We start from the raw sequence: 115343 nt of genomic DNA on the forward strand, positions 1-115343 counted from the left end.
AGCGACAGGGCGGCGGCAAGACCTGCTGGTCCACCGCCCATTATGGTTACATCATGATATGTCATTGATTGCCCGTTCCTGTCCGCGTGCTTTCATTACTTATGTATCTGCGCCGAACTGGACGGGCTTTCCCGTCCACTGGGCAACGTAGCCGTCAACCGGGCGGCGCGTGGGACCTGCGGCATCGGCCTTGGGGGTACCAACAAACAGGAAGCCCGCCAGTTTATGCGGGGCACGAAAACCCAGTTCCGCCGCGAATTCCGGGTCATACGCCACATCCCCGCTGACCCATACGCCACCAAAGCCCGTGGCGTGCAGGGCATTGAGGATATTCATGGCCGCCGCACCGACCGCCAGTTCCTGTTCCAGCACGGGAATCTTATGCTCGGGACGCAGGTGCATACCCAGCACGATGGTCATGGGCATGGTGGAAAAACGCGACAGACGCTTCTCGATCTTGGCGGGGGCTACGTCCGGGTCCAGCCGCTTCATGCTGGCCACGACGCGCTGCGCCAGTTCAAGACGGGCATCCCCCTGCACGATGGCGTAGCGCCACGGACGCAGCTTGCCGTGATCGGGCGCGCGCATGGCGGTGGACAGAATGCTTTCCAGCACGCCCCCGGCCGGTGCCGGCTCCACCAGAGCATCCGTGGAAAAACGTGACAGAAGAAGATCGAGCGATGCCATGTGGTCGTTCCCTGACTATCTGGCTACCTGCTGACAGTCCGTGTCCTGACGGCAGGCGCGATGACGCGACAACATGCCGCAGAAGGCCGGCCATGCCAATATCCACCCCGCCGGAACGCAGGGGCGCGCAGGCGGATCGGTATGGATTCCGGCTGCATGCTTCTGTAGAAGGGGGTCATGAACACCCCACGCACAGCCACGGTCCACCGCGCCACCAGCGAGACCGACATTACCGTCACCATCAACCTTGATGGTACGGGCAGGACCCGCATCGATACCGGGATCGGCTTTTTCGACCATATGCTTACGGCGCTTGGCCGCCACAGCATGTGCGATCTGGACATTACGGCCAGGGGCGACCTGCATATCGACTACCACCACACGGTGGAAGATACGGGCATCGCGCTGGGCAAGGCTTTCGCGCAGGCGATCGGGGACAAGCGCGGCATCCGCCGTTATGGCAGCGCCACAGTGCCGCTGGACGAAGCCCTGTGCGAAGCGGTGATCGATATTTCCGGCCGTCCCTTCCTTGCATGGTCCGTGACCTTCGGGCGTGACAAGATCGGGGAAATGGATACGGAACTGTTCGAGGAATTTTTCCGCGCCTTCGCCATGAGCGCCCTCGTGACCCTGCATGTCATCCAGCGTGCGGGCCATAACTGCCATCATATTGCCGAAGCCGCCTTCAAGGCGCTGGCCCGCGCCCTGCGTACGGCCAGTGAAGCCGACCCGCGTGCGGGCGGCATCATCCCCTCCACCAAGGGTAGCCTGTGATCTTTTATGCCGCCCTGCTGCCGCCCCGGCGGACCGAAGGCCAGACATCCGAACCGGTCATGGTAGCTAGCCGGCTGTCATGGCTGGTCCTGCTGTGCGGCTGGGTCGGGCTTCTACTGCGGGGCTGCCCGGTCAGTGGGTTGCTGGCGGGTGGGGCAAGCGTTCTGGTCGGCATATTCGCCCCCCTCGGCATCGCCCTGCCCCTGCTGGGCGGTATGCATCTGTTTCTGGCGCTCAGCACGCCCGACCTCCGGCAGTGGGAACTGCGCCTGCGGGGCTACAGGCCCATCCGTGGCGTGTATGCCCCCGACCGCCGGGCCGCCCTGCTGCGCTGGATGGACCGTAATCCGGCCCGCTCCGTTTCCTCCGTAACATGAGGCATCCCATGCCCGCGCCCGTATCCTCCCGCACCCAGTCCATCGTGGTGATCGACTATAATGGTGGCAACCTTGCTTCCGCCGCGCGCGCCCTTGCCCGCGCGGCGCAGGATAGCGGACTTGATGCCGAAGTCACCATAACGGCGGACCCGCAGGCCGTACGCCGGGCTGACCGGATCGTGCTGCCGGGTCAGGGCGCCTTTGCCGACTGCGCAAGCGGGCTTGCCGCGCAGACGGGACTGCGTGACGCCATTGTGGAGGCGACCGATAACGGCGTGCCCTTCCTTGGCATCTGCGTGGGCATGCAGCTTATGGCCGAGCGCGGACGCGAACATGGGGTAACGCCCGGTTTCGGCTGGATCGCCGGTGAAATCCGGCTGATGGACGTGCCGGACCTGCGCCTGCCGCAGATGGGGTGGAACCAGCTTGAATTCACACCCGGCGCCCATCCCCTGACCGAAGGGCTGGCGGCGGACGCACATGGCTATTTCGTCCATTCCTTCGCCCTTGCGGATTACGACCCGACGGACATGGTCGCCACTACCGATTACGGCGGCACGGTTCCCGCCATCGTGGCGCGTGGCAACCGGGCGGGCACGCAGTTCCATGTGGAAAAGAGTCAGGGCGTGGGGCTGCGTATCCTGTCGAACTTCCTCCGCTGGACACCGACGCCGGATGGCACGCCATGACCCGGCGGAACGTGGTGCCTGCCGGTGCCATCCATGCCGAGCGTCTGCAGGACATGCACGAAGATGACCTGCATGCCCTGTGCGATGCCACAAACGCCGCCATACTTGAGGGCGGCGGATTCGGCTGGCTGGCCCCGCCCCCGCGGGAGACTCTGGAGCGTTATTTCCGTGGCGTGCTGCTGGTGCCCGAACGGCAGATATTCGTGGCGCGGCTGGATGACATGATCGTCGGATCGGCCCAGCTTGTCCGCCCGCCACGCAATAATGAAGCGCAGGCCATGAGTGCCACGCTCATGCACTTCTATATAGCGCCCTACGCACGCGGGCTGGGTCTGGGCCATCTGCTTCTGACCGAGGTGGAAAGCTGCGCACGCAGCATGGGCTACCAGATCATCAACCTTGACGTGCGCGAAACCCAGACCGAAGCCCTGCGGCTGTTCCGCCGCTGCGGGTTCCACCACTGGGGCACCCACCCCAGCTATGCGCGCATGGACGGCCGTACCGTCCGTGGCCTGTTCTTCACCAAACGCCTGCAGGATGACGAGCGGATCGTACCCGCCCATCCGCAGGATGCCTCAACCCCCATTCCTGCAGCAGGACATGCCCCCGTGACCGGACACAGCCTGACACTCTACCCCGCCATCGACCTCAAGGACGGCACCTGCGTGCGCCTGCGCCGTGGGGAAATGGATAACGCCACCGTCTATTCCGATGATCCCGGCGCGCAGGCTCTGGCATGGATCCATGCGGGCTGTTCGTGGCTGCATGTGGTTGACCTCAACGGGGCTTTCGCGGGGCGTTCCGCCAATACCGAAGCCATCGAGGCGATCATCGCCAACGCATCCGTTCCGGTGCAGCTTGGTGGTGGCCTGCGCGATCTGGAAAGCATCGGCAAATGGCTCAACGCCGGGATCAGCCGTGTCATTCTGGGCAGCGTCGCCGTCAAGAACCCGGAACTGGTACGCGAAGCCTGCCGTCTTTTCCCCGGCCGGATCGTGGCGGGCATCGACGCCCGCAGCGGACAGGTCGCAACCGAAGGCTGGGCTGAAACATCGGAAATGAAAGCCGTTGAGCTGGGCCTGCGCATGCAGGATGCCGGTGTGGCGGCCGTCATCTTTACCGAAATCAGCCGCGACGGCATGCTGACGGGCATCGATATCGAACAGACGGCGGATATGGCCAATGCCCTGTCCATTCCGGTCATCGCAAGTGGCGGGGTGGGCACGCTTGCGCATCTGGAAGCACTGCGGGCCGCAACCGCGCGTGCGCCCGGAATTGAAGGCGTGATCGTGGGCCGCGCGCTGTATGATGGCCGCATTGATCTGAGCGAAGCCCTGCGGGTTCTGGCCTGATGCTGAAGCTGCGCGTCATCCCCTGTCTGGATGTGAAAAATGGCCGGGTGGTCAAGGGCGTCAATTTTGTCTCGTTACGCGATGCGGGCGACCCGGTGGAACAGGCCGCGGTGTATGACGCGGCGGGCGCGGATGAACTGACCTTTCTTGACATTACGGCCAGTAATGAAAACCGCGATACCATTCTGGATGTGGTCAGCCGCACGGCGGAACGCATCTTCCTGCCGCTGACGGTGGGCGGGGGCGTGCGCACCACGGACGACATGCGTCGCCTGCTACTGGCGGGTGCTGATAAATGCGCCATGAATTCCGCCGCCGTGTCGCGCCCCGAACTGGTCAGTGAGGCCGCGCAGAAATTCGGCAGCCAGTGCGTGGTGGTGGCCATTGACGCGCGCAGCGACGGCCACGGATCATGGGAAGTCTATACCCATGGTGGCCGCACCCCCACCGGGCGGAACGTGATCGACTGGTGCCGGGAAGTGGCCGAACGCGGGGCGGGTGAAATCCTGCTGACCAGCATGGACCGCGACGGTACCGGCAAGGGCTTCGACCTTGACCTGCTGCGCGCGGCCAACGCGGCGGTCCGCATTCCCATCGTGGCCTCCGGCGGCGTTGGGGAACTGGACCATTTTGTCGAAGGCGCGCGAGCGGGCGCCACCGGCCTGCTGGCCGCCAGCGTGTTCCATTTCGGACAGTTCACCATTCCGCAGGTCAAGCAGGCACTTGCCTCCGCCGGTCTGCCGGTTCGCCAGACCACCTGATTCCCTTTTCCCGCCTATCGGAGCATTCCATGGCCAAGCCAGAGAAATCCCGCAAGAACGCCCCGGCCAAGGCCGCAGCCGCGCCGAAGCCCGAAGCCGTCGCCCCGGCATCACCCGATGTGCTGGACCGCCTGTTCGATGTTGTGGAATCCCGCCGGGGCACGGACCCGTCGGTCAGTCATTCCGCGCGACTGCTGGCGCGCGGTCGGCGCAAGATTGCACAGAAATTCGGTGAGGAAGCCGTCGAATGCCTGATCGAAGCCGTCGCGGGCAACCGTGACGAACTGGTCAGCGAAAGTGCGGATGTGCTTTACCACTTGATCGTGATGTGGGTGGATGCAGGCGTGAAATCCGCTGATGTGTGGGCCGAACTGCAACGGCGCGAAGGGGTCAGCGGCGTGGCCGAAAAGGCTTCGCGTCCCCGCGACCCGCTGGCCTGATTTTCACACTGCAACAGGAGAAAAAGCTCATGGCCGTAAGCGGCATCGGTCCCTACGACCCGCAGAACGTGTTTGCCCGTATCCTGCGCGGCGAACTGCCATGCAAGAAGGTGTATGAGGATGAATACGCCCTCGCCTTCCATGACATCGCACCCAAGGCGCCGGTCCACGTTCTGGTCATTCCCAAGGGGGCATATGTCTCCTTTGCCGATTTCAGCCAGAACGCATCTGAAGCTGAAATCACGGGCTTTACCCGCGCACTTGGCACTGTCGCGCGGGACCTGAAGCTGGAAACCCGTGGCTACCGCCTGCTGTCCAACGTGGGCGAGGAAGCGGGACAGGAAGTGCCGCATTTCCATGTCCACCTGTTTGGCGGCAAGGCGCTGGGCGCCATGCTGCCGGGCTGACAGCCGCCTGCCTACAGGGACTGGATTTCAAACAGTTCCCGATAGATTCCCCCATGCCGGGCCATGAGTTCGGCATGGGTTCCATCCTCGCACACCCGTCCCTGACGGAACACGATGATGCGGTCCAGTCCCATGACGGTGGACAGGCGGTGGGCAATGACCAGCACCGTGCGTCCCGCCATAAGGCGTTCCATCGCCTGCTGCACCAGCATTTCGGAATGGGAATCGAGACTTGATGTCGCCTCATCCATGATGACGATCCGCGCCTGACTTAAAAAGGCGCGGGCGATGGCGATGCGCTGGCGTTCCCCACCGGACAGCTTGACCCCGCGTTCGCCCACCATCGTCGCGTAACCGCGCGGCAGGCGGTCGATGAAATCGGCTGCATTGGCCTGACGGGCCGCATGGGCGATTTCCGCAGGCGTGGCGTCTGGCCGACCATAGGCGATGTTTTCGGCAATGGTCCGGTGAAACAGCAGCGGTTCCTGCGGGACGATGGCGATCTGCCCGCGCAGGCTGGCCTGCGTGACAGTGGCGATATCCGTGCCATCGATGGTTATGCACCCCGCCTGCACGTCATACAGCCGCTGCAGCAGCCGGGTCAGCGTGGTCTTGCCCGAACCCGATGGCCCCACAAGGGCAACCTTGCTGCCGGGTGCGATATCAAGATCCAGATCCTCGAATAACGGTCTGGCATGGTGACGTCCGTAGCCAAAGCCTACATGCGTGAAACGGATATGCCCCTGCGTCACCAGCAGCGCACCGGCACCGGGTCTGTCCGCGACCTCCGGCTTCGCATGAAACAGGGCGACGAGTTCCCCCATCTCGTTGACCGAACGCTGCACGACCGAAATCTGCTGTCCGATATCCCGCAGATAGCCCTGTATGACGAACATCATCGTCAGCACATAGGCGACATCACCCGGTCCGGCACGCCCGCGCATCCATAACAGGGCAATACCCGCAATCAGCATCATACGCATGATCAGGGCTGCGAAATTCTGTAAATTGGCGCTGTTGGTGCCCCGTAGCCATGAACGCAGCATGCGCTGGCGCCAGCGGTTCGCAACCCATGCCAGCCGGGCATCCTCACGCACCTCGGCCCCGTATGCCTTGACCACGGCATTGCATGTCACCGCATCGGACAGCGTAGCCCCCATCCGCGTATCCCACATATTGGCCAGCCGGGCGGACGGCGTCACGTAATGCAGGGTCAGCACGACCGACAGCCCGACCAGGACCACGGCCCCGACGGCAAGGACCAGACCCATCAGCATCCAGTGAAAGGCCAGCACCGCAGTCGTAATGCACAGGACCATCATTTCCGGCACCAGCATCAGCAGCAGCGTATCGCCCAGCGTATCGACCGCCCCCAGCCCCCGGGTGATGCGCCGCACGATGGAACCGGCAAAATTGCTGGCGTGCCATTCGCTGGAAAACCGCTGCACGCGCGCAAATGCCTCCGTCACGATGCCGGTCATGACCCTTGATGTCAGGTGCGAGATGGAGACATACGCCATGCGCCGCGCCCCGATACCCAGCAGCCCCAGTAAGGTCAGGCCCGCTACATCCCACGCAACATGATGCAGCGCTGTCCCTTCCGCCGGATGCGACACGTCACTGACCAGCCAGCCCGCCAGCAGCGGCATCGTCACATCCGCAACCGTGGCCCCGCCGATCCCCACCAGCGTCCATGCCAGACAGGCCGGATGCGCGCGCCACCTGCGCCAGACAAAGCCCAGCACATCGGAAAATTCATGTCGTCCGGTTTCCCGGCGGGAGAAGAAAGATATCATTGCCACCATGCCATATCGCAGGGGCTGGAACGACTAGCCGCCGCCCCCGCCGGGTGCAAGGCCGGTAACGGAAATTGAGCCTGTGGCGATTTGCACCTATTACTGCCCCGCCACACAATGTGGCGTGATCCTTCCAGCGAGCCTCCGATGAAAACACCCGCCAGCCGCGCCAGACCTGCCCGCCGTGCCATGACACTGGCGGAAGTGCGCACCTTCATCAGCCAGTTGGCCGCAGCCAATCCAGATGCCGCCAGTGAACTCAATTTCGTGGATGACTATACCCTGCTGGTCGCGGTGGTGCTGTCGGCACAGGCGACGGATGCCTCGGTCAACAGGGCCACAGTCGCCCTGTTCCGCGATGCCCCAAACCCGCAGGCGATGGTGGAACTGGGGGAAGAAAAGGTTGGGCAACATATCCGCACCATCGGGCTGTGGCGGACCAAGGCACATAATGTCGTTGCCCTGTCGCGGCAGTTGCTCGAACGCTTTGACGGTCAGGTGCCCGGTGACCGTGCAGCGCTGGAATCCCTGCCCGGCGTAGGCCGCAAAACGGCGAATGTGGTGATGAATGTCGCGTTCGGGGACAGCACGATGGCGGTCGATACCCATATCTTCCGTATCGGCAACCGCACGGGGCTTGCGCCGGGCACGACCCCGCGGGCGGTGGAAGACCAGCTTGTCCGGCGCATACCCGCCGAAATGCTGCGCCCTGCCCATCACTGGCTGATCCTGCACGGGCGCTATGTATGCAAGGCCCGCAAGCCCGAATGCTGGCGCTGTCCCGCCTATGACCCCTGCCAGTACCGCCTGAAGGATGACCTGCGCGCGGTCGGACCGGGTGGCGCGACGGCAGGCTGAAACAAGGCGCGTGACCTCCGGCCTCTGTTACCGAAGTCCTTAACCTGCCGCGTCCTGCCCGCAACAGACTGCCCATAACCCGAAAAAAAGCCATTGATGGGCCTGCCGGTGCCGCAGCCGGTCTTGCCCCGGCACCTCCATCCTATTCCGCCTGCGCCATTGGCAGGTTCGGCATGCCTGTCCCACCGGGGCGCATCACCCATGGCCGGTCGCCCCGTTCCTGCCTGTCCGCATAGATCGCCAGCCCGTGGGCGCCCCTGTTGTAGATGGCGTAAGCTCCGTTTCGCCAGACATCGAACCGTCCGATCAGCAGCATGCCCGGACACCCCCACATGCCCGACAGGTTCACCAGCACGCCACGCCCCTGACACATCGCCCTGTCCGATCCATGTGCGGCCAGAACCGCCACGATATCACCGCCAGCCCCCTCAAGCCGACACCCACCACTCCGGCAGGACACGCCCCCTGCGCTTCCGTCGGGGGGGAGCAGTCCCGCCGACAGTCCTGTCACACGCTGCCATTCCCGCAGCATGAACGGATCAGGATGCGCGCCCGGACCGGTCAGCAGCCTGCCATCCGATACCAGCGCCGCCATGCGCGCATCGGGGGAGACCATGCCGACAGGCCGCGCCGTCACCCACGGGGAGGCCACGGCCAGCACAATGGGCACGACCCCCATCAGCCGCACCCGCCCGCTCCACAGGCACAGCCAGCACAACCCGGCGAAAAAAACAGCAAGCCAGACAGCATCCATTGCCGGAACCATCACCCGGGCGACGGGCAGGCTGGCGACATGCCGCGCCAGCCATTCCACCACCCCGATGCCGTAGCCCATCGGCACCAGCGCCAGCTTTTCCAGCCCCACGGGCATCAGCATGAACGATGCCAGCCCCCATGGCATGATCCATATCGACATGAGCGGCACGGCCACCAGATTGGCCAGCACGAACCATGGCTGCACGGCACCGAAATGCGCCATGCCGACCGGAAAGCATGCCCCGCCCGCCAGCACGCTGGCTGCAAGCGGATGGGCCAGCCGCGCCATGACCCGCCGCCACCATGACCCGGCCTGTTCCCAGCCCGACAGGAGGGGGCGCAGGGCCTCAAACCCCGCGATCAGCGCCATAACGGCGGCCATGGACATCTGCAGCGGCAGTTCGGCCACATTTTCAGGGTTGAGGCACAATAATACGCCAGCCGCCACCGCAAGGCTGCGCATGGACAACGCCCGCCTGCCCGCCAGTAGCGCACCGATCGCCAGCGTTGCCATGAACAGACTGCGCAGGGCCGGCAGGTGACTGCCGGTGACAAGCACATACCCTGCCCCGGCCAGCAACGCGGACAGCGCCGCGATCTGCCGGCATGGCCAGAACAGGGCCGCCCGCTCCCCAAGCGCCAGCCCCATGCGGGTTACAGCCATCACCAGCCCCATCACGATGGCCAGATGCAGCCCCGCCACCGCCAGCAGATGGGCCAGACCCGCATCAGCAAAAGCCGCGCGCGTGGGGCCATCAATCGCACCGTCCCATCCCACCAGAACCGTAGCCGCGACAGCGCCCGATGGGCCGGGCAGGACCGCACGAATCCGGCGGGCCATGACCTGCCGCAGATGGCTGATCGCACCCTGCACGCCTGCGCGGTCGTGTCCATGCACGCAGCTTACGGGTTCCAGTGCCCGCCCGTACCCCGCCAGCCCGTCAAACCATGCCCGCCGCTGGGCATCATAACCACCGGGTATTGCCGGGAAAGCCGGTGGCGTCAGCAATGCCTGAACCGACACGCGATCACCTGCTTCCACCACGGCAGGATCGTCCGCCCGCAGGCGGAGCAGCAGCCTGCGCCGCAAGGGGGGCATGCCGATATTGATACCGTCCCCGAACCGCGCATCCGCCAGCAGCAGGCGGGTGGCCTGCGTGCCATCGCGCAAGGTCTGCCCTTCCACCCCCACAACGCGGGCGGAGACATGTACAGCCCGGCGCGGCAGATCAGGAAAAGCGGGCTGCATATGCGCCTGCCCCCAAGCCAGCGCAAAGCCTGCCGCGCACGCCCCCAGCACGCCACACCCCATGCGCAGCGGCAGAATCGCGGGCCACAGCAGACGCACGGACAGGCAGGCTGCACCCAGCATCCCTGCCCCCAGCGCCGCCATGCCCGCCGGTTCCCACGGCAGGGCGAAATACAGGGCGATGCCCGCCGCCAGAAATACCGGCAGCCACACGATGAAAGTGCCATGCCGCTGCCAAAGCCATGCGGCGAGTGCCACACGCAGGGCGCGCAATTCAACCATGCGGCGGCCATTCGTGACGGGCATTGGACTGGCGCGGCAGAAGAACCCCCGTAATAATGCGTGGCCGGAATACACACCTTACCGGCGCAAAGGGGGCACACGCCAGACTGCCCCCTGTCAGCAGGCCGAAAACATGCTAAGGAGCCGGCTCATGACTGTCCGTACGCGTTTTGCTCCCAGCCCCACCGGCCTGCTGCATATCGGCAACGCCCGTGCCGCCCTTTTCAATTTCCTCTATGCCCGCCATCACGGCGGCAAATTCCTGCTCCGCGTCGAGGATACCGACCGCGAACGCTCGACCCAGAAAGCGGTCGATGTGCTGTTCGACGGCCTCGCCTGGATGGGCATCGAATCTGATGAAAAGCCGGTTTTCCAGTCCACACGGCAGGCGCGCCATGCCGAAGTGGCGCATGAACTGCTGGAAAAGGGGCTGGCCTATCGCTGCTACTGCACGGCGGATGAACTCAAGGAAATGCGCGAGAAGGCGATGGCCGAGGGCCGTCCCCCGCGTTACAACGGCATGTGGCGCGACCGCGACCCGTCCGAAGCACCAGCCAACACCCCCTATACCGTCCGTATCAAGGCCCCGCGTGAAGGGGAAACCATCATTCATGATCTGGTGCAGGGCGACGTGCGCGTAGCCAATGCGGAAATGGATGACATGATCATCCTGCGCGCCGATGGCACCCCGGTCTACCAGCTTGCCGTGGTGGTCGATGACCATGACATGGACATCACCCATGTCATCCGTGGCGATGACCACCTGACCAACACCTTCCGTCAGGCCATGATCTATCGCGCCATGGGCTGGGACCTGCCGCATTTCGCGCATCTGCCGCTGATCCACGGTCCCGACGGCGCCAAGCTGTCCAAGCGTCACGGCGCGCAGTCGGTGGTGGAATTCCGGGAAATGGGCTACCTGCCCGAAGCCCTGAACAATTACCTGCTGCGTCTTGGCTGGGGCCATGGCGATGCGGAGATCCTGTCGCGGGAAGAACAGATCAGGCTGTTCGACCTTGATGGCGTCGGCCGCTCACCGTCGCGCATGGATTACGCCAAGCTGCTGCACATCAACGGCGTGTGGCTGCGTCAGGCCGATGATGAACGGCTGACCGGTGACGTGATGGAACGCCTTGCGGCGATGGAAGGTGTGGATACATCCGACGCCACGCGCGCCAAGGTGCTCGCACTTATGCCCGGCCTGAAGGAACGTGCGAAGACGCTGGTGGAACTGGCGGACAATGCCGCCTTCCTTGGCCGCTCGCTGCCGCTTTCCTTTGATGCCAAGGCAGAAAAGCAGTTCACCCCTGAAAATCGTGCCATGCTGGGCAGGCTGGCCGAAGCGCTGAAGGCCGCCGAACCGTTCACCAGGGAAACGGTCGACGCGACCCTGCGCCAGTTTGCCGAAACCCATGAAATGAAGCTGGGCAAGGTGGCGCAGCCGCTGCGCGCCGCCGTAACCGGCAGCACCATGTCGCCCGGCATTGACGACACACTGGTCGCGCTGGGGCGGGACGAGGTGCTTGCGCGCATCAATGCGGTCGCCGCCCATGAGTGATCGCAACGCCCATGGCAGCAACGTGTTCCTGACACGCCCGGCGCGTCACCTGCTGGGCGTGCAGGGCATGCATCCCACCCGCATCACCCCCATCCTTGACCTTGCGGAAAACTACACCCTGCTCAACCGGTCGCGCAAAACCCCGCGCGACCTGCTGCGCGGGCGCACGCTCATCAACCTGTTTTTCGAGGACAGCACACGCACGCGCACGTCCTTCGAACTGGCGGGCAAGCGGCTTGGGGCGGATGTGGTGAACATGACGGTTGCCAGTTCCTCGGTCAACAAGGGGGAAACCCTGCTGGACACGGCGGCGACGCTGAACGCCATGCATACCGACCTGCTGGTCGTGCGTCATTCCCAGTCCGGCGCACCCGCCCTGCTGGCGCAGAAGGTTCAGGCCAGTGTGGTCAATGCCGGTGACGGCACGCATGAACATCCCACGCAGGCCCTGCTGGACGCGCTGACCATCCGCCGCCATTTCGGCGTGTTCGAGGGGCTGACCATCGCCATCTGCGGCGATGTCAGCCACAGCCGCGTCGCACGGTCCAACATCCACCTGCTGACCGCCATGGGCTGTCAGGTGCGCGTGGTAGGGCCGCCAACACTGGTGCCCGGTGCGATCGGCGCGCTGGGCGTAAGCATACACCATACGATGGAAGACGGCCTGCGCGGCGTGGACGTGGTCATGATGCTGCGCGTGCAGCGCGAGCGCATGAAAGGCACGCAGGTCCCCAGCGCGCGCGAATATTTCCGCTTCTACGGGCTGGATAACAAGCGCCTCGCGCTGGCGAAGCCACATGCGCTGGTCATGCATCCCGGCCCGATGAACCGGGGCGTGGAAATTGACAGCCGCGTTGCCGATTCCGACCAGAGCGTGATCCGTGAACAGGTGGAAATGGGGGTGGCCGTGCGCATGGCGGTGCTGGACATCCTGTCACGCGGGGGAGACGGCGCATGAAGCCTGTCCTGTTTGAAAACGTCCGCCTGATCGATCCGGCCTCCGGTCTGGATCGGGCGGGACGGCTGCTGGTGCGTGACGGCGTAATCGCGGGCACCGACCTGCCGGGGGCCGAAGGCGCGCCCGATGGGGCCGAAATCATCGACGGGCAGAACCAGCTTGTCCTGTGTCCCGGCCTTGTGGACATGCGCGTGACGATCGGGGAACCCGGCTTTGAATACCGGGAGACCGTGGCCTCCGCCGCGCGGGCAGCCGTATCGGGCGGCATCACCACCATTGCCGTACTGCCCAACACCAGCCCCACCATCGATAATCCGGCCCTTGCCCGCCTGCTGCGCGCACGCGGGGAAGAAACCGGCATGATCGACATCCTGCCCTATGGCGCGCTGACACGGGAATGCGCAGGTAAGGAAATGGCGGAAATCGGCCTTCTGGCCGAAGCCGGGGCCATCGCCTTTACCGATGGGCCGCACGCCATTGCGGACAGCCGTACGATGCGGCAGATGCTGACCTATGCCAAAGGTTTCGGCGCGCTGATTGTCCAGCATCCCGAAGACCCGTCCCTTGCCCGTGGCGGGTGCGCCACCGATGGGGAACTGGCCACACGGCTTGGCCTGCCCGGCATTCCGGCGGCGGCTGAAGCGATCCTGATCGCCCGCGACCTCCGCCTTGCGCGCATGACGGGCGGGCGGCTGCACTTCGGCCATGTCTCCACGGCTGAGGGCCTCGACCTGATCCGGGCGGCCAGGGCCGATGGCGTAAATGTGACCTGCGATACGGCACCGCCCTATTTTGACCTGAACGAAACAGTCATCGGTGACTTCCGCACCTATGCCAAGCTGTCGCCGCCGCTCCGTGCGGAAGCGGATCGCAGGGCGGTATGTGCGGCGCTGGCGGATGGCACGATCGACGCCATCGCATCCGATCACATGCCGTGCGACGCGGATGACAAACGCCAGCCCTTTGCCGTGGCGTCCGCTGGCGGCACGGGACTGTCCACCCTGCTGGCGGTCACGCTGGCGCAGGTGCATGCGGGCAATCTGGGCATGTCTGACGCCATCGGCCTGCTGACCCACCGCCCTGCCCGCCTGCTGCGCAGCGATGCGGGCACGCTGGCTACGGGACAGGCGGCGGATCTGTGCCTGTTCAACCCCGATAGCGGCTGGATCGTGCGGGCGGGCGAACTGCCCGGCAAGGCCCAGAACACCCCCTTCGACGGACGTGCGCTGGAAGGCCGCGTGGTTGGCACGTGGAAAAACGGCCAGCGCGTATTCGGGGCGCAGGCCGCATGATCTACGGCATCCCCACCTATGACCTGCCGCTTATGGCCGGGGTTGCGTTCCTGTCCTACCTGATTGGCAGCATCCCCTTCGGGCTGGTGCTGACCGCGTTGTCCGGTAACGGGGATATCCGCAAGATCGGATCGGGCAATATCGGAGCAACCAACGTATTGCGCACCGGGCGCAAGGGACTGGCGGCGGCCACGCTGGCGCTGGATGGCACCAAGGGGGCATTCGCCGTTTTCTGCGCCTTCGTGCTGTGCCCCTTCCATACGCTGGCCGCGGAATCCGTAGCTGCAATCTGTGTCGTGCTCGGGCACTGCTTTCCGGTATGGCTGAAATTCAAGGGCGGCAAGGGGGTCGCCACCGGGCTGGGCAGCGTGCTGGCGCTGATGCCGGGCGTGGGGCTGTGCTGCTGCGCGCTGTGGCTGATCTTCGCCAAGGTCACGCGCATTTCCTCGGCAGGGGCGATTATCGCCTTCGCGGCGATGCCGCTGCTCATGATCCGGCCGGGACGGGTTGATTTCTCCTCCCCCGCTTATCTGGCAGGCGTGCTGATCGCCCTTGTCATCCTGATCCGCCACCATGCCAATATCAGCCGCCTGTTGCGCGGCACGGAACCAAGGATCGGCCAGAAAACGCCATGACCCCCGCCGATGCCGAAACGGTCCTGGCCTGCCTGCGGCTGGCCCGAACGGATGGCATCGGCCCGGTCAGCTACCGTCGCCTTATCCAGACCCATGGCAGCGCGCAATCCGCGCTGGACATGCTTGAACGGGGTGCCACCCGCATAAGCCGAACGGTGGGCATGCCCTGTCCCCGCGCGGATGCGCTGCATGAAATTGAACGCCTGCATGCCATGGGCGGCCACCTGCTGGTGCATGGCCAGCCGGGCTATCCCCCACTCCTTGCCAGCCTGCACGATGCGCCGCCGGTGCTGAGCGTGCTGGGCGACTGCGCCCTGCTGGCGAGTCGGATGGTCGCCATCGTCGGGGGACGCAACGCATCATCAGGCGGGATGCGCATGGCGGAAAGCCTTGCGGCCCTGCTGGCAGCACAGGGAGTGGACACGGTATCGGGACTGGCGCGGGGAATTGATGCGGCCGCCCATCGCGGGGCGATGACAGCGGGCCGCACGGTCGCAGCCATCGCGGGTGGACTGGACTGTCCTTACCCGCCGGAACATCACACCCTGCAGGATGAAATTGCCCGCACTGGCGCAGTTGTGACCGAAGCGCCGCTGGGCACGGTGCCGCAGGCCCGCCATTTCCCGCGCCGGAACCGGCTTATAGCCGGATTGGGGCTGGGATGCGTGGTCATTGAGGCCGCACCCAGGTCGGGTAGCCTGATTACCGCACGCATGGCGCTGGACTATGACCGGATCATCTTTGCCGTGCCCGGCTCCCCCCTCGACCCGCGCTGCCGGGGCAGCAATGACCTGCTGCGCCAGGGTGCGATCCTGACGGAAAACGAGCGCGACATCCTGCGCGAACTTCCTGAATTCATGGAAGAAAGAAGCCTTTTCCCGCTCCACCCCCAGCCGTCACGGCCACCGTCCGCCCCACCGGCAAGGCAGGGCGCGGCGGCACAGGCAACCCCCGTCCCGCCCACACCGGCGAAGGGAGAAGATATTCACGAAAGAGTGGAGGGATTTCTATCTTTCACGCCATCACCTGTTGACGATCTTGTACGGCGCTGCCAGTTCTCCACAGCAGCGGTCCTGACAGTCCTGTCGGAAATGGAGATTGCAGGCACGATCGAATTCCTTCCGGGGGATATGGTCGTGCGCCGTCCACCCCCGGCCTGACAGCAGGGATTGAAGCAAGGTTTTAGAATCGTGATCCGGAGACAGAATGACTGACGTCGTGGTGGTCGAATCGCCAGCCAAGGCGAAAACGATCAATAAGTATCTGGGCGATCAATTTACGGTTCTTGCCTCGTTCGGGCATGTGCGTGACCTGCCGCCCAAGGATGGAAGCGTGCGCCCCGATGAGGGCTTCGCCATGGTATGGGAAGCCGATGAGCGCGGCAGCCGCCAGATCGCGGCCATTGCCAAGGCCCTGCGTGGTGCGCGCCATCTGTATCTGGCCACTGACCCCGACCGTGAGGGAGAGGCCATTTCGTGGCATGTCCGCGCCATGCTGGAGGAGAAAAACCTCCTCAAGGGCATCGAGGTGCAGCGCGTCACCTTCAATGAAATCACCAAAAGCGCTATCAAGACGGCGATGGCCCATCCGCGTGAACTTGATTTCCCGCTGATCGAAGCCTACCTCGCCCGCCGGGCGCTGGACTATCTGGTCGGCTTCACGCTTTCGCCCGTGCTGTGGCGCAAGCTGCCCGGATCGCGCAGTGCCGGACGTGTGCAGTCCGTCGCCCTGCGCCTGATCTGCGAACGCGAAGCCGAGATCGAGGTTTTCAAACCACGCGAATACTGGTCCGTCATCGCGCGCATGACCACGCCCGCTGGTCTGCCCTTTACCGCGCGGCTGACGCATCTGGACGGCCACAAGCTTGACCAGTTCGACCTGAATGACGAAGCCGGCGCCATGCGCGCCAAGGCCGCCGTCGAGGCTGGCGATTTCAGTGTCGCCAGGGTCGAACGCCGCAAGGTCCGCCGCAATCCGCCCCCGCCCTTCACCACGTCCACCATGCAGCAGGAAGCGTCCCGCAAGCTGGGCATGGGCGCGCAGGTGGCCATGCGCACCGCGCAGCAACTGTATGAAGGTATCGACATCGGCGGCGAGACGGTCGGCCTGATTACCTATATGCGAACCGATGGCGTGCAGATGGCAGGCGAGGCCATTGCAGCCATACGTGGCCATATCGGCCACAGCTTCGGCGATCAGTACGTGCCGGAAAAGGCGCGCATCTATTCCACCAAGGCCAAGAACGCGCAGGAAGCCCACGAAGCCATCCGCCCGACCGACGTGCGCCGCACGCCTGCCGACATGGCGCGCTACCTCTCGCCCGAGCAGCGGAAGCTGTATGAACTGGTCTGGAAGCGTTCGGTCGCCAGCCAGATGCAGTCCGCAGAACTCGATCAGGTCGCGGTGGACATCACGGACCGCCAGCAGCACGCAACCCTGCGCGCCACGGGCTCCATCATCGCGTTCGACGGTTTCCTGCGCCTGTATAGCGAGGGGCGCGACGATTCCCCCGCCAAGACGGACGACGATCAGGACCGCATGCTGCCCGCCATGAGCGAACGCGATGCGATCGGGCGCGGCGAAGTGACGGCCGAACAGCACTTCACCCAGCCGCCGCCGCGTTATTCGGAAGCGTCTCTGGTCAAGAAGATGGAGGAAATCGGCATTGGCCGTCCCTCCACCTACGCCTCGATCCTGACCGTGCTGCGCGACCGTAACTACGTGCAACTGGAAAACCGGCGCTTCATCCCCGAAGACCGGGGGCGGCTTGTCACGGCCTTCCTCACGTCCTTTTTCGAACGCTATGTCGATACGCAGTTCACTGCGGGGCTTGAAGAACAGCTTGATGACATTTCCGGCGGCCGCGCCAACTGGCGCGATGTCATGTCGGCGTTCTGGTCCGATTTCTCCCATGCGGTGGATCAGACCAAGGACCTGAAGATATCCGATGTCATTACGGCGCTCGACGCGGATCTCTCGCCCTATTTCTTCCCCCAGCGCGAAGACGGGCAGGACCCGCGCGTGTGTACGGCATGCAATACCGGCCGTCTGGGGCTGAAGCTGGGCCGTTATGGCGCGTTCATTGGCTGCTCCAACTATCCGACCTGCCAGTACACGCGCAAACTGGTCGCCGACCCCAAGGAAGGGGAAGACGCGGCAACGCTGAAGGACGGCATGCGCGTTCTGGGCACGGCCCCCGGCACGGACGAGGAAATTACCGTCCGTCGCGGGCCGTGGGGGCTGTATGTGCAGCAGGGCGAACCCGACCCGGAGGACAAGAAGGCCAAACCCAAGCGTGCCACCATCCCGCGCGGACTGGATGGGGATACGATCACGCTGGAACAGGCGGCGGGCCTGCTGTCGCTGCCGCGCATTGTCGGCATCCACCCCGAAACCGGCGAATCCATCGAAGCCGGTCTGGGCCGCTTCGGGCCGTATGTGAAAATGGGCGCGGTCTATGGTTCACTGGACAAGGATGATGATGTCCTGACGGTGGGGCTGAACCGCGCGGTCGATGCGCTGGCCAAGAAACTGGCTTCCATCCGCACCATTGGTCCCCACCCCAAGGATGGCGAGCCGGTGCTGGTGCGCAAGGGGCGCTTCGGCCCCTACATCCAGCATGGATCGATCGTGGCGACCGTGCCGCGCGGGCAGGAAATGGATGATGTCACCATGGAGGAAGCCCTGACCCTGCTGAAGGAAAAGGGCAAGCCGCTCAAGGCGAAGGGCAAGAAAACCACCACCCGCAAGCCTGCCGCGCGCAAGACAAAGGCCAGCGCCGAAGATACCGCTGAAGGCAAGGCCGCACCCAAGAAGAAAGCTGCCCCCCGCAAGACAGCGGCCAAACCGGCTGCGCGCAAGACGACGACCCGCAAGAAGGCCAGTACCGAAGGCGAGGCTGGCTGACCATGAAGCGGCAGCGTCCAGCAACTTTCCAGATGCCGGACAGCCTGCCCACGGGCACATCCCCGGCCCGTACGGGCGGCCTGCCGGAACGTGAGCAGCTTCGCGCGTTTATCGAAAACGCGCCGGGCCGGATCGGCAAGCGCGAGATCAGCCGGGAATTCGGCCTTGGTCCCGAACACCGGCAGGCCCTGCGCGCCATGCTGCGGGAAATGGCGCTGGATGGCACGCTTGCCCCGGCCGGTGCGCGGCGGTTCCGTGTATCGGACCGCCTGCCCGAATCCGCCGTGGTGCAGGTCACCGGCACCGATGCCGATGGCGACCCCATCGCGCGGCCCGTGCAATGGGATGGCGACGGACCTTCCCCCACCGTGTTCATGCACCCTGAACTGCGCGGACGCGCGGCCCTCGCCCCCGGTGAACGCGTGGTCGCGCGCCTGCGTCGCGTTGGTCCCGGCCGGTATGAAGGCCGCACCCTGCGTCGCCTGACGGATGCGCCGGTGCAGATCGTGGGCCTGTTCCGCGCCCTTGGGGACACGGACCCGGCAGCAGCGGCCCCCGCGCGCTTTCGCCCCGCAGGCAGGCTGACCCCGGCGGATCGCCGCGCAAGGGCGGAATGGGTCATTCCCATGGGTGAGGATGACGACGCGCCGGATAACGAAATCGTCATCGCCATTCCCCTGCCCCAGTCCGGGCCGGGCCTGCACCCCGCGCGAATCATCCAGCGTCTTGGTCCGCAGGGCGATGCCCGGACCATCAGCATGGTGGCTGTGGCGATGCACGGCATCCCTCACGTCTTCGGGCAGGAAGCACTGGCGCAGGCCAGAGCCGCGCGGGGTGTCTCACCCGATGGTCGCACGGACCTGCGTGACGTGCCGCTTGTCACCATCGATGGCGCGGATGCGCGCGATTTTGATGATGCCATTTATGCCGAACCCGATGGGGATGGCTTCCGCATTACCGTAGCCATCGCGGATGTCGCCTGGTACGTCCGCCCCGGTAGCGCGCTGGACCGGGAAGCGCGTCTGCGCGGCAATTCGGTCTATTTCCCCGACCGGGTCATTCCCATGCTGCCCGAAGAACTGTCCAACGGGTGGTGCTCGCTCCGCCCCGGTGAGGACAGGGGCTGCATCTTCGTCGATATGCACGTCGCAGCCGATGGCTCAGTGTCGGGCGCGCGCTTTGGCCGTGGCATCATGCGCAGCGCCGCACGCCTGACCTATGAACAGGTGCAGGCCGCGCGCGATGGCGCACCCGATACCACGATGCTGTCCCTGCCTGACGGACTGCTCGACAGCCTGTTCGGTGCATGGGAGTGCCTGTCGCGCGCACGGGCACGGCGGGGCACGCTGGATCTGGACATGCCGGAACGGCAGGTTCACCTTGATGACGCGGGTCTGATAGAGTCCATTCACCCGCGCATCCGTCTGGACAGTCACAGGCTGGTCGAGGAATTCATGATCGCGGCCAATGTCGCCGCCGCACGCTTCCTTGAGGGGCGGCATGTCCCCTGCCTGTATCGAATCCATGCGCCCCCTACGCCGGAACGGCTGGAAAGCCTGCGCCGCACGCTGGACATGATGGGCATATCCCTACCACCCGTGGGTGGCCTGCGCGCAGCCGACCTTGACCGCGTCCTGCGCGAAGTCAGCAGCAGCGATCAGGCCCCCCTGGTCAACGAACTCGTGCTGCGTGCGCAGAATCAGGCCGAATACAGCCCGGACCCGATCGGCCATTTTGGCCTTTCGCTGCCCGCGTATGCCCATTTCACCAGCCCCATCCGCCGCTATGCCGACCTGCTGACCCATCGCGCCCTGCTGGTCGCAGCGAAGCTGGAATCGGGCAGCGCACCGGACCATACGGAACTGGAGACAACGGGTCAGGCCATCACGCAGACCGAACGCCGCGCCGCACAGGCCGAACGCGAGACACTGGAACGCTACGCCGCCACATGGCTGCAGGCGCGCGTGGGCACGGTGATGGACGCGCATATATCCGGCCTGTCACGATTCGGCATTTTTACCGTTCTGGATGCAACGGGTACATCCGCCCTGCTGCCCATGTCTGCCCTGCCGGAAGATCAGTGGCATCACGACGAAAAAACGCAGACATTATCGGCACGCGACGCGACCATGGTATTCCGCCCCGGTCAGGCCCTGCGCGTACGGATTGAAGAAGCATGCGCCATCCGGGGAACAGTCCTGCTGGCACTTCCCGACACCCTGCCGCCCCGGCGAAGGCGGCGGCCATGAAACGCCGCCGGTTTCCGGCCATCATCCTACGCCCCGTAAGCATGGGCGGCGAGGCCGCCGTCATATGGCGACGGCGCATGTCCACGCTGGGCCATATCCCGCGTGACACCTTCATCCTGCTGCTTGTCATCGTGCGCCTGACCACCGCCGCCTATGCCGATGATGCGCCCGCTACCCCCCGCACGCCCACGCCAGCCCCCCCGCTGCATGAAGACAGCATGGAACAGCCCGATGGGCCCGGCATGGATCTTGCGGTCCTGTCGTCGGTCATTCAGGCGAGTCTCGCCTTCCTGCAGCCCCGCACGCTGGACAGTCATACGATCCATGACTTCGCCCTGTGGGGACTGAACGGGCTGAGCGCGCTCGACCCCTCCCTCAGCATTGATGAACAGCACGGCTTCCTGCAACTGGTCGCAACGCAGCGGACGGTCATGGCCCTGCCCCTGCCCGCGCCGGATGACCTGCCGGGATGGAGTGCCGCCATCACCCATGTGCTGGATATGGCGTGGCATCATTCCCCCGCCATGCGCGACACGGGGCAGGATGGCGTGCTGCAGGGATTCTTCGATGAACTGTTCAATCATCTGGACCCCTATTCCCGCTATATCGCGCCCGGCGCCGCCGTATCGGACCGCAGCACCCGCACCGGGGGCGAAGCCTCGGCGGGGCTGACGCTGGGACTCGATCATGACGCCATCATCATCACGGCGGTCAACGCCAATGGTCCCGCATGGCCGACAAGTCTGGCGGCGGGGCAGATCGTGCGCGCGATCAACGGGCGACCTACCGCATCACGCAGTCTTGATACTGTCAGTTCATGGCTTAATGGCGCCAACGGCAGCCTTGTTCGCATAACGGTGGAATCAAAAGGACGGCAGACCACGGTTACCCTCCACCGTGCGTCCACCCCGCCCGAAACCGTCTTCGCCTATACCAGCGGCAAGCACGTCATCCTTCACATCACGGCCTTTTCCGCCAACACGGCGGAAGAGATGAGCCAGTATCTGGACGAGGCCATGAACGTGCCGGGCATTTCCGGCCTGATCATAGACCTGCGCGGCAATCGCGGCGGCGTGCTGCAGCAGGCTGTGACCACATCGGCCCTGATGCTCGATCACGGCGTGGCGGCGATAACGCAGGGCCGTGATCCGCAGGCCAACCATGTCTGGGCCGTGCAGGGCGGCGACATGACCAACGGTCTGCCCATTATCGTGATGGTGGATGGCCGGACCGCCAGTGCGGCCGAGATTCTGGCCGCCGCCCTGTCCGACCAGAAGCGTGGCGTGGTGATCGGCAGCGCCACGCTGGGCAAGGGACTGGTCCAGACCATCGGCCAGTTGCCCAATGGGGGCGAACTGTTCGTGACATGGAGTCGCGTGCTGGCCCCGCTGGGCTGGCCGCTGCAGGGGCTGGGCGTGATGCCGCAGGTCTGCACGAGTCTGGGCGAAAGCGAGATGGAACGCCAGCTCCAGAATCTGGCGGAAGGCACGGCAGACAGCCGGGACTGGGTCATGGCCGCGCGCCAGACCCGTTATCCCGTCGATCCTTCGCATATCCTGGGAATCCGCAAGGCCTGCCCCGCCGCCATCGGCACGGACAGCGATCTGGATGCCGCCCATTCCCTGCTGGACAATCCTGTCGAATACCGTGCCGCCCTGTCCACCATACCCGATGAAGGGGGCGTGCCGGCCAGCGGCGGCTGACCGGGCCCATGGGAAACTGTGCTATTCCTGCATGTCTCCCTCTGTCTTTCTGCATTACCGGAGATGCCTGCCCCCATGGAAGAAACCCGACTGAAAACCGGCATCTGGATCAAGGCAATGCTGCGTCAGGCTGGACAAACCGGAAATCCGGGCATGGTCCTGCACCGTGGCGATGACGATGCGGGCAGCGTGCTGATCGTGCTTCTGGGCCGTGAAGGCCGCCTGTGCGTGCTGGCGCCCACCCGCACCCCCGATGGACGCCGGGCATGGTTCCGCGCTACAGGGGAGGCGGCCGTGGATCAGGCCAGCGTCGATGCCTACGTCGCAAGGCAGGTGGACCGGGACCCCGATATCTGGGTTGTGGAATTCGATGCCCCTGATCTGGTGCCGCCGTTTGAAGCAAGGCTGATATGAAAGACCTGATTCCACAGGGTTAAAGTCAGGGAAACCAGTCCGGCGTATGGGTGTGGCATCTCGCACACAGTCAGGCGTGACAGTTGGCTCCAGCCGATCAAAGCGGCGCGTAACGGGGTCACAATGGATTGTCAGGGGTGGTTTCTTTCAGCAAAAGAGTGCTGAAGCTGATATTTCCAGGGAAGATGGCACGTGCACCCGACCGGGCCTATATGCCGGAAGAGGCCCGTCGAAGGGAGATGAAGAGTATGAATCTGCGGTACGGATTGCTTGCAGGGTCTTTATTGACTGCCTCGGTTACCCTCGGCTCCGTCCTGGTCTCCGCCCCGGTATTCGCGCAGCCTGTACAGGGCCTCTACATGAGCGGTGAAGGCGGTGCCAGCTTCAATCAGGGGCAGGTCGTACGGCATTCTTCAGCACGCGATGAATTCCACCCGGGCGCAACAGGAATCGGCAGCATTGGCTGGGGGCTGGGCAACGGCTTCCGCGTCGAGGTGGAAGGTCACTATCGCAATAATGACCTGAAAACCGTCGGCGGTAATGCCGCATATCATGCCCATGCCGATGGACGGCAGCAGGAATCGGGGATCATGGCCAACGCGCTGTTTGACCTCGATATCGGCAAAAGCTGGCTTTTCCCGTATTTCGGCGCGGGTATCGGCTATGGCTGGCAGAACATGAATGCCACCATGACGGGTAATGTGAACGGCCAGAATTACAGCCAGCATGTCGGCGGCACATACGGCAATTTCGCCTATCAGGGCATTTTCGGCCTCGCCTTTCCCATGCCCTGGGTTGTCGGCCTGTCCGCCACGGCTGAATACCGGTTCTGGACCATGCTTGGCCCGCAGTCGCACAGTTCCATCGTGACGGGCAGTGCAACCGCCCTGTCCGCCATGAACAGCGATTACGGCTTCCGTAACGGCAACCGTGATACGCGCACCGACTTCAACCATTCGCTGATGCTCGGCCTGCGTTACGAATTCAATCCGGCTCCGCCGCCGCCGCCGCCGCCGCCCACCATCGCGGCCCCCGCACCGGCGGAAAACCGGACCTATCTGGTGTTTTTCGACTGGGATCGCAGCGACCTGACCGAACGCGCCCGTTCCATCGTGGCGGTCGCGGCACAGGCATCGACCAATACCCAGACCACACGGATCGAGGTTAACGGCTATACCGACAACTCCGCCGCCCATCCGGGCCGACGGGGCGAAGAGTATAATCAGGCGCTGTCGCTGCGCCGTGCGCAGACAATCAAGGCCGAACTGGTGCGCGATGGCGTGCCCGGCCCCTCAATCGACATTCATGGTTATGGCGATTCCAACCCGCTGGTCCAGACCGCCGCCAATACCCGTGAAGCCCAGAACCGCCGGGTCGAGATCATCCTGCACTGATCCCTTCTGGCTGACCGGCAACCGGGCAAGAAAAAAGCGGCGCCGTAAGGCTGCCGCTTTTTCTTTGTGCGCACCATAAAAATGATGTCGGAGGCTGGATCAGACCAGCCCCGTGAACAGGGAAGTGGACAGGTAGCGTTCGGCAAAGGAAGGCGCGATCGTCACGATCGTCTTGCCCCTGTTTTCCGGGCGGTTTGCAAGCTGCACAGCCGCATGCAGCGCCGCACCCGATGAAATGCCCACCGGCACGCCGTCAAGCCGCGCACAGCGCCGTGCCGCCGCGATGGCTTCGCGTTCCGAGACCGGCAGCACACCCGACAGCGCCGCCAGATCCAGTGTGCGGGGGCAGAACCCCGGCCCGATGCCCTGAATGCCATGGGGGCCGGGTTCATCACCATTGAGAATGGCGCTTTCCATCGGTTCGACACCATAGACCTCAATACCCGGCTTGCGGGCCTTCAGGCTGTGGGCAATGCCGCTGGCGGTGCCACCCGTGCCCAGCCCGGCCACCACGATATCGACTTCGCCTGCCGTATCGACCCAGATTTCCTCGGCCGTTGTCGCGGCATGCACGTCCGGATTGGCCGGATTGTCGAACTGCCGGGGCATCCACGCATTGGGCGTTTTTTTAAGGATTTCCTCAGCACGCGCGATGGCCCCCGCCATGCCAAGGCGCGAAGGGGTCAGTTCAAGCTGTGCATCAAGCAGGCGCAGCATCTTGCGCCGCTCGATCGAGGCCCCTTCCGGCATGGTCACGATCAGCCTGTACCCCCGCGCCGCCGCGACAAACGCCAGGGAAATGCCGGTATTGCCGGAAGTCGGTTCCACCAGCGTGGTCTTGCCCGGCTGGATTTCGCCCCGGCTTTCCGCATCCTCGATCATGGCGGCGCCGATGCGGTCCTTGACGGAACCAAGCGGATTGAAGAACTCCAGCTTCATCAGCACGCGGCTTTCCAGCCCGTCTTCACGGGTCAGATGCGGCAGCGCCACCAGTGGCGTCCCCCCCACCGTATCCACAATGGAATCGTAAACCTTGCCGCGTGGTGCCGCAAAACCATACGTGCGATCTGCTGGGGTGGTTTTTTTCATCCGGTATCACTCCTTGTTACGGAAATGGCCTATTCACGCATAAACTCTGACATAATCTACCATCCTCCCAAACAGAAGCGTGGATCAATCAGGCAATTACTGGTAAATGATGCGAACTGGTTTCCCAACCTATTCAAAGCAAGGCTGAACGATATGCTGCTCCGGCGCGACAGGACCATGATCGCAATTCTCATCATGCTGGATGTTGCCTTTCACGCCGGGCGCAATGGCACCATCAGTGCAGCCGACATTGCCGAACGCGCGGGTCTGGCCCGGCGTGGCATCGAACCCCTGCTTCAGGCATTATCCCGTTCCGGGCTGCTGGAAAGCGTGCGTGGCCCGCGCGGGGGCTACAGGCTGGGCCGCCCCCGCCGCGATATCCTGATGGCGGATATCCTGTCGGTCATCACGGCGGACGACAACACGGATGACGGCCCGATCGGTGGCCTGTTCCAGAAGGTTGTCGAGCCGTGCTGGCAGGAATTCGACGCCATGATCGATGAGAAATGTCGCAAGATCAGTCTGGATGATCTGGTGCGCCGGGCGGAGCACGCCGGCATGCGCCGCTCGCTGCCCGAACCGATTACCTTCTCGATCTGAAACCGGCCTGACTGGCCAGTTCTCCCGTCAGGGGAAAACCCGGCCCCTTATCGGGGCCGGGGTGGATCATTTGGCGCCGGCGACAACCGGGGCCGTGACCGTTGCGGTCACATCCATATATTCACGCGGTTCCTTTTCGCTACGGATCAGGACGACGCGGAATTTGTCCTGACCGGTATAGGACGTGTTGGCCGTATACGTCACATAAGTGTGATCGTTGTAATTGTAGATGAAGGCCTTGCCATGCTCCGGCGCGGGTGACACCCCGAAGGAGGCATAGGCATGACCGGCTGATGCCCGCGTCTCGATGGCGCAGTAGCCATCATCGCTGCGCACCTGCATGGTGGCCGTACGGGTGTTGGAACCGGCCGCCACGGGGGCGCCGACATCACACTGCCCTGACAGCTTCATGTAATTGTAGGGATTGGGAGGCCCGCCGAGGTTAACGGCCGGTTTGTTGTCACATCCGGCGAGCAGAATGCCCGTCGTCATCATGATTGCAGACAGTCGCAGTCGCACTCGTCAGCTCCGCTGTATTTGATTTTTCACCCGTTATCAGGACAGTTTGCCCGCGCCGCCCCGCTTCATGGATCGGCACAACGGCAAACCGCTTTGGCATACGCTGTAGAACAACGCATCCCCGCGGGAAAGACCCGTTGGTCCTTTGCGCAGGCGGACAAGCCCTGCCCGTGTGGCATACCCGTCCCCGAAGCCGCTGTCATCCCATGGAACAGGCATGACGCAGCTTTTTGAAGGGGCGGCCCTGACTCTCCCTTTTGGCGACTGAATGTTTGCGCTATAGACCTGATCGGATTTCATTCCTGCCGGAATTTGCGGGGCACGTGCATCCCCGTTGGCAACTGCCCCAATATCTGGAGAACCCATCCTGATGTCCATGTCGATCTGGCGCGCTGGCGCTGCTGCCCTTGCCCTGACAGGGCTGGTTAATGGCGGGCAGGCACTGGCTGCCGGCCCCTGCTCCCCCTCCCCCGCGCATGAGGCGTTTGACGTGCAGGGGCTGAAAAGCGAACTGATGGTCACGGCCCTGTCATGCGGCGCGCAGGACAAATACAATAGCTTCGTGGTCAAGTTCCGTGGCAAGCTGACGAATGAGGAACATGTCCTTAACGGCTATTTCCACACCACCTACGGCCGCAACGCCCAGCGCCAGCATGATGACTACATCACGCAGCTTGCGAATGTTCAGTCCGAGCGCGGCCTGAAGTCCGGCACGGCGTTCTGCCAGCAGCGCCTGTCCATGTTCGATGAGGTGCTGGTGCTCGACAGTGCCGCCGACCTGTCCAACTACGCGCAGGCGAAGGACATTCTCCAGCCCGCGTCCTACCTGACCTGCACCGCGCCCGACCGCCCGGCCCGTCCGGCCGCCGCCACCAGCAGCAGCCGCAGCCGTGCCCCGGCGCGCCACACCGTGCGTAGCTGATCCACGGCTTACGGACAGAATAAAAGAAAATAAGGCCGGGCCAGCGTCCGGCCTTTTTCATGCCCGCAAGTGCGGGCATAGTGCCCGGGCGTCAGGCGTTCCCGCTTGACAGGACGTGACCCGACAGAACAAAGAACGCTTCATGAACGACGATCTTTTTTCCACGCCTGACAGCCCCCGCAAGCCCGCCCGACGCAAGAGCGCGCCCGCCGCCATGCCCGAAAACGCAAAAAACGGCCCCGATACCTACGACGCCAGCGCCATCGAAGTGCTGGAGGGGCTGGAGCCAGTGCGTCGCCGTCCGGGCATGTATATCGGTGGCACGGATGAAACCGCGTACCATCACCTCGCCTCCGAAATCCTCGATAACGCGATGGATGAAGCCGTGGCGGGCCATGCCACCACCATCGATGTCTCGCTGGAAGAAAATGACTGCCTGACCATCCGTGATAACGGACGCGGCATACCGGTTGACCCGCACCCGCGTTTTCCCGACCGTTCGGCGCTGGAAGTGATCCTGACCACGCTGCATGCGGGCGGCAAGTTTTCGGGCAAGGCCTATGCCACATCTGGCGGCCTGCACGGAGTCGGCTCATCGGTCGTCAATGCGCTGGCATCCCGCATGGAAGTGGAAATCGCGCGTGATCGCGCCCTGTGGCGGCAGGTCTATGAACGCGGGCACCCGTTAAGCGGCGTGGAAAAGATCGGCCCCGTCAACAACCGCCGTGGCACGCAGATACGCTTTACCCCTGATCCGCAGATATTTGGTCGGCTGCATTTTTCACCGGGGCGGCTGTACCGGCTCTGCCGCTCCAAGGCCTTCCTGTTCCGTGGGGTCACGATCCGCTGGTCGTGCGATCCGGCGCTGATCAAGGGGGATGACGTTCCGGCGGAAGCCGTGCTGCATTTTCCCGGCGGACTGGCCGACAGCCTGCGCGACGAACTGGGGGAAAAGGCGGCCCTGCTGACCGATCTGTGGTCGGGCGATGCCGACCTGCCCACCGCCGCCGACGGCACCGCCACCGGTCGGCTGGAATGGGCCGTGGCCTTTGTGGAACAGGGACCGGCCACCCTTGCCTCCTACTGCAATACCATTCCCACGCCCAATGGCGGCACGCATGAAACCGGCTTCCGTAACGCGCTGCTCAAGGGCCTGCGCAACTGGGGCGAACAGCGGGCCAACAAGCGTGCGGCCAGCATCAACGCCGATGATATCATGGGCTGCATCGCGGCCAAGCTGTCGGTCTTCATCCGTGACCCGCAGTTTCAGGGCCAGACCAAGGAAAAGCTGACCAGCAGCGAGGCCAGCAAGCTGGTTGAGACGGCCCTGCGCGACCGGTTCGACCACTGGCTGGCGGGCAACCCGCCGCAGGCCGACAACCTGCTGGCCTTCGTGGTGGAACGGGCGGAAGAACGCCTGCGCCGCAAGGAACAGAAGGAAACCCCGCGCAAAAGTGCTACCCGCCGCCTGCGCCTGCCCGGCAAGCTGACCGACTGCACGCGCGAAAACGCGGCGGAGACGGAAATCTTTCTTGTCGAGGGGGATTCCGCGGGCGGGTCCGCCAAGCAGGCACGCAACCGCGAAACACAGGCGGTCCTGCCGCTGCGTGGCAAGATCCTGAACGTGGCCAGCGCATCGACCGAGAAGCTGCGCGGCAATCAGGAACTGCGTGACCTTGTGGAAGCACTGGGCTGTGGCATGGGCGAAAGCTTCGATGCCAGCAGGCTGCGCTATGGCCGCATCATCATCATGACCGATGCCGATGTGGACGGCGCGCATATCGCCTCCCTGCTCATGACCTTCTTCTACCGCGAACTGCCGGGGCTGATCCGCAACGGACATCTGTATCTGGCGCAGCCGCCGCTGTACCGACTGACACAGGGCGGCAAGAGCGTCTACGCCATGGACGACGCCGACCGTGAGCGGAAAATGAAGAAGGATTTCAAACCCAATGCGAAGGTTGAGGTCTCCCGCTTCAAGGGGCTGGGCGAAATGCCGCCCGGCGACCTGAAACAGACGACCATGGACCCGAAGCACCGCACGCTGCTCAAGGTCATTACCCCGCCCGAGGACAGGGCCTTTACCCTTGAACGGGTCGAGCACCTGATGGGCCGCAAGGCGGAACTGCGCTTCCGCTTCATTCAGGACCATGCCCGTCAGGTCGACAACCTCGACGTCTAAACAAAAAAGGCCCGGCTCCCCTGAAGGAACCGGGCCTTTTTTCATTCCTGTCGCCCTGTCAGCCCGCGCCGGTCAGCGGGGCGACAACATGAGGCTCCACCGTGGCCACGGTCGCCATGGGATGCAGCAGGCCGGTCACGGCGGGATCGAACACCCGCAGGAACGAACCCGGATGCACACCCATCCACAGCGTCACCACCGCCAGCGGCACAAGCACGGCCAGTTCCTGCCCCGTCAGGTCACGCAGCAGGGCAACCACCCCGCCCCTGTCCGCCCCGAACAGCACGCGCCGATACAGGACCAGCATATAGACCGCGCCGAGGATCATGCTGGTGCCGCCAAGGAAGGCCAGCCAGAAGGAGACATGCAGCGCACCGACCATGACCAGGAATTCGCCAACGAAGGCCCCGGTCCCCGGCAGGCCGATATTGGCCATGACGAACAGCATGGCCAGCGTCGCCAGCACCGGCATCTTGTGCGCGACACCGGAAAAGGCGCTGATTTCACGCGTTTCCGTACGCCACGACACGGCAGATACACAGAAGAACAGGGCCGCGATCACGATGCCATGTGACAGCATCTGGAAAATCGCCCCGTCGATCCCCTCTGGCGTAAGGGTAAACAGGCCGATGGCGATCACCCCCATATGGGAAAAGGACGAATAGGCGATCACACGCTTCATGTCCGTCTGGGCCAGTGCGATCATGGCGGCATAGATCACCGCAATCACCCCCAGCGTCAGCACCAGCGGCGCGAACAGACGTGCCGCATCGGGAAACATCAGCACACCGAAACGCAGCAGCCCGTATGCCCCCGCCTTTGACAGCACGCCGGACAGCATGACGGAAGCAGGCGTAGGCGCTTCGGTATACGCATCGGGCAGCCACGCATGCAGCGGGAACAGCGGCAGCTTGACGCCGAAAGCGATGATGAAGCCCGCAAGCAGCCAGCACTGCATGGCATGGCCGAAACCATGATGCTGAAGGGCGACGATATCGGTCGTCCCCGTCGCGTTCCACATGGCCAGCAACGCCAGCAGCATGAACAGCGAACCGCCAAACGTGAACAGGAAGAACTGCAACGAAGCCCAGACCCGGCGCGGGCCGCCCCATATCCCGATCATGAGGCTGGCAGGCAGCAGCGTCGCTTCATAGAAAACGTAGAACAGCACCAGATCGAGGGCCGAGAACAGGCCGATCAGCGTGGTTTCCAGCAGCAGCATGGCGATCATGTAATCACGCACGCGCCCTGTCACCTGCCGCCACCCACCGATGATGGAAAGCGGCGTCAGGAACGCCGAAAGCAGCACGAACATGAGGCTGATGCCATCAAGCCCGGCATGGTAGGATATACCCGCGCCACTGGCCCAGCCGATCTGCTGTTCGAACTGCATGCCGGGCCGCGTGGGATCGAATTCCGCCCACATGATGACAGCCAGCGCGAACACGATGCCACTGGTCCATAGCGCCACCCATCGGGCGGCGGTCTCGACCGTCTGGGTTGAGCCGCGTGTGAGCAATATGGCCAGCACCCCGGCAAGAGGCAGGTAGGTAACTAGGGACAGCAGGATCGGATGCACATTCGGTCTCACATCATCCATGGATAATGGCCGACCCTAGAAGCGTTCCCGATCAGGAATCCAGTAGCCCCCCGCTCACATTATGCCGAGGCGGCCCCGCACCGTCCCTGTCACCGGCCCCGCGACCCGTCCGTTCTCAACGTTCCGCTGCTGGCTAGCGACGGCCGAACATCCGCTCCAGATCGGCCTTTTCCAGCTTCAGCCAGGTTGGCCGCCCATGGGAACAGGTGCCTGAACGCGGTGTGCGTTCCATGTCCCGCAGCAGGGCGTTCATTTCCTCGTGTGTCAGCTTGCGACCGGCCCTGACGCTGCCATGGCAGGCCATACGGGCGATGATCGCATCCATCCGCGCATCCAGCGCATCGGCCTGCGCGGGGGTGGACAGGTCGTCCGCCTCCAGTTCCTCCGCCAGATCGCGCAGCATGGCCGCCGGATTTTCCTTCTCCAGCAATGCGGGCATCGTACGGACCAGAACGGCGGTGCCCCCAAAAGGTTCGATTTCGATTCCCAGCCGCGCAAGGGCAGGTACGAACCCCAGCAGCACATCGACCTGACGGGCAGGCAGATCCACCACTTCGGGCAGAAGCAGGCGCTGGGCACGGATTTCGCCCCCCATATACTGCTGGCGCAGGATTTCATGGGTCAGGCGTTCATGGGCGGCATGCTGGTCCACCAGCACAAGCGCGCCATCGGCTGTCTGGGACAGGATATAGGTGCCCAGAACCTGCGCCATGGCAGCGCCCAGCGGATAATCCATCGCCGCCACGCTGTCCGCACGGGTTTGCGCATCTTCCGCAACCACCCTGCGCGCGGATGGCAGGGCGGCAAGCGGCAGCGACGATTCGGCAAATCCCGCAGGGGATGGGACCGGAGATGGGACAGCGGCATCCCCCGACAGGTCGGGTGGCGTGGCCAGCCGGGTCGAAACTGCCGCCGCATCCGCACTGCGTTCGGGCGGATACCAGATCCGCGATGAAGAAGGTCCCCGTGACTGGATCAGGTCGGGCCGTACCCCCGCAACACCCGCACCAGTGCCCAGCGCGCGCCCCAGTGAGCCGATCACCAGCGCCCGCACAGCAGCCGAGTCGGCATAGCGGAGTTCCGTCTTGGCGGGATGTACGTTCACATCCACCTGCTCTGGCGGGATTTCAAGCGACAGGGCCACAACCGCGTGCCGCCCGTGTTCCATCACGTTGCGATAGGCCACCCGCACCGCCGTGCGCAACACCGGATCAACGACGGGTCGCCCGTTGACCAGCAGCATCTGCCCGTTTGCCGTGGCGCGATGGACCGATGGTGCGCAAATATAGCCGCGCAGCTTCAGTTCGCCGCGCTCGCCTTCCACCGGCAGCAATCCGTCGGCCTGACCGGCTTCAAGAATGGCGGCCACGCGGGCGGGCATGTCCTGCGCGGGCAGGTCCAGTATCACGCGCTGATCGAATTCCAGCCGGAACGCGATATGGGGTGCCGACAGGGCCAGACGCCGCACCACGTTTTCCGCATGCCCGGATTCGACGCGGGGGCTTTTAAGGAATTTTCGCCGCGCAGGCGTGGCAAAGAACATGTCTTCGACCAGCACACGCGTACCGGGTGGCCCCGCACAGGGTTGCGGTTCCCCCACAACGCCGCCTTCCACCCGGATCGACCATGCCGAATCGCTGCCAGCCGGTCTGGACGTGACCGTAAGCCGGGCCGCCGCCCCGATGGATGGCAGTGCCTCCCCCCGGAAACCGAGAGTGGAGATACGCACCAGCGTTTCATCACGCAGCTTGGACGTGCAGTGCCGCTCAACCGCCAGACGCAGGTCGTCCGGTGCCATGCCACATCCGTCATCCGTAACTTCGATCCGGTCGATTCCACCACTATCAAGCCGGATATGGATGCGCCGCGCACCGGAGTCGATGGCGTTTTCAACCAGTTCCTTCAGCGCCGCCGCCGGGCGTTCGATCACTTCGCCCGCCGCGATGCGATTGACCACCTGTTCCGACAGGCGACGGATCACCGGCGGCGTGTTCGCATGTGACGTATTCATATCGGGAACCGGGTTTCAGCAGCCATCAGGTCACGCCCGACCCCTGCTGGTCGGGACAGCATCTTATTTGGTGGGACCGCTTACCGTTGGCGTCGCGCCCTGCGTCAGGTTGCGGCCAAGGGCCGAATCTTCACGCAGGCGGGCATTTTCGGCCTTGCCATTCACAAGGTTACCTGCCCCGCCGCCATGCCAGAACATGAGCTTGTCGACAAAGCTGGTATCGGCACGACCCATTTCCCCCTGATCGGCCTCGTTCGCGGCATGCTGCGCGGCACCCACAAGGGCGGTCTGGCCTGCGCTGTCCGTGCCATCCGCACCCTGAAGGGCCACGTTGGGGGACAGGGTTTCCAGTGCCTGCATGCGTGGATTGGTATCTTCCGCACGCTGGACGGCATTGCTATTGGGCGCGCCCAGTTCATCGGAAGGCGGCATCGACAGCGGCGCGCGCGTCGTGACCGTATATTCATCGGGCAGGGTCCGCTCCAGCCCGAAGGCGCGCGAGACATCAGCGCCCGTGCAGCCCGAAAGCATGAAGCCACTCGATACGAGCAATGCACAGGAAAGGGGTCTGAGAGCAGGAATCGCCATATCTCGCCTATTACCGTTAGTGGAACGGTTCGGCAAGCACATGCAGGCCGCTCCAGCCCCTAGTTTGCACTGCGGTCGCGCAGGTTGTCGATGATCAGGATGGCTACCCCGCAATCAATCATGGCATCGGCGATATTGAACACCGGCCATGACCAGCCAAAAGCATGGGCATGGATGAAATCGACCACCGCGCCGAAGCGCAGCCGGTCGATCACGTTGCCAATGGCGCCCCCCATGATCATGCCCAGCGCGACGGCCACCCACCGCCGCGGCGTGCGGGCCAGCCAGACGCCAAGCCCCGCCACGATCAGCAGGGCCGCGACCGAAAAGATCACGCGCCCCGCCGCCCCGGCGCCGCCCAGCATGCCGAACGTGATGGCGTGATTCCACACCATGGTCAGGTTCAGCACCGGCAGCAGGGGCACGCTTTCCCGCGCGGGCAGGTCATAGATATCCAGTATCCAGAACTTGCTGGCCTGATCGGCGGCCAGTGCGCCCAGCAGGCAGGCGGCACCCACAACGCGGTTGTTCATCGCGCCTACGCCTTGCCCTGCACCACATCGACACAGCGCAGGCACAGTTCGGGATGGCTCTCGTCCTGACCGACTTCTTCCAGCACCTTCCAGCAGCGCGCGCATTTATGGCCTTCCGCCACGCTGATGGTGGGAATGCCGTGCGGCGTGCCTTCCTGTGCTTCGTCCTGACCCAGATAGATCGAACCCGCACCGGCAATGATGCTGACTTCCGCCTGCGACACGATGGTCAGTTCGGCCCAGTCCACGCCTTCGAACTGCGCGGCTTCCGCCTCGGACAGCGGCAGTTCAAGGGCTGCCTGAAGGGAGGACTTGACCATCCCGCCACGCCGCGCGCTCTCGATTTCGGTGGTGATGATGCGGCGTACCCCACGCAGCATCGCCCAGCGGTCGCCCAGCGCGGGATCGTTCCACTCGGTCGGCATGTCCACGAAGGACTGCAGATGCACGCTTTCGGTATTACCCGGACGGGCCAGCCAGGCTTCTTCCGCCGTGAAGACCAGAACGGGGGCAAGCCATGTGCACAGGCAGCGATGCAGGTGGTCCAGCACCGTACGCGCCGCACGGCGCTTCAGGCTGGAGCGGCCATCGCAGTAGATGGTATCCTTGCGCACGTCGAAATAGAAGGCGGACAGGTCGGCGGCACAGAAACCGTGCAGCGCGGGATAGACGCCCACCCATTCATGCGTTTCCACCGCCCGGGCCACAAGACCGCCCAGTTCGGACATGCGGTGCAGGACCCAGCGTTCCAGTTCCGGCAGTTCGGCATAGGGCACGCGCTCGGCTTCGGTAAAGCCGTCCAGCGCGCCCAGCAGCCAGCGCAGCGTGTTGCGCAGGCGGCGGTACAGCTCACCCTGCTGCTTTAGGATTTCCTTGCCGATACGCAGGTCTTCATTCGTGTCCGAGTTCATGACCCACAGGCGCAGGATATCCGCCCCCATGCTGTCATTCACGTCCTGCGGGGCGATGACATTGCCCAGAGACTTGGACATCTTGCGGCCCTGCTCATCAAGCACGAAGCCGTTCGTCACCAGCGCCCGGTAGGGGGCGACACCGCGCGTGCCGACACTTTCGAGCAGGGAGGACTGGAACCACCCGCGATGCTGGTCCGAACCTTCCAAATACAGGTCGGCAGGGAACTTCATGTCGCCATGGCCCAGCACGAAGGCATGGGTCGAACCGCTTTCGAACCACACGTCAACGATATCGAACACCTGTTCGTAATCGTCAGGGTTGCGGCCATCGCCAAGGAAGCGTGAAGCGGGGGAACTGTACCACGCATCCGCCCCTTCGGCGCGGAAGGCCGCGACGATACGCGCCATGACATCTGCATCGCGCAGGACCTCACCCGTCCGTTTTTCCACGAACACGGCAATCGGCACGCCCCAGGCGCGCTGGCGGCTGATGCACCAGTCCGGGCGGCCCGCCACCATGGATGTCAGGCGGTTGCGCGCCTGCGCGGGCACGAACGTCACCTTGTCCAGCGCTGCAAGCGCACGGTCGCGCAGGTGGCCTTCGCCGTCCATGCGGATGAACCACTGCGGGGTGGCGCGATAGATGATCGGCGCGCGCGAACGCCATGAATGCGGGTAGGAATGGACCAGGGTGGCCCGCGCCACCAGACCGCACGGCGCGGTGCCGTCCGTTACGGCACGCTGCATGGCTTCCGCCAGCGCCTGACATACAGGCTCGGCCGCCTTGAACACATGGCCACCCGCAAACAGCGGCACCCAGTCGGCATAGCGGCCATCATCCATCACCAGTTCGGTGATTTCCAGCCCATGGGCACGGCCAAGGTTGAAGTCGTCCTCGCCATGCGCGGGGGCGGTGTGGACAAGGCCCGTGCCCGCTTCGGTTGTGACATGCTCGCCAGGCAGCAGCGGCACATCGAAATCATAACCCTGCCCCCGCAGCGGATGGGCGCAGACAGCCCCTTCCAGCGCGCTGCCCGGCAGGGTGTACAGCACATGATGGGCGGTAACGCCCGCCGCCTCACAGAAGGAACCGATCAGGTCTTCAGCCACCAGCACGCGGGCTTCGGGTTCCAGCATCGCGCCCTCGCCCACGCCATCGACGCGAACCACGGCATAGGTGATGTCCGGCCCATAGGCGATGGCGCGGTTGGCGGGGATGGTCCACGGCGTAGTGGTCCAGATCACCGCCGCCACGTCCTGAAGCGCGTGGGCGGGCGTGGGATCGGTTACGAAGGGGAAAGCCACATGGATGGCTGTGGATTCATGATCGCGGTATTCGATCTCGGCTTCGGCCAGCGCGGTTTTTTCAACCGGGCTCCACATGACCGGGCGCAGGCCACGGTACAGCAGGCCGTTGAGCAGGAATTTGCCGATTTCACCCGCAATCGCCGCCTCGGATGAAAAATCCATGGTGGCGTAGCGGTTCGCCCATTCCGCCTGCACGCCCAGCCTGCGGAATTCGCTGGCCTGCGTATCCAGCCATTTCTGGGCATAGGCACGACATTCGGCACGGAACTGCAGGACCGGCACAGAATCCTTGTCCTGCCCGCGCTTGCGATATTCTTCCTCGATCTTCCATTCAATCGGCAGGCCGTGACAGTCCCAGCCCGGCACGTAGTGGATGCCGTATCCCGCCATGCGGTGGGCACGGTTGATCACGTCCTTGAGGATCTTGTTCAGCGCGTGGCCGATGTGCAGGTGGCCGTTGGCGTAGGGCGGCCCGTCATGCAGCATGAACACGTCACGCCCCTGCGCCTGGGCGAAGAGCGTTTCATCCAGCTTCCCGCTTTCCCATCCGTTCAGAATCTCCGGCTCCCGCTTGGGCAGGTTGCCCCGCATGGGGAAGGAAGTGGTCGGCAGGAAGACCGTCTCCCGGTAGATATCCTGTGGTTTTGACTCGGACATGGCCTGTTCTGTTCTTCTGGCAAGGGGAAGCATACGGGACCGCTACCGGCCCGCGCGCAGGGCAACCTTATGGGGACCGCAAAGGCGGGTGGTCAAGTTCTGGACACAATGGTGCCGAACTGGTGGGCCGACAGGTAGGCTGTCGCCTGTTCCGAATCCCGCGCGATCTGTTCTTTCAGGGCGTCCACCCCGTCAAAGCGGCGTTCGGCGCGCAGCAGCGTATGCAGCGCAACCGACAGCGTCTGCCCATACAGATCGCCCGAGAAGCCCAGCAGATGGACTTCCAGCCTGCTTTCCTGCCCGTCATTGATGGTGGGGCGGCGACCGATATTGGCGACACCGGGGCATACCGTGCCATCGGCCATGCGCACGCTGACGGCATAGACCCCGCGCGCGGGTTCCAGATGACGGCCCAGGGCTATGTTGGCCGTGGGAAAGCCCAGCAGCCGGCCGCGCTTGTCCCCATGCTGGACCACGCCGCGAATCGACCACGGGCGGCCCAGCTCCTCCGCCGCGCGTTCGGGGTAACCATCCTGCAGCAGCCTGCGGATACGGCTGGAGGAATAAGGCCCCAGCGCATCGGCCAGCGGCGGGGCCACGGTCAGGCCGATGCCCAGTTCCTCGGTCTGTTCGGTCAGGAAATCGACATTGCCCCGCCTGCGGTGACCAAACGCAAAGTCGGTGCCGCATGCGATATGGGTCAGGCCAAGGCTTTCGTGCAGCACACGGGTCACGAAGCTTTCCGCGCTCATCGCGCTGAAGGTCTGGTCGAACGGGATCTGGAATACGTGCTTTACACCAAGCGCGGACAGGGCGGCGAAACGTTCCTGCGGCAGGGTCAGCCGGAAGGGCGGGTCCTGCGGGCGGAACAGTTCGCGCGGATGCGGCTCGAACGTCACAACCGCCAGTTCCCGATCGGGACGGGCCGCATGCAGCGTATGAAGCAGGTGGGCGTGCCCCAGATGGACCCCGTCAAAATTGCCCAGTGCTGCGACGGCGCCCCGCGCGGCATCGGGAATATTGCGCCAGTCCGTATGCAGATGCGCCTTCATACCGCCTCCGGATGCGGCAGTCCGAAGCGGGCGGCCACCTCCGCCAGCGTCACGGCGACCGGATGGGTGGTTCCGGGCTGGGTTCCGTCCTCGGGCCGGGCGATCTGGCAGGTGCGCAAGCCAGCGCTGGCGGCGGCATCCAGTTCGGCCACCACATCGGACAGGAACAGGACATCACCCGCATTCCACCGCGCATCATCCACAATGCGGCGATAGCTTTCCGCATCGCGCTTGCCGCCCATCTGCAGGTCGTAAAAACCCACGAACACGCTGCTCAGGTCGCCTTCGGTGGTATGGCCATAGATCAGCTTCTGCGCCGCGACGGAACCGGAGGAATAGACCGCCAGCGCCAGCCCTGCCGCCGCCCAGCAGCGCAGGGCGGGCACCACATCGGGATACAGCGTGGCCTTGAGCGCGCCATCGGCATAACCCTGCGCCCAGACCATGCCCTGCAATGCCTTGAGCGGCGCGACCTTCGCATCCGCGTCCATCCATGCCTCAAGCTGGCGCAGGGGGGCCACGCCGGGGGCCAGACGGGCGATTTCGGCTATCTGCGCCTGAACGGCGGGGTCATCGCCATGGCTGCGCAGCAGTTCAGGCAGCGCCTTGCGCGCATAGGGAAACAGGATGTCATGGACGAAGGAAACCGGTATGGTCGTTCCCTCAATATCCAGCAGCACCGCACGGACGGGCGGCTGCGTGGCCTGGGTCACGTTCTCATCTCCCTCAATACGGTTCAGGCTTCGGGGCTGAAGCTGGCCGCGATGTCACTTCCGGTATACTGGGCAATCCAGCCATCGGTATTGGTAAAAATCCGCAGGGTCACGAAATCGGGCGTGGTCCCGCCGTCAAACCAGTGCGGCGTGCCCGCCGGGACCGAAATCAGGTCACGCGCCGTGCAGCACACGTTATAGACACGGTCATTCACGTGCAGAATGAAATTCCCCTGACCATGCACGAAGAAACGGACTTCGTCCTCGCTATGGACATGTTCGGACAGGAACTTCCTGCGCGCCTGCGCCCAGCCTTCGGTATCGGGACCAACGCGCAGCACATCGGCCGAACCGGCCCCCGTTTCCCCCATCAACTGGTCAAGATAGGGCCGATAGGCGGCAAGCACCTCGGCTTCCGGCGCATCGCGCGGCGGAACGACGGGGCTGTCCCACCGTTCGAAGCGCACGCCGATGGCTGCAAGCTCGCCTGCAATCCGCGCGGGATCAGTCAGGTGGATGATGGCGGTACCGGGATTGTTATCGGCATAGACATCGAGGACGCTCATCCGAATTTCCTCTTTTCCAGTTCACAGGCCAGCAGGAACTCCAGCCCCTCAAGGCGCGCAAGGGCGGTGTCCATGTCCGCTCCCCACACATAGACCCCATGCCCGCGAATGATATAGCCCGCGCGCATGCCATCAAGATGCGGGGCCACGACGCGGGAGAGGCGGGCAATATCCTGATCGTTGTCGAATATGGGAACATGCACGCGGGCACCATGCGTCGTCTGCCCGGCAAAGACCTTCTGGACCTCGTAACCTTCAAGCACCAGCGCGTCACCGCCCAGCATCGACAGCACGGTAGAGGCGACGGAATGCCCATGCAGCACGGCACCGGCTTGCGGGTCATGGGCATAAATCTGGCAATGCAGCAGGGTTTCGGCACTGGGGCGGTCACCTGCGTTGAGAGGTACCCCCGCCATGTCCACCGCGATCACCCCATCGGCCCCCAGCAGCCCCTTGTGGCCGCCGGAACGGGTGATGGCCAGATTGCCATCGGGCAGGCGGATGCTGATATTGCCCGCGGTGGCCGGAACCCAGCCATGGCGGTCCATGCGCTGGCCCGCGGCAATAATCCCCTCTACCGCCCGGCAGTAAGCGCCTGCGGGAAACACTGCTTTATCCATTAGACCCTTCATCCACGCGCCGTATCATGCACGGACGCGGCCCCTGTCATTTCGCGTTATTGGCGGAACGCTGCGGGCTTTCGGTAAAGGAGGCGTCCGTTTCCTTGCCCGGTCCTTGGATGTGGCCCGTCGGAACCGGGGCATCCGGCGCGTCATCAGCCATGTTTTTCTTGAACGACTTGATCCCGCGCGCCATGTCGCCCATGAGCGAACTGATCTTGCCGCCGCCGCCGAACAGTACCAGCACCACGGCCAGCACGATCAGCCAATGTCCCCAGCTCAAGCTACCCATTGCATTCCCCAATCCGCGTCCATGACGCAAAATGCCGTTTTCCGCCCGCCATCCGATACGGCAGGCGACCTGCCCTTACTCCGCCTATGTGAGGGGACGCCCCATGATATGCAAGCACCCATGTCGGCCCGTTCAACCCGTCGGCAGGATAAATCCGTATGCAGGATAGACGGTTTTACCCATATCGTGAATGGGGGACCACCAAACCTTCACCCGCGACCAGTCATTGCGCCCCGATACATCGACCACCGGTTCACCGTGGCCGATTCGGCCCGGCACCCAGTTGGCCTGATCCACCAGCACTTCCCGCGGGCCGCGAACCGCGCGCACGACCGACACATGCCCCGCAGGCAGCCGGCCCGTCGAACGGAACACCAGCACGGCGCCGGGCGCGGGCGCACTGCCGCGTGGATAACGGCCCCGCGCCTGTCCCCACCATGACGCCGCATCCCCGCTAAGCTGGACATGCGTGATCTCACGCGCATAGGGCGCGCACTGCACCGCCCCGTGCCATCCCCCGCCCGCGCAGGCCGCAAGCGACAGCAGCAGGCCACCCGCCACCGCCCGCGCCAGCACGGCCTTCATGCCGACCTCATGCGCATGATCCTGTCCTCCGCCTCACTCACATCCATATCAAGGGCCTGCCGCGCGGTATCGCGGGCAAACCCCGCCCGCGCCATGGCGTCCATCGCACGCCGGTAGCGCTGCGCGGCTTCATCTTCATCCGCATCGGGGCGCAGGAATGGCCCGGCGCGACGCTTGCGCACGAATACCAGCGCCGCCGCCAGTTCCGTCTCGCGCCCTTCTCCATCGCGCGCGCCCAGCGCTTCCTCCATCGCCTGCCCTGCCGTGGCCTCATCCACGCCGCGCGCGCCCAGATGGGCCGCGACCATGCGGCGCGATCGTCCGGCACGGGCAAGGGAACGGGCACGGAATTCGGAAAAACGGGCATCATCCACCGCGCCCAGCCCTTCCATATCGGCAACGATGCGCGGGATCAGCTCACGGGCGGGCATGACGGCCTGACTGGCCGCCTCCGCTTCCATGCCACTGGCGATGGCGCGACGGACCCAGCGGTCCACATGCCGCACGAGTGTCTGTTCCACAGCGGCCCGCGTGGCGGAAAAGCGCGCCAGATATGCCAGCGCGACCGCGCGCAGCACGGCGCCATCCGGGGCGGGCGGAAGCGGGCGGGGAGCGGAACGGGAAGAACGGGCCACCATAACCGGCACTGTGCCACAATCCGGCCGTCCCCGCCCATACCCGGCAGGCTGGCGGATGGCAGCCATGGCGCAAACACAGGGGAAAACGGGGTTAAGGTTGCATTTCGCCCCCGTGGCCCATATTCTCTTGCGCTTCCGGGTCAAAATGCGCAGCCGGATGCCGTGCGAATCGCATCCGCGCATGATCTGGAAAATCGGGAAAGAAATATGCCCACCCCCTCGGCGGTGGGCCGTTTTCGTTTCTGAACCCGCCATCCTTTTTCTTTGAACCGAAGTTGCAAGGCCAATCCATGATTCCCGCCCTGATGCCAAACTACAATCGCGCCGACCTCGCTTTCGAGCGCGGCGAAGGTGCCTGGCTGTACACGGTGGACGGACGACGATTCCTGGACTTCGGATCAGGCATAGCCACATCCTCGGTCGGTCATAACAACCCGCATCTGGTGGACGCGATCACGCAGCAGGCGCAGCGCGTCATGCACGTGTCCAACCTGTACCGCGTGCCGCAGGCCGAACGGCTGGCCGCGCGGCTTGTCGCCAACAGCTTTGCGGACACCGCCTTCTTCTGCAATTCCGGCGCGGAAGCCAATGAAGGCATGATCAAGATGATCCGCCGCGCGCAGGCCAAGTCCGGCCACCCCGAGCGCACGCGCATCATCTGCTTCAATGGCGCATTCCACGGGCGCACGCTTGCGACACTGTCGGCCACGGGCAATCCCAAATACCTTGACGGCTTCGGCCCGCGGGTCGAGGGCTTCGATCATGTGCCGCTGAACAACATGAACGCCGTGCGTGACGTCATTACGGCGGAAACCGCAGGCATCATGGTCGAGCCGGTGCAGGGCGAAAGCGGCATCAATGCCGCCACCCCGCGCTTCATGCAGGAACTGCGGGCGGCATGTGATGAATACGGCCTGTTTCTGGGCGTGGATGAAGTCCAGTCCGGCATGGGCCGCAGCGGGCGTCTGTTCGCCTATGAATGGTCGGACATCACGCCCGATATCCTGTCCACCGCCAAGGGCATCGCCGGGGGCTTCCCCATGGGGGCGGTGCTTACGACCGAAACCATTGCAAAGCACATGACGCCGGGCAGCCATGGCACCACGTTTGGCGGCAGCCCGCTGGCATGCGCCGCCGCCAATGCGGTGCTGGACATCCTGCTTGCGCCCGGCTTCCTTGCGGGCGTGCGTGACCGGGCGGCGCAGCTTGACGCGGGCTTTGACCGGCTGGTGGCCAGCCATCCTGACATCTTTACCGGGCGGCGCGGGCTTGGCCTGCTGATCGGCCTGAAATGCAAGGTCGATGTGGCCACCGTGCAGAATGCCGCCCTTGCGGAAGGCATGCTGAGCGTCACGGCTGGCGACAACGTGCTGCGCATGCTGCCCCCCCTGACCGTAACCGAAGCCGACTGCACGGACGCGCTGTCCATGCTGGACCGGGCCGCGCAGCGCGTGCGTGCCCATCTGGCCGCGACGGCCAAGCCGGAGAATGTGGCATGAACGCGCTTCAGTCACCCGATACCCTGATCCCCCGCCATTTCCTTGACCTCAAGGATCTGGACGCCTCCACCCTGCGCACCATTCTGGATGTGGCCGTGGGCATCAAGCGCATGCAGCATAAGCGTGCGCGCCCGCTGCACCCCGCCCTGCCCCTGCGCGGGCGGGCACTCGGGCTCATGCTGTCCAAGCCATCCACCCGGACGCGCGTGTCATTTGAAGTCGGCATGCAGCAGCTTGGCGGCAACGTGATCCTGCTTGCGCCATCGGACATGCAGTTGGGCCGGGGGGAAAGCATTGCCGATACCGCCCGTGTGCTGTCGCGTTTTGTCGACGCCATCGTGCTGCGCACCGGCAAGACGGAAAACCTGCGCCAGCTTGCGCGGTGGAGCAGCGTGCCGGTCATCAACGGCCTGACCCCGGATTCGCATCCGGTGCAGATCATGGCCGACATCATGACGTTCGAGGAGCATCGCGGCCCGATCACCGGCCGCACGCTGGCCTGGGTCGGCGATGGCAACAATGTCGCCACATCCTTTATCGAGGCGGCGGCCCTGTTCGGCTACCACCTGCGTCTGGCCACGCCCCCGACCCACGCACCCAGCGCCGCGGCCGTGGCATGGGCACGCAGCAAGGGCGCGGACATCACGGTCACGACCGATCCCGTGGCCGCCGTGGCGGGTGCGGATGCGATCATTACCGATACATGGGTCAGCATGTCCGACAAGGCGTCCGACCAGCGGCTGAATGCGTTCGAACCCTACCGTGTTGATGCAGCGCTTATGGCGCATGCCTCCCCCGACGCCCTTTTCCTGCACTGCCTGCCTGCCCATATCGGGGAAGAGGTGACGGAAAGCGTGTTTGAAGGCCCGCATTCCGTTGTGTTTGACGAGGCCGAGAACCGTCTGCACGCGCAAAAGGGCATTCTTGTCTGGGCGCTGTGTGGCGAGGACTGGCAGCAATATGGAAAGGAGCCCACGGCATGACCGGACCGGCTGAACAGCCCGCCCTGCCGACCGCGACCGAAGATACGCCGGAAGTTCCCGGCTGGGCGGAAAAGAGCGTGCGCGACATCTTTGCCGCCCTGCCCGTTACCGATACCCGCCTTGATGCGATACGCGATGGCTATCTCGACTGCCTTGCGGGCGCGGGACGCACGCAGGATCTGGACATGGAACATGACCGCTGCCGCCTGCGCGCGATCGCCGCGATAGGTGAGAACGGTCTGCTGCCCGCAGTGCAGGTCAAGGACCTCGACCAGCGCCTTGCGGCGCTGGAGGCGGACATTACCGCCAATCTGTGATTATTCCGCGCCCGTCACGCGGGCGCGCTGCCGCGGGTTTCTGCCATGACTTCCAATATCTCCTCTCCCGCCTTTCTGGATTCCAGCCGCCCTGACACGCCCGATCTGGTCGTGCCGCAGGGCGTCGTGCCATTCTATCTGGACCAGCGCCCCGTTCGCGGCCGCCTTGTCCGGCCCGGCGTGCTGACCGATACCCTGCTGACGCGCCACGACAATCCCGATGCCGTGCTGCAACTGGCGGGGGAAGCCCTTGCGCTGGTGGCGGCGCTTGCCTCCTCGCTGAAATTTCAGGGTTCCTTCTCCCTTCAGGCCAAGGGCGATGGCCCGGTCAGCCTGCTGGTGGCTGACTGCACGGATTCGGGCGCGCTGCGTTTTCACGCCCGTTCCGATGATGAACAGGTGGCTGAACTGCTCAGGACCACCCCGAACCCCACGGCGGGTGAATTGCTGGGCAAGGGCTATATCGCCTTCAGTGTCGATCAGGGACCGGACACCGACATCCATCAGGGTATCGTCGAAATGACGGGCGAAAGCCTGTCCGACATGGCGACGCATTACTTCGCCACCAGCGAACAGCATGCCTGCTGGGTCCGGCTGTTCTGTGGAAAGACCGAACAGGGCTGGCGCGCGGGTGCGCTGGTGATGGAAAAGATCGCCACGGCCGGTGGCATCGAAACCACCCTCAGCGCCGAACAGGGCGATGATGCGTGGGAAACCGCGACAACGCTGGCCACGACGCTGAGCGCGCGTGAAGTGCTGGATGACCGGCTTTCATCCGCCGACCTGCTGTATCGCCTGTTCCATGCGGAAGGGCTGATCGTGGGGCAGCCCCGCGCCCTTGCGTTTGGCTGCCGCTGCTCCCGCGCGCGGCTGTCGGGTCTTCTGGAAACATTTTCGCTGGATGATCTGGACCATATGGCGAAGGAAGGAACGATCAGCATGAACTGTTCTTTCTGCAATCACAGTTTCCATTTCCAGCGCGACGAGATCAGCGGCAAGGTGGCCTGAAAAGCCACCTGCCCCTTTGCGCCCGGCGCGGATCGTGGCACGGTCATGCCCCTGATCTACCGACCGCGCCGCACGCGCCAGCCGTCATCGGGATATATTTCATGCGACCGAACCGTTCGCCGCTTTCGCTCCTTCCGTTACGCCGCAGCCTGCGTATCGCGCTGGCGGCCAGCCTGCCCCTTATGGCCCTGTCCGCCTGCGACCATGCGGACAGCCGCCCCACCACCACCTTTGCCCCGCCACAGTTCAGCAGCCAGCCGCCGCTGCATCTGAATGTCGCCTCCATCTCCATCGTGGACCGGGGACAGCCGGGCATGGTGCCGGGCGACCTGTCGGCGCGCGCGCCCTTTCCGCCGGACCAGTCGCTACGGCAGATGGCGCATGACAGGCTGATTGCCTCGGGCAGCGGGGGACAGGGCGTGCTGACGATCGACCGGGCCTCCATCCTGCACCAGCCCGGTGGCCTGCTGGACGGGCAACTGAACGTGCATCTGGATGTAACCTCCGCCGATGGGCGCAGCACGGGCTATGCCGTGGCGCAGGTCACGCGGACCTATGACCCGAAAACGAAAAGCGGCAATACCGACACGCCGGAAAACCTGAATGCCCTGACCGACATGATGTTGCAGGACATGAGCGTGGAACTGGAAAACCAGATCCGCAACAATCTGGGCAACTGGCTGGTCACGCCACCGGTGCCCGGCAGCGTCGCGGCCCAGCCGCTGGATGGTGCGGAAACAGCCACCCCCGCCGCACCGGTTTCTGGCGCTGTTGCACCCTACAGTAATTCCGTAACACTGGGCGGCGGACCGACGGACAGCACTCCGTCTTCCGCTACCACCACAACAACCCAGACGACGGCAAAACCCGTCCCGAGGGGAGATGACGGGCCGGATGCCATCTTCCCCGCGGGCTATCCGTCCGACGATACGGGTTCAACCACACAGACGACCAAAGGCAGCCAGCTCCGTTCGCCCCCGCCGGGCACGCTGACCCTGCCGGGCAGTACCACATCCGGCACAGCCAACTGACATCATACAGACGGGCGGGGGCGGATCATCCGCCCCCGTTTCCTTATCCGCCATCCGATCCCGTCATGCGCAGGACAATGCCAGGCGACAGGATTTCCGGCAGGATCACCTCCGCCCCATGCGCGGGATAATAGACATAGAACGGCACGCCATCACGACCATGATCGTGCAGGAAAGCTGTGATATCGGCATCCCGCCGGGTCCAGTCGCCTTTCATGTAAACAATTCCACGCTGCGCAAACGCCGCCTGCACGGCATGGCTGGACAGAGCGACGCGTTCATTGACCAGACATGAAATGCACCACGCGGCCGTCATGTCCACAAAGACGGGACGGCCCTGCGCGCGCAACTGTGCCAGCCGTGCAGGAGAAAAGGCCGAACTGCCATCGGCTACCCTGTCCGCCCCGTGCTCATGCATGGCGGCCAGAGGCAGCACACCCCCACCCACGAACGCCATCAGCAGGGCAAGAACCGCCACAGCCCGGTAAAATCCGGCGCGATGCACCCCGTCTTCACGCATATCCGCATGACCAGCCATGCGCAGGCACCAGCAGCCAGCCGCAACCAGCACCAGCCCCACCCCAAGCAGGACAAGTCCGTCGCTGCCACCTTCCAGCCATGCGACCCATCCCAGCCATACACAGGTCGCCAGCACCGGCAGCGCCAGCAGGTGCCGCACGGTTTCCATCCATGCGCCCGGACGCGGCAGCCAGCCCAGCAGGCCCGGCATGGCGGCAAGTAGCAGGTAGGGTGCCGCCAGTCCCAGCCCGAGGGATGCAAAAATAAGCAGCCCCGTTGCCGGTGACGCGGCCAGCGCACCCGCTACCGCCGCCCCCATGAACGGCGCGGTACAGGGGGAGGCCAGCACAACCGCCAGCACCCCGGTCAGGAAATCACCCATATGGGCAGGCAGGGCATTACCCAGCGAGCCCAGCCGCATGCCGATGTTAAAGACACCCAGCAGGTTAAGGGCGACCGCAAACAGCAGCAGGCAGATCGTGATGACAAAGCCGGTGGACTGGAACTGGAACCCCCATCCTGCCTGCTGCCCCGCAACCCGCAGGGCCGCGATACAGCCGCCCAGCATCACAAAAGACCCCACAACGCCCGCCGCATACGCCCCGGCCCCGGCAAGGGCCGCCCTGCGTTCCCCGCGCGCCATGCGTTCCAGCGCCAGCACCTTCATCGCCAGCACCGGAAATACGCAGGGCATGAGGTTCAGGATCAGCCCCCCCGCGAAGGCCATGGCCAGCAGGACCGCGATGCGAGTCACGTCGTTACCCTGCTGCGCAATGGGGCGGACATCTCCGGGTGTGGGCTGCACCCGCAGGCTGCTCTCGCGGCCCATGCCATCGCGCAGCACCACAATGCCGGACAGCCCCGTGCCGTTATGGAATTCCGGCCCCGGATGCAGGGCCAGTTGCACAATTCCATCGCGCACCGCCACGGCCTGCGGCGCATCCTGATCGATCGCCCCCGCCGTTTCGGGCATGAACCACGCCGCCCTTACCGCATCGGCGGAAAGCCCGCTGCCCGCGACCTGCAGGGTTCCTGTGGGGGAGAGTGTCGCCGCGAAAGGCGAGGGCACCGGTCTGCTGGCGGCAGCCCGCGCGAAATCCGCTGCCTGCGCCGAGGGATGTGGCTCACCGCGCGGCAGGGTCAGGCTGAAGGTGCCATGTTCGGGCACACAGACGGCGGCACAGACCAGCCAGTCGGCCTCGGCATCAAGGGTAAGCGCACCATCATTGCCTTCCACCGGCGCAGGGGACAGCGTGACCGGCAGCAGCACATCCCCGGTATAGGCGTATGAGGTCAGCGGCCCGTCATGCAGCACGCGGGGGGTAGGCCATTCGATGGTGCTGGCCTGCCCGCTCGCGCCGCCCCGCGCGGTGACGGACACGGTAGGCGCATCCCCTGCATCGCCGGGATTGATCCAGTAGGTATGCCAGCCGGGTGCAAGATGCAGCATCAGCCCCACATGCAGCGCACGGCCGGGCATGTAGCTGTCATCATCGGTGACAAGGGTTGCGGTGGAGCGCGTGGTTGTTACCGGCGCGCTCTGCGCGGCATGGGCCACGGGCGCTACGGCAAGCAGCGTGCACAGGATCGACACAAGCCACAGAAGGGGCACAGCAGACTCCACCGGAAAGAAAGGAAAGAAAAACGCGTCCCGGCATCATGCCAAGGATTGCCCCGTTACCATGCCGGACGCCATAAGATCAGGATATGGCTTTCGATCCCACCTTGCAAAACCGACTTGCGCCCCTTCTGTCCGCCGCAGGGGAAAACCTGCCGGTATCCAGCGCCATTCCCGCGCTGAAGGCGGCCCTTGCGCGCACATCCAACGCCGTTCTGGTGGCGCCGCCCGGTGCGGGCAAGACCACGCTGGTCCCGCTGGCCCTGCTGGACGCCCCATGGCGGCAGGACGGGCGGATCGTCATGCTGGAACCCCGCCGACTGGCCACGCGCGCCGCCGCCCAGCGCATGGCCGAACTGGTGGGCGAACAGCCGGGTGGCTTGGTGGGCTACCGCACGCGACTGGATGGCGCGACGTCGGAGCGCACGCGTATTGAAGTCATTACCGAAGGGCTGCTGGTCCGCCGCCTGCTGTCGGACCCCACGCTGGATGGGGTGGCCTGCGTCATCTTTGATGAAATCCATGAACGCTCCGTCGATGCGGATGCCGCCCTTGCCTTCTGTCTGGACCTTCAGCGCAGCCTGCGGCCCGACCTGCGGCTGGTGGCCATGTCCGCCACGATGGACGGTGCCGCCCTGTCGCAGCGCATGGGTGCCGAACTGGTGGAAAGCGAAGGCCGGATGTTTCCGGTCGATATCCGCCACGCGCGGCGCGATCTGGTCCATCGCCGGGATCTGCCCGATGCCATGGCTGCCGCCATCCGCACCGCCCTGGCCGAGGAAGCGGGCGATATCCTTGCCTTCCTGCCGGGCGTGGGTGAAATCCTGCGTGCGCGTAGCGCGCTTGCGGGCGTGGATGCGGATGTCCTTCCGCTGTATGGTGAACTCCCCCCCGCCGAGCAGGATCTGGCCCTGACCCCGCACCCGCAGGGGCGCAGGCGGGTGATCCTGTCCACCTCCATTGCCGAGACATCGCTGACCGTGCCCGGTGTACGCATCGTGGTGGATGGCGGTTTTCGCCGTGTGCCGCGGCTGGACCCCGGCACGGGACTGACGCGGCTTGATACGGTACGCATTTCCCGCGCGGCGGCGGCCCAGCGCGCCGGACGTGCGGGACGTGTCGCGCCGGGCATCGCCATCCGTCTGTGGACGGAAATGACAACCCGCGCCATGCCGCCGCATGACCAGCCGGAAATGATGGAAGCCGAACTGACCGGCCTGCGGCTCGATACCGCCGCGTGGCAGGAGGCGATGGGAACGGACCCCGCTGACCTGCCCTTCCCCGATACGCCCCCCAATGGCGCGTTCGAGGCCGGGCGCAGCCTGCTTCAGGCGCTGGGGGCGCTGGATGATGACGCCCGCATCACCCCGGAGGGCACACGCATGGCCAGCCTAGGCGCCCATCCGCGCCTTGCCGCCATGATGCTGGCTGCCCGCGGTCCCGGCGAATGCGCGCTGGCCGCCGATATTGCCGCCCTGCTGGAAGAACGCGACCCGTTGCGCCCGCGCCGCCCGGCGGGGCCCGCGCGCGGCGCGCCTCCCCCGGCTCCCGCCGATATCCGCCTGCGCCTTGACCTGCTGGCAGGGGGCGATCACCCCGATGCCGACCGTGCTGCCCTGTCACGTATCCGCCACGCCGCCCGACAGTATCGCAGGCGGCTGGGGCTGGGCCGCGATATTGTGGCACAGGGTGACTGCGCGGCCCTGATCGCAGCCGCATTTCCCGACCGCGTGGCGCAGTCGCGCGGGGATGTTGGCTCCTTCCGCCTTGCAGGCGGGGGGAGCGCGCGCCTGTCCAAAACCGATGAACTGGCCCGGCACGGCCTGCTGGCGGTCGCGGGCATGCATGTGCGCAAGGCGGCGGAAATCTGTCTGGCCGCCCCGCTGGACCGCGACGCGCTGCCCGATAGCGTGCTGGCGCGTGCGAAAGAACAGGTCGAGACCACGCTGGACACCACCACCGGCAGCGTGCTGGCGCGCCGCAGGCTCCGGCTGGGCAATCTCGTGCTGCGCGACCGTACCGTCACAGCCAGCGCGGAGGAAGTATCCAGCCTGCTATGCGCACAGGCCGCGCAGAACCTTGCCGCCACACTAAACTGGACCGATGCCTGCCGCCAGCTTCAGGCGCGTGTGGAACTGGCCCGGACCCGGCTGGACCGTCCCGATCTGCCTGACCTGTCGGACGCAGCCCTGGCCGGGACGACCGGAACATGGCTGGCCCCATGGCTTGCGGGGGTCAGCCGCCTGTCGGTACTGGGGGAAATGGACCTGCTGGCCATGCTGCGCGCCACGATGGACCATGCGACACTGAAATGGCTGGACCGGATGCTGCCCGCCCATCTGGAACTGCCCGGCGGACGGGCGGCGGTGGACTACCTGCAACCCGTGCCGGTCGCCAGCGCACGGGCACAGACCTTCTACGGCGTGACCCAGACACCACGCATAGCGGACGGACGGCTGGACCTGCGCATCGCCCTGCTGTCACCGGCGGGCCGACCGCAGGCCATTACCGCCGATCTGGCCGGTTTCTGGGCGGGGTCATGGGCGGATATGCGCCGTGACATGCGCGGTCGCTATCCCCGGCACGACTGGCCGGAAAACCCGGCAACAGCGTCTCCACCCCCCCCACGGCACGGGCGGAACCCATAATTCGGCATGCATTTCCCGACATGAGGGTATGCAGACATGGCATTGCCGCTTTTTTAAGATAACATGGCCCATCATGAATGCTTGTTCCTGCCGCCCCACATGGATACCGACCGCCATGCACCGCCCGGCTTCCCGCCTGCTACCGGTACTGCTGCTGGGCATTCCCGGCCTGACCATGCAGACTGTGGCGGCCTGCGCGCAGGGTGTGGCATCACCCGCCCCACAGCCGACCCCGTCGCTGTTTGCCGCACCGGTGGCGCCGGTCGTCTCGTCCGGGCCGCTGACCTTCGCGCCGCTGGTACGCCAGGTTGGTCCGGCGGTGGTGAACATCGCCGTTTCCCAGACGGCACAGGACAGCCGACAGGCCCCCGGTCACCAGCCCCTGCCCCCCAGCGTGAAGGGCACGCCGTTCGAACACCGCTTCCGCGAGCGGATGCGCGCCCATGGGGAAGAAATGCTGGGGGCGGGTTCGGGCTTCCTGATCGACCCCACCGGCGTGATCGTGACCAATGCGCATGTAGTCGGCGGCGCGGACCAGATTACCGTATCGCTGGCCGATGGCGCTGAATATCCCGCCCAACTCGTTGGCAGCGACGACCTGACGGATATCGCGGTCATCCAAATCCGTGCCCCCCGTCCCCTGCCATTCGTGCCATGGGGCGACAGCAGGCTGGTCAATATCGGCGACTGGATCATGGCCGCAGGCAACCCGTTCGGGCTGGGTTCATCGGTTACGGCGGGTATCGTATCCGCGCGCGGGCGCGACATCGGCACCGGCCCGTTTGACGATTTCTTCCAGATCGATGCGCCCATCAATCCCGGCAATTCAGGGGGACCGTCATTCAATCTGGCCGGGCAGGTGGTGGCGGTGAATACGGCCATCGTCTCCCCCACCGGGGGATCGGTCGGGATCGGGTTCGGGCTGCCATCGGAAATCGTGGCCCCTATTGTAGAGGAACTGCGCCGCAAGGGCCGCATTGACCGGGGGTGGCTGGGGGTTACGCTGGCTGACGGGCCGGGGCATGGTGGTGTGCAGATTGTCGGCATCGACCGTGACGGCCCGGCGATGAAGGCGCACCTGCATATTGGCGATGTCATCATCGCGGTGAATGACGAACCGATTGACACATCACGCATGCTGATCCGCTCCATCGCGGCAAAGCAGCCTGAATCCACGGTGGTACTGCATATCCGTCGCCATCATGAGATACTGGGACTGAACGCCTGTGTCGGCCACCGCCCCGACGAGGACCCGGAAGACTGAACGATCCCCGCCCCAAACGACGTGAGGCAACGTGCATATACTTGTAGTCGAGGACGATCCCACCGTCCGCAATTTCGTGGCCAAGGGCCTGAAGGAAGCCGGACATCTGGTCGAACTGACCGATAACGGCAAGGATGGCCTGTTCATGGCCGTGAGCGAGAAGTTCGACCTGATCATACTCGACCGCATGCTACCCGGTGGCATTGACGGGGTGCGCCTGCTCGAGACCATCCGCGCGCAGAACAATGCCACCCCCGTCCTGCTGCTTTCGGCGCTGGCGGATGTGGATGATCGCGTGCAGGGCCTCAAGGCGGGGGGGGACGACTATGTGACCAAGCCCTTCGCCTTCAGCGAACTGCTGGCGCGGGTGGAAGCGCTGGGCCGCCGTGGCCGGACCGAAACCGCGCCGCAGACCAAGCTGGAACTGGCGGACCTTGAAATCGACCTGCTGTCGCGCACGGTGCGCCGCGCGGGGCGCAAGATCGATCTCCAGCCACGGGAATTCCGCCTGCTGGAATACCTGACCCGCCACGCGGGGCAGGTCGTGACCCGGACCATGCTGCTGGAAGGCGTGTGGGACTACCATTTCGACCCGCAGACCAATGTGATCGACGTGCATGTCTCGCGCCTGCGACAGAAAGTGGACAAGCCGTTCGACACCCCGCTGATCCATACCATCCGCAATGCCGGGTACATGCTGCGTGCGGAATAGGCGGCACAGCCGCCTGCGGTCCCGGCCGTAATGGCGGAAGGCTTCACACAGGTCCGGCCACGCCGGTCGCCATGGCGGGCGTGGCGGTCGGCCAGCCTGCGGTTCTCGCTGGCCTATGGCATGCTGTTCGCCCTGTCTTCCGTCCTGTTCATGTCCTTCATGTGGTGGGGCACGATCGGGTTTCTGGAGCGTCAGGTCGAAACCGCCATCAACGCCGATGCCCGCGCGCTGGCCGAACGCTGGGTCATGGGCGGGCTGCCCACGCTGGCGCTGACCATCGAGGACCGGCTTGAACAGAACCTTGATGACGACGCGATCTATATGGTCATCGACCCGCAGGGCAATTACCTGACGGGCAATGTCTCCGCATGGCCGGGACGCGTGCAGTATACCGACCGCTGGTACACCCTGCCCGATACGCGCGCGGGACTGCGCGGCATGGCGGAACTGCATGCCTACCGCCTGCCCGGCACGGCGCAGACCCATACGGCAGGGCAACTGGACAGTGGCTACCGCCTGCTGGTCGGTCGCGACGTGCGCTCACGCGGGGTACTGCGGCACCTGCTGACCGATTCCCTGCTATGGGCCTGGGTCATGGTCTCCCTGCTTGCGGTCAGTGGCGCGGTGCTGGTTCACGGGATTTTCCGCCGCATGGTCAAGACCGTGGCGCGCACGACCTCCGCCATCGCGCATGGCGACCTGAGCCGGCGCATGCCGCTGGTTGGCAATGGCGACGAGATGGATCAGGTCGCCGAAGCCATCAACGAAATGCTGGATCGCATCGTGCGCCTGATGGATGGCGTGCGACAGGTTTCCAATTCCATTGCCCATGACCTGCGCACCCCCATCGCGCGGGCGCGCACGCAGCTTGAGGACGCGGCCCTTCACGCCACCACGCCCGATGAACTGCGTGGCGCGATCGAACGCGCGGTCGGCAACCTGGATAACGTGACCGCCGTGTTCGAGGCCCTGTTACGCATTGCCCAGATTGAGGCCGGGGCCCGCCGCTCGGCTTTCATGACATTCGATCTGGTTCCCGTCCTGCTGGATGTGGCGGACCTGTATGAAGCGGTGGCGGAAGAGCATGAGATCGCCCTGGCGCTCGACCTGCCGGCACACCTGTCCTTCTACGGTGACCGGTCGCTGGTGCAGCAGGCCGTGGCCAACATGCTGGACAATGCCATCAAGTTTTCCCCGCCCGGCGGTACCGTCTTCCTGCGCGCCCAGATCCGCGAAATCTCGCCGGGGCGGATAACCGGGCCAACGGGTGAAGGGATGCTGGACCTGTCGGTCAGTGACGAGGGAATCGGCATGACCGAAGCCGACATGGCCCGGGCGACGGAACGCTTCTTCCGGGCGGAAAAGGCCCGCAATACCCCCGGCGCGGGACTGGGTCTGTCCATGGTCCGCGCCATCGTGCAACTGCATGGGGGGCGGATGCATCTTTCGGCCCATAATCCCGGGCTTACGGTTTCGCTCGCCCTGCCCATCGCCGCCTGTGCGCTGACATCGCGCGAAGAAGATTTTCCATCCGATGCGCACATATCAGGCATGACGCAAACGTCACCTTTCCCCCATCAGCATGACATGAACAGTAGCGTAAAGTAGCGCCATGAACATGCACCCCGCCATGACGCCCGCCATCGTCGTGATGAGCTTCTGCCTGTGCGGTGCATCACCCGCCCCGGCAGAGCCGGGTAACATGGCGCGCGTGATTACCGCACGGGACGGGGCGGACAAACCCGTCATCATCACCAGCGACACCAAGGCCTACTGCAACAGGCTGCTGAACATCATCGATGCCTACGGCCCTGCCCTGCCGCAGGATGTGGACAGCCTGCGCATGCAGGGAGAAGACATGTGCCGCATCGGGCGCATCCGCTCAGGGATCGTACGACTCCGTCGTGCGTTGGTCGAACTGAAGGAGACCACGCATTCATGATTTTCACACGCTTTCGTTCCCTTACCCGTCGCCATGCCCTTCCTGCCCTGCTGGCCGCCGCCAGCCTGTATCCGGCCGTAACGCTGGCGCAGGGCACCGGTGCGAACACCGACTCCGCCCCATCCGACGAAACACGGCTTGAACTGACCGCATCGGGTACGGTGCAGGCCCAGCCCGATCAACTGACCGCCACCTTCTTTGCCGAATCCCGGGCGGACACCGCTGCGGCGGCGCAGGCACAGGTCAATTCACTGATCGGCAAGGCCATATCCGCCGCCGCGCAGACCCCGGACCTGACGGTCAATGCCGAGTCGTATTTCGTCCAGCATGAAGATGCCGACACCCGTCAGAACCGCAGGGCGCAATGGGTCGCCCGCCAGACCATCCGGCTGACGGCGGCTGATGGCAAGACGCTGCTGCCACTGGTCGGGCAGTTGCAGGCGGAAAACCTTGCGCTGACGCGGCTTGACTGGTCGGTATCGCGCAAAAAACGGGCTGAACTGACCCGACAGGCGGAAACCCTCGCACTACAGGATATGCAGCAGCGCGCCCATGCCGCCGCCGATACCCTGAAGCTGAAGATTTCATCCCTCGCCTCCGTCTCGCTGGACGATCAGGACATGCCACGCCCGATGCCCATGATGATGGCGCGCGCCGCCAGCGCCGACATGATGGCCCCATCCGCCCCCACGGGGATGCAGGATGTTACAGCCACCGCCCGCGCGACCGTGCTGCTGACGCCATAGGGCAATACCCAGATCCCCATGCCGGGGATGGATATGAAAAAGGCCCGGAGAGTATCTCTCACGGGCCTTTATTCATTTCATGGACCGAAAACCGGGCGCTTCAGCGCGGGGCCAGCACCATGATCATCTGGCGGTTTTCAAGCTTGGGCATATGCTCAACCTTGGCCAGTTCGTCCATCTCGGCCCGAATGCGTTCGAGAACCTTCACACCCAGATCCTGATGCGCCATTTCACGGCCACGGAAACGAAGGGTCACCTTCACCTTGTCCCCTTCGCCGATAAAGGTCTTCATCGCGCGCATTTTGACCTGATAATCATTTTCATCAATGTTCGGGCGAACCTTGACTTCCTTGATTTCAATGACTTTCTGCTTCTTGCGCGCTTCGTTACGCTTCTTCTGCTGCTCGTACTTGAACTTGCCGTAGTCAAGGACCTTGGCCACGGGCGGTTCGGCGTTCGGGCTGATTTCGAGCAGGTCAAGCCCGACAGAATAAGCGCGTGCCAGTGCATCACGCGTGGACATGATGCCAAGCATCTCGCCCTCTTCGTCGATCAGACGCACCTGCGGTACGCGGATCTCTTCATTGACACGGGGGCCCTCTCGGTTCGGCGGAGTGGGCATGGGGGGTCTGGCTATGGTCAGCTCCTGTAACTGTTTCATTCGAACGGCAGGCAGGGCCATCCCGCATGCCTACGCGCCGGGGGCCGGAGCCACCGAAAACGCGCGGGCAGGGAATGACCTTGCATTATGGAAGATATGTGACGCAAAGATGCGCCCCAGATCAAGTACTGTCTTGCCCGGCAACCGTGAAAACAGCCATGCAGTCACGGCACGGGAATGCGCTTTCAGCCGCGCGCACGCCGGATATCGGGTGGCAGGGCCTCATATGCAAGGGCGGACACCGCTTCATCCAGCGGCAGCACGTCCTGCGCCTTGCCGCCAAGGCGGCGCATGGCGACGGTGTTTTCTTCCGCTTCCTTGCGCCCGACCACCAGGATGACCGGCACGCGGGCAAGGCTGTGCTCGCGGATCTTGGCGTTGATCTTCTCGTTCCGCAGATCGGCTTCAACAACCAGCCCCGCCGCGCGCAGGGTATCGGTTACATGCTGCGCGTATTCCGCCGCATCGGTCACGATCGAGGCCACGACCACCTGCACCGGAGCCAGCCATAGCGGGAAGCGACCGGCATGCTGTTCGATCAGGATGCCAAGGAACCGTTCGAAGGAACCAAGGATGGCCCGATGCAGCATGACGGGCCGGTGGCGGGCACTGTCCTCACCGACATAGGAAGCATCGAGCCGTTCGGGCAGAACGTAATCCACCTGCAATGTGCCACACTGCCAGTCACGGCCGATGGCATCGCGAAGCACGAATTCCAGTTTCGGGCCATAGAACGCGCCCTCGCCCGGATTATGTTCATAGGCGACGCCCGCCATGTCACAGGCAACCTTCAGCGCGTTTTCGGCGCGGTCCCATGTCGCGTCATCACCGGCGCGCTGTTCGGGACGGTCGGCAAACTTCACGCGGAAATGCTCGAAGCCCAGATCCTGATACACATCGGACAGCATGCGCACGAAACGGGCGGTCTCATCGGCAATCTGGTCTTCCGTGCAGAAGATGTGCGCGTCATCCTGCGTGAAGCCACGCACACGCAGGATGCCATGCAGCGCGCCCGACGGTTCGTAACGATGGCAAGCGCCAAATTCCGCCATGCGCAGCGGCAGTTCGCGATACGAACGCAGCCCGTGGCGGAATATCTGCACATGGCATGGGCAGTTCATCGGCTTCAGCGCGAGGGTCTTGTCCTCGTCTTCGACCGTAGCGATGAACATGTGCTCGCGGTATTTGTCCCAATGGCCGGATGCTTCCCACAGCCCACGGTCAACCAGTTGCGGGGTGCGCACTTCCTGATAGCCGTTACCGTTCTGGGCGCGGCGCATATAGTCCTGCAGCACCGAATACAGCCGCCAGCCCTTGGGATGCCAGAAGATCTGGCCCACGGCTTCTTCCTGAATGTGGAACAGGTCCATTTCCCGGCCAATGCGGCGATGATCGCGCCGTTCGGCTTCCTCAAGCTGATGCAGGTGGGCTTCGAGTTCCTTACGGTCACGCCACGCCGTGCCGTAAATGCGCGTCAGCATGGGATTGCGATGATCGCCGCGCCAGTAGGCGCCCGCCACCTTCATCAGCTTGAAAGCATTCCCCACGTCAGCCGTGCCACGCAGATGCGGCCCACGGCACAGGTCCAGCCATTCGCCCTGACGGTAGATGGAAATTTCCTCGTCTTCGGGCAGGTCGCGGATCAGCTCGGCCTTGAAGCGCTCGCCTTTGGCCTCGAAAAATTCGATGGCCTGATCACGCGGCCACGCTTCGCGCACGAAGGGTTCGTTCGCGGCCACGATTTCGCCCATGCGCTTTTCAATCGCGGCGAAATCTTCCGGCGTGAAGGGTTCGTTGCGGTAGAAATCGTAATAGAAGCCGTTTTCGATGGACGGGCCGATCGTGACCTGCGTGCCGGGAAACAGCGACTGCACCGCCTCGGCCAGCACATGGGCGGCGTCGTGGCGGATCATTTCCAGCGCTTCGGGGTCCTTGCGGGTGATGAAACGGACATGGGCGTCATGATCGACCGCGCGGCCGATATCCATGAGCTTACCGTCCACTTCCATGGCAAGGGCGGCGCGCGCAAGGCCCGCACCAATGGACTGCGCCACGGTAGTGCCCGTCACTGCCCCGTCAAAGCGGCGAACGGATCCGTCAGGCAGGGTTATGGCAGGCATGGTTTCATTGCTCCGGTATGAAGATATTCCGCTGTAATGGCGTCAGGCGAGCGTCGCCGCAACCCTGTCCACGCGCACAGTGGCCAGATCGCGCACATAAATCACCTTTACCTGCCCCGGATACTGCCCCACCGGGGCGGTCAGCGCCGGATTGCTGTCTGCCGAAAACAGCACGGTGGCGGGCACGCCCAGCGCTGCGGCCATGTGCATCGGCCCGGTATCATTGCCCACGGCACAGGCCGCCCGCGCCAGCACCCCACCCAGTTCCAGCAGGCTGGTCCGGCCCGTCAGGTCCAGCACCGGAGGACATGCGCGGCGGATAATGGTGGCAAGCGGCGTTTCCGCCTTACTGCCGACAACAACGGGCAGCAGCCCTTTCGCGTGCAAATGTGTGGCAAGGGCCGCGTACCGCTCCACCGGCCAGCGCTTGGCAGGACGATGGGCGGCGGCGCCCGGCACCAGCACGGCGTACGGCCCCGGCAGAACAGGACCACCCCGCGCCAGCCATGACAGGTCGGGCACCGGCAGGCTGTCGAGTCCCGCATGACGCAACTGGTCACGCTGACGGGTACGGGTATGCATGAAGCGACGTTGCGGGCTGTCATGCACCGCCACTGCGCCCCGCCCGATTCCCGACCACGCCTTCATGCCCGACAGGCGGAAATAGCGCGTGCTGCGTCCCGATGTCTGCAGATCGTAGATGAAATCATAGGAACGCAGCATCCGCCGCAGGGCCATGACCGCGCGCAGGTCATGCCAAGGCGGACGGCTGTCCGTCAGCACATGGTCGAACCATGGCGCGTGCTGCCCCAGTTCGGCAAAGGCGGGCTGGGTCAGCAGATCAACCCGGTCATGCACATGATGGGCGCGAATGGCGGCGAAAGGCGCGAAGGACTGGACAAAATCGCCCAGCGCACCCAGCCGGATCACCAGAATGCGGGCCATGGGATCAGGGGGCCTCGGGGTCTGTTTCCAGCAGGGACAGGTCCTGACGCGCCAGATCGGCCTCATCCGAATCCGGGGCCACCGCAACCACGTCCTGCCAGTCGGCGCGGGCGGCTTCCATCAGTCCCTGCCGCTGGTACAGGATACCGCGTTCAAGCAGGGCCGCGCCATTATCGGGCATATCCTTCAGCGCTGCATTGATATCGGCCATACCCTTATCGATGCGCCCCATCTGGCGCCATGCGGCGGCGCGCGCCACCAATGCCTCATCACGTTCCATCTGACTGCCCGGCAGCGGCGTAAGCGTCTCGACCGCCCGCGCGGGCTGGCCCAGTTCCACCGCAACGCGCGCATAAACCAGTTTCAGCGCCGCATCATCGGGCCTGAGCGTCAGGCCATAGGCAGCACTGTCCAGTGCCTGACGGGGACTGTCATCCGCCTGCCATGCCCGCGCCGCCTGTTCAGCCAGACCCGCGCGGCGCGACAGGGCGAGCGCTGTATCCGCCGGAGCCTGCGTTCCGGCCTGCCGGGGGGATGACCAGTCGGTTACATGGGCCAGATGGTCCAGCATTGTCGCGGCGGTCGCCACGTCGCCCAGTTCCATCTGCGCCATGGCATCACACTGTTCAGCCTCCAGCCCGCCACCGTGGCTCTGCCAGTCCTCCGCATAATCGCGTGCGCCATCGGGGTCATCGGACAGGGTGGCGGTACAGCGCCGGAAGCTCCACTCCCCACCCGTTGATGCAGCCACGGGTTCGGACGGTGCGGGGGCGGCTGGAGCCGCCTGCGCCCATGCGCGCCCGCAGATCACGACAGCCAGCAGCATACATATCCCCGCCACGGCCATGGCCGCCACCCACACTACCCCAGGGCTGCGGTCGGGCCGCAAGGGAAGCCGGGCATGGAAAACAGCGCGCCCGACAGGGCGCAATCCCTGCATGGCGAAACGGGGAACAGGCAGGCAGGCAGAAAGTCTCATTACCCCCATTCGTCGGACCGCAGGGCATGAAGGTCAAGGACAAAACCCCCATTCGCCAGCAGACCGTGCAGTTCCGTTACGTTCATGATAGGGTGGAGTGTGATGCAAACCGTTACCGACCGCCCCGTTATCCTGCAGGCCCTGCCAGCACTCGAATCCGGCGGCATTGAACAGGGCACGCTGGAAATGGCGCAGGCCATCGTGCAGGCCGGGGGCACGGCCCTCGTCGCCAGTGCCGGTGGGCGTCTTGTACCGCGCCTGAAATATATCGGCGCCATCCCCATTGAAATGGAACTTGGCGCCAAAAACCCGCTTGCCATCATGCGCAATGCCCGCAGGCTGCGCCATGTCATACAGCATTACGGCGTAAGACTGGTCCATGCCCGTTCGCGCGCGCCTGCATGGGCGTCCTATCTGGCATGTCGGCGGCTTGATGTCCCTTTCGTCACCACATGGCATGGCGTGCATGCCGCCAATCTGCCGGGCAAGAAGCGGTATAACAGCGTGCTGGCCTCCGGCACGCGGGTCATTGCCATAAGCCGCTATATCGCGAACCGCCTGCATGATGAATACGGGGTTGGCAGCGACCGCCTGCGCCTGATCCCACGCGGCGCGGACATGGTGCGCTTCGACCCCCACGGCGTGCGGGGCAACCGCGTGCAGCCCCTGATCGAACAGTGGAACATCCCCGATGGAGCCACCGTCATCATGCTGCCTGCGCGGGTTACGGCGTGGAAAGGCCATGCCCTGCTGCTCGAAGCACTGGCGCGGCTGCAACGCACGGAACCGTCCATCGGGGAATGGGTATGCGTTTTCGTGGGTGAAGCGAACGAGAAGCAGGGAACAGAGCTTGTAAACCTCGCCCGGCAGCGCGGCATTGACGGGCATCTGCGCTTTGCCGGTCACTGTTCCGACATGCCCGCCGCCATGATGCTGGCGGACATGGTTATCGTCCCTTCCCTACGGCCCGAGCCGTTCGGCCGCGTGGTGGTGGAAGCACAGGCCATGGGCTGCCCCGTCATCGTGGCGGGACACGGCGCGGCACTGGAAACGGTGGAGGATGGGGTAACCGGCTTCATCTTCCCCCCCGGTGACGTGGAGGCGCTGGCCGGATGCATCCACCGCGTCATGACCCTCTCAGCGGAGGAGCGGGCAAATCTGGCATGGCATGCGCGCGAAAATGTGGTCACGCATTATTCGACACAGGCGATGCAGTACGCGACGCTGACGGTCTATGATGAATTGCTGCACACGCATCTGGCGGACAGTTTCTACCATGGCCTGACCACCGGGGAGGAAGATGGGCAGGGCCCGCACCCCGCGCAGGCCAGCCTGTGACGCATGACAATTATGCCATGGCTGGAAAAGGGTTTCCTTGATCTGGCTCATGGTGGCCCGGAAAGCCGCGCGGAGCGTCCAGCATTAAGCATGGGCCTTATGCAAGGCATGGTTTACAGTCGACAACATCGCCGAAATTCTTCACCCATTGCGCAGCTATATCCGTGGCATACGGGCGTGACCCGCCGGCCACCATTCCAACGTGAACACTTTCGGGACTGCACCACATGAACCAGATTTCCCCCGCCATGGCTGACACCGCATCCGCGACCCCGCAGCCCGACCTGCGCAGGGTCAATGCCAATCCGGATTTCTGGTATCCGGTCGCGTGGTCATCCGATGTGCCCAAGGGCAAAACGGTAGGCGTATCCTATGCCGGTACGCCGATCGCCCTGGTCCGGCCCGAGGAAGGTGGCGTCTTCGCGCTGTATGACCGCTGCCCCCACCGGCAGGTGCCGCTGAGCAAGGGGCTGGTGAAGGGGCAGACCGTGCGCTGCTGCTACCATGGCTGGGCATTCGGCCGTTCGGGCCGCTGCATCGACGTGCCTTATCTGGGCAAGGGCAAGCTGCCCAACGGCGTGCGTACTTTCCCCGTGCGCGAGGCGGGCGGCCTGATCTTCATTTTCCCCGGTGACCCGGAAAAGGCTGATACCGTCCCCTTCCCCAAACTGGCCCAGACGGACAACCCCGCCTACAAGACCAAGCATTTCAGCCCGCGCGTGAACTGCCACTACACCTTCATGCACGAAAACCTGATGGACATGAACCATCAGTTCCTGCACCGCCGCCAGATGGGGCAGATCAAGGCCCGCTTCCTCGGTCAGGACCGTGGCGAGGACTTTATCGAAGCCCGCTACAGCTTCATGCGCAGCGCGGGGCAGCAGCCGCTGGCCGAACGGCTGATCTTTGGCAAGCACAAGGATCTTCAGGGCAAGGAACAGCCCATTGAGGAAGTCGTGACCATCCGTACGGAATATCCGTACCAGACCCTGCGCATCGTCGATAAGGACGGTGACCTGATCATGGACCTGTGGGTTGCCTACGTCCCGCAGGACAAGGACCAGCGCGAGACCCTTTCCTTCGGCCTGCTTTCGGTCCTGCGCCCGCAGACGCCGCTGCTGATCGATGTGATCTGGCCCGCCCTTGGCTGGTTCACCAACCGCATCTTCCTTGAGGACAAGGAAATTGTGGAAATGGAACAGGCGGCATGGGACGAAGTCGGCCACGACCGCAATGTCGAAATCTTTCCCGTCGTGCGCGCGCTGCGTGAACTGCTGATCCGCTGCGGCTGTCCGCAGGACGTGAAGCAGCAGACCGCAGCCACGCAGCCTGAAGCCGAAACCACGGCCTGACCCCCATCCCGCCCCGGCTACCGGGGCGGGCAACACCTTGTGCCGACGAAACGCGACCATGACCGAACGGACCGATTCCCCCACCCTGACCGACAGGGCCGCCGCCGCGCGCCGCGAACGCCTTGAACGCGAGGCCGAAGCCCTGCGCGCCAACCTGCGCCGCCGCAAGCAGCAGAGCCGTGCGCGCAGCACCCCGGCCCCGGATACGGACAAAAGCGATGGGCGCGACATATCCTGCAATGAAAGGTGATTGCCAGTTGCGGTTGGGCGGTCACTTCGCTAGTGGTCGCGCAGCGGCTGGCGGCAGTTCCGTCCGCACGCACCAGATGCCGAAGGAAGGGACACCATGCCAATAATGCCTGATACGTGGATTCGCCGCATGGCCACGGACCATGGCATGATCGAACCCTTCGTGGAGAAGCAGAACCGTAGCGGGGTCATCTCGTTCGGTCTGTCCTCCTACGGGTATGACGCGCGTGTCGCCAATGAATTCAAGATATTTACGGACGTGGACAACGCGGTCGTCGATCCCAAGAATTTCAGCGACACCAGCTTTGTCACCCGCCATGGGGACTGCTGCACCATTCCGCCCCACAGCTTCGTGCTGGCGCATACGGTCGAATATTTCCGCATACCGCGCGACACGCTGGTGGTCTGCCTTGGCAAATCCACCTATGCGCGGTGCGGCATCATCGTAAACGTGACCCCGCTGGAACCCGAATGGGAAGGCCAGGTCACGATCGAAATCAGCAACACAACGCCACTTCCCGCGCGCATCTATGCCAATGAGGGGATCTGCCAGTTCCTGTTCTTCCAGGGCGCTTCCCCCTGCGAGGTCAGCTACGCCGACCGCAAGGGCAAGTACATGGGGCAGGTTGGCGTCGCCCCGCCACGCATGTAAGGGCAGGAACCACACCGCATGGACCGTTTCATCATTCACGGCGGGCATCCGCTGCGTGGCGACATCATTATCGGCGGGGCCAAGAATTCGGCCCTGAAGCTGCTTGTCGCCGGCCTGCTCACGTCCGAACGGCTCGTGCTGGACAATGTCCCCCGCATTGCCGACATCCGTACCATGCGTCGCCTGCTGGAACAGCACGGCCTGACGGTGGAAGACGTAAGCGGCGACGGCGGCACGCTGTCCGTTGGCGGGACCATCACCAACACCGAAGCGCCCTATGACATCGTATCCAAGATGCGGGCATCGATTCTGGTGCTGGGGCCACTTCTGGCACGCTGCGGGGTGGCGCGCGTATCGCTGCCCGGCGGCTGCGCCATCGGCACGCGCCCGGTTGACCTGCACCTCAAGGCGCTGGAAACGCTGGGGGCGAAGATCACACTTGAAAACGGCTATATCCATGCCGAAGCGCCGCACGGGCTGAAGGGGGAGCGGGTCATCCTGCCTTTCGCCTCGGTCGGGGCGACGGAAAACCTGCTTATGGCCGCCTGTCTGGCCAAAGGCCGGACCGAGATCGTCAATGCGGCGCGTGAACCCGAAATCGGTGATCTGGTGGGCTGCCTCAACGCCATGGGGGCGCGCATCACCGATGCCGGTGGCGGCAAGCTGGTCATTGACGGGGTGGAGGCGCTGCATGGCGCGCGCTACCGGGTCATGCCCGACCGGATCGAATGCGGCACCTATGCCTGCGCTGCCGCGATTACCGGCGGGGAACTGCGGCTGGTGGGCGGCCAGATCGAACATCTGGGCGCGGTCGTGCGCGCGCTGGAGGAAGCGGGCGTTGAAATGACGCAGGAAGACGGTGCGATCCGTGTCCAGCGCACCGGCGCGCTGCGTGGCGTCGATATCATGACCGAACCCTATCCCGGCTTCCCCACCGACATGCAGGCCCAGTTCATGGCGCTGCTGTCGGTCGCCGAAGGGGCGTCAATGGTGACGGAGACCATTTTCGAAAACCGCTTCATGCATGTGCCCGAACTCAACCGCATGGGCGCGCGCATCAATGTCCATGGATCTTCCGCCATCATTCGCGGCGTACATGCTCTGTCCGGCGCGCCGGTCATGGCGACCGACCTGCGGGCGTCGTTTTCACTGATTCTGGCGGGGCTTGCAGCCCATGGCGAGACGATCCTGAGCCGTGTCTATCATCTGGACCGCGGTTACGAGGCCGTGGAACGCAAGCTCGCACAGTGCGGCGCGCATATCGAACGCGTGTCGGGCTAGCACACCAGACCGGAGAAAAGCGCCCTTCCTGCATGACGGCTGAATGTGGTATGCGCGCATGTCACGAAAAGCACCCTGCACTGACAGCGGGTGCCCGCCTTCATGTCGGAGAATGCATTGACCGTCCTGTCACCGGCCCAGAACCCCGTTCCGGAAACGGATAGCCCGCTGGTACTGGCCCTGCCCAAGGGCCGTATCCTCAAAGCCGCGGCGCCGCTTCTGCATACGGCGGGCATTGTGCCCGGCCCGGATTTCAATGACGAAAAAAGCCGTCTCCTGCGCTTTGAAACCAACGATCCCGGCGTGGACGTGGTGCGGGTGCGCTCGTTCGATGTCGCAACTTTCGTCGCCTTCGGCGGTGCACAGATCGGCATATGCGGCGCCGACGTGCTGATGGAATTCGACTACCCTGAAATCTATGCCCCGCTTGATCTGGGGATCGGTGGCTGCCGTATTTCCATCGCCCAGCCGCGTGACCGCAGCGGGCAGGAAGACAATCCCAACCGCCTGTCGCAGGTACGGGTGGCGACCAAATACCCCTCCATCACGCGGCGGCATTTCGCCGCACGCGGCATAAACGCCAGCATCGTGCATCTGCACGGCGCGATGGAACTGGCCCCGGTTCTGGACCTGTCGCACCTGATTGTCGATCTGGTCGATACAGGTTCCACCCTGCGGGCCAACGGGCTGGAGGAAACCCACACCATCGCGCACATCACCAGCCGCCTGATCGTGAACCGTACGGCGCTGAAAACCCAGCCCGAACGCATTACCGCACTCATCAACCGTTTCCGCACGGCGCTGGCACCGGCGCAGACCAGGGACCAGCAGTCATGAAACGCCTTGATACGACCCGGACCGATTTCGACACCGAATTCCGTAAGCTGCTGGCCGAGCGTGACAGCGACACCGCCCGCGTCGACGGGCCGGTAACCGAAATTCTGGCAGCCGTCCGTGCCCGTGGCGATGAAGCGTTGTGTGAATTCACAAACCGTTTCGACCGCACCGACGTCACCCCCGACCGCCTGCGGATCACCCCCGATGAAATCGAGGCCGCCTGTGCTGAAGTGGCACCCGAACTGCTGGACTCGCTGGAAGTCGCGGCCAGCCGTATCGAGTCGTTCCACAAGGCCCAGATGCCCGAGGGGCTGCGTTACGTCGATCAGGCCGGTGTGACACTGGGCATGCGGTGGACGGCGCTGGATTCGGTGGGGCTTTACGTGCCCGGTGGCAAGGCAGCCTATCCTTCCTCCGTGCTGATGAACGCAATCCCGGCCCGTGTGGCGGGGGTCAAGCGCATTGCCATGTGCGTTCCCACGCCCGATGGGGCGCTTAACCCGCTGGTGCTGGCCGCTGCCCGCCGTTCCGGCGTGAGCGAGATCTATCGCGTGGGCGGCGCGCAGGCCGTGGCCGCCATGGCCTATGGCACGGCGACCATCGCCCCCGTGGACCGCGTGGTGGGACCGGGCAATGCCTATGTGGCCGAAGCGAAGCGGCAGGTATTCGGCACGGTGGGAATCGACAGCATCGCCGGCCCGTCGGAAGTGGTTGTCATAGCCGATGGCAATAACGACCCGCGCGCCATAGCACTTGATCTGCTGGCGCAGGCCGAACATGACCCCATGGCCCAGTCCATCCTGATCACGCCCGATACCGCCATGGCGGAAAAAGTGGAGCGCGCGGTAGCAACGGAACTTGAAACCCTGCCGCGTGCCGAAATTGCCCGCACCAGTTGGGACGCACATGGCGCGATCGTCATCGTACGCGATCTGGATGAAGCCGCCGATCTTGTAAACACGATCGCGCCGGAACATCTGGAACTCATGATCGACAATCCCGCACCGGTATTTGAACGCGTGCGGCACGCGGGCGCCATCTTTGTCGGGCGTTACTGCCCCGAGGCGATCGGTGATTACGTGGGTGGTCCCAACCATGTGCTGCCGACCAGCCGCACGGCGCGTTTTTCATCGGGTCTGTCGGTGTTCGATTTCATCAAGCGCACGACGTTCATCGAGGCGCAGGCCGAGTCGCTGCGCGAAATCGGTCCTGCCGCCGTCAGCCTTGCACGGGCCGAAGGGCTTGACGCACATGCGCTGAGCGTGTCCGTCAGGCTCGCCACGCTGGACGGCGCGCACAACGAAACTTGACCCGGGGCGTTTGTATCCCCACATAAACCAACCGTATTGCGCTGCGGCCCCGCAGACGGACGGCAATTCTAATGATTGAAGGACACGATGTCTAAAGAAGACATGATTGAATTCAGCGGCACGGTAACCGAACTGCTGCCCAACGCCATGTTCCGCGTCACGCTGGATAATGAGCACACCATCCTGGCCCATACCAGCGGCAAGATGCGCAAGAACCGCATCCGCGTTCTGGCCGGTGACCGCGTGAACGTGGAAATGACGCCCTATGACCTGACAAAGGGTCGCATCACCTTCCGCTTCAAGTAAGCCCGCATTGTCGGTCATGACCGGAACCACCGCCCCATCCGGGGCGGATGCGGGCGCACGGCTCGTCCTTGCGTCTGCTTCTCCCAGACGGGTTGAACTTCTGCGCCAGATCGGGATCGTCCCGGATCAGGTCTGCCCTGCGGATATTGATGAAACGCCCCGCCGGGAGGAACTGCCCCGGCCCTACGCCCAGCGTCTGGCAGCCCGGAAAGCCGAACATGTGGCGGCCATGCACGATGAACCGGCACTGGTCATCGCGGCTGACACGGTTGTAGCCCTGGGGCGACGCATCCTTCCCAAGGCGGAGGATGTGCAGACGGCACGCAAATGCCTGACCCTGCTGTCCGGGCGGCGTCATACCGTTTATACGGCCGTGTCCATACGGCCCAGCGCCACATGGAAGGACGGACGGGCAAGCAATCGTCTGGTTGCCAGCACCATCACGTTTTCCCGCCTCACACCCATGCAGATCGACGCCCTGCTTGAAGCGGGCGACTGGAATGGCAAGGCGGGCGGCTATGCGATACAGGGACACGCGGCGGCGTTCGTGCGGTTCCTGTCTGGCAGTTACACGGGTATTGTTGGCCTTCCGCTGTTTGAAACCGCGCAGATGCTGCGCGGGCAGAAGGGAAACTGGCTCCGTTGAATATGCGCATTTGCGCCAGCAGTAGCCCCGGCGAGATCCGCCTTGCCGTAACCAGCAATGGCGTCATGCAGGATTTCGCACTGTGGCGGCCTGACATGCCCGATGGTGTGGGCGACATCTACCGCGCCGCCGTCAGCGCCCATGTACCGGCCCTTGGGGGCACCTTCGTCACCCTGCCCGGACAGGAACAGGCAGGCTTCCTGCCTGATTCGGAAGGGCTTGGTCCCCTGACACAGGGACAGACCATCCTTGTTTCCGTCACGCGCAGCGCGCAGGGCGGCAAAGGGGTACGGCTGGGCGCGCGCAACCTGCCACCCGACCTGCCCGGCGGGGCGGCGCCACAACTGCTGCGACGCGGACCAACCCCGCTGGACCGGCTTGCGCGCCAGTATCCAGACGCCCCTATCGTTATCGACGATGCCGCCGTTGCCACCCTGCTGCCCGCAACGCTGCATCCGCGCCTGACACGCGTCAATTCCGCTTTCGACAGCGACCTGCGCGCGCAGGCGGACGGGCTGGAAGACCCTGTGATATCGCTGCCCGGTGGCATGTCGGCCAGCATTACCCCCACACCCGCACTGGTGGCGGTCGACATGGATGGGGGGGCGACCAGCATGGACCGCCGCCCCAAGCAGACGGCCCAGTTCGCCGCCAACCGTGACGCCTTGCCCGACCTTCTGCGCCAGCTACGGCTACGCAACCTGTCTGGGGCGATCATTGTTGACGTAGCGGGGCTGGCCGTACGCAAGCGGCGTGCGCTGGGTGAGGTGATCGAGACCCTGCTGAAGGACGATCCGCTGCGTCCGCGCTTTCTCGGGTTTACAGCACTTGGTCTGGCCGAAATCGTACGCCCGCGCGTCCATCCGCCCCTGCATGAGCTGCTTCAGTCCCGTGAGGGACGGCTGATCCATGCCCTGCGCGGACAGATGCAGGCCCATCGGGGCATGCCGCCCACTGGACAGCCTGTCCGACTGGCATGCGGGTATGGTATCATGACGCTGCTGCAAGACCATCCGGGCTGGATGGAGGACTTCACGCGCCTGACCGGCCGCACACTCCAGCCTGTTGCGGATCAGACCCTGCCCGCCAATGGCTGGAGATTTGAACCATGACCGAACAGCCCACCCTTCCCCCCTGCCCCATCTGTGGCCAGCCCGCGCAGGCGCGTTTCCGGCCGTTCTGCTCGCGCCGGTGTGCGGATGTGGACCTTGGCCGCTGGTTTTCAGGGCAGTACCGGGTTCCCTCGACAGAGATTCCATCTGAAGAGGATGAAAAATACACAAGACGGGTTGATCCCGATGATGAGGTAGGTTAAACGCTTGTCCACCGTCACGGTGCTCCTGAGTGTCGTGACAAGCCGGACAAACGGCCCGGTGCCCAAGTAGCTCAGTTGGTAGAGCATGCGACTGAAAATCGCAGTGTCGGTGGTTCGATCCCGCCCTTGGGCACCATTCTACTTCCAGAAAATCAGTAATAATAAAGTGGTAGCGCGTTTACGCATGCGTCATGCTGTCCTGTAACAGGGACCGTGCGGACCTGTCGTCATGTCCTTCGCCCTGCATGCAGCAGAATGCACACAGATCACGGCGCATGATGACAGGACACCAGCAGCACACCTGACAGCCATGCCTGTTATTTCCGCCGTATCGGCATACATCGCACCGTCAGCCGATGCTTCCCCGTATCCAACCGGGACCGGCTGAACCAGACTCAGTCTGGTAAACGCATCATGCCAGTCAGATTCCAGCAGATCAGGCGGTTATGCACTGATGAGGTGGCTGCGTTTTTGAACCCGAAACATCCGGGTTCGATGAGATGCAGCCCACGAGGTGCTCCAAAGGGGACATGCAGCCACTCTCGCCCACGTCCCCAGCGCCAGACCCATACGTAGCGGATACCGGTGCTGTATCCTGCCGTCTTGCAGGAACGATACACAGCACCGGGACAGTATCAGGCTTTGTGGGGACGATCCGTTGCTTCAAAACGCAGCGGCTCCCCCTGCGCGGTGGGGGCAAGCTGGTTTTCCCACATGACAACGTTCCCGCGGATAACGGTGCCAACGGGACGCCCCGTCAGTTCACGCCCCACAAAAGGCGACCATCCACATCTGGAGGCCAGCCACTCCTGCTGGACCGTCCAGCGCGCGGCAAGGTCAACGACCGAGAAATCGGCATCATACCCCACCGCGATACGCCCCTTGTTCACCAGCCCGAACAGGCGCTGCGGCCCGGCGGAGGTCATGTCCACCACCCGGCGCAGCGACAGCCGCCCATGGGCGACATGATCCAGCATGAGCGGCAGCAGGGTCTGCACCCCCGGCATGCCGGACGGTGAATCGGGGTAAGCGCGCTGCTTGGCTTCCAGCGTGTGCGGCGCATGGTCGGAGCCGATGATGTCGGGCACACGCTGCCCCATCCAGTACCATAGCCCGTCACGCCATTCACGCCCCCGGATGGGCGGATTCATCTGCGCCAGCGTGCCCAGTTCGGCATAGGCTTCCTCGCCCGCCAGTGTCAGATGCTGGGGCGTGACCTCGCAACTGGCGATGTCCTTGTGACCGGACAGGAACTCCAGTTCAGCAGGCGTGGTGACATGCAGGACATGGATACGGCGACCGGTGCGTCGCGCCAGATGCACGATGCGCTGCGTCGCACGCAGCGCCGTTTCATCATCCCGCCACACGGGATGGGATGACGGATCACCCGCCTTACGTTCCGACAGACGTTCATGCAGGCGTCCCTCATCCTCGGCATGGATGGCGACGCGGCGGCGCCCCGAACGCAAGACCCGCTCCAGCACCGCGTCATCGGATACCAGCAGGTTGCCTGTGGATGACCCCATGAAGATCTTGATACCCGCCGTGCCCGGCAGCATTTCCAGCTCGCCGCACCGATCGGCGTTATCCGTTGTGGCGCCCACATAAAAAGCATGATCGCACCACATACGGCCCCGGGCGCGGTCCAGCTTGTCCACCACGGCCTCGGGGCAGTCGGTTGCGGGTTTGGTGTTGGGCATCTCGAACACTGCCGTCACACCACCCATCACGGCGGCCATACTGCCGGTTGCCAGATCCTCCGCCCCGGTCAGGCCGGGTTCACGAAAATGGACCTGTGTGTCGATCACGCCGGGCAGGATGGTCAGACCGGTGCAGTCAATGACCCGCCCCGCGTCGCCCTGTCCGCCGATCCGGGCAATACGCCCGTCACGCACATACACATCGGTAATAACCGTGGCATCCGGCAGGACAACGCTGCCATTTTTCAGACAAAGATCAAAAACGGGTTGGGTCATGGGATTATCCTGTGGCCATATGCCCCAGCGCACCGGATGATGGATGCAGGGGCAGGAAATGTCGTGCAGGCCCGGTATGGGCGCACCCCGCACGTCTTTCCCGATGTATGACATGCCCCCCGCGCCATGCAAACCGGTCATGACCGGACCGGGCCACGTCGCACGGTATTCGGAACCACTCCTGACCTGCTGCCGCAATACCCGGCAGATATGCGCCGGCTACTGCGTTATCTTCATCTTCTGACGAGCCCAGGCCAGCATGTCATCTGGCGTCATGGGCCGGGCGAACAGGTAACCCTGCGCCACATCGCAGTTCAGTCCCTCCAGCAGTTCAAGCTGGGATTCCGTCTCCACGCCTTCGGTCACAACCGTCATCTTCAGCCGGTTTCCGATACCGATCACCGCCGTCGTGACAGCCTGCGCGTTTGCGTCATGTTCCAGATTCATGATGAAACTGCGGTCAATCTTGATTTCGGTCAGCGGCAGCCGCGTCAGGCGCGAAAGGGAGGAGTAACCGGTGCCAAAATCATCCATGGACAGGCCGACACCCAGATTATGGATCGCGGCCAGTCCCGTCATCGTATCCTCGTTTTCCCCCATCATGACGCTTTCCGTAATTTCAACGGTCAGACGCTGCGGCTGGATGTCATGCTCCCTGAGGATGCGTTCGATCAGGGCGGGCAGGTCACGGTTACGGAAATGCGCCGCCGACAGGTTGACCGACACCGCCGGGACATGAAGCCCCGCCCCGTCCCATTTGACAAGCTGGCCTACGGCTTCTTCCAGAGACCACGTGCCGATCGTCTCGATCTGTCCGGTATCCTCCGCCACCGCGATGAAGCGGGAAGGATAGATGTTGCCGAGTGTGGGATGGTTCCACCGCGACAGGGCTTCCGCCCCGTACAGCCTGCCGGTCCTGATATCCACCTGCGGCTGGTAATGCAGGTTCAGCAAGCCCCGCGCCAGTGAGTCCCGCAGGGCTGACCCCAGCAGCAGCCGGTCCTGTGCCGCACGGTTATCCGCCGTGCTGGATACGCAGAAACTGCCGCGTGCTTCCTTCTTGCACCGGCGCATGGCGCTTTCGGCATGACTGAGCAGGGACTGTCCGTCGGGACCGTTTTCGGGGAAAATGCTGATCCCTATGCCCAGCGACACAACAAGCAGGTTGCCCGCAATCTCGACCGGTTCCTGCATGCCTTTTATCAGGCTGCGGGCAAATGATACGGCGCTGGCTTCGTTGCTGTCGGGCATGACAATCACGAACTCATCCCCGCCGGAACGGCTGAGGATATAGTTGCTCTGCGACAGGGATTTCAGCCGGTCGGCAATGGCCCTGAGGAAGGCATCACCATTCATATGACCCAGCGTGTCATTGATATCGCGGAAGCGGTCGATATCGATCATGAAGATCGAAAAACTGTTATCGCCCGGCAGGTCGATCATCGACTTGATGACCTTGTGAATGGCGGAACGATTGAGAAAGCCGGTCAGCGAATCATAATTGGCCAGTTGCGAGATATGCTGCTGCGCCTCATAATTCTCGATCACGACACTACAGAACGACACGCATCCTGCGACGATCTTCCGCGGCCAGTCGCTCAGTTTGTACTGATTACGGGAATAGAGGGCAAAAATGCCCGAAATCCGGCCATTGCGCGACCGGATGGCCGAAGCCCAGCAGTCGTGCAGCCCCAGCGAGATGCCAAGTGAACTGTAACTGTCCCAGACAATGCTGCCGATTGCCGTAAGGTCATTGGTGACGGCCGCCAGATCGGCGTCGCTCAATACCACGTTTTCAAGCGCGGAAGCGTAGTGGCGGGGCAGACCGGGACCGGACAGGATACGCAGGCGGTTGTTTTCATCCAGCAGGAGAAGGACCGCCACGGTGTTGGGAACGAAGCTTTCGACCTCCCGGCACACCAGATCGGCCACATCCTGTATCAGCATGTCGTTTGAAATGGCTTCGAACACCGCATTCTGCAGGTCATGCAGCTTGCGCCGGTGGCTTTCTTCCGTCACGCCTTTCATGACGGCCATGTAAAAACGCTTCTTTTCCGGCCCGAGCACCGCGGTGGAAATCGACATCTCGCCGGAAATATAGTCTCCGGCCTTGTTCTCGAACGTCACCTCCCGCGATGTGCCGACAATGCGCCCCACGCCGGTCTTGCGGTTCTTGTCAATGTAGCTGTCGTGATCCCCGCGATAGATGGAGGGCACGAGACGGCTGACATTATGTCCCAGAACCTCGCTTTCCGTAAAACCCCACAATTTTTCGGCTGCGGGATTAAAAAAAACAACTTCGTTGCGCTCATTGATGACAACAATGCCATCCGTCGCCTGTTCCAGCAGTTCAAGGCTGACAACAGCGGTCATGCCACCGTCATTCCCTGCTGGTTTCGCGTCCGCCGTCATGTGCAGTCCGGACGGTTCTGCCGCTTGCTCAGATTGTTTCATAACGGATTCCAGGGCTTTCAAATCGCGGGATAAAATGTGGGGCGGACTGGACGCCACGCAGATCTTCCTTGTTCCCCGCCGGGGCCATTTCGGACATGATTGTCCGCATGGGGGTGCCAAACAGGAAACCCTGCCCTTCGTCACATCCGCCCGATGAAACCAGGGCAAGATGGGCGCCCGTTTCGATCCCCTGCACAAGAACCGACATATGCAGCGCATGGCCTGCAATCGTCACGGCACGGACCAGTTCCGCAATGCTCGGGTCCGTTTCCGCACGCTGCATGACAAGGCGGTCGAGCTTGATCTTGTCAAAAGGAAAGTCGCTTAATGCCGACAGGACCGAATGCTTGCCGCCGAACTGGTCAAGGGCAAGGCGAACACCCAGATCATGCACCCTGCGCGCCATGGTCAGGGCACGGGGATGATCGCACTGGACCGTTTCCTCGGTCAGTTCGATCATAAGACGCCCCGCGGGCAGGCCGGTGCGTGCAAGCACCGCCTGCACGGTTTCCGCAAAACGCGGTTCCAGAAACTGCGCGGCCGACATGTTGACGGCAACACAGATATCGGAATCCCACCCCAGCGCGGTCCGGCACGCCTGCTCCAGCACCCATTCGCCAAGCTGGATGACAAGGCCGTTCTCATCCGCCAGATCAAGGATTTCCAGCGGCGGCACGGAGCCGCGCGTGGGATGGTCCCAGCGCAGCAGGGCTTCGTAGCCCGCAACCTTTCCGGTCGCGACGACCGTCTGCACCTGATAGAACAGCGAAAGCTGTCCCTCCGCCATCGCCCGCTTCAGATCCTCGCCCAGTGCGCGCCGTTCGCGCACGTTCTGGTCCAGCGAGCTTTCATAGAACCAGACTGTCTGGTGCAGGTCGATCTTGGCGCGGTACATCGCCAGATCGGCACGGGAAATCAGGGTTTCACAATCGGTTCCATCCGTAGGATAGACCGCAACACCAATGCTGCCACCGCTTGCGACCGTATAATTCTCGATCGGGATGGGTTCATTCAGCGCAAGCTGGATACGGTCAACAAAACCGTGCAGTTCCCCATCATCCACCATGCGGTGTATGGCGACGAATTCATCCCCGCCGAGACGGGCCACGAACTCGCCTTCCCCCAGCAGGGCGCAGAACCGCTCCGCCAGGGTGGTCAGGACGATATCGCCTGCGGCATGTCCCCGCGTATCATTGATTTCCTTGAACTTGTTCAGGTCTATGCCGATCACGGCAAAGGACCTGCCAAGCGCGTCAGCCATGGACACTTCTTCCGTCAGGCGCTCGCGGAAGCTTATGCGGTTGGGCAGGCCGGTCAGCGCATCGGACATCGCCATGCGATGGAGTTCGCCATACGATTCCTCGCGCAGGCTGCCATCGATCACGAAACTGGCGATACCGGTAATGATGGTCAGCAGCGAGCCACCGATGACCGCAAAGCCGATCATCTGGAACTGGTCGTTATCCGGCATCGAACGCATATGCTGCTGCATGACCAGATGCATCGCCGCCATACCGGTAAAATGAAGACCGGCCACCGCACCGGCCATGGCCACGGTCATTTCGATTTCACGCCGCAGGTTGACGGGACGCCGCGCCAGTTCAAGCGCTACCGCAGACAGGGCCATGCCGATCAGGATGGACAGGGCGACCAGCGGCATGTTCCAGTTTACCGGCACATCAAGCCGGTACGCCTCCATGCCGACATAATGCATGCTGGCAATGCCAAGCCCCAGAATACCGCCACCCACCAGGGAACCCCTGCGCCCCTTCAGCCGCACCGCCGCCGCGACCGCGCAGGGTATGGCCGCGAAAATGACCAGCAGCGACAGCGCGGTCCTGCCGGGGGCAAGATGCCCCATGACCCCGGAATGATAGGCGAGCATGGCGGCAAAATGCGTGCACCAGACAAAGCTGGACCCGGCCACGGCGGCCATAAGGTACCATCCGGCGCGCTGCATGCCATGCGTTTCGGAAATGCGCGAAACAAGACGCATGGTAATCCATGCCCCGGTTATGCAGACAATAAACGCACCAGCCAGAAGAACCGGACTATAGATCTTCAGTTCATAGATAGGATTGCTCATAGGTTCCATTTTTGAACGATCAATACCATCCAATTACTGACAGAACACAGTCGTATATCTGACGCCGCACGAAGGCATGCGGATAAATCATCCGGCATCAACCGCGTGCAACAGGGACATTCCAGATAAGGACCAGCTTTTTATTTTCACGCGTGCTGATATTACGTTAAGAATAGTAAACACCCTAATGATATGCAACAGAAAATATACATCTGAAAACTCTATATATGCTTCATCCCAATCACGTCCAAACGGATGAAAACAACAATTTTCTCGCGACTTTCAAAGGCTTGGCGAATTCGAATATATAGGCATATGTTCCTATTTTATACTTGTAATCATCTTGAAATCTGTACGGGTATTCACTTTCCTGAAACGATACCAGATCATTCCGAATTCGGTTTTCAGGGCAGCATCCGTTGAAAAACACGGTCCCGGCAGAACAGAAGGTGATAGAAACCCGCACCGGCATGAAAAAGGGCCACCCACAAAAGCAGCCAGGCATCCCAATGATGCAACCGCGAAAAAAAGACGTGGGTTGCATGGGGCATGGCCGCAAACGGCGCATTGATCGGCACGCCGAACGCCATTACGGGATGCCCGGTGGACCAGCGCGCCATGTAACCCAGCGCAATCTCGCCCCCCAGCAGCACATACAGCAGGAGATGGACGCCACGCGCGATCCGGTCCTGAACACTCACGACGGGAAAGCGGATCGCCCGCCCGCCCGTCAGTCCCCACGCGATGCGCGTTACGAATACGGCCGCGAGCAGCACCCCAAGCGACGTATGGGTGGCAACCAGCCACGGACGCAGCGGCGCGGTGCGGTCCATCAGGTGCCATCCCACCTGTCCCACGACAAACTGTTCAAGCACGAGAAGCGCAGTGATCCAGTGCAGCCAGCGGGTTTCCCGACTGTAACGGACGGGCATGGGGGATGCCGGAATATCGGACGGGGTCATGCCGGTCACCTTATGCTGCACAGGACGGGCAGACACCTGTCCGCCACGCAGGCACGAAAAAGCTGAAAAGGGTCATACCCACCTGTACCACCGACCGGTTACTGCACCCATAATCCAACATTCCGTCCCCTGCTCCGCCTTGTCTCACGGCTGAATCATTCCGCATTGCGGTCGATTGATCTATAGGGCCATCGCACACCATATCGCCAATGATATTGTGGCCAGAGCCATCAGCAGGTCCATGTCCGCCACGCGTCCGGCGCGGCCGTGCCATGCTGCATGGGAACCCCCGGCCTCCACGCGGTTGTCATGACATATAACGGAGCGCACAGTCTGCCCTGTCCGTTATTGACAGATGCCCTGATGGAGAATGAGAGATGACCACGCTCGCCACCCTTCCCCTGACACAGATGATCGTCGTGCCTGACCTGCTGGCGGCAGGGATGGGCACCGTTATGCTTGCATCGGAAATCTCACGCGATGACCAGAAACTGGTCATCCGCAGCCGCCTTGTCTCGCCGGAAGGAACCACGCCGGGCCTGATTCTCATGACAAAGGACGCACGCGGCTATTTTGCGCCGGATGAAAGCTGTACGGAATTCGTGCGTACGGCGCTCGACGTGACCGAGGCCATGCCCCTGATCCTGACCCGGATCGTGCCCGGTTTCCGCTACAAATACGATGCGGTTGTGCGGGGGGATGTGTGGCAGCTCAAGGATGAAAGCGGCAAGCAGTTCGCCGGGCTGGCCATCGGCTCCTCATCGGAGGAGGAAAGCAAGGTGTTCGGCTATGCCCGCATCACGGATGGTCGCATAGGCGACATTGTGCCTGCTACCCGCGTGGCCTATCTGGGCCAGCTTGATTTCGGGGCCGGGACCGTAACCCCTACACTGGGCTAGAAAACGACGGTCCCTCACCTCCCGACCGGGAGTGAGGGACCAGAGCCATTCAGGCCGCGCCGGGCTGGCTTTCAAGCTGCGCGCTTTCGGACGTGCGCTTGAGGAAGAAGCGGATGAAGCGCGCAAGGTTGGGCGCAAGCTTCGGCCGCAGCAGGCGCGGATCGTAACCCGCGAAACGGCGCTCATTTTCGATCAGGCAGATGTCGATCATGTCCCGCAGCGGAACATCGACATTCGCCACATCCTTCGTGCCGTTTACGGTGAAGTTGTTGTCCTGCTCGTGCGTGTTGCCATCCGCATCGAATGTCGTGACCATGCCCAGCCGTTCATACAGCAGAAACAGCCACACGCCGATCACCCGCAGTTCAAACCACGGGCGACGCCACAGCGGCATGACGGCACGGTGCCAGGCCAGCCAGTTGGCGAACAGCAGGATATGACGACATTCTTCCTGCATCACCGGCTCGAACGTCTCGATCAGTTCAGGCGGGAAGAAAGCGGATTTACGGGCAATGGCGAACAGGCCGAAGGCGAAGAAGCTGTCCACGCATTCAGAAAAGCCGGTGACCATATAGGCCCATTCCACGTCGCGCGGCTCGATGTAAGGCGGTTCGGACGCCAGCGGGATGCCATAGGCTTCCACCATCTTGGACAGGACTTCCTTATGGCGGTTTTCCTCCCACGCATTGCGTGAAAGGGCATCCTTCATGTCGGGGTCCTCGATCAGACGGGCATAGGCGGCCATGCGCAGGCGGGCCTTGCCTTCGGTCTGGACGGCAATGTCCCAGATCGGCAGCGACGTCACGCGCTTCAGCGTTTCGGGGTCCAGCTTCGGCCATTCGATGACCGACGGCTTGTAGGGGTTGAAGGTATCGCGGAACATGTCCGCAACCGCCTTCTTATGCTCCGCCGATCCGGGCTGGAGCGGGCCGGCAACGGGACTGGACCAGTGGCGGGCGTTGAAATCGGCCCTGGCCACGGCGTCGGGCGTGGCGGTTCCCGCATCGCGGGCTTCGGGCAGGTTTGTATAGATGTCAGAAAGTGATTTCGTCATGTCGGCTCGCTGCTCGGAACGGTGTGGTTACGCCGGCCGATGTGGCATTCATCAAACAGCCTGACGTCCTCGTTGCCGGTTTAGGTATCATACTCAACAAGAAACGTAGAACTGTTATCTGGAATTCGCGAGCAAGACCAAAGCCCTGCCCGCGAAACGGAACACCAGCATTAGAAACGTGCCGAAAGGTGCGCCTTGCCCTGGATCAATGCAGGTCCGAGATTTTGTCGATTACGCGCGTCACCAGCCCGTATTCGATCGCCTCGGGGGCGGACATCCAGTAGTTGCGGTCGGTGTCCTTGCAGATTTTCTCGTAAGGCTGCCCGGTCACGTCAGCGAACAGACGGTTGAGGCGTTCGCGCATTTTCACGATTTCCCGCGCCTCGATATCAATATCGGTGGCGGGCCCGCGCACGCCGCCCATCGGCTGGTGCAGCAGGAATCGCGTATTGGGCAGACAGAAACGACGGTCCGGATGGCCGGCTGCAAAAATCAGCGCGCCAGCGGATGCGACCCAGCCGGTGCCGATCATGTTGACCGGGGCAATCGAATCGACAAAGCGGATCATGTCGTGGATGGTGTCACCACTTTCGACATGGCCGCCGGGCGAATTGACATACACGTCGATCGGCTTGTCCGACGTACCAGCCAGCGCCAGCAGGCGGCCCGTTACGTCACGGGCGATCTTGTCGTTGATCGGGCCGAACACCAGCACCTTGCGCTGGTCGAACAGGCGGCTTTCCAGTTCCCCGATGGGGGACGAGAGCGTACGGTTACGATCAGGTTCCTCGGTTTCGGGACCCTGGGGTTCGGGGATATCGGGATCCCTGGGATCTTCATCATCCATACGGACGCGGTGTTTCGGCTGCATGCCGTTCATCGGGTTCTCCCTATTCTCCGGGACTGGCCTGGTCATGACCTTATCCTGCGCTGCCTTGCGTCCGGTGCCAAGTCCCGACCTTGCAATCGGGCAAGATGGATCAGGTGGCACGCCCCCTCTCGCTAAGATCGGGATTGCAGGCTAGTTTGCCCCGGTCATGTTGTGTACGGGCCGTGAAAGGCCACGGGAGCTAGAGATTGGGAAAGCCGGCACCATCGCCAAGTCCGGGAAGATTTTTTTTTCCACCATGCGGATTCGCCATCGCTTCACGGGTTGCCCTGCTTGCCCTGCTCGGCACGGGTGTCGCGGGATGCGCGCATCATCAGGATACGGTCGACACCATCAGCGACTGGTACCATGAGTATCAGGGCGGCGTGATCGGTCAGCAGCGACCGCCCCCGCCCGGCGCGCATGAAGCCTACCCAAAGGTCGGCCTTGGCCCGCACAAAGCCCCCGAACTGCCATCGCAGGACCTGCGCGAAGACATTACCGCCGATCTGGAGGCGCAGCGCGAACTCAACCAGCGGCAGGATGCGATCATGGGGGACATGCCCTCGGTCGCGGATATTCCGCCCATTCCCACCGCCCGGACGAAGGGGAGCCAGTCAGCCTCCCTCAAGACTGCCGACGGGCCGCCGCCCGCCGGGACAAACAGTGGCCCGCAGCCTGCAACGTCATCCGGCACGGGCGGGTCCGCGCGGGGCATGTCCCGACAGGCGGAACCCGTGCGCGACAGCGCGGGCCATCTGGTCATGCCGGAAGTCACGACCACCATCCCCGACCAGCCCGAAGCCCTGCCCGCCAACCTGCCGCAGATACCCGATGGCCCGCCGGAACTGCCCACTGTCGGGGGCATCGCCCTGCCCGACAACGCGCAACGCGATGGCATGGACCTGCCCGCCTACAACATCGCATCCCCCGATGATGGCGAATCCGTACAGTTCCTGCCCGGCTCCGACCGGATCGAGGAAGGAGAGGAGGATGTCGTCAACGCCGTGCTGAAGGGGCGTGGCAACCGGTTCGTAATCGTGAACGGCTATGGCAATGCCGCCACCGCCACGGCGCAGGGACAGGCCGCGGCCCTTAACCTTGCCATACTGCGCACGCGCACGCTGACCGGCCTGCTGCTGGCGCGCGGCGTGCCGGCCGACCGCATTGCGGTGCATGCCCATGCCTTTGGCAATGGTGCAAGAATTGCCGTCGTGCGCTAGAGTGCGATCCGGCCCCGCCTGACGGGGTCGCCATACGACCTGATTTCAACCCGGCGCGCGCCGCGTGCCCTCAACAGAGCGTCCCATGACCGAAGAATTTCATCGTATCCGCCGCCTGCCGCCCTATGTCTTCGCCGAAGTCAACAAGGCCAAGGCCCAGGCCCGAGCGCGGGGGGAGGATATTATTGATCTGGGCATGGGCAATCCGGATACCCCCACCCCGCCGCACATCGTGCAGAAGCTGGTGGAAACCGTAAGCGATCCGCGCGCCCACCGTTATTCCGTAAGCCGTGGCATTCCCGGCCTGCGCCGCGCGCTGGCAGGGTATTACGAGCGCCGCTTCAACGTGAAGCTGGACCCGGAAACCGAAGTGATCGCCACCCTCGGGTCCAAGGAAGGGCTGGCCAACCTTGCTTCCGCCATCACCAGTCCGGGCGACACCATTCTGGTGCCCAACCCGTCCTATCCCATTCACCAGTTCGGCTTCATCATCGCCGGGGCGTCCGTACGCTCGATTCCCGCGACGCCGGATGACGAGATGCTGGAAGCGCTGGACCGCGCGGTGCGCCATTCGGTGCCCAAGCCCACGGCGCTGATCGTCAATTTTCCGTCCAATCCCACGGCGTATCTGGCCGACCTTGATTTCTACCGCAAGCTTGTGGCCTTTGCTCGCAAGCACGAAATCTGGATCCTGTCCGACCTTGCCTATGCCGAGATCTATTTCGGCGACAAGGTTCCCCCTTCCATTCTGGAAGTGCCGGGTGCGAAGGACATCGCGGTGGAGTTCACCTCCCTGTCCAAGACCTATTCCATGGCGGGCTGGCGCATGGGGTTTGCTGCGGGCAATCCGCATCTGATTTCGGCGCTGACCCGGATCAAGTCCTATCTGGATTACGGCGCGTTCACCCCCATTCAGGTCGCCGCCGTCGCCGCCCTCAGCGGGCCGCAGGACTGTGTCGCGGAAATCCGCGATATTTACCGCAAGCGCCGCGATGTACTCATTCAGGGCCTGCATTCTGCGGGCTGGGACGTGCCCTCCCCCGAAGGGTCGATGTTCGCATGGGCGCCCATTCCCGAACGCTTCCGCGAACTGGGCAGCGTCGGCTTTTCCAAACTGCTGCTGAAAGAAGCCGGCGTCGCCGTGGCCCCCGGCCTGGGCTTTGGCGAATATGGCGAAGGTTTCGTGCGCATCGGTCTGGTGGAAAACACCCAGCGCCTGCGTCAGGCCTGCCGCTCCATCCGCCATTTCATGGCTGAACATGGCGGCATCGCCCCCACCACGCAGCAGGCTGCCCCGCTGGCTGGCACCCAGTCCGCCCATTCATGACTGCCCTATCGGTTGACGGAAAAGAAATGACATCTCCCCATTCCACATCTGAACCCAGGCCCCTGCGTATCGGTATTGCCGGTCTGGGCACGGTTGGCGCTGGCGTTGTCAGGCTGCTGCGTGAAAACGCGGCCCTGATCCGCGCCCGCGCGGGCCGCGAACTGGTGGTGACCGCCGTCAGCGCGCGCGATCGCACGCGGGATCGCGGGATCGACCTGTCCGGTGTGGCGTGGTGCGACACGCCGGAAGAACTGGCCACCCATCCCGATGTGGATGTCGTGGCCGAACTGATCGGCGGGGCGGAAGGCCCCGCGCGCCTGACGGTCAGCCGCGCGCTGGAAAACCGCAGGCCGGTGGTCACCGCCAACAAGGCGCTGATCGCAATCCACGGCGCGGAACTGGCGTGCACGGCACAGGAAGCGGGCGTGCCGCTCATGTTCGAAGCCGCGGTCGCAGGGGGCATTCCCGCCATCAAGACCGTGCGCGAAGGACTGGCTGCCGACCGGATACTCAAGATCGGCGGCATCCTGAACGGTACGTGCAACTACATCCTGAGCGTAATGCACGAGACCGGCCGGGACTTTGCCGAAATCCTGTCGGACGCGCAGAAGCTTGGCTATGCCGAAGCTGATCCGTCCACCGATGTTGACGGTATCGACACGGCACACAAGCTGGCCATTCTGGCGGGGCTGGCCTTCGGGCGGCCCGTGGTGTTCGCTTCCGTCTATATTGAAGGCATCCGGCGTATCGGCGCGCTCGACCTGCAGTTTGCCCGCAAGATGGGCTACCGCATCAAGCTGCTGGGCATCGCCCGCCAGCATGAAAACGGGATCGAGGCGCGCGTCCATCCCTGCCTTGTGCCGCAGGATGCCTCCATCGCGCAGGTCAACGGCGTCTTCAACGCCGTGGTGGCGGAAGGGGCCTTTGTGGGGCGCCTGATGCTTGAGGGGCGTGGCGCGGGCGAAGGACCGACAGCCACCGCCGTCGCCGCCGACCTGATCGACATTGCCCGTGGCAGCGCCATTCCCGTGTGGGGTTGCGACGCCGACAGCCTGACACAGGCCGTGGCCATGCCCAGCAAGTCGTTTACCGGGGAATACTACCTGCGCCTGAACGTGCAGGATCGCCCCGGCGTAATTGCCGACATCACCGCCGTACTGCGCGACAACGGGGTATCCCTGCGCAGCATGCTCCAGCATGCCGATGCGCATGAGGTCCGTCCCGATGGCACGCATGCCGTGCCGCTGGTGCTGCTGACCCACAAAACATCGGAAGCGGCGATGCAGCACGCCCTGCACCATATTGCAGAACTGGCCGCCGTTCTGGACGAACCGGCCCTGATTCGCATCGACGCGGGCTGAAACCCGCTGGCGGGCGGCCACGCGCCGTTCGCCCCCATATCTGAAGGAAACGGCCAATGTCCGCCGCCGACCTGCTTTCCGTCCCGCCTGCCGCCATGTCCGGGTGCAACGAACCCGAACCGGCCGTGCTGGGGGTTGTCCGCAGCGTGACGGGACGGCGGTGGAACTGGCGCGAGGGCGGGCAGGCAAGCCATACCGACCGCATGGGCATGGCCATATCCCAGCAGGCCAACCTGCCGGAAATCGTGGGCCGCATGCTGGCCCTGCGCGGGATTGCACCTGATCAGGTGCAGACCTACCTGACCCCGACACTACGGGCACTAATGCCCGACCCGTCCACCTTTACGGACATGGACCGGGCTGCCGGGCGTCTGGCCGCCGCCATCCGCAATGGCGAAACGGTCGGGCTGTTTGGTGATTACGACGTGGACGGGGCCTGTTCCACAGCGCTTCTGACCGATTTCCTGCGCGGTCAGGGCTGCACGGTGCTGACCCACATTCCCGATCGCATGACGGAGGGCTACGGCCCCAATACCCCGGCCATTGCCGCCATGCAGGATCAGGGCGCAAGCCTGATCGTGTGTCTGGACTGCGGCACGGCGGCGGTGGACATTCTGGAACTGGCCAGCCAGAAAACCGATGTCATCATCCTTGACCATCATCAGGTGCAGGGCGCGTTACCGAAGGTTCTGGCCACCATCAATCCCAACCGCCCGGACTGTCCTTCTGGCCTGCATGGCATCTGTGCGGCGGCGGTGACGTTCATGACGGCTGTCGCCACGACACGTGTCCTGCGGCAGGAAGGCTGGTTCGATTCCCGTCCGGACCCACAGCTTATGAACAGCCTCGATCTGGTGGCGCTGGCCACGGTCTGCGATGTCATGCCGCTGAACGGGCTGAACCGGGCCTTTGTCGCGCAGGGGCTGAAGGTGATGGCGCGCAGGCAGCGCACCGGCCTGGCCGCCCTGCTGGATGCTGCAGGCGCGCGTGATCCGCTGTCCGCCTTCACCTGCGGCTTTGCCGTGGGGCCACGCATCAATGCAGGGGGACGCATCGCGGATTCGGGCATGGGGCTGCGCCTGCTTCTATGCGAAGACGCCGCCGAGGCCCAGACGCTGGCCGAGCGCCTGAATTCCGTCAACCACAGCCGCCAGAGCGTTGAAGCGGGCATTCTGGACCGCGCCATGGAACTGGCCGCCGAACAGCGCGAACAGGGCCATGCCGTGCTGGTACTGAGCGGACGGGACTGGCATCCCGGCGTCGTGGGGATTGTGGCCGGGCGTATAAAGGAAAAATTCAATCGCCCCGTTCTGGTCGGCGCGGAAATGGAGGACGGCACCGTCAAAGGCTCGGCCCGATCGGTACCGGGGCAGGATCTGGGCGGTGCCATCATCGCGGCGCGACAGGCAGGACTGCTATCATCCGGCGGCGGACATGCGATGGCAGCGGGTTTCGGACTGCCTGCGGAGGGGATTCCCGCCCTGCACGCTTTTCTGGACCGTCACCTTGCCACCGCCGCCAGTCTGCCCGATGCAGTGGACCTGACCATTGACGCCGTGGTGAATGTCGCCGCAGCGGACGTGGCGCTGGCCACCGACATGGACCGGCTGGCCCCGTTCGGCGCGGGCAATGACGAACCTCTGATCGCCCTGCCCCGCGTACGGGTCGCCTATGCCGAACGTATTGGCCGCGAAGGCAACACCCTGCGCCTGACCCTGCAGGGGGAAGGACGCGGCCCCCGACTGAAGGCCCTGATCTTCCGCGCCAATGAAAGCCCGCTTGCCCCCGTGCTGGAAGATCGCGACATGCCGCCGCTGCATCTGGCGGGCTGGCTGCGGGCAGAAAGCTGGAACGGGCGGACATCCGCCACATTTTTTATCCGTGACGCGGCAATCGCCCAATAATTTCAATATTTTTAAAACAGGGGGTTGACCGCCCCCCTGTGCCGGGATACACACCCCTCACGCCTTTAGTCCCGTTCGTCTAGAGGCCTAGGACACCGCCCTTTCACGGCGGCAACACGGGTTCGAATCCCGTACGGGACGCCAAGCCTTTCAAGGGCTTACACGATACGCAAAGTATCCGCAGGCTTATTCAGATAGAGAATTTGCTTTTGGAAAAGGGGATTCCCTTTCCTAGCCTTCTCTTCTCTCGCATGTAAAATCATGAGACAGTAGCAACTGTTTATGCCGTCTGGCTTCTACCTGCGGGCATGCGCGTCAACTTACCTTTCCATTCCCTGTCAGACCTTCATAAAGTCACAGTCCCGAATTTTTCGGGATATGGTTCTGTCATGCCCGTCACAGATAAAAAAGCGTCTGGCTTTTTTTGTTAACGGCCTCCCCGACCTTCATCGCCGCTTTACGGCGCAATGCGTAACCAGAAACCATGTAGGGCGCACTGATTCGATTACCACCGCTGCTTCTGGGGATGACCGTATCAGTAGTGATCAGGCGGGCATAATAACCGCATCAGCCCCTGCGACTGTACGCGTGACAGGCCCGTGCGTATAGCAACGTCCACGCTGACCGGCATTCCGTATGGCACGCCAATTTTTTAATGACGCTGGTCCATTCCACCCGCACGAAAAGGGATTGCCATTGCAGGCGGCCTCACCGGACCGGACTTTATCCCGCCAATGGCTTCACCAAAAATGATGAATGGCCGGACACCAGCTACCTGCATGCGTGATGTGCAGCCTGACGCCCCTCCCATGCTTTAGAATATGGCATACTCTGTCATCCTCAGGAGGGAACAGGCCCATGGAACCGTGGACTTCATTCACATTGTTTGGAAAATCCGGTACGATTTACCAGTTCCGGCGGGTACCATCTCCCCTGCCTGCACAGGCGGGCATATTCCTGCTGACGACCGTGATGGGATCTACGGTCAAGGGTGGGTCGTGGCAGTTTCTGGAACCCGAAATTGGTATGGTCACCTCCCTTGCTGGTGAATGGGACAGCGTCATCACCCCGGCGCGTGAAGCCAAGGCGGAAAGCGACGATGTACTGATATGCTTTCCCGAAAGCGGAGACGTGCAGGATGCCTTCACCGACCTGACGGAAGGCGGCGCCACGCCCCTGCCCCGCTAGGGCGTGTCGTCAGTTAAGCAGGATGATGATTGAGGCGAACTGCACGGCTGCGAGGAAGGTCGATTTCAGTTTATCGTAGCGGGTTGCGATAGCGCGAAACTGCTTGAGTTTATTGAAGAACCTCTCAACAAGGTTCCGTTCGCGGTAGAGAGAAAAATCGGTTTCCCGTCGTGTCGTTCTGTTGCGTTTTGGCGGGATGACCGGGGTAATCCCGCGCTGTATCAGCCGATCGATCAACCTGTCCGCGTCATACGCCCTGTCAGCAAGGAAAGCATCTGGGTCGATGTTTTCCAGAAGCGGTTCCGCCTGGGTGATATCGGCATCCTGTCCCGGTGTGATGTCGAGTTCCACCGGATTACCCAGAGCGTCGCAGATGGCATGGATCTTTGTAGTCAACCCGCCTCGTGATCGTCCGATGGCCTGATCCGTGCCCCTTTTTTGAGAGCTCCGGCACTATGCTGATGCGCCCGGACAATTGTGCTGTCGATCATCATGTATTCGTTGTCGTGATCAGCGGCCAGATAATGAAATATCCGTTCGATGACGCCGCTTTCACACCAGCGGCGCAGACGCCGGTGCACGTTTTTCCAGTCCCCGAAACGGGCAGGAAGGTCGCGCCATGGAATGCCCGCGCGATAGCGATACAGCACCGCCTCCACGAACAGACGGTTGTCCGCCGCAGTGCCGCCGACATAGCCTTCTCGACCGGGAAGAAGATCCTTTATCCGCTCCCACTGGTCATTGCGTAAACTATAGCGCCGCATCTGTCTGTCTCCCCCAAAAAAACGGGAAAACAGTCAACACACGCAGACACAAAGTACAACCCTCACGTGCCACACTCAGGGCTTAACTGACGACACGCCGTAGAATCCTTCATCCACCGACACAGACGTGACTGGACGCTGGGCTACACGCAATCAACACTGGGGCACCGCTGGATGGAGAGTTTCGTCATGTCCTGTTATCGCCCCGCGCTGATCGCCCTGCTGACGGGGCTGTTCACCACGCCTGCCGTCGCCCATGCCGCCACGGACAGACCGGTGCTGCTGCGTCATGCCACGGTGATTGATGGTACCGGCAGCGCCGCGCAGGACAATACGGATATCCTGATCCGCGATGGCCACATCGCCGCGATCGGCCGCAATCTCCACGCCCCCGCCCATACCCGTAAAATAGATCTGACGGGCCAGACGGTGCTGCCGGGCCTGATTTCCGACCACAGCCATGTCGGGCAGGTCAGCGGCACCCAGAACGGGGAAGTCAATTATACCCGAGCCAATATCCTGTCCGCGCTGGCGCAGTACGAACATTACGGCGTGCTGACCGTCACCGCGCTGGGGCTGAACCGTTCCCCCCTGTTCGATGACATGCGCCGGGAGCAGCATGCGGGACTGAACCCTGGTGCCGACCTGTTCGGGGTGGATCAGGGCATTGGCGCTCCCGATGGGGTGCCGCCCGAAAACATGTTCCATCTTGGCGCGGATCAGGTCTTCCGGCCCACTACACCGGACGAAGCCCGTGCCGCAGTCAACAAGATGGCGGATGAAGACACCGACCTTATAAAGTTATGGGTGGATGATTTCCGCAATGGCGTGCCCAAGGCGCACGGACTGCCCAAGATGCGGCCGGAAATCTACCGCGCGGCCATTATACAGGCCCATCTGCGCGGCAAGCGGGTGGCAGCCCATATCCATGACCTGTCAGATGCCCAGGCCCTTGTTGCCGCAGGGGTGGACATTCTGGCCCATGGCGTGCGCGACAAACCGGTCGATCCGACCCTGATCAGTGCGATGAAAAAGCAGGGGACCGGCTACATCGCCACACTGGATCTGGATGAAGCCAATTACATCTTTGCCGAACACCCCGAATGGCTGGACGATCCATTCCTGTCCTATGGCCTGTCGCCTGCGCTACGCCAGCAGTTTGCCGACCCGGCATGGCGCGCAAAGGTACTGGCCGCCCCGTTGACGGAAGCCTCCCGCAAGGCGCTGGCGATGAACATGCGTAATCTCATGACGCTGTACCAGGCGGGGATCGCCATCGGGTTTGGCACGGATTCAGGCGCAACCCCCACCCGCATTCCCGGCTTTGCCGAACATAGGGAACTGCGTCTTTCGGTAATGGCGGGCCTGACACCACTGCAGGCCATCGCACTGGCAACCGGCAATGCAGCCCGCCTCATGCAACTGTCCGACCGCGGCACCATCGCGCCGGGGCAAATGGCTGACCTTATGGTTGTTACAGGTAACCCCGCGCAGGATATTACAGCCATCGACCATCTGACGCAGGTATGGCATCGGGGCCGGCAGGTTCCCGGCCCATTGGCGGGGCAACCTGTCCCTTCAGCCCGACCGGACTGATATGCGTATCGCCTGCCCCTTCCGTACACCCTTTTCGCGCCTGCGCCCCGCCCTGGGCCTGCTCGTGCTGGCTGGTGCGCTTGCAGCATGCTCCGGCCCCACGGGGCCGGAACCGATGGGCATGGACGGTCCGATGATCGCCAATAATGACTGGAACGAACACGGTTACGGCATGGGCGATTATTCGGGGCCATATAATGATGGGTTTGAAGCCGAAGGCCTGGATGGCGGCCCGCCCGAATATCTGGGAGACGAGTTTTTCAGGGGACCCTGATCGCTACTGTCCTTGATTAAGCTCCGCCCCAGAATTCATGTGGAACACGATGCCCTGTCGAACTGCATGAAAAGATGAAAGCGATGGCGACCGCGCGTATTGCCATCACATGAATTCTCCCAACCCGGAAATTCCTGCGCCTGTTTGGAAAACATGCAGAAATCATAAAAACGTTTTTGGTGAAGCTTTTTTCAAAAAGCTTCGAAAGACATCCTCCTTTTGAAAGACGGCGACACCCCAAAAACTTTTGCGGATGAACAGCATCCCGCATATGGGTGGAAAAGACATGTCGTTTCGGTTACGCACTGTCACCAACAGTGCGGGCAAGGGGCGCGGCATGGGCAGTATGCAGCAGGGCAGACACGGCATTTCCTCCATGGGAGGAACGGAAAGCGCAGTACATCGCTTCGCCATCATTCCCGTCATTCTGGCGGTGGTACTGTCTGTTCTGGATTACGCCGTTGCGAATATCGCCCTGCCCACGATTTCGCGTGAACTACATGTTTCCGCCGCCGGATCGGTATGGGTGGTAAATGCATACCAGCTTGTCAACGCGATGCTGCTGCTGCCGCTGGCGGCGTGGTCGGAACGGGTTGGCCCGGCCCGATTATGCACGATCGGGCTGGTCGTCATCATGATCGGGTCCCTGATCTGCGCCAATGCGCAGTCGCTGGGCGTGCTGGTACTGGCCCGTGCCGTGCAGGGCGCGGGGGGCGCCTGCATCATGGCCGTCAATACGGCCCTGGTGCGCCTTGTCTATCCGCCCTCCCGGCTGGGGCGGGGGCTGGCGCTCAATGCGCTGGCCATCGCGGGGGGCGTGGCCCTCAGTCCGTCTGTCGCGGCCCTGATCCTTGGGGTGGCATCATGGCGCTGGCTGTTCCTGTTCAACCTGCCGGTCGGGATCGTGACACTCGCGCTGGTGGTCGGGTTCCTGCCACGCGCGGGCGGTCAGCCACGTCGACTGGACTGGGGCAGCATCGTGCTGAACATTCTGGCCTTCGGCGGTATTCTGGTTGGCTGCGACATGCTGGTCCATGGGAATGTCGGTGTCCTCTCCCTCGGGCTGGCGGGAACAGGACTTGCCGCCCTGACCGGTCTGGTGCGACGTCAGCACGGACGCGCTGCCCCCATGCTTCCGGTTGACCTGCTTGCCATTACCGCCTTCCGGACCGGATTCATCACCTGCTTTCTTGGATATATGGCCGCCAATTTCTACATGATCTCCATTCCCTTTGCGCTGACCGGAGTTTTCCACCGCTCCGCCGTGGAAACGGGACTGCTGATTACCCCATGGCCAGTGGGGATGATTGTGGCTGGACCATTTGTCGGGCGTATGGCCGACCGGTATCCGGCGGGCATCCTGTCATCGGCGGGACTGTTTATTGTTGGACTTGGCTATCTGCTGGTGCGCCTGACACCGCTGGATGCGGGCAATTTTGATATCATGTGGCGCTTTGCTTTCGCGGGTATCGGTTTTGGGCTGTTTGTCGCACCCAACAATAAATCAATGGTCGCCGCATCTCCGCTGCACCGTTCAGGAAGCGCCAGTGGCATGATTTCCGTGGCGCGCATCCTTGGCCAGACGACAGGCGGCATGCTGGTGGCACTGATCCTGACCGATGTCGCGCATGAGCCGACGTTACGCTGCATGGAATGTGGCGTGGCAACGGCCTGGCTGGGCGCGCTGGTCAGCGTGTCGCGGTTGCGGGCCCAGAACGCGGCAAGGATGCGCGGGAGCTGAACTGTCAGTTCCGGCAGGATTATGGTCAGCCCATGACAGGTCGCAGCCACCGGTAAGCCCACCCCCCGTTTTCTGAACCGGGCAACCGGATGACATCCGTCATGCGGGACACGCCTGCACGCAATAGAACGTGGCCCGCCCATCCGGATTGTCACATCCCATATGGATGCCGCGTAGAAAACCGTACCAGGCGGAACGCATTACCCGGACTCGGATGGCTGACTACACAGCCGTAACTGCCTCCTGCGTCATACGCATGAAACCGCCGGAATCCGGACAGGGGATCATTTCAGACCTGACCGGGCAGGAATCGGCCCTTGAGCCCCGCAAGGCGCTAAAATTCCATTCGCCGGTTTTGTGACACAGGATGTCGAAATCAATAGATATTTATTATTCATTATTATTTAACATACTGTATTTAAACGTTTTTAATTAACACATTATGGCACCAGATGCACACCTCACGGTTACGTTATAATCCGAACGCTTGCGGTACCGGACGTGTCTATATATCACCGTATATAGATTATCCCCCGATACCTTACCGGGGCGCATCAAGGTTCGGTTTGGTTTCCAGGGAGATCACGTCCACAGGTTTCAAGAAATCACACCTACGGTCCGGATCGGTCAATGCCATTACCCATGAAAGTAATGGCGGCCATATCGAACCGAAATACAGTTTTGCAGTACCCTCATTACCTCATGGAATTACATGAATCCATGTCAGGTCTATTAGGGCACGAAGCCTTATCCTGAAGGAATATTCACGTGTCAGCAGATAGCCTCACGGCGGCCCCGCCGTTCAAGTCGCGTTATGGCAACTATATCGGTGGCGAATGGGTTGCCCCGGTTGAAGGTCACTACCTGACCAATACTTCCCCCGTCGACGGGCGCGTGCTGTGTGAAGTGCCTGCTTCCACCGCAGCGGACGTGGAACTGGCACTTGATGCCGCGCACAAGGCGAAGACCGCCTGGGGCCACATGGCACCTGCCGATCGCGCGCTGATCCTGCTGCGCGCGGCAGAGCGCATGGAACAGAACCTGGACCTGCTGGCCCGCGCCGAAACATGGGATAACGGCAAGCCCATCCGCGAGACCCTGACCGCTGACATCCCGCTGGCGATCGACCATTTCCGCTATTTCGCAGGCTGCATCCGCGCACAGGAAGGCACGCTGGGCGAAATCGACGCCACCACCATCGCCTACCATTTCCACGAACCGCTTGGCGTCGTTGCCCAGATCATTCCGTGGAACTTCCCCCTGCTCATGGGGTCATGGAAGCTGGCGCCGGCACTGGCCGCAGGCAACTGCGTCGTCATGAAGCCCGCCGAAAGCACGCCCGCAAGCATGCTGGTGCTGATGGAACTGATCGGGGACCTGTTCCCGGCCGGCACGCTGAACATCGTCAACGGTCTGGGCCGTGACGTGGGCGCCGCCCTGTCCAACAGCGACCGCATCGCCAAGATCGCCTTCACCGGTTCCACACCCACCGGCAAGATGATCGCGCATGCCGCGGCGGAACACCTGATCCCCGCCACGCTGGAACTGGGCGGCAAGTCGCCGAACATCTTCTTCGCCGACATCATGGATCATGATGATGCCTATCTGGACAAGGCGCTCGAAGGCTTCGCCATGTTCGCCCTGAACCAGGGCCAGATCTGTTCGTGCCCCAGCCGTGCGCTGGTTCATGAATCGATCTATGAAAAGTTCATGGAACGCGCCCTGCCCCGCATCAAGGCCATCCGTCAGGGCAACCCGCTGGACCCCAACACCATGATGGGTGCCCAGAACTCGCACGGTCATCAGGAAAAGATCCTGTCCTATATCGACATCGGCAAGGAAGAAGGCGCGCAGCTTCTGACCGGTGGCGGCCGTCCGGACCTTGGCGGCGACCTGAACAAGGGATGCTACGTGCAGCCGACCGTGTTCAAGGGCAACAACAAGATGCGCATCTTCCAGGAAGAGATCTTTGGCCCGGTTCTGGCCGTGACCACCTTCAAGACGGAAGAAGAAGCACTCGCCATCGCCAACGACACGCCGTTCGGCCTGGGTTCGGGTGTATGGAGCCGCGACGCCAACACCTGCTACCGCATGGGTCGCGGGCTGGAAGCCGGTCGCGTGTGGGTCAACTGCTATCACGTCTACCCCGCGCATGCGGCGTTCGGCGGCTACAAGAAGTCGGGCATCGGGCGTGAAACGCACAAGATGGTGCTTGAACACTACCAGCAGACCAAGAACATGCTGGTCAGCTACAGCGAGAACAAGCGCGGTTTCTTTTGATCCGCTGACAAGCTGAAAACCGCCCTGCCCTGAAGGGCAGGCGCAGCGGCCGGACCGGTTTTTTCCGGTCCGGCCGCAGGCCGTCCTGCCCATGTGGGGCGGGCGGCCGGATATGTTTCTATTTATGCGGCAGGCTTCTCCACAGGGGCCGGGATGCTGTGCGACAGGGTAATTGGGGGTTTGGGGATGGCACAAAAGTTTCGGGTCGTGATCGTTGGCGGCGGCGTGGCCGGGCTGGCGCTGGCCACCCGTCTGGGCGATTCAATTGGCAAGTCAGGCCGGGCGGAAATCACGCTGGTCGATAAAAGCTTCGCCCATGTGTGGAAGCCGATGCTGCACTGCTTCGCGGCGGGCACGGCGGCCAACGAGAACGACCGCATCAGTTTCCTGTCACAGGCCAGCCGCCATCATTTCGAGTTCTGGCCCGGCGAGATTTCGGGCATGGACCGCAAGGCCAGGACAATCACGCTGGCCCCGGTGATCGAGACGACGGGCGAGGTCATTCTGGAAGAGCGCAAGCTGGAATATGATGCGCTGGTCCTGTCCATCGGCAGCCGCGCGAACGATTTCGGCACGCCAGGCGTGGCCGAGCACTGTCTGTTCATTGACAACCTTGTCGAAGCCAACGGCTTTAACGAGCGTTTCCGCATGGAACTGCTCAAGGCGTTTGGCAATAACGAGGAACTGGACATCGCCATCGTCGGCGGCGGCGCCACGGGCACCCAGCTTGCGGCCGAACTGCACAAGGCGCTTGATCTCGCCTCCCTCTACAGTTTTGGCAAGAAGCCGCCCAAGCTGAAGATCACCCTGCTGGAAGCTGGCCCGCGCATCCTGCCCGCCTTCCCTGAATCCGTATCGGCCGCCGCGACCAAGCAGCTTGAAGCCATCGGGGTCGAGGTGATGACATCGGCCATGGTCAGTGGCGCCGATGAAAAGGGCTTCATGCTCAAGGACGGCACCCGCATCCCCGCGACGCTGCGTGTCTGGGCCGCAGGCGTGAAAGCGCCCGATGTCACGCGCAAATTCGGTGAACTGAAGCTGTCGCGCTCCGGTCAGCTTGAAGTCCGTCCCACCCTGCAACTGGTAGAAGACGACAATATCTTCGCCATGGGTGACTGCGCCTTCATTGCCGAAAAGCCGGTGGCTCCCACGGCGCAGGCGGCACGCCAGCAGGCCCATCATCTGGCGCGCTACATGCCCGCATGGATCAATGGTCGCCCGCTACCGGCCTTTGCGTTCCACAACAAGGGCGCGGTCGTCGCACTGGGCGATTACAACGGCTGGGGCACTTTCCCCGGCGGCAAGGTGTTCGGTGGCGGCTGGCTGCGCGGCATTACGGCGCGACTGGTGCATATCATGCTCTATCGCCAGCATCAGTTTGAACTGTACGGCACCTTCCGCGGCACGGTGTCCTGCCTTGTGGACTGGCTGGACGTATTCGTGCGCCCCTCCGTCCGGCTGGACTGAGAACCCGCCACCATATCAATGCAATGTCCCGGCCGGTCAGGCCGGGGCATCCGTTTCGGGATCAGCGGGGTGTGACCATAGCGCGGTCTGCAGCGCATAGGTTTTCTGCAGCAGCGGCACCAGTGCGGGACGACCCTTCAGCCTGATCCAGTCATCCAGCGCCGTGCGGAAAATGGCGATGCCGCCACGCGCCATGAGACGGGCGGCAATCTTGCGGTTCCTGCGTACCGGCAGGCGCTTTGCCAGCCCCTCCGCCAGACAGTCTTCCCATTTGCCGTATTTCTGGAGGCTGACCGTCTGCAGGGACGGCGTCTTTTCGATCAGATAGACAAAATCATACGTATCCTGCCGGTTTGCGGCGATACGGGGCACAAGGGAAATGAAGGCGTGCATCATCGCATCCCCCGCAGGCATGTCCCGGGGGCAGGCCGCGAGGGCATCGGTCAGGGTCTGGGTCATGCCCTTTGTCCATGCCAGAACGATGTCGCCCTTTGTCTCGAACATGCGGAACAGGGTACGGCGCGAGACCTCGGCCGCTTCGGCGATTTCATCCACCGTTGTCTGATCGTATCCCTGCGTGGAAAACAGCCGCATCGCTTCCGCAATCAGGGTACTGCGCACGCGGGCCTGTTTGCGTTCCCGCAATCCCTGTACCGGGGCATCTGTCATGGCGACGGGCTTCATTCCCTCTCCTCTCGTCCTTATCCATCTTGCCCCACGGCATACGGAACATTCAAGACGCGAGAAAACAGGCGCTCACGCCGGATAATGGCTTCCGGCAATGAAACCATCGTCATTATTACTGGCAACGGCTTCTGCCATGCCGTTCATGTTATGTCGAGACAGGATAGTAACTGAAAAGCGACAGAAGCCCGGAAGTCAGTCCCGGATTGTTCGGAACTGGCGACAGGTGTGATCGCCAGTTCAGGGATTATTGGCCCTACCCCGCCCTGTATGCTGGCCACCATTACAGATAATGGAGAGAGACATGGCAGATACCGCACCGATCGCACTGGTTACGGGTGGGGACAGGGGGCTAGGCCTGAGCATGATCCGGCATCTGGCACGCCAGGGCGTTGACATCATCCTGACCTACCGGAGCAATCTTGAAGGCGCGCAGGCCGTGGCGGCGGAACTGACGCAGCAGGGCCGCCGGGTCCGGGCGCTGCAACTGGATGTGGCCGATACCGCCGGGTTCGACACATTTGCCGGTCAGGTGGCCGAAACACTGGCCCAGTGGCAGGCCAGTCACTTCAATTTTCTGGTCAATAATGCCGGGATCGGGATTCATGCGCCCCTGATGGAAACGACCGAGGCGCAGTTCGATACGCTGGTCAACATCCATCTCAAGGGCACATTTTTCCTGACGCAGAAGCTCGTGCCGCTCATGGCTGACGGGGGCCGTATCCTCAACATCTCGACCGGACTGACCCGTTTCTGCCTGCCGGGCTATGGGGCCTACGCCGCGATGAAGGGGGCAATCGAAGTGCTGACCCGCTATCAGGCCACGGAACTGGCGGCGCGGAAAATAACCGTGAACACGCTGGCTCCCGGCGCGATCGAAACCGATTTCGGTGGCGGGGCGGTGCGCGATAACAGCGACATCAATGGCTATGTCGCCTCGGTCACGGCGCTGGGCCGCGCGGGGCGGCCTGACGATATCGGTGGTGTGGTCGCGGCATTGCTGGGGCCGGATACCGGCTGGATCAATGCCCAGCGTATCGAAGCCTCCGGCGGGATGAAACTTTAATCCCTGCTCCGCACCACCCGTCCGGCTACGGCATGTCACGTAGCCGGAGCGCCTGTGCCCGGACACCCGGCCTGCCCCTTGCCGGGTGATCAGTTCCTGCTGACGACATACTGGGCCTGCGCGCGCTGTTTCGCCGCCCGTCTTTCCTTCATGGCCATGTGTCGGTAGCGGATACGCTGGCGTATCCAGTTCAGCATGCCCGAAAAGGTAACGACGACGATCCCGACGAACGTCCAGCCATCCAGCGGCTGATGAAACAGGAAGTAGCTGAAGGCCACGGCCCATAGCATCTGGCTGTATTGCGGCAGCGCGACCCGGTTTGCCGGTGCCCGTTCGGTTGCCATCATCATCAGTAACTGGCCAAGGGCCGCAAGAAAACCGTAGCCGAACAGGAACGCCCATGTTTTTACCCCATGCGGCCAGTGCGCATGGGCCAGCATGAGCGCCCCGTCCCCTATCAGCGGCCCGAACAGGCTGGACCCGAACAGGGAAAGCCGGGGCGTGCTGGTACCCGCCAGCCGGTAGGCGATAACCCCCACGGCATTGGCCACCGCCGCGATCAGCGCGCACAGATGCCCCAGATGCATGGCGCGCACGCCCGGCCGCAGCACGATCAGCACGCCCACGAAGCCCAGAATGACGGCCAGCCACGCCCAGCCGGACACCTTTTCATGCAACAGGGCGACCGAAAGGATGGTGACGAACAGCGGCATGAGAAACATGAGCGAAAGCGCTTCAGGCATGGGCAGCAGCATGAAGGCTTCGACACTGGCGGCGGTGGCGGCGAAAATGGACACCGCCCGCACCAGCCACATGAGCGGGTGGGTGGTGGAGAAGATATCCCGGTAGGATTCATCGGGACGCCGGATGAAGGGAATGATCAGGAAACCGAACACGCCGCCTGAAAACGCGACCTCGAACGGGTCCAGTTGCCCGGCCAGCAGCTTTGAATACGCATCGCTGATCGAGAACGCAGAAAACGCCGCAAATGCCAGCATCATGCCGGAGGAAAGGAAGGCCGTATTCATCTGTCTTGCCTATATGGTACCGCTATTGCGGCATTATGGATAAGAGTGACCGAGAACCAGTGCCGACACAGGGCGACAGCCATGCGTGTGGATATACTGGAAATCGGGCACATTCGCCCCACTCCCGCGGGCCGAAAGCATCAGCCGGTCCGCCGCCCCTGTTCCTGCGCGTTTCCGTCCGGCTTCCGGGTGAACCAGAAGGGCCCTTACGCCAAAAAAACTTCTGATAAATCCTGCTTATGATTTTATCATTATAAAGACTTGGACGAAAAACACCGTTTTTCGCAGCGTATGCTTTTTTGAAGGTGGAATGCGCCATGAATGCGGAGACGGATGCAGCAGGGAGCCAGACAAAGGCTTTCATCTCCGCCCTGCGCAGCCCCTTTCACAACCACGCCGGTCTGTGGCACGGAAAACTGCGCTGGCTTCTTGCCCCTTCCCCCGCCGATATGGTGTTTGCGCTGCGCACGTCGCTTGCAGCGGCGCTGTCGCTCCTGATCGCGATGTGGATGGAACTGGACAGCCCGCAATGGGCGCCGCTGACGGTATGGGTCGTGGCCCAGTCCTCCCGCGGGGAATCCCTGTCCAAAGCACGCTGGCGTGTCGTGGGCACCCTGATCGGCTGTGCCGCCGCCGTGGCGCTGATCGCGGCATTCCCGCAGGCTCCGGGGCTGTTTTTTCCGGGACTGGCCTTATGGATCGGCCTGTGCTGCGGCTGCGCCACCTTTTTTGACGGCTATCGTTCCTACGGCCTGCTGGTCACAAGCTTTACATCGGCCATAGTGGCCACCGGGGCCATCACGGCGCCCGATGACGTGTTCAACATCGCCATGTCACGCGGTTCCTACATCATTCTGGGTATCGTGTGTGAGGCGACGCTGGCGGCGATATTCATTCCCGCCCTGAACGAACAGGCGCGCACCCGCCTGCTTGCCCGGCTCCACGCGCTGTGGAGCGAGGTCTCGAAAGATGTCGGTCCCCTTACGCAGGGACGCATCGACGCCGAGACACAGGGCCGCCTGCTGACCGATCTTGTGGGCGCAAACAGCCGGGTGGAATACGACACGCTGGAAATGGGTCCAAAGGGCGGCAGGGTCGCGGACCATGCGCGTGCCGCCCTTGCGGACATGATGATGCTGATCGCGCGCGCGCGCGGCATGGCCATTGCCGGGCAGGTGGCGGACATGACGGACAGCCACGGAATCGCGGCCGATCTGGCTGCGGCACGGACCCATATACAGGCGTGTGAAACACCCGTTCCGGGCGACAGGTTCCGCTTCGCGCTGCGTTCACGCAGGCTGGCGGTGGAAGCGGCGGAAAACGGCATCCGCGCCGCAGCGGGGATCATGGCCGCGTGGTTGCTGTGGGAGGTAACGGGCTGGCCCGCCGGGGCAGGCTTCGTATCCTTTGTATCGCTGGTCTATGGGCTGCTGGCCACACGGGAAAACCCGCTTCTGGCTTCAAGCCCGTTTTTCAAGGGGGCGGTATGGTGCGCGGCTGTTGCCGCCGTCTTCGTCTTTCTGGTCATGCCTGCCGTGACGGCACCGGAAACACTGGTGCTGCTGCTGCTGGTCCCGATGACGATTGGCGGCCTTGCGGCGCGCACGCCTGCCACTGCCGGTTACGCGTTTTCATTCAACATGTTCCTGCCGGTGCTGATCGGGCCAGCCAATCAGGGACGGTTTGACGAGGTCTCCTTCCTCAACGGCATTTCCGCGTTCCTGGGGGCGGTTCTGTTCGCGTGGTGGACATTCCGACTGGTGCTGCCTTTCCGGCCGGACGCGCATATGCGGCGCACCGAAGCTTGGACGCGGCGGCGGCTATGGGCACTGGCGGACCGGCGCAACGGGATGTCCGTATATCAATGGCTGTCGGAAAATGCGGACAGCATGGTCCGCTCGGTCCGTAATGCACACGGCGTTTCCCGTCCGGTCGTGCTGGCCCATATCCAGATGCGGCTTGACGCCATGACGGTCGGGATTGAAGTCATCACAGTGCGGGAACTGGCACGCTCGGGCTTCCTGTCCCGATGGCTGGAGCGGCGGCTGCGTGTCTTCCTGCGGGCATGGCAGGATCATGACCCGAAGGCACAGGCCATGGCACGCGCCATCCTGCACGACCGGCACTGGCAGAACCACGATGACCCCTATATTGAACGTCTGGCCGGTGCGCTGAAGGTCATTGCCCGTATGGGCGTGCCATCCGGGCAAGAGACGTAAGCCGCCCCCCTGCGCCCCCACTTCTGGACCTGTCGCTCCATTCCCCTCCGCCACATTTTCTCCCGATCCTGCCGCAGCACGGGATGATGCGGGGATCTGCGTAAGAAAACGAACGTATGGGGGCTTTTAAGAAGTTGGCGGCAACAGATTACTTTGTGGCTGAAACCGGCGTATTCGCAGGCGGCGTTTCCGCCGCCGGGGGATGGAAGGCCGATACCGGCCCCAATATACCCTTTTTCACATGCCGCATGGACGAAAGGGGACGACGGATACACCCGCGCGTCACGATGGAACACACGCCATCCACCCCGATGATTTCATCATCATCGCCACTGTAATGCAGGTCTGTGACCTTATCATTTTCAAAGCGTATGTCGGCAACACAGGTCTTGCCCGCGCCACCCAGCGCCGTTTGCGTCAGGTTCACGATCGTCTGTAACGGAAACAGCGTGGAATCATTGGCAGCGGGAATATTGAGCGTGCGCACATACTCAAATACCTGCACGTTATCATCGATTTTCTTTATTTTATCCGGGATGCCGACGCAGGACTGCACATCCGTACTGTCCATGCCGATCATGGTCATCTGGGCGCGATGAGCGGTACGGGAATCCGTATAACCACAGCCCGCAAGACCAGACAGGGGCAACAGCGCCATAAGAAGCGGGACAATACGCCGACCCGGAGAGGATTTCTGGACAGGGGAAATGTGGCTTTGCGTGTAGATCCCGGCTTTCATTTCATCTCTGGCATCTAGGGGTGGGGGACCTGCACCTTCTCTTGACAGGCAGGGCAGCAGACTGAACACCATAATATTCATGCCAGAATTATACGGACTGGCATTTTACAAATGGTAACGATTTCATACTTTCTTCCCTAAAACTGACTATCCACGTCGCGACAGATGCTGAAACGGGCGTACTCCCTTAATGAAAAGTATCCGGGCGGATAATCGTTCCCCTTTCAATACGCACAAAGCCGGAAACAGGTGCAAAACTGCTATGCTGGCAACACGGAAAGGTGCCATCGCGGGTGTTCGGGCCTATCCTTGCGTGTGGATGGCAGCCTCCCCGCGCGCTTTTACGATCGCCTGCGCTGCCCCGATGGCAGTGTGCAACTGGGTATACAGGTTTTCCGCCCCCACCACCGGCGTAATACGATGGCGGTCCATGTCCGCCCGCAGGTAGGGACTGACGCGTCCGAATACAACGCCGATATTACGCCGCCGCAGCGCCATAAACAGATCGCGCAGGTCACTGGCTGCGGAAAAGTCGATATCCGTAATCGCGCTCGCCTCCACAACCAGACAGGAAACGGGTGTGGCCGGATTATCCACCAACAGGCGGACATCAGCCACGAACCGCGCGGAATTGGCATAGAACAGGTCTGCGCTGAAACGATAGACAACCAGTCCCGGCGCGGTCTGCTGCCCCGCGGCGACGGCACTAGGTTCCAGCAGGCCGGTATGGGTATCGTAGCGCAGGACCATCGTATGGGGTTCGTAGCTGTGCCGCACATGCCGGAACAGGGACAGGGCGATGGCCAGAAATATGCCCTGTTCCACCCCGATCCCCACCACGGCGGCGGCGGTTGCCATGGCCAGTCCATATTCACCGGGGCTTTCACGCCAGATGGCTTTCATGGCCCGCAGGTCGATCATCCCCAGCGCAACGGTAAAGACGATGGAGGCCAGCACACAACGCGGCAGGTAACGCAGGGGCGCGGTCAGGAACAGCAATACCAGCATCGTAACGGCAGCAAAGGTCAACTGCGCCAGTTGTGTGCGTGCGCCGGCACGGGCGGCCATGGCCGTCTGTGTCGGACTGCCGTTGACGGTAAAGGTCCCGCTCAGTCCGGCCACCGCATTGGCCGCACACAGGCCAAGTATGTCCGCGTTATCATTCACGCGGTCGTGGAACCGCATGGCAAAGGCACGTGATGTCGCGGCACTCTGCGCAATAATCACGAACACGCATGATGTTGTCACCGGCAGAAGCGCCAGCATGTCATTCCACGAAACATGTGGCAGGCCCAGATGCGGCAGGCCACTTTCGATCGGGCCGATTGTCTCGATCCCGTAGCGCGACAGGTCGAACATCATGCTTGCGGCAATGGCCCCCACTACGGTCAGCAGACCCAGCGGCGCACGGGGGGCCAGACGATCCCCCAGCATTATCAGTCCCACCACGCAGGCCGACAGCGCCATTGTCGGCATACTGAGCCGGGGCAGATGGGCCAGCATCTGGAACAGTTGCAGCAAGGGATTATGCGCGGTGACTGCAAGACCCAGCATGTCACGCAGCATGGCAAGGGCAACCTGAACGCCGACACCGGCCATGAATCCCACCAGCACCGTACGCGACAGGAAATCGGCAAGGAAGCCGAGGCGGAACAGCCGCGCAACCAGCAGGAACCCCGCACTGAGCAGCGCGACCATGCTGACCAGCGCCATATAATGCGGGCTGCCGGGCGCGGCCATGCGCCCCAGCGCACTGGAAAAGATCGCGGCAGTAGCGGAATCCGCTGCAACCACCAGATGCCGCGAACTGCCGAAACAGGCAAAGGCCACCAGCGGCAGCAGAACCGTGTACAGACCCGTGACCGCAGGCATCGCGGCGATACGGGTATAGCCGAGCACCTGCGGAATATTCATTGAAGCAAGGGATACGCCCGCGACAACATCACGCAGTCTGGCACGCCATCCGCGCACGGCAACCGACGCGCCTCCCTTCAGCGGCAGATCCGTTCCGCCTGTTGTGCTTCCCATACTACCGGCACCGTCCATGATCCATATAACCAGACCGACAGAACCGGACCGGAAGACACCACAACATGTAGTGAACATTGCTGATTTTATCAGAAAATATACATAATCCACCACCGCCAATACAATACCGGCCGCCATGCCCGCGTGCGTCTTGACGCACCCCACGCCCCGGTTGCGCTGCGGAGACCTATCACGCAGCGCCTGGGCATGATTCTTTCAGGATTGATGCGTGACTCAAGAACGCCAGCGACGGAGATTCAGTTGACGTTGAAGGGCATCTTTACTTCGCGCCGTTCTGATGCCGCCAGAAAATCGTGGATATCGTCCGCTGCAGGTTCTTCGGCGGGGTCTTGCCTTTCGGACGGACTTCCCCAATCAAAGGTTCCCAGACAGACCATGCGGTATCAGAAACAGCTATGCAGTCCGTCCCGTCGTTCAGGATTTAACAGAATCTATAAGTCTATACATCTATGCACCCGCCAGCTTACGCAACACATGCAGCGCGGCGATACGTTCACACGGGTCGAGCGGTTCCAGCGTCAGTTCCGTCACATGGGCAGCCTGCGGGATATACAGGCGGGCGGCTTCTTCTCCCTCTCTGGTAAGGGAGACAAGACGTTCGCGCCTGTCATCGGGGTTGCTGCGTATCCTTATCAACCCTCGCTGTTTCAGACGCAGGCTGATACCGCGCAGGGTTGCGTGATCTATTGCCGTAACCCGGCCAATATACATGAGCGACCGCTCACCCTCGCGGAAAATGGTGGCGATTACCGCCAGTTGCACCGATGTCAGATGCTCGTCGGGAATGGCGGTCTGGAACAGGTGAGTATGACGCTGATAGGCACGCCGCAAAAGATGGCCGATCTGTTTATTGAGATCATATGCCATGACCTCATCATCCCTTCTGTCATTCACCGTCCGCGACCTTTTCCATTCCCGATATCCCGCCCCATGGGCCTTTATTCACCTTCCCTAGCATAACGCGGCCACGGCTTCGCCCGCGTTGGCAGATGGTCTGAAAATAATTCATTAACATATGAAAACAGACATTTCCGGGTGCTGCCTTTTTCTTCACAAAGGCGGTGTTCCATGAAGTTTTTTGAAAAAAGCTTCACCAAAAACTTCATGTCCTGTCCCTGTCTGCGCGGGCAGCCACTTCGGGAATGGACCACACAAGAGCCGCCCCCATGGCGACGAACCCTGCGAAAATAACGAAAATTCCCCACGATCCGGGCGCCATGCTTCTTGCCCACCCAATCAGCCCCGTAGCCATGAAACCCGCCAGATTGGATATGCCGCCAATCAGCGCCAGACCCGCCGCAATGGTTGCGGTATCGGTCAGCAGTAGCGAAGGCAGCGCCCAGAACGGGGCCAGCGCACCGATAATACCCATATTCGCCAGTGTAATAAGAATGATGGCCAGCGTCAGGTTGCCACGCGCCAGTGGCAGCAGCGCCATGCTCAGCGCCCCGATCAGGATGGGCACGATGATATGCCAGCGCCGTTCCCCCGTCCGGTCGGAATCCCAGCCGATCAGCATGATGGCGACTGCGGCCCCTATATTCGGTATGGCCGTCAGAATCCCGGTCCGCACAAGGGAATGCACACCTGCATCATGCAGCAGCGATGGCATCCAGAACGCGATTGTATAAAGCCCCAGCAGCAGCGCGCCATCCGCCAGCCCCAGTTTCCATATACGCCGGTCCCACAATGCCGCCTTTATACCCTGCAGCACATGGGCATGATCGGGCATGACGCGATGGGTGATGAGAAGTGTTTTCTCCCGTTCGGTCAGGAACCGGGCATTCTCCACCCGGTCGGGCAGGCAGAAGAAGACCATAAGACCCAGCAGGACCGGCGGCATGGCTTCAAGAAAAAACAGCCAGCGCCAGCCTTCAATGCCGATCGCCCCTTCCATCCGGCCAAGGATCAGACCGGAAACCGGGCCACCAATCACGCTGGCCAGTGGTATCCCGACCATGAACCACCCTGTTACCCGTGCGCGGTAGCCCGGCGGAAACCATTGCGACAGGTAAAACAGGACACCGGGCATGAACCCGGCTTCCGCCACGCCGAGAAGCAGGCGGAGCAGATAAAAGAGGCCAGCAGAATGCACGAACGCCATCGCACCGGAACAGATGCCCCATGTGATCAGGATACGGGCCAGCCAGCGCCGGGCGCCAAAACGGATCATGAGCGCGTTACTGGGTATCTCGCATAAAATATAGCCCAGAAAGAACAGCCCTGCTCCCGCGCCGTACGAAGCCTCGCTCATGGACAGGTCGGACAGCATGCGCAGCTTGGCGAAGCCGACATTCACCCGGTCAAGGTAAGACGCCAGCATACCCAGAAACAGCAGCGGCAGCAGCCGCCACGCCACGCGCGCGCACAGGCGCGGCAGGGCGGGATCGTGTTCACTCATGCCCGTGGGGGAAACAGCATTCATGGCAGTACTCACTAACGCCCATCATGTTTCCATACAGAAACGTAACGCCGCGCACCTTTTGCGTCCCGTCATGCCGGACAGGAAAAAGGGGCGACTTTCAGGACCGGTGAAATCCGTTAAACACCTTCATCATGCCCGCCACAAAGAACGGGAATTCCGGGCAGGTATCGGGCAAATGGACACGCAGTTCGACGGGGCATGACGCGCCCCATCTTCACCCACGCGCAGCTGCTACGATCATTTTTCTGCCGCAGGTTGCCAGTAGGCACCTGACAGCAATGCGCCGCCGCCCGGTGCGATGGTTTCCAGCCCAAGCCGGTCCAGCATGGCGTAGGTGGTTGCAACCGCAGCACTCAGCACCGGCTTTCCGGTCAGGGCTTCGATCCGGGGGATGACCGGAAGGGAGGGCATCTGCACGCAGGCGGAGGTTACAATGGCATCCGCATCGGCATAATTCAGTCCGGCCACGATGGACGGCAGCCGCGCCGGGTCATGCCGCGCCACATCCAGGTTATCGGGAATTTCCAGCGCGATGTGGTCGATGACCTCATAACCCTCGTTCTGCAGGTAATCGACCACAAGCCGTGTCAGCGGTTTCATGTAGGGCGCGACCAGAACGATGCGCCGTGCCTTCAGGACACGCAGGCCATCCACCAGCGCGCCTGCGCTGGTTACCACCGGGGCGGGACCATCATTGGCCTGCGTGCATTCATGCAGCCGTTTTTCAGATACCCGGTGATAGCCAAGCCCCATGGACATCGTCGCGACCAGACAGGCATAGCCCAGCACATCCACATGCGCGTCACTCAGTTCCAGCGCGCAGCGGTCGGACTGCGCATCCATGGATGCCAGTTCTTCCTTACGTACGGTCTTCATCCGCATGCGCGCCGAATGAAAGGTGAAGCGTTCAGGCCGGATCAACTGACGTGCGGCCAGAAGGGCCGGGATCTCTGTTTCCATGGTCAGGTTGGAACTGGGGACGATCTGCCCGATACGATAGGGGCGGGTATTCATGGTTTTTTCCTGCTCTGCTGCCATGACCACTCACAGCGGGTTAACATTTCCATATCGTATCAAACAGGCTGCCCTGCTGCGTGGCAATAGAACAATCTGTGTCCTGTCCTGAAATCATGGTCGGACAGCGATCTTTCTGCACCCTGCCACCATACAGGACCGGGCAGGCAATACTGTAATAACCGGACCGTCCATCATGCCATGATGGCAATAATGCGTGTGGTCGTGTTTCATACCGCAACATAGCCCGGGCCGCCGACATGTCATGACAAAGAACAGGTTCGATCTGATCTGCACTGTTAATTAGAACATTCAGGTTCCTTAAAAATTACTTTATTAAGTATTGGTAATTATGAAACAAATTACCTGTAATGAAAAATTATTTTAAATATTAACCGTTCATACTTTGTAAAAAAACACGGTATCTGTCGCATAAGCAGATGCCACATGAATCCATCCCGGCATGCTGCCACCAATCACGCCGGAGTGGGCCGCCATGTCTTTTCCCGTCACGATATCCTGTATTCCATAAGTCATGCGTACCATCCGGTCCGTATTCCGTAAATAATACGACAGGACCCACGCAGATATCGCGGACCGTTCCGCAAAAAACTACGCTTATAATAACATAGGGAATTTTCCATCCCATGAATGCCATCGTAGTCACCGCACTGCGTCGGCCCTATACCTTTGTGGTGCTATCGATCCTTATCGTGGTCTTTGGCATCATGTCGGTATTCCGTACGCCGACGGATGTATTCCCCAATATCCGCATTCCGGTTGTGTCCGTTGTCTGGACCTATGGCGGCATGCTGCCGGAGGAATTCGCGGGCCGCATCATCTATAATTACGAACTGATGGTAACCTCGACTGTCGAGGGTATCGAACATATGGAAAGCAGTTCGTATTACGGGCGCGGCATCGTAAACATATACTTTCAGCCCGGAACGGATATTGGCAAGGCCGAAGCGGAAGTCACCGCCATTTCCCAGACGGTGATAAAACAGCTACCGGAAAACATCCCCTCCCCCATGGTGATGAGCCTTGATGCCTCATCCGTGCCGGTGCTGACGCTGCAGGTCACCTCCGACCGGCAGACGCCGTCCGACCTGTTCAAGCTGGCCATGATCCGCGTCCGTCCCCTGCTGGTGACCGTACCCGGCGCCGTTGTGCCGCAGGCCTATGGCGGGATGGACAGCTTCGTCATGGTATCGCTGAACCAGCAGCAGTTGCAGGCGCATCACCTCTCCGCCATGGACGTGCAGAACGCGCTGCGCGGGCAGAATATCGTCCTGCCAGCGGGCGACCAGAAAATCTCGTCCACGGACTGGATGGTCCAGACCAACGCCACCCCGCGTTCCATGAAGGAACTGGGCGATATTCCCGTCAAGCGCGTGGGCAACGCCGTAATCTACGTGCATGACGTAGCCGAGGTCTATCGCGGCGGCCATCCACAGACGAACCTCGTACTGGTCAAGGGCCAGCAGGGGGTCGAGATCGTTGTCATGAAAAGTGGCGATGCCTCGACACTGGATGTCGTGGCGGGGGCCAAGGCGCTGCTGCCGCGTATCCAGAAACTGCTGCCGCCCGATGTGAAGATCAGCATTCTGGGGGATGCGTCGATCTTCGTGAAGGATTCGATTTTCGACGTGGTGCGCGAAATGCTGACCGCGGCCTTCCTGACCGGCATGATCGTGCTGCTGTTCCTTGGCTCATGGCGGCCGACCGTCATCATCGCAACATCCATCCCGCTTGCGATCCTGTGCGCCATTATCGGCCTGCACTGGGCGGGGCAGACGATCAACGTCATGACGCTGGGCGGTCTGGCGCTGGCGGTGGGCATCCTGGTCGATGACGCCACCGTCATGATCGAGAACATCGACGCGCATCTGGAAATGGGCAAGCAGCTTGAACCCGCCATTATCGACGCCGCCAACCAGATCGTCATTCCCACCTTTGTCGCCACCACCTGCATCTGCATTGTCTGGCTGCCCCTGTTCGGGCTGAGCGGCGTGGCAGGCTGGCTGTTCATGCCCATGGCGGAAGCCATCATCTTTGCCATGATCGCATCCTTCATCCTGTCGCGCACGCTGGTGCCGACCATGGCCAAATACCTTCTGGCCGGGCACAGCGTGGCGGGACATGGGGATTCCCATCATTGCGAACCGCAGGTCCACAACCTGCAATATCCCACCCGTCTGCCCGAACGCTTCCAGCAGGCATTCGAACGCGGGTTCAACACATTCCGCGAACAGTATGCCGGCGTCCTGCGCCGGGCCGTTGAACGGCGGCAGCGCTTTGTGGGCATCTTTCTGGGTGTGTCGATATGCTCGATGGGGCTTTATTTCATGGCCGGGCGCGACTTCTTTCCCGAAACCAGATCCGGCACGCTCCAGATGCACATGCGCGCCCCACTGGGCACCCGTATCGAGGTCGCGGGCCGCGAAGCCTCACTGGTGGAAGACCGCGTCAGGGCGCTGTTTCCCGGCAAGGTGGATACCATGATCGAAAACTGCGGCCTGCCTGAAGGCGCGCATAACCAGGCCTTCATTCCCACCCCAACCATCGGCACGCAGGACTGCGACATCACCATCGCCTTGAAGGACGAGGAAACGCCGGTATGGGATTACCGCGCCGTCCTGCGCCGTGACCTGTCGGCGCGTTTTCCCGGCACGGTCTTCACCTTCCAGCCTGCCGATCTTACAGCCAAGATCCTGAATTTCGGCTCGCCTTCGCCCATTGACGTGCAGATTTCGGGGCCGGATCTGCGCGACAATTACGAATACGCCCGCCAGTTGGTCAACCGGCTGCGGCTGGTACCCGGTGCGGCCGACGTGACCATCCAGCAGACCATGAAAACGCCCACCCTGTTCGTGCAGGGCAACCGCACCTTCGGGCAGGCCACCGGCATGACGGAAGCCGATCTGGCCAACAACGAACTCATGACCCTGTCAGGCAGCCAGACGGTAGACCCGCAATACTGGCTGGACCCGCAGACAGGCATCACCTTCCCGCTGAATGTCTATGTGTCACAGGATCAGCTTACCCATTTCAACAACCTCATGACCATACCGGTGGACAAGGGCGATGGCGATCCGCAGGGGCGGCACATGCAGCTTCTGGGCGGGATCAGCAACGTTACGGCAACCGGCACGCCGGGACAGGTCTCGCATTTCAATTCCATGCCGGAAGTTGACATCTATGTCTCCGCCGAAGGGGCGGATCTGGGTCAGGTCACAAAGGGCGTGGAACGTGTGCTGCACGAAACACGGGGCATGGTCCCCTCCACCGCGGCGGTCGCCATCAGGGGCCAGACCGAAACCATGCAGCATTCCTATGTGGAACTGATCTTCGGGCTGGTGGTGTCGGTCATGCTGATCTACCTGCTGATCGTGGTCAATTTCCAGTCGTGGCTTGACCCCTTCATCATCATCACCGCCCTGCCCGGCGCGCTGGCGGGGATCGCATGGGCGCTGTTCCTGACCCATACGCGCCTGTCCGTGCCCGCGCTGACGGGGGCGATCATGTGCATGGGGACAGCCACGGCCAACTCCATCCTTGTCGTCTCCTTCGCACGCGAACGGATCGAGGAACATGGCGACGCCCTCCGTGCCGCGATCGAGGCGGGGTACGGCCGTATCCGTCCCGTCCTGATGACGGCACTGGCCATGATCATCGGCATGGTGCCGATGGCGATGAGCAATTCGCAGAACGCCCCGCTGGGCCGCGCCGTAATTGGCGGGCTGCTGGTGGCCACCGTATCCACCCTTCTGTTTGTGCCGTGTGTTTACGCAATCCTGCACAACCGCCCGACCCGGAGCCGGGAGGAAATGAACTGATGTCGACCGCAAAATCATCGAAAATCATAATAATGGCTGGTGCCGCCGTGTTTCTGGGCTGGTGTGGCTACCTGCTGGTCGAACGCGTGCATCACGCGGGCGAGCTGCGCCGCGATGCAATGGCGGCTGCCGTGCCGGATGTCATGGTCATCTCGCCCCGTCCCGAAGCACGGCAGGTCAGCCTTGACCTGCCCGGCACGATCGACGCGTGGTACCAGGCGCCGATCTACCCGCAGGTGTCCGGGTATGTGCGGATGTGGTACAAGGACTACGGCGCGCATGTTTCAAGCGGCGATGTTCTGGCGGAAATCAACACGCCCGGCCTTGATGCCCAGTTCGCGCAGGCACAGGCCGACCTTCAGTCCTCGCAGGCGAAATACGACCTTGCCGTGGTAACGGCGCAGCGCTGGCGGCTTATGGGCAAGTCACAGGCCGTGTCCGGGCAGTCGGTATCGGTGCAGGACGCGAACGAGAAATCAGCCGCCGCCGATCTGGAGGCCGCGCGCCATAATCTGGACCGCTACGCGGCGCTGGAACGGTTCAAGGTGATTGTTTCCCCCTTCGATGGCGTGGTGACGGAACGCGCCATCAACGTAGGCGACTACGTGCATGAAGGGGGTGGCAACCTGAACGCCAACGGGGGGGCAAGCGAACTGTTCAGCGTGGCGGACACGCATCAGATGCGCCTGTTCGTCTCCATTCCCGAAAACATGTCCTACATCCTGCAGCCCGGCCTGCGCGCGCAGGTGCATGTGCCGCAGTTTCCCGACCGGGTGTTCGAGGCCCGGTTCCTGACCGTATCAGGCGGATATGATCCCGATACCCGCACCAGCGTAAGTGAATTCATCATCGACAACACGGACCATGCACTGTGGCCCGGCACGTTTGCCGCCGTCAGCCTGAGTGCCCCGGAACAGTCAGGCCACCAGAGCATACCCACCGGGGCGCTGGTGTTTCAGGAACATGGCATGCAGGTCGCGGTGGTGGACGGGCAGGATACGGCCCATTTCCGTGGCATTTCGGTCGGCCGCATGGGGGATGGGTCAACGCAGGTCCTCTCTGGCCTGTCGCCTTCCGACCGGATCATCGACAACCCGCCTGCCGACCTGCTGGAAGGCGAGAAGGTCCATGTCGTCCAGCCCGCAACCGGATACAGCAACGACGCATCTGAAAAGGACGATGAATGATGGTGCGTGATATCCGCCGTTCCGTATCGATGGGCGGGGCCTGCGTCCTGTCGCTGCTGTCACTGGCGGGGTGCGATCTCGCACCCGCCTACCACGCGCCCCATTACGTCATTCCCACCACATGGGAAGGGCAGGCCCCGTTCGGCGTGGCCCACCCCATGGATGACAGTATCCGCGCCGGATGGTGGACACGCTTTGGCGACCCGCAACTCGATACGCTTGAGGCCCAGGCAACCGACCATAACGGGGATCTGCAGGCGGCATCCGAACGCTTCCTGCAGGCCCGCTCCATCGTAAGCGAGGCCCGGTCCGACCTGCTGCCGCATTTCGGGCTGGCGTTCGGGGGGAGCAACAACAAAAGCTCCGCCGAGCGGCTGTTCCGCTACAAGGGGCCGATTACGGATTCGGATGAATTCTATGGCGGCATGGCGTCATGGGAGCCGGATTTCTGGTCCTCCATCCGCAATCGCATAAGGCTGCAGAAAGACTTCGCGCAGGAACAGGCCGCCGAATATGCGGCAGCACGTCTGAGCCTGCAATCGGAACTGGCCACCGATTATTTCACCCTGCGCGGACTGGACGCGCAGGCTGCGATCTATACCCAGTCGATCGGGTATTACGAGGAATCCCTGCGGGTCACGCGCACGCGGCTGGCGGATCAGGCGGCATCGCGGCTGGATGTGGCCCGCGCTGAAAACCAGCTTTACACCACGCAGGCCCATCTGCTGGACATTCAGGCCCAGCGTGAAGTGATGGAACATGCCATCGCGGTTCTGGTCAACGTCGCGCCCTCCGCCTTTCATCTGCCGGCGGACAGCCACCTGAACGCCACCCGTTTTGCGCTCAGCCCCGCCATGCCTTCCGAACTGCTGCAACGCAGGCCGGATGTCGCCATGTCGGAACGCCAGATGGCGCAGGCCAACCGCAGTATCGGGATCGCACGGGCGGCGTTCTACCCGCATGTCTCGTTCCATATGGATGGCGGGTTTGACGATAACGGCTTCAACCTGGCCAATCTGGCCAACAGCATGTGGTCCTACGGTGCCACCGTTACCATGCCGGTATTCGAAGGCGGGCTGCGCCGCGCACAGTTGCAGCAGAGCTGGTCCGCCTATCGTGAAACACGCGACCATTACCGGGTAACCGTGCTGAACGCGTTCCGCGACGTGGAAGATGGCCTGTCGCGCACCAACCGGCTGGATGGTGAAAATGGCCGCCTGCGCGCCGCCGTGGGGGCTGCCAGCCAGACGCAGGACATTACGATGAACCTGTATAAAGGGGGGCTTGCCGCCTATCTGGACGTATTGATCGCGCAGGTCAGCACGCTTGATGCCCGCATCCAGCAGGTGGAAGTGCAGACGCGCTACCTGCAGGCCCAGATCGGCCTGATCCGGGCATGTGGCGGCGGCTGGGATGCGGCGCAGCTACCCGCGCCCAACAGCCTGTTTTCAGTCGATCCCCTGCAGTATTCCGGCCTGCATAACGCCCGTGCGACCGGCGATGTGCCTGCCCCCCATACGCATGGCGCCGACCCGGATGACAACCTGACCGGTCCCGTGCTGTCCCCCACACTGGAAAACCACTAAGGGCGCGTTTTCAGCCCTGGCTTCATCCTTCAGGCCCGGTTTCCCCGCCCGTTATGGCAGGGGAACCGGGCCGGTCAGGGCCGTCAGGCTGCGTTACCGAATACTTCGCCCAGATGCTGGCGGTAGCGGCTGAGCGTCACGTCAACCGCAGGCGCCTTGATCACATCGGTGGCCAGAAAAGTAGGCAGCCCGGACATGCCAAGGAATTCCAGCGCCTTGTGAAAGGGAAAGAAAACGGCATCGACGCCCCTGCCCTCAAAGAACTGGGCAGGGTCGGTAAACGCCTCCTGCGGGGCGTTCCATGTTGTGGAAATCATGTAGCGCCGGTTATCCAACAGCCCGCCGGAACCATAATGACGTTCGGGATGCGCCCGGCTACGACCGTCATTTGCATAAAGACGACCGTGTCCCGCCGTCAGGACCTCATCAAGGTATTTCTTTACCGTCCATGGCACGCCCATCCACCATGCCGGAAACTGGTGGATCAGCGCATCGGCCCACAGGTGATTTTCAATCTCCGTTTCAATATCGTATCCCGCGTCAATGGTCGTCCGGCGGATCTCGAAACCTGCGGCGGTCAGATGTTCGGCTGCAATGTCATGCAATGTGGCGTTCAGGCGGCCATGGGAATGGGCGAAAGCCTTGCCGCCGTTTATGAGAAATATCTTTTTCATTCGGTACCATTTTCCAGACAGTCACACGGCGGGGGCTTCAGATACCCCACCCGCGTTCGGGAACGGAAAGATGGCATACTGGCCGTCCCCACGTAAGACGGCGACGATCAGGCGTGGATGGTCTGCACGCCAAATACCTGCCCCACCCCGCACGCACCCGCGCCGACAAAACTGACTTCGACCTGCCGCCGTCGCACAACAATGTCGGGCGGGATGTCATAGCGGTGCCATGCGAAAACGCCGGGGTTACGGCCATCCAGATTTTCCGTCGCAATGACATGGCCGTTCACCCGCACGGTGAACAGGCGGTTGACATCATCGTCGTAATACAGGACCCGCAGCGCCACGGGCTGCGCGCCCACATGCAGGTGCACACGCATGTCCGTTGCGGTAATCCATCCTGCCCGCCCCAGACGATTACACATCACCGCGCCACGCATGGCATGCGGACGCGCCGGATCGACAGCATCAACCACCTGCGCATCATCGGCATCGCGCGTTGCGGCAAGCAGTTGCTGGCGGAGCGCGGGCGTCCATGCCGCTACCGGAATGCAGGGCAGATAAGGCGCGGCCAGCCGTGCCTGCATCTGCGCAAACGGCCGCAGCACCAGTTCACCGGGCCATGCCCCCTGCCCGGCTGACAGGGCCGCCACGCGAAAGGCGATGCCATTCCCGTCATTCATCCGAACGGGCAGGGCGCACGCATCATCAGCAATCAGCGCGGGCTGGGGCTGTCGCCATGGCCATTCCCCACGCGCTGGCCCCAGATCAGCGGCAAGCAGGAGCGGTCCGTAGAAAAAGGCCGATGGGGCCAGCACCCCACCACCGGGGGCGGGTTCCTGCCGCAGGGTAAAAACCAGTGCCATACCCAGCGTATCCCCCGCCCGCCACACACGGCGGATACGCACATACCCGTCCCGCTCCACGACAGCGGCAACTGGCCTGCCATTAAGCAGCAGACGCGGCTGTCCCGCCCAGCGGGGCGCACGCAGCGCCAGCGTGAACGGATCAGTCCCCGTAATCTCGCGGATGAAAAGCGTCACCTGCCCATCCAGCGGATAGCGCGTATCCAGCACGATCCGCGCGCCCCGTTCATGCCATTGCAGTTCGGATGGAATGAACAGGTTGAGCGTAATTTCATCCCGGCCCCGTTGCCACCAGATCGACTCCCCATGGCGGGCATGGCTTTCCATCCCCGTGCCCAC

Annotated in this window: 99 protein-coding genes and 2 tRNA genes (2 of these 101 running past the window's edge); 61 read left to right on the forward strand and 40 right to left on the reverse strand. The window is 62.9% G+C overall.

Features of this window, described 5'->3' with window-relative positions:
* Together ubiM and KSAC_RS07055 are read right to left on the reverse strand one after the other, a co-directional pair.
* On the reverse strand, positions 1 to 65 hold the 5' end (the start) of the coding sequence (gene ubiM / locus KSAC_RS07050) for a 5-demethoxyubiquinol-8 5-hydroxylase UbiM (RefSeq protein WP_132304874.1). The gene continues 1117 nt to the left of window position 1, outside the view; 65 of the gene's 1182 nt are visible here — the first part of the coding sequence; its start codon is at positions 63 to 65; its stop codon lies beyond the left edge, outside the window.
* A gap of 34 nt (positions 66 to 99) precedes the next feature.
* Complete coding sequence (locus tag KSAC_RS07055; RefSeq protein WP_132304876.1) at positions 100 to 687, reverse strand: nitroreductase family protein; 588 nt, start codon at positions 685 to 687, stop codon at positions 100 to 102.
* A gap of 177 nt (positions 688 to 864) precedes the next feature.
* On the opposite strand from KSAC_RS07055, the gene hisB reads away from it, so the two are divergent.
* Genes hisB through KSAC_RS07090 form a run of 7 tightly spaced genes read left to right on the forward strand, consistent with a single transcriptional unit; the run spans position 865 to position 5487 of the window.
* Positions 865 to 1461: an imidazoleglycerol-phosphate dehydratase HisB gene (gene hisB / locus KSAC_RS07060; RefSeq protein ID WP_118962855.1), complete on the forward strand. Its 597-nt coding sequence runs from the start codon at positions 865 to 867 to the stop codon at positions 1459 to 1461.
* On the forward strand, positions 1458 to 1838 hold the full coding sequence (locus tag KSAC_RS07065; protein ID WP_118962854.1) for a hypothetical protein: 381 nt from the start codon (positions 1458 to 1460) through the stop codon (positions 1836 to 1838). Before hisB ends, KSAC_RS07065 begins: the two co-directional genes overlap by 4 nt.
* Before the next feature lie 8 nt (positions 1839 to 1846).
* Entirely contained in the window at positions 1847 to 2527 is a 681-nt protein-coding gene (gene hisH / locus KSAC_RS07070; protein ID WP_132304878.1) for an imidazole glycerol phosphate synthase subunit HisH, read from the forward strand.
* Complete coding sequence (gene hisA / locus KSAC_RS07075) at positions 2524 to 3879, forward strand: 1-(5-phosphoribosyl)-5-[(5-phosphoribosylamino)methylideneamino]imidazole-4-carboxamide isomerase (protein WP_132304880.1); 1356 nt, start codon at positions 2524 to 2526, stop codon at positions 3877 to 3879. Before hisH ends, hisA begins: the two co-directional genes overlap by 4 nt.
* On the forward strand, positions 3879 to 4640 hold the full coding sequence (hisF, locus tag KSAC_RS07080; protein ID WP_110547800.1) for an imidazole glycerol phosphate synthase subunit HisF: 762 nt from the start codon (positions 3879 to 3881) through the stop codon (positions 4638 to 4640). The genes hisA and hisF overlap by 1 nt, the downstream gene beginning before the upstream one ends.
* A 29-nt stretch (positions 4641 to 4669) precedes the next feature.
* Positions 4670 to 5080, forward strand: coding sequence for a phosphoribosyl-ATP diphosphatase (locus tag KSAC_RS07085; RefSeq protein WP_102325637.1), 411 nt, complete (start codon positions 4670 to 4672; stop codon positions 5078 to 5080).
* Between the two features lie 29 nt (positions 5081 to 5109).
* Complete coding sequence (locus KSAC_RS07090; RefSeq protein WP_102325636.1) at positions 5110 to 5487, forward strand: histidine triad nucleotide-binding protein; 378 nt, start codon at positions 5110 to 5112, stop codon at positions 5485 to 5487.
* 11 nt (positions 5488 to 5498) lie between these two features.
* Here KSAC_RS07090 and KSAC_RS07095 read toward each other — a convergent pair whose 3' ends face one another.
* Positions 5499 to 7283 carry an ABC transporter ATP-binding protein gene (locus KSAC_RS07095; RefSeq protein ID WP_132304882.1) on the reverse strand — a complete coding sequence of 595 codons (1785 nt, stop codon included), beginning with the start codon at positions 7281 to 7283 and terminating at the stop codon, positions 5499 to 5501.
* A gap of 147 nt (positions 7284 to 7430) precedes the next feature.
* On the opposite strand from KSAC_RS07095, the gene nth reads away from it, so the two are divergent.
* Positions 7431 to 8141: an endonuclease III gene (nth, locus tag KSAC_RS07100; RefSeq protein ID WP_132304884.1), complete on the forward strand. Its 711-nt coding sequence runs from the start codon at positions 7431 to 7433 to the stop codon at positions 8139 to 8141.
* A 142-nt stretch (positions 8142 to 8283) separates the two neighbouring features.
* On the opposite strand, the gene KSAC_RS07105 is transcribed toward nth, so the two are convergent.
* Positions 8284 to 10428 (reverse strand): ComEC/Rec2 family competence protein, encoded by a 2145-nt coding sequence (locus KSAC_RS07105; protein ID WP_132304886.1) that lies wholly within the window; start codon positions 10426 to 10428, stop codon positions 8284 to 8286.
* Positions 10429 to 10579: 151 nt separating this feature from the next.
* Between KSAC_RS07105 and gltX the strand changes: the two genes are divergently transcribed.
* The 10 genes from gltX (at position 10580) to KSAC_RS07155 (ending at position 24537) form a co-directional block, all read left to right on the forward strand.
* Complete coding sequence (gene gltX, locus KSAC_RS07110; RefSeq protein WP_132304889.1) at positions 10580 to 11986, forward strand: glutamate--tRNA ligase; 1407 nt, start codon at positions 10580 to 10582, stop codon at positions 11984 to 11986.
* A complete protein-coding gene (locus KSAC_RS07115) occupies positions 11979 to 12944 on the forward strand; it encodes an aspartate carbamoyltransferase catalytic subunit (protein WP_132304891.1) in 966 nt (321 codons plus the stop codon). The genes gltX and KSAC_RS07115 overlap by 8 nt, the downstream gene beginning before the upstream one ends.
* Positions 12941 to 14236: a dihydroorotase gene (locus tag KSAC_RS07120; RefSeq protein WP_102325633.1), complete on the forward strand. Its 1296-nt coding sequence runs from the start codon at positions 12941 to 12943 to the stop codon at positions 14234 to 14236. Before KSAC_RS07115 ends, KSAC_RS07120 begins: the two co-directional genes overlap by 4 nt.
* Positions 14233 to 14871, forward strand: coding sequence for a glycerol-3-phosphate 1-O-acyltransferase PlsY (plsY, locus tag KSAC_RS07125; RefSeq protein WP_102325632.1), 639 nt, complete (start codon positions 14233 to 14235; stop codon positions 14869 to 14871). Before KSAC_RS07120 ends, plsY begins: the two co-directional genes overlap by 4 nt.
* Complete coding sequence (gene dprA, locus KSAC_RS07130) at positions 14868 to 16031, forward strand: DNA-processing protein DprA (protein ID WP_132304893.1); 1164 nt, start codon at positions 14868 to 14870, stop codon at positions 16029 to 16031. Before plsY ends, dprA begins: the two co-directional genes overlap by 4 nt.
* 46 nt (positions 16032 to 16077) lie before the next feature.
* Positions 16078 to 18777 (forward strand): type I DNA topoisomerase, encoded by a 2700-nt coding sequence (gene topA, locus KSAC_RS07135; RefSeq protein WP_102325630.1) that lies wholly within the window; start codon positions 16078 to 16080, stop codon positions 18775 to 18777.
* Between the two features lie 32 nt (positions 18778 to 18809).
* Positions 18810 to 21026, forward strand: a complete 2217-nt coding sequence (locus KSAC_RS07140; protein ID WP_132306158.1) for a ribonuclease R family protein — start codon at positions 18810 to 18812, stop codon at positions 21024 to 21026.
* Positions 21023 to 22729: a S41 family peptidase gene (locus KSAC_RS07145; RefSeq protein WP_132304895.1), complete on the forward strand. Its 1707-nt coding sequence runs from the start codon at positions 21023 to 21025 to the stop codon at positions 22727 to 22729. The genes KSAC_RS07140 and KSAC_RS07145 overlap by 4 nt, the downstream gene beginning before the upstream one ends.
* Positions 22730 to 22804: 75 nt before the next feature.
* Complete coding sequence (locus KSAC_RS07150) at positions 22805 to 23143, forward strand: DUF1491 family protein (RefSeq protein ID WP_102325628.1); 339 nt, start codon at positions 22805 to 22807, stop codon at positions 23141 to 23143.
* Between the two features lie 248 nt (positions 23144 to 23391).
* Positions 23392 to 24537, forward strand: a complete 1146-nt coding sequence (locus tag KSAC_RS07155) for an OmpA family protein (RefSeq protein ID WP_162900434.1) — start codon at positions 23392 to 23394, stop codon at positions 24535 to 24537.
* Between the two features lie 99 nt (positions 24538 to 24636).
* Here the strand turns inward: KSAC_RS07155 and cysK are convergent, their stop codons facing one another.
* The gene (gene cysK / locus KSAC_RS07160; protein ID WP_102325626.1) at positions 24637 to 25626 is read right to left on the reverse strand and encodes a cysteine synthase A; all 990 of its coding nucleotides are present in this window, start codon (positions 25624 to 25626) and stop codon (positions 24637 to 24639) included.
* A 153-nt stretch (positions 25627 to 25779) separates the two neighbouring features.
* Between cysK and KSAC_RS07165 the strand changes: the two genes are divergently transcribed.
* Positions 25780 to 26226 (forward strand): RrF2 family transcriptional regulator, encoded by a 447-nt coding sequence (locus tag KSAC_RS07165; protein ID WP_102325697.1) that lies wholly within the window; start codon positions 25780 to 25782, stop codon positions 26224 to 26226.
* Between the two features lie 66 nt (positions 26227 to 26292).
* Here the strand turns inward: KSAC_RS07165 and KSAC_RS07170 are convergent, their stop codons facing one another.
* On the reverse strand, positions 26293 to 26721 hold the full coding sequence (locus KSAC_RS07170) for a hypothetical protein (RefSeq protein ID WP_102325625.1): 429 nt from the start codon (positions 26719 to 26721) through the stop codon (positions 26293 to 26295).
* A gap of 394 nt (positions 26722 to 27115) precedes the next feature.
* On the opposite strand from KSAC_RS07170, the gene KSAC_RS07175 reads away from it, so the two are divergent.
* Positions 27116 to 27667 (forward strand): hypothetical protein, encoded by a 552-nt coding sequence (locus tag KSAC_RS07175; protein ID WP_207918645.1) that lies wholly within the window; start codon positions 27116 to 27118, stop codon positions 27665 to 27667.
* Positions 27668 to 27809: 142 nt separating this feature from the next.
* Positions 27810 to 29849: a DNA topoisomerase IV subunit B gene (gene parE / locus KSAC_RS07180; protein WP_102325624.1), complete on the forward strand. Its 2040-nt coding sequence runs from the start codon at positions 27810 to 27812 to the stop codon at positions 29847 to 29849.
* Positions 29850 to 29907: 58 nt separating this feature from the next.
* Here parE and KSAC_RS07185 read toward each other — a convergent pair whose 3' ends face one another.
* The 12 genes from KSAC_RS07185 to KSAC_RS07240 form a co-directional block, all read right to left on the reverse strand.
* The gene (locus KSAC_RS07185) at positions 29908 to 31449 is read right to left on the reverse strand and encodes an NADH-quinone oxidoreductase subunit M (RefSeq protein WP_132304897.1); all 1542 of its coding nucleotides are present in this window, start codon (positions 31447 to 31449) and stop codon (positions 29908 to 29910) included.
* A 133-nt stretch (positions 31450 to 31582) separates the two neighbouring features.
* Positions 31583 to 33460 carry a DNA mismatch repair endonuclease MutL gene (mutL, locus tag KSAC_RS07190; RefSeq protein ID WP_132304899.1) on the reverse strand — a complete coding sequence of 626 codons (1878 nt, stop codon included), beginning with the start codon at positions 33458 to 33460 and terminating at the stop codon, positions 31583 to 31585.
* A gap of 63 nt (positions 33461 to 33523) precedes the next feature.
* On the reverse strand, positions 33524 to 34012 hold the full coding sequence (locus tag KSAC_RS07195; RefSeq protein WP_102325621.1) for a DUF3035 domain-containing protein: 489 nt from the start codon (positions 34010 to 34012) through the stop codon (positions 33524 to 33526).
* 95 nt (positions 34013 to 34107) lie between these two features.
* Positions 34108 to 34581 (reverse strand): signal peptidase II, encoded by a 474-nt coding sequence (gene lspA, locus KSAC_RS07200; protein ID WP_110547792.1) that lies wholly within the window; start codon positions 34579 to 34581, stop codon positions 34108 to 34110.
* A gap of 5 nt (positions 34582 to 34586) precedes the next feature.
* A complete protein-coding gene (gene ileS / locus KSAC_RS07205; protein WP_132304901.1) occupies positions 34587 to 37460 on the reverse strand; it encodes an isoleucine--tRNA ligase in 2874 nt (957 codons plus the stop codon).
* Between the two features lie 92 nt (positions 37461 to 37552).
* Positions 37553 to 38512, reverse strand: coding sequence for a bifunctional riboflavin kinase/FAD synthetase (locus KSAC_RS07210; protein ID WP_132304903.1), 960 nt, complete (start codon positions 38510 to 38512; stop codon positions 37553 to 37555).
* Complete coding sequence (mtnC, locus tag KSAC_RS07215; RefSeq protein ID WP_132304905.1) at positions 38509 to 39225, reverse strand: acireductone synthase; 717 nt, start codon at positions 39223 to 39225, stop codon at positions 38509 to 38511. Before mtnC ends, KSAC_RS07210 begins: the two co-directional genes overlap by 4 nt.
* Positions 39226 to 39248: 23 nt before the next feature.
* A complete protein-coding gene (locus tag KSAC_RS07220) occupies positions 39249 to 39791 on the reverse strand; it encodes a 1,2-dihydroxy-3-keto-5-methylthiopentene dioxygenase (protein WP_102325616.1) in 543 nt (180 codons plus the stop codon).
* Positions 39788 to 40411, reverse strand: coding sequence for a methylthioribulose 1-phosphate dehydratase (locus KSAC_RS07225; RefSeq protein ID WP_207918647.1), 624 nt, complete (start codon positions 40409 to 40411; stop codon positions 39788 to 39790). The genes KSAC_RS07220 and KSAC_RS07225 overlap by 4 nt, the downstream gene beginning before the upstream one ends.
* Before the next feature lie 46 nt (positions 40412 to 40457).
* Entirely contained in the window at positions 40458 to 40703 is a 246-nt protein-coding gene (locus KSAC_RS07230) for a twin-arginine translocase TatA/TatE family subunit (RefSeq protein WP_162900433.1), read from the reverse strand.
* A 132-nt stretch (positions 40704 to 40835) separates the two neighbouring features.
* Entirely contained in the window at positions 40836 to 41288 is a 453-nt protein-coding gene (locus KSAC_RS07235) for a CHAP domain-containing protein (RefSeq protein ID WP_102325613.1), read from the reverse strand.
* Complete coding sequence (locus tag KSAC_RS07240) at positions 41285 to 41926, reverse strand: regulatory protein RecX (protein ID WP_132306162.1); 642 nt, start codon at positions 41924 to 41926, stop codon at positions 41285 to 41287. The genes KSAC_RS07235 and KSAC_RS07240 overlap by 4 nt, the downstream gene beginning before the upstream one ends.
* 290 nt (positions 41927 to 42216) lie before the next feature.
* On the opposite strand from KSAC_RS07240, the gene KSAC_RS07245 reads away from it, so the two are divergent.
* From KSAC_RS07245 to KSAC_RS07265, 5 genes are all read left to right on the forward strand, one after another.
* Positions 42217 to 43425 (forward strand): aspartate aminotransferase family protein, encoded by a 1209-nt coding sequence (locus tag KSAC_RS07245; protein WP_132304909.1) that lies wholly within the window; start codon positions 42217 to 42219, stop codon positions 43423 to 43425.
* Positions 43422 to 44408 carry an ornithine carbamoyltransferase gene (argF, locus tag KSAC_RS07250; RefSeq protein WP_132304911.1) on the forward strand — a complete coding sequence of 329 codons (987 nt, stop codon included), beginning with the start codon at positions 43422 to 43424 and terminating at the stop codon, positions 44406 to 44408. The genes KSAC_RS07245 and argF overlap by 4 nt, the downstream gene beginning before the upstream one ends.
* Positions 44405 to 44725, forward strand: a complete 321-nt coding sequence (locus KSAC_RS07255) for a hypothetical protein (protein WP_102325609.1) — start codon at positions 44405 to 44407, stop codon at positions 44723 to 44725. Before argF ends, KSAC_RS07255 begins: the two co-directional genes overlap by 4 nt.
* Positions 44726 to 44770: 45 nt before the next feature.
* The gene (gene hslO, locus KSAC_RS07260; RefSeq protein WP_165927298.1) at positions 44771 to 45733 is read left to right on the forward strand and encodes an Hsp33 family molecular chaperone HslO; all 963 of its coding nucleotides are present in this window, start codon (positions 44771 to 44773) and stop codon (positions 45731 to 45733) included.
* Positions 45734 to 45834: 101 nt separating this feature from the next.
* Positions 45835 to 46764: a hypothetical protein gene (locus KSAC_RS07265; RefSeq protein ID WP_102325607.1), complete on the forward strand. Its 930-nt coding sequence runs from the start codon at positions 45835 to 45837 to the stop codon at positions 46762 to 46764.
* 43 nt (positions 46765 to 46807) lie between these two features.
* On the opposite strand, the gene KSAC_RS07270 is transcribed toward KSAC_RS07265, so the two are convergent.
* The gene (locus KSAC_RS07270) at positions 46808 to 48895 is read right to left on the reverse strand and encodes a protein-disulfide reductase DsbD family protein (protein WP_132304915.1); all 2088 of its coding nucleotides are present in this window, start codon (positions 48893 to 48895) and stop codon (positions 46808 to 46810) included.
* 95 nt (positions 48896 to 48990) lie between these two features.
* Between KSAC_RS07270 and hrpB the strand changes: the two genes are divergently transcribed.
* From hrpB to KSAC_RS07300, 6 genes are all read left to right on the forward strand, one after another.
* Complete coding sequence (hrpB, locus tag KSAC_RS07275; RefSeq protein ID WP_181417413.1) at positions 48991 to 51549, forward strand: ATP-dependent helicase HrpB; 2559 nt, start codon at positions 48991 to 48993, stop codon at positions 51547 to 51549.
* A 115-nt stretch (positions 51550 to 51664) separates the two neighbouring features.
* Entirely contained in the window at positions 51665 to 52813 is a 1149-nt protein-coding gene (locus KSAC_RS07280; RefSeq protein WP_207918823.1) for a S1C family serine protease, read from the forward strand.
* Positions 52814 to 52844: 31 nt separating this feature from the next.
* Positions 52845 to 53525 carry a winged helix-turn-helix domain-containing protein gene (locus KSAC_RS07285; protein ID WP_102325606.1) on the forward strand — a complete coding sequence of 227 codons (681 nt, stop codon included), beginning with the start codon at positions 52845 to 52847 and terminating at the stop codon, positions 53523 to 53525.
* A 30-nt stretch (positions 53526 to 53555) separates the two neighbouring features.
* Complete coding sequence (locus tag KSAC_RS07290) at positions 53556 to 55133, forward strand: sensor histidine kinase (RefSeq protein WP_102325605.1); 1578 nt, start codon at positions 53556 to 53558, stop codon at positions 55131 to 55133.
* A 4-nt stretch (positions 55134 to 55137) separates the two neighbouring features.
* A complete protein-coding gene (locus KSAC_RS07295) occupies positions 55138 to 55467 on the forward strand; it encodes a hypothetical protein (RefSeq protein WP_102325604.1) in 330 nt (109 codons plus the stop codon).
* The gene (locus KSAC_RS07300) at positions 55464 to 56213 is read left to right on the forward strand and encodes an SIMPL domain-containing protein (protein ID WP_110547783.1); all 750 of its coding nucleotides are present in this window, start codon (positions 55464 to 55466) and stop codon (positions 56211 to 56213) included. The genes KSAC_RS07295 and KSAC_RS07300 overlap by 4 nt, the downstream gene beginning before the upstream one ends.
* A 100-nt stretch (positions 56214 to 56313) precedes the next feature.
* On the opposite strand, the gene infC is transcribed toward KSAC_RS07300, so the two are convergent.
* The 4 genes from infC to KSAC_RS07320 all read right to left on the reverse strand — a co-directional run bounded on the left by infC (position 56314) and on the right by KSAC_RS07320 (position 60918).
* The gene (gene infC, locus KSAC_RS07305; RefSeq protein WP_014105241.1) at positions 56314 to 56835 is read right to left on the reverse strand and encodes a translation initiation factor IF-3; all 522 of its coding nucleotides are present in this window, start codon (positions 56833 to 56835) and stop codon (positions 56314 to 56316) included.
* A gap of 224 nt (positions 56836 to 57059) precedes the next feature.
* The gene (thrS, locus tag KSAC_RS07310; protein WP_132304917.1) at positions 57060 to 58994 is read right to left on the reverse strand and encodes a threonine--tRNA ligase; all 1935 of its coding nucleotides are present in this window, start codon (positions 58992 to 58994) and stop codon (positions 57060 to 57062) included.
* A gap of 42 nt (positions 58995 to 59036) precedes the next feature.
* Positions 59037 to 59939, reverse strand: a complete 903-nt coding sequence (locus KSAC_RS07315; RefSeq protein ID WP_132304919.1) for a glycosyltransferase family 9 protein — start codon at positions 59937 to 59939, stop codon at positions 59037 to 59039.
* A 4-nt stretch (positions 59940 to 59943) separates the two neighbouring features.
* Complete coding sequence (locus tag KSAC_RS07320) at positions 59944 to 60918, reverse strand: tetratricopeptide repeat protein (RefSeq protein ID WP_132304921.1); 975 nt, start codon at positions 60916 to 60918, stop codon at positions 59944 to 59946.
* 102 nt (positions 60919 to 61020) lie between these two features.
* Here KSAC_RS07320 and KSAC_RS07325 point away from each other — a divergent pair, with 102 nt between their 5' ends.
* The 12 genes from KSAC_RS07325 (at position 61021) to KSAC_RS07380 (ending at position 70340) form a co-directional block, all read left to right on the forward strand.
* On the forward strand, positions 61021 to 62256 hold the full coding sequence (locus tag KSAC_RS07325) for a glycosyltransferase family 4 protein (protein WP_132306166.1): 1236 nt from the start codon (positions 61021 to 61023) through the stop codon (positions 62254 to 62256).
* Between the two features lie 227 nt (positions 62257 to 62483).
* On the forward strand, positions 62484 to 63608 hold the full coding sequence (locus KSAC_RS07330) for an aromatic ring-hydroxylating oxygenase subunit alpha (RefSeq protein ID WP_102325599.1): 1125 nt from the start codon (positions 62484 to 62486) through the stop codon (positions 63606 to 63608).
* Positions 63609 to 63666: 58 nt separating this feature from the next.
* Positions 63667 to 63858 (forward strand): hypothetical protein, encoded by a 192-nt coding sequence (locus tag KSAC_RS07335; protein WP_110547778.1) that lies wholly within the window; start codon positions 63667 to 63669, stop codon positions 63856 to 63858.
* Positions 63859 to 63954: 96 nt separating this feature from the next.
* The gene (gene dcd / locus KSAC_RS07340; RefSeq protein ID WP_102325597.1) at positions 63955 to 64509 is read left to right on the forward strand and encodes a dCTP deaminase; all 555 of its coding nucleotides are present in this window, start codon (positions 63955 to 63957) and stop codon (positions 64507 to 64509) included.
* Positions 64510 to 64527: 18 nt separating this feature from the next.
* Entirely contained in the window at positions 64528 to 65790 is a 1263-nt protein-coding gene (gene murA / locus KSAC_RS07345) for a UDP-N-acetylglucosamine 1-carboxyvinyltransferase (RefSeq protein ID WP_102325596.1), read from the forward strand.
* A 102-nt stretch (positions 65791 to 65892) separates the two neighbouring features.
* Positions 65893 to 66627, forward strand: coding sequence for an ATP phosphoribosyltransferase (hisG, locus tag KSAC_RS07350; RefSeq protein WP_102325595.1), 735 nt, complete (start codon positions 65893 to 65895; stop codon positions 66625 to 66627).
* A complete protein-coding gene (hisD, locus tag KSAC_RS07355) occupies positions 66624 to 67937 on the forward strand; it encodes a histidinol dehydrogenase (RefSeq protein ID WP_132304923.1) in 1314 nt (437 codons plus the stop codon). Before hisG ends, hisD begins: the two co-directional genes overlap by 4 nt.
* An 87-nt stretch (positions 67938 to 68024) precedes the next feature.
* Positions 68025 to 68243, forward strand: a complete 219-nt coding sequence (infA, locus tag KSAC_RS07360; RefSeq protein WP_010508114.1) for a translation initiation factor IF-1 — start codon at positions 68025 to 68027, stop codon at positions 68241 to 68243.
* Between the two features lie 16 nt (positions 68244 to 68259).
* The gene (locus KSAC_RS07365) at positions 68260 to 68889 is read left to right on the forward strand and encodes a Maf family protein (RefSeq protein ID WP_118963608.1); all 630 of its coding nucleotides are present in this window, start codon (positions 68260 to 68262) and stop codon (positions 68887 to 68889) included.
* A gap of 2 nt (positions 68890 to 68891) precedes the next feature.
* The gene (locus tag KSAC_RS07370) at positions 68892 to 70001 is read left to right on the forward strand and encodes a ribonuclease E/G (RefSeq protein ID WP_118962831.1); all 1110 of its coding nucleotides are present in this window, start codon (positions 68892 to 68894) and stop codon (positions 69999 to 70001) included.
* Positions 69998 to 70204, forward strand: a complete 207-nt coding sequence (locus KSAC_RS07375) for a DNA gyrase inhibitor YacG (protein WP_102325592.1) — start codon at positions 69998 to 70000, stop codon at positions 70202 to 70204. Before KSAC_RS07370 ends, KSAC_RS07375 begins: the two co-directional genes overlap by 4 nt.
* Before the next feature lie 60 nt (positions 70205 to 70264).
* A tRNA-Phe gene (locus tag KSAC_RS07380) sits at positions 70265 to 70340 on the forward strand.
* Between the two features lie 499 nt (positions 70341 to 70839).
* On the opposite strand, the gene KSAC_RS07385 is transcribed toward KSAC_RS07380, so the two are convergent.
* The 4 genes from KSAC_RS07385 to KSAC_RS07400 all read right to left on the reverse strand — a co-directional run bounded on the left by KSAC_RS07385 (position 70840) and on the right by KSAC_RS07400 (position 77682).
* The gene (locus KSAC_RS07385; protein ID WP_132304925.1) at positions 70840 to 72180 is read right to left on the reverse strand and encodes a dihydroorotase; all 1341 of its coding nucleotides are present in this window, start codon (positions 72178 to 72180) and stop codon (positions 70840 to 70842) included.
* Positions 72181 to 72399: 219 nt separating this feature from the next.
* A complete protein-coding gene (locus KSAC_RS07390) occupies positions 72400 to 74592 on the reverse strand; it encodes an EAL domain-containing protein (RefSeq protein WP_408884756.1) in 2193 nt (730 codons plus the stop codon).
* A gap of 28 nt (positions 74593 to 74620) precedes the next feature.
* Positions 74621 to 76720, reverse strand: a complete 2100-nt coding sequence (locus KSAC_RS07395; RefSeq protein ID WP_243705136.1) for a putative bifunctional diguanylate cyclase/phosphodiesterase — start codon at positions 76718 to 76720, stop codon at positions 74621 to 74623.
* Between the two features lie 404 nt (positions 76721 to 77124).
* Complete coding sequence (locus KSAC_RS07400; RefSeq protein ID WP_102325689.1) at positions 77125 to 77682, reverse strand: cytochrome b; 558 nt, start codon at positions 77680 to 77682, stop codon at positions 77125 to 77127.
* A 377-nt stretch (positions 77683 to 78059) separates the two neighbouring features.
* Between KSAC_RS07400 and KSAC_RS07405 the strand changes: the two genes are divergently transcribed.
* Positions 78060 to 78581 (forward strand): hypothetical protein, encoded by a 522-nt coding sequence (locus KSAC_RS07405; protein ID WP_102325588.1) that lies wholly within the window; start codon positions 78060 to 78062, stop codon positions 78579 to 78581.
* A gap of 49 nt (positions 78582 to 78630) precedes the next feature.
* On the opposite strand, the gene KSAC_RS07410 is transcribed toward KSAC_RS07405, so the two are convergent.
* Both KSAC_RS07410 and KSAC_RS07415 read right to left on the reverse strand, forming a co-directional pair.
* Positions 78631 to 79635: a ferritin-like domain-containing protein gene (locus KSAC_RS07410; RefSeq protein WP_132304929.1), complete on the reverse strand. Its 1005-nt coding sequence runs from the start codon at positions 79633 to 79635 to the stop codon at positions 78631 to 78633.
* A gap of 205 nt (positions 79636 to 79840) precedes the next feature.
* A complete protein-coding gene (locus KSAC_RS07415; RefSeq protein WP_102325586.1) occupies positions 79841 to 80515 on the reverse strand; it encodes an ATP-dependent Clp protease proteolytic subunit in 675 nt (224 codons plus the stop codon).
* 374 nt (positions 80516 to 80889) lie between these two features.
* On the opposite strand from KSAC_RS07415, the gene KSAC_RS07420 reads away from it, so the two are divergent.
* The 6 genes from KSAC_RS07420 (at position 80890) to KSAC_RS07445 (ending at position 87506) form a co-directional block, all read left to right on the forward strand.
* Positions 80890 to 81726, forward strand: coding sequence for a hypothetical protein (locus KSAC_RS07420; RefSeq protein WP_243705137.1), 837 nt, complete (start codon positions 80890 to 80892; stop codon positions 81724 to 81726).
* Positions 81727 to 81811: 85 nt separating this feature from the next.
* Positions 81812 to 83053, forward strand: a complete 1242-nt coding sequence (locus tag KSAC_RS07425) for an LL-diaminopimelate aminotransferase (protein ID WP_102325584.1) — start codon at positions 81812 to 81814, stop codon at positions 83051 to 83053.
* Between the two features lie 26 nt (positions 83054 to 83079).
* Positions 83080 to 84414 (forward strand): homoserine dehydrogenase, encoded by a 1335-nt coding sequence (locus KSAC_RS07430; protein ID WP_110547074.1) that lies wholly within the window; start codon positions 83080 to 83082, stop codon positions 84412 to 84414.
* A gap of 56 nt (positions 84415 to 84470) precedes the next feature.
* Positions 84471 to 86318, forward strand: coding sequence for a single-stranded-DNA-specific exonuclease RecJ (gene recJ, locus KSAC_RS07435; RefSeq protein WP_132304931.1), 1848 nt, complete (start codon positions 84471 to 84473; stop codon positions 86316 to 86318).
* A gap of 68 nt (positions 86319 to 86386) precedes the next feature.
* A tRNA-Glu gene (locus KSAC_RS07440) sits at positions 86387 to 86462 on the forward strand.
* 714 nt (positions 86463 to 87176) lie between these two features.
* Positions 87177 to 87506 carry a hypothetical protein gene (locus KSAC_RS07445; protein ID WP_132304933.1) on the forward strand — a complete coding sequence of 110 codons (330 nt, stop codon included), beginning with the start codon at positions 87177 to 87179 and terminating at the stop codon, positions 87504 to 87506.
* 9 nt (positions 87507 to 87515) lie between these two features.
* Here the strand turns inward: KSAC_RS07445 and KSAC_RS07450 are convergent.
* Positions 87516 to 88270, reverse strand: a protein-coding gene (locus tag KSAC_RS07450) for an IS5 family transposase (RefSeq protein WP_132304935.1) whose coding sequence is annotated in 2 segments (ribosomal slippage) — positions 87516 to 87931 and positions 87931 to 88270 — 756 coding nt in all. Because the reading frame shifts where the segments join, the coding sequence is not laid out codon by codon here.
* Between the two features lie 189 nt (positions 88271 to 88459).
* Here KSAC_RS07450 and KSAC_RS07455 point away from each other — a divergent pair.
* The 5 genes from KSAC_RS07455 to KSAC_RS07475 all read left to right on the forward strand — a co-directional run bounded on the left by KSAC_RS07455 (position 88460) and on the right by KSAC_RS07475 (position 95628).
* Positions 88460 to 89866, forward strand: a complete 1407-nt coding sequence (locus KSAC_RS07455) for an amidohydrolase family protein (protein WP_132304937.1) — start codon at positions 88460 to 88462, stop codon at positions 89864 to 89866.
* Between the two features lies 1 nt (position 89867).
* Complete coding sequence (locus tag KSAC_RS07460; protein ID WP_132304938.1) at positions 89868 to 90140, forward strand: hypothetical protein; 273 nt, start codon at positions 89868 to 89870, stop codon at positions 90138 to 90140.
* Between the two features lie 286 nt (positions 90141 to 90426).
* Complete coding sequence (locus tag KSAC_RS07465; RefSeq protein WP_243705140.1) at positions 90427 to 91881, forward strand: MFS transporter; 1455 nt, start codon at positions 90427 to 90429, stop codon at positions 91879 to 91881.
* A gap of 768 nt (positions 91882 to 92649) precedes the next feature.
* Positions 92650 to 94161 (forward strand): aldehyde dehydrogenase family protein, encoded by a 1512-nt coding sequence (locus KSAC_RS07470; protein ID WP_102325578.1) that lies wholly within the window; start codon positions 92650 to 92652, stop codon positions 94159 to 94161.
* A 186-nt stretch (positions 94162 to 94347) separates the two neighbouring features.
* Entirely contained in the window at positions 94348 to 95628 is a 1281-nt protein-coding gene (locus KSAC_RS07475) for an NAD(P)/FAD-dependent oxidoreductase (RefSeq protein WP_102325577.1), read from the forward strand.
* A gap of 36 nt (positions 95629 to 95664) precedes the next feature.
* Here KSAC_RS07475 and KSAC_RS07480 read toward each other — a convergent pair whose 3' ends face one another.
* Entirely contained in the window at positions 95665 to 96312 is a 648-nt protein-coding gene (locus tag KSAC_RS07480) for a TetR/AcrR family transcriptional regulator (protein ID WP_102325576.1), read from the reverse strand.
* Positions 96313 to 96616: 304 nt separating this feature from the next.
* Between KSAC_RS07480 and KSAC_RS07485 the strand changes: the two genes are divergently transcribed.
* Complete coding sequence (locus tag KSAC_RS07485; RefSeq protein ID WP_207918650.1) at positions 96617 to 97378, forward strand: SDR family NAD(P)-dependent oxidoreductase; 762 nt, start codon at positions 96617 to 96619, stop codon at positions 97376 to 97378.
* 89 nt (positions 97379 to 97467) lie between these two features.
* On the opposite strand, the gene KSAC_RS07490 is transcribed toward KSAC_RS07485, so the two are convergent.
* Positions 97468 to 98406 carry a DMT family transporter gene (locus tag KSAC_RS07490; protein ID WP_102325574.1) on the reverse strand — a complete coding sequence of 313 codons (939 nt, stop codon included), beginning with the start codon at positions 98404 to 98406 and terminating at the stop codon, positions 97468 to 97470.
* Between the two features lie 317 nt (positions 98407 to 98723).
* Between KSAC_RS07490 and KSAC_RS07495 the strand changes: the two genes are divergently transcribed.
* Complete coding sequence (locus KSAC_RS07495) at positions 98724 to 100625, forward strand: FUSC family protein (RefSeq protein ID WP_132304941.1); 1902 nt, start codon at positions 98724 to 98726, stop codon at positions 100623 to 100625.
* 148 nt (positions 100626 to 100773) lie between these two features.
* Here KSAC_RS07495 and KSAC_RS07500 read toward each other — a convergent pair whose 3' ends face one another.
* The 6 genes from KSAC_RS07500 to KSAC_RS17255 all read right to left on the reverse strand — a co-directional run bounded on the left by KSAC_RS07500 (position 100774) and on the right by KSAC_RS17255 (position 107398).
* Positions 100774 to 101364, reverse strand: a complete 591-nt coding sequence (locus KSAC_RS07500; protein ID WP_243705141.1) for a hypothetical protein — start codon at positions 101362 to 101364, stop codon at positions 100774 to 100776.
* Between the two features lie 303 nt (positions 101365 to 101667).
* The gene (locus KSAC_RS07505; RefSeq protein ID WP_132304943.1) at positions 101668 to 103392 is read right to left on the reverse strand and encodes a SulP family inorganic anion transporter; all 1725 of its coding nucleotides are present in this window, start codon (positions 103390 to 103392) and stop codon (positions 101668 to 101670) included.
* A gap of 468 nt (positions 103393 to 103860) precedes the next feature.
* Positions 103861 to 104280 carry a MarR family winged helix-turn-helix transcriptional regulator gene (locus KSAC_RS07515; RefSeq protein ID WP_110547067.1) on the reverse strand — a complete coding sequence of 140 codons (420 nt, stop codon included), beginning with the start codon at positions 104278 to 104280 and terminating at the stop codon, positions 103861 to 103863.
* A gap of 235 nt (positions 104281 to 104515) precedes the next feature.
* Positions 104516 to 105838 (reverse strand): MFS transporter, encoded by a 1323-nt coding sequence (locus tag KSAC_RS07520; RefSeq protein WP_207918652.1) that lies wholly within the window; start codon positions 105836 to 105838, stop codon positions 104516 to 104518.
* A 237-nt stretch (positions 105839 to 106075) separates the two neighbouring features.
* Positions 106076 to 106852 (reverse strand): maleate cis-trans isomerase family protein, encoded by a 777-nt coding sequence (locus KSAC_RS07525; RefSeq protein ID WP_102325685.1) that lies wholly within the window; start codon positions 106850 to 106852, stop codon positions 106076 to 106078.
* A 399-nt stretch (positions 106853 to 107251) separates the two neighbouring features.
* Entirely contained in the window at positions 107252 to 107398 is a 147-nt protein-coding gene (locus KSAC_RS17255) for a hypothetical protein (RefSeq protein ID WP_165927299.1), read from the reverse strand.
* 101 nt (positions 107399 to 107499) lie between these two features.
* Here KSAC_RS17255 and KSAC_RS07530 point away from each other — a divergent pair, with 101 nt between their 5' ends.
* From KSAC_RS07530 to KSAC_RS07540, 3 genes are read left to right on the forward strand one after another with little or no spacing between them, the layout of a single operon-like run.
* A complete protein-coding gene (locus tag KSAC_RS07530; RefSeq protein WP_102325571.1) occupies positions 107500 to 110691 on the forward strand; it encodes an efflux RND transporter permease subunit in 3192 nt (1063 codons plus the stop codon).
* Complete coding sequence (locus tag KSAC_RS07535; RefSeq protein ID WP_110547065.1) at positions 110691 to 111878, forward strand: efflux RND transporter periplasmic adaptor subunit; 1188 nt, start codon at positions 110691 to 110693, stop codon at positions 111876 to 111878. Before KSAC_RS07530 ends, KSAC_RS07535 begins: the two co-directional genes overlap by 1 nt.
* Complete coding sequence (locus tag KSAC_RS07540) at positions 111875 to 113464, forward strand: efflux transporter outer membrane subunit (protein WP_102325569.1); 1590 nt, start codon at positions 111875 to 111877, stop codon at positions 113462 to 113464. Before KSAC_RS07535 ends, KSAC_RS07540 begins: the two co-directional genes overlap by 4 nt.
* A gap of 83 nt (positions 113465 to 113547) precedes the next feature.
* On the opposite strand, the gene KSAC_RS07545 is transcribed toward KSAC_RS07540, so the two are convergent.
* Together KSAC_RS07545 and KSAC_RS07550 are read right to left on the reverse strand one after the other, a co-directional pair.
* A complete protein-coding gene (locus KSAC_RS07545) occupies positions 113548 to 114138 on the reverse strand; it encodes an NAD(P)H-dependent oxidoreductase (RefSeq protein ID WP_132304945.1) in 591 nt (196 codons plus the stop codon).
* A gap of 107 nt (positions 114139 to 114245) precedes the next feature.
* Positions 114246 to 115343, reverse strand: the 3' end of a protein-coding gene (locus tag KSAC_RS07550) for a beta-L-arabinofuranosidase domain-containing protein (protein WP_165927300.1). 1290 nt of this gene lie beyond the right edge of the window; 1098 of the gene's 2388 nt are visible here — the last part of the coding sequence; its start codon lies off the right edge, out of view; the stop codon is at positions 114246 to 114248.

Source organism: Komagataeibacter saccharivorans, assembly GCF_004348195.1.
GTDB lineage: Bacteria > Pseudomonadota > Alphaproteobacteria > Acetobacterales > Acetobacteraceae > Komagataeibacter > Komagataeibacter saccharivorans.

What these genes read in the sequence shown, in the direction of transcription:
- KSAC_RS07055 (WP_132304876.1), bottom strand. Translation starts at nt 687, where the DNA reads ATGGCATCGCTCGATCTTCTTCTGTCACGTTTTTCCACGGATGCTCTG.
- hisB (WP_118962855.1), top strand. Translation starts at nt 865, where the DNA reads ATGAACACCCCACGCACAGCCACGGTCCACCGCGCCACCAGCGAGACC.
- hisH (WP_132304878.1), top strand. Translation starts at nt 1,847, where the DNA reads ATGCCCGCGCCCGTATCCTCCCGCACCCAGTCCATCGTGGTGATCGAC.
- hisA (WP_132304880.1), top strand. Translation starts at nt 2,524, where the DNA reads ATGACCCGGCGGAACGTGGTGCCTGCCGGTGCCATCCATGCCGAGCGT.
- hisF (WP_110547800.1), top strand. Translation starts at nt 3,879, where the DNA reads ATGCTGAAGCTGCGCGTCATCCCCTGTCTGGATGTGAAAAATGGCCGG.
- KSAC_RS07085 (WP_102325637.1), top strand. Translation starts at nt 4,670, where the DNA reads ATGGCCAAGCCAGAGAAATCCCGCAAGAACGCCCCGGCCAAGGCCGCA.
- KSAC_RS07090 (WP_102325636.1), top strand. Translation starts at nt 5,110, where the DNA reads ATGGCCGTAAGCGGCATCGGTCCCTACGACCCGCAGAACGTGTTTGCC.
- KSAC_RS07095 (WP_132304882.1), bottom strand. Translation starts at nt 7,283, where the DNA reads ATGATATCTTTCTTCTCCCGCCGGGAAACCGGACGACATGAATTTTCC.
- nth (WP_132304884.1), top strand. Translation starts at nt 7,431, where the DNA reads ATGAAAACACCCGCCAGCCGCGCCAGACCTGCCCGCCGTGCCATGACA.
- KSAC_RS07105 (WP_132304886.1), bottom strand. Translation starts at nt 10,428, where the DNA reads ATGGTTGAATTGCGCGCCCTGCGTGTGGCACTCGCCGCATGGCTTTGG.
- gltX (WP_132304889.1), top strand. Translation starts at nt 10,580, where the DNA reads ATGACTGTCCGTACGCGTTTTGCTCCCAGCCCCACCGGCCTGCTGCAT.
- KSAC_RS07115 (WP_132304891.1), top strand. Translation starts at nt 11,979, where the DNA reads ATGAGTGATCGCAACGCCCATGGCAGCAACGTGTTCCTGACACGCCCG.
- KSAC_RS07120 (WP_102325633.1), top strand. Translation starts at nt 12,941, where the DNA reads ATGAAGCCTGTCCTGTTTGAAAACGTCCGCCTGATCGATCCGGCCTCC.
- plsY (WP_102325632.1), top strand. Translation starts at nt 14,233, where the DNA reads ATGATCTACGGCATCCCCACCTATGACCTGCCGCTTATGGCCGGGGTT.
- dprA (WP_132304893.1), top strand. Translation starts at nt 14,868, where the DNA reads ATGACCCCCGCCGATGCCGAAACGGTCCTGGCCTGCCTGCGGCTGGCC.
- topA (WP_102325630.1), top strand. Translation starts at nt 16,078, where the DNA reads ATGACTGACGTCGTGGTGGTCGAATCGCCAGCCAAGGCGAAAACGATC.
- KSAC_RS07140 (WP_132306158.1), top strand. Translation starts at nt 18,810, where the DNA reads ATGCCGGACAGCCTGCCCACGGGCACATCCCCGGCCCGTACGGGCGGC.
- KSAC_RS07145 (WP_132304895.1), top strand. Translation starts at nt 21,023, where the DNA reads ATGAAACGCCGCCGGTTTCCGGCCATCATCCTACGCCCCGTAAGCATG.
- KSAC_RS07150 (WP_102325628.1), top strand. Translation starts at nt 22,805, where the DNA reads ATGGAAGAAACCCGACTGAAAACCGGCATCTGGATCAAGGCAATGCTG.
- KSAC_RS07155 (WP_162900434.1), top strand. Translation starts at nt 23,392, where the DNA reads ATGAATCTGCGGTACGGATTGCTTGCAGGGTCTTTATTGACTGCCTCG.
- cysK (WP_102325626.1), bottom strand. Translation starts at nt 25,626, where the DNA reads ATGAAAAAAACCACCCCAGCAGATCGCACGTATGGTTTTGCGGCACCA.
- KSAC_RS07165 (WP_102325697.1), top strand. Translation starts at nt 25,780, where the DNA reads ATGCTGCTCCGGCGCGACAGGACCATGATCGCAATTCTCATCATGCTG.
- KSAC_RS07170 (WP_102325625.1), bottom strand. Translation starts at nt 26,721, where the DNA reads ATGATGACGACGGGCATTCTGCTCGCCGGATGTGACAACAAACCGGCC.
- KSAC_RS07175 (WP_207918645.1), top strand. Translation starts at nt 27,116, where the DNA reads ATGTCCATGTCGATCTGGCGCGCTGGCGCTGCTGCCCTTGCCCTGACA.
- parE (WP_102325624.1), top strand. Translation starts at nt 27,810, where the DNA reads ATGAACGACGATCTTTTTTCCACGCCTGACAGCCCCCGCAAGCCCGCC.
- KSAC_RS07185 (WP_132304897.1), bottom strand. Translation starts at nt 31,449, where the DNA reads ATGGATGATGTGAGACCGAATGTGCATCCGATCCTGCTGTCCCTAGTT.
- mutL (WP_132304899.1), bottom strand. Translation starts at nt 33,460, where the DNA reads ATGAATACGTCACATGCGAACACGCCGCCGGTGATCCGTCGCCTGTCG.
- lspA (WP_110547792.1), bottom strand. Translation starts at nt 34,581, where the DNA reads ATGAACAACCGCGTTGTGGGTGCCGCCTGCCTGCTGGGCGCACTGGCC.
- ileS (WP_132304901.1), bottom strand. Translation starts at nt 37,460, where the DNA reads ATGTCCGAGTCAAAACCACAGGATATCTACCGGGAGACGGTCTTCCTG.
- KSAC_RS07210 (WP_132304903.1), bottom strand. Translation starts at nt 38,512, where the DNA reads ATGAAGGCGCATCTGCATACGGACTGGCGCAATATTCCCGATGCCGCG.
- KSAC_RS07220 (WP_102325616.1), bottom strand. Translation starts at nt 39,791, where the DNA reads ATGAGCGTCCTCGATGTCTATGCCGATAACAATCCCGGTACCGCCATC.
- KSAC_RS07225 (WP_207918647.1), bottom strand. Translation starts at nt 40,411, where the DNA reads ATGGATAAAGCAGTGTTTCCCGCAGGCGCTTACTGCCGGGCGGTAGAG.
- KSAC_RS07230 (WP_162900433.1), bottom strand. Translation starts at nt 40,703, where the DNA reads ATGGGTAGCTTGAGCTGGGGACATTGGCTGATCGTGCTGGCCGTGGTG.
- KSAC_RS07235 (WP_102325613.1), bottom strand. Translation starts at nt 41,288, where the DNA reads ATGAAGGCCGTGCTGGCGCGGGCGGTGGCGGGTGGCCTGCTGCTGTCG.
- KSAC_RS07240 (WP_132306162.1), bottom strand. Translation starts at nt 41,926, where the DNA reads ATGGTGGCCCGTTCTTCCCGTTCCGCTCCCCGCCCGCTTCCGCCCGCC.
- KSAC_RS07245 (WP_132304909.1), top strand. Translation starts at nt 42,217, where the DNA reads ATGATTCCCGCCCTGATGCCAAACTACAATCGCGCCGACCTCGCTTTC.
- argF (WP_132304911.1), top strand. Translation starts at nt 43,422, where the DNA reads ATGAACGCGCTTCAGTCACCCGATACCCTGATCCCCCGCCATTTCCTT.
- KSAC_RS07255 (WP_102325609.1), top strand. Translation starts at nt 44,405, where the DNA reads ATGACCGGACCGGCTGAACAGCCCGCCCTGCCGACCGCGACCGAAGAT.
- hslO (WP_165927298.1), top strand. Translation starts at nt 44,771, where the DNA reads ATGACTTCCAATATCTCCTCTCCCGCCTTTCTGGATTCCAGCCGCCCT.
- KSAC_RS07265 (WP_102325607.1), top strand. Translation starts at nt 45,835, where the DNA reads ATGCGACCGAACCGTTCGCCGCTTTCGCTCCTTCCGTTACGCCGCAGC.
- hrpB (WP_181417413.1), top strand. Translation starts at nt 48,991, where the DNA reads ATGGCTTTCGATCCCACCTTGCAAAACCGACTTGCGCCCCTTCTGTCC.
- KSAC_RS07280 (WP_207918823.1), top strand. Translation starts at nt 51,665, where the DNA reads ATGCACCGCCCGGCTTCCCGCCTGCTACCGGTACTGCTGCTGGGCATT.
- KSAC_RS07290 (WP_102325605.1), top strand. Translation starts at nt 53,556, where the DNA reads ATGGCGGAAGGCTTCACACAGGTCCGGCCACGCCGGTCGCCATGGCGG.
- KSAC_RS07295 (WP_102325604.1), top strand. Translation starts at nt 55,138, where the DNA reads ATGAACATGCACCCCGCCATGACGCCCGCCATCGTCGTGATGAGCTTC.
- KSAC_RS07300 (WP_110547783.1), top strand. Translation starts at nt 55,464, where the DNA reads ATGATTTTCACACGCTTTCGTTCCCTTACCCGTCGCCATGCCCTTCCT.
- infC (WP_014105241.1), bottom strand. Translation starts at nt 56,835, where the DNA reads ATGCCCACTCCGCCGAACCGAGAGGGCCCCCGTGTCAATGAAGAGATC.
- thrS (WP_132304917.1), bottom strand. Translation starts at nt 58,994, where the DNA reads ATGCCTGCCATAACCCTGCCTGACGGATCCGTTCGCCGCTTTGACGGG.
- KSAC_RS07315 (WP_132304919.1), bottom strand. Translation starts at nt 59,939, where the DNA reads ATGGCCCGCATTCTGGTGATCCGGCTGGGTGCGCTGGGCGATTTTGTC.
- KSAC_RS07320 (WP_132304921.1), bottom strand. Translation starts at nt 60,918, where the DNA reads ATGAGACTTTCTGCCTGCCTGCCTGTTCCCCGTTTCGCCATGCAGGGA.
- KSAC_RS07325 (WP_132306166.1), top strand. Translation starts at nt 61,021, where the DNA reads ATGCAAACCGTTACCGACCGCCCCGTTATCCTGCAGGCCCTGCCAGCA.
- KSAC_RS07330 (WP_102325599.1), top strand. Translation starts at nt 62,484, where the DNA reads ATGAACCAGATTTCCCCCGCCATGGCTGACACCGCATCCGCGACCCCG.
- KSAC_RS07335 (WP_110547778.1), top strand. Translation starts at nt 63,667, where the DNA reads ATGACCGAACGGACCGATTCCCCCACCCTGACCGACAGGGCCGCCGCC.
- dcd (WP_102325597.1), top strand. Translation starts at nt 63,955, where the DNA reads ATGCCAATAATGCCTGATACGTGGATTCGCCGCATGGCCACGGACCAT.
- murA (WP_102325596.1), top strand. Translation starts at nt 64,528, where the DNA reads ATGGACCGTTTCATCATTCACGGCGGGCATCCGCTGCGTGGCGACATC.
- hisG (WP_102325595.1), top strand. Translation starts at nt 65,893, where the DNA reads ATGTCGGAGAATGCATTGACCGTCCTGTCACCGGCCCAGAACCCCGTT.
- hisD (WP_132304923.1), top strand. Translation starts at nt 66,624, where the DNA reads ATGAAACGCCTTGATACGACCCGGACCGATTTCGACACCGAATTCCGT.
- infA (WP_010508114.1), top strand. Translation starts at nt 68,025, where the DNA reads ATGTCTAAAGAAGACATGATTGAATTCAGCGGCACGGTAACCGAACTG.
- KSAC_RS07365 (WP_118963608.1), top strand. Translation starts at nt 68,260, where the DNA reads ATGACCGGAACCACCGCCCCATCCGGGGCGGATGCGGGCGCACGGCTC.
- KSAC_RS07370 (WP_118962831.1), top strand. Translation starts at nt 68,892, where the DNA reads ATGCGCATTTGCGCCAGCAGTAGCCCCGGCGAGATCCGCCTTGCCGTA.
- KSAC_RS07375 (WP_102325592.1), top strand. Translation starts at nt 69,998, where the DNA reads ATGACCGAACAGCCCACCCTTCCCCCCTGCCCCATCTGTGGCCAGCCC.
- KSAC_RS07385 (WP_132304925.1), bottom strand. Translation starts at nt 72,180, where the DNA reads ATGACCCAACCCGTTTTTGATCTTTGTCTGAAAAATGGCAGCGTTGTC.
- KSAC_RS07390 (WP_408884756.1), bottom strand. Translation starts at nt 74,592, where the DNA reads ATGACGGCGGACGCGAAACCAGCAGGGAATGACGGTGGCATGACCGCT.
- KSAC_RS07395 (WP_243705136.1), bottom strand. Translation starts at nt 76,720, where the DNA reads ATGAGCAATCCTATCTATGAACTGAAGATCTATAGTCCGGTTCTTCTG.
- KSAC_RS07400 (WP_102325689.1), bottom strand. Translation starts at nt 77,682, where the DNA reads ATGACCCCGTCCGATATTCCGGCATCCCCCATGCCCGTCCGTTACAGT.
- KSAC_RS07405 (WP_102325588.1), top strand. Translation starts at nt 78,060, where the DNA reads ATGACCACGCTCGCCACCCTTCCCCTGACACAGATGATCGTCGTGCCT.
- KSAC_RS07410 (WP_132304929.1), bottom strand. Translation starts at nt 79,635, where the DNA reads ATGACGAAATCACTTTCTGACATCTATACAAACCTGCCCGAAGCCCGC.
- KSAC_RS07415 (WP_102325586.1), bottom strand. Translation starts at nt 80,515, where the DNA reads ATGAACGGCATGCAGCCGAAACACCGCGTCCGTATGGATGATGAAGAT.
- KSAC_RS07425 (WP_102325584.1), top strand. Translation starts at nt 81,812, where the DNA reads ATGACCGAAGAATTTCATCGTATCCGCCGCCTGCCGCCCTATGTCTTC.
- KSAC_RS07430 (WP_110547074.1), top strand. Translation starts at nt 83,080, where the DNA reads ATGACATCTCCCCATTCCACATCTGAACCCAGGCCCCTGCGTATCGGT.
- recJ (WP_132304931.1), top strand. Translation starts at nt 84,471, where the DNA reads ATGTCCGCCGCCGACCTGCTTTCCGTCCCGCCTGCCGCCATGTCCGGG.
- KSAC_RS07445 (WP_132304933.1), top strand. Translation starts at nt 87,177, where the DNA reads ATGGAACCGTGGACTTCATTCACATTGTTTGGAAAATCCGGTACGATT.
- KSAC_RS07455 (WP_132304937.1), top strand. Translation starts at nt 88,460, where the DNA reads ATGTCCTGTTATCGCCCCGCGCTGATCGCCCTGCTGACGGGGCTGTTC.
- KSAC_RS07460 (WP_132304938.1), top strand. Translation starts at nt 89,868, where the DNA reads ATGCGTATCGCCTGCCCCTTCCGTACACCCTTTTCGCGCCTGCGCCCC.
- KSAC_RS07465 (WP_243705140.1), top strand. Translation starts at nt 90,427, where the DNA reads ATGTCGTTTCGGTTACGCACTGTCACCAACAGTGCGGGCAAGGGGCGC.
- KSAC_RS07475 (WP_102325577.1), top strand. Translation starts at nt 94,348, where the DNA reads ATGGCACAAAAGTTTCGGGTCGTGATCGTTGGCGGCGGCGTGGCCGGG.
- KSAC_RS07480 (WP_102325576.1), bottom strand. Translation starts at nt 96,312, where the DNA reads ATGAAGCCCGTCGCCATGACAGATGCCCCGGTACAGGGATTGCGGGAA.
- KSAC_RS07485 (WP_207918650.1), top strand. Translation starts at nt 96,617, where the DNA reads ATGGCAGATACCGCACCGATCGCACTGGTTACGGGTGGGGACAGGGGG.
- KSAC_RS07490 (WP_102325574.1), bottom strand. Translation starts at nt 98,406, where the DNA reads ATGAATACGGCCTTCCTTTCCTCCGGCATGATGCTGGCATTTGCGGCG.
- KSAC_RS07495 (WP_132304941.1), top strand. Translation starts at nt 98,724, where the DNA reads ATGAATGCGGAGACGGATGCAGCAGGGAGCCAGACAAAGGCTTTCATC.
- KSAC_RS07500 (WP_243705141.1), bottom strand. Translation starts at nt 101,364, where the DNA reads ATGAAAGCCGGGATCTACACGCAAAGCCACATTTCCCCTGTCCAGAAA.
- KSAC_RS07505 (WP_132304943.1), bottom strand. Translation starts at nt 103,392, where the DNA reads ATGGGAAGCACAACAGGCGGAACGGATCTGCCGCTGAAGGGAGGCGCG.
- KSAC_RS07515 (WP_110547067.1), bottom strand. Translation starts at nt 104,280, where the DNA reads ATGGCATATGATCTCAATAAACAGATCGGCCATCTTTTGCGGCGTGCC.
- KSAC_RS07520 (WP_207918652.1), bottom strand. Translation starts at nt 105,838, where the DNA reads ATGAATGCTGTTTCCCCCACGGGCATGAGTGAACACGATCCCGCCCTG.
- KSAC_RS07525 (WP_102325685.1), bottom strand. Translation starts at nt 106,852, where the DNA reads ATGAATACCCGCCCCTATCGTATCGGGCAGATCGTCCCCAGTTCCAAC.
- KSAC_RS17255 (WP_165927299.1), bottom strand. Translation starts at nt 107,398, where the DNA reads ATGGTACGCATGACTTATGGAATACAGGATATCGTGACGGGAAAAGAC.
- KSAC_RS07530 (WP_102325571.1), top strand. Translation starts at nt 107,500, where the DNA reads ATGAATGCCATCGTAGTCACCGCACTGCGTCGGCCCTATACCTTTGTG.
- KSAC_RS07535 (WP_110547065.1), top strand. Translation starts at nt 110,691, where the DNA reads ATGTCGACCGCAAAATCATCGAAAATCATAATAATGGCTGGTGCCGCC.
- KSAC_RS07540 (WP_102325569.1), top strand. Translation starts at nt 111,875, where the DNA reads ATGATGGTGCGTGATATCCGCCGTTCCGTATCGATGGGCGGGGCCTGC.
- KSAC_RS07545 (WP_132304945.1), bottom strand. Translation starts at nt 114,138, where the DNA reads ATGAAAAAGATATTTCTCATAAACGGCGGCAAGGCTTTCGCCCATTCC.